This window comes from Leptospira yanagawae serovar Saopaulo str. Sao Paulo = ATCC 700523, from assembly GCF_000332475.2.
Classification (GTDB): Bacteria; Spirochaetota; Leptospiria; order Leptospirales; family Leptospiraceae; genus Leptospira_A; species Leptospira_A yanagawae.
The window spans coordinates 1-115,343 of record NZ_AOGX02000035.1 but is presented as its reverse complement, the minus strand read 5'-3'; the positions used below and the strand labels follow the sequence as shown (position 1 = coordinate 115,343).

Annotated in this window: 103 protein-coding genes (1 of these 103 running past the window's edge); 29 read left to right on the top strand and 74 right to left on the bottom strand. The window is 39.6% G+C overall.

From position 1 onward, the window contains the following. Nucleotides 1-622, bottom strand: partial view of an LIC_20245 family lipoprotein gene (locus tag LEP1GSC202_RS16270; RefSeq protein ID WP_015678896.1) — the 5' portion only. The gene continues 74 nt to the left of window position 1, outside the view; only the first 622 of its 696 coding nucleotides appear in the window; it begins with the start codon at nucleotides 620-622; its stop codon lies off the left edge, out of view. Nucleotides 623-664: 42 nt separating this feature from the next. Between LEP1GSC202_RS16270 and LEP1GSC202_RS16265 the strand changes: the two genes are divergently transcribed. The 6 genes from LEP1GSC202_RS16265 to LEP1GSC202_RS16240 all read left to right on the top strand — a co-directional run bounded on the left by LEP1GSC202_RS16265 (nucleotide 665) and on the right by LEP1GSC202_RS16240 (nucleotide 5,142). Continuing rightward, nucleotides 665-1,405 carry an LIC11073 family putative lipoprotein gene (locus tag LEP1GSC202_RS16265; RefSeq protein ID WP_015678883.1) on the top strand — a complete coding sequence of 247 codons (741 nt, stop codon included), beginning with the start codon at nucleotides 665-667 and terminating at the stop codon, nucleotides 1,403-1,405. Then, on the top strand, nucleotides 1,395-2,117 hold the full coding sequence (gene rsmI / locus LEP1GSC202_RS16260; protein WP_015678820.1) for a 16S rRNA (cytidine(1402)-2'-O)-methyltransferase: 723 nt from the start codon (nucleotides 1,395-1,397) through the stop codon (nucleotides 2,115-2,117). Before LEP1GSC202_RS16265 ends, rsmI begins: the two co-directional genes overlap by 11 nt. 20 nt (nucleotides 2,118-2,137) lie before the next feature. Next, nucleotides 2,138-2,464: a flagellar biosynthesis anti-sigma factor FlgM gene (locus LEP1GSC202_RS16255; protein ID WP_015678753.1), complete on the top strand. Its 327-nt coding sequence runs from the start codon at nucleotides 2,138-2,140 to the stop codon at nucleotides 2,462-2,464. An 83-nt stretch (nucleotides 2,465-2,547) separates the two neighbouring features. Further along, nucleotides 2,548-3,714 (top strand): iron-containing alcohol dehydrogenase, encoded by a 1,167-nt coding sequence (locus LEP1GSC202_RS16250; RefSeq protein ID WP_015678906.1) that lies wholly within the window; start codon nucleotides 2,548-2,550, stop codon nucleotides 3,712-3,714. Nucleotides 3,715-3,721: 7 nt separating this feature from the next. Beyond that, complete coding sequence (locus LEP1GSC202_RS16245) at nucleotides 3,722-3,967, top strand: hypothetical protein (protein ID WP_015678800.1); 246 nt, start codon at nucleotides 3,722-3,724, stop codon at nucleotides 3,965-3,967. After that, nucleotides 3,964-5,142: a hypothetical protein gene (locus tag LEP1GSC202_RS16240; RefSeq protein WP_015678779.1), complete on the top strand. Its 1,179-nt coding sequence runs from the start codon at nucleotides 3,964-3,966 to the stop codon at nucleotides 5,140-5,142. Before LEP1GSC202_RS16245 ends, LEP1GSC202_RS16240 begins: the two co-directional genes overlap by 4 nt. Here LEP1GSC202_RS16240 and glpK read toward each other — a convergent pair whose 3' ends face one another. Together glpK and LEP1GSC202_RS16230 are read right to left on the bottom strand one after the other, a co-directional pair. Continuing rightward, nucleotides 5,143-6,639, bottom strand: coding sequence for a glycerol kinase GlpK (gene glpK / locus LEP1GSC202_RS16235; protein WP_015678875.1), 1,497 nt, complete (start codon nucleotides 6,637-6,639; stop codon nucleotides 5,143-5,145). It lies immediately after the preceding gene. A gap of 1 nt (nucleotide 6,640) precedes the next feature. Beyond that, nucleotides 6,641-7,597 carry an MBL fold metallo-hydrolase gene (locus tag LEP1GSC202_RS16230; RefSeq protein WP_015678754.1) on the bottom strand — a complete coding sequence of 319 codons (957 nt, stop codon included), beginning with the start codon at nucleotides 7,595-7,597 and terminating at the stop codon, nucleotides 6,641-6,643. A gap of 84 nt (nucleotides 7,598-7,681) precedes the next feature. Here LEP1GSC202_RS16230 and LEP1GSC202_RS16225 point away from each other — a divergent pair, with 84 nt between their 5' ends. Next, nucleotides 7,682-7,990: an STAS domain-containing protein gene (locus tag LEP1GSC202_RS16225; protein WP_015678902.1), complete on the top strand. Its 309-nt coding sequence runs from the start codon at nucleotides 7,682-7,684 to the stop codon at nucleotides 7,988-7,990. Here the strand turns inward: LEP1GSC202_RS16225 and LEP1GSC202_RS16220 are convergent, their stop codons facing one another. From LEP1GSC202_RS16220 to LEP1GSC202_RS16175, 10 genes are all read right to left on the bottom strand, one after another. Continuing rightward, nucleotides 7,991-8,746, bottom strand: a complete 756-nt coding sequence (locus LEP1GSC202_RS16220) for a CDP-alcohol phosphatidyltransferase family protein (protein ID WP_015678810.1) — start codon at nucleotides 8,744-8,746, stop codon at nucleotides 7,991-7,993. Beyond that, nucleotides 8,743-9,768: a tRNA (adenosine(37)-N6)-threonylcarbamoyltransferase complex transferase subunit TsaD gene (tsaD, locus tag LEP1GSC202_RS16215; RefSeq protein ID WP_015678785.1), complete on the bottom strand. Its 1,026-nt coding sequence runs from the start codon at nucleotides 9,766-9,768 to the stop codon at nucleotides 8,743-8,745. Before tsaD ends, LEP1GSC202_RS16220 begins: the two co-directional genes overlap by 4 nt. Then, nucleotides 9,769-11,133 carry a S41 family peptidase gene (locus tag LEP1GSC202_RS16210; RefSeq protein ID WP_039929289.1) on the bottom strand — a complete coding sequence of 455 codons (1,365 nt, stop codon included), beginning with the start codon at nucleotides 11,131-11,133 and terminating at the stop codon, nucleotides 9,769-9,771. A gap of 1 nt (nucleotide 11,134) precedes the next feature. Further along, nucleotides 11,135-11,440 (bottom strand): LA_1448 family UV-C exposure upregulated protein, encoded by a 306-nt coding sequence (locus LEP1GSC202_RS16205; RefSeq protein WP_244147756.1) that lies wholly within the window; start codon nucleotides 11,438-11,440, stop codon nucleotides 11,135-11,137. A gap of 21 nt (nucleotides 11,441-11,461) precedes the next feature. Continuing rightward, the gene (lexA, locus tag LEP1GSC202_RS16200) at nucleotides 11,462-12,070 is read right to left on the bottom strand and encodes a transcriptional repressor LexA (protein WP_015678847.1); all 609 of its coding nucleotides are present in this window, start codon (nucleotides 12,068-12,070) and stop codon (nucleotides 11,462-11,464) included. Between the two features lie 50 nt (nucleotides 12,071-12,120). Then, the gene (locus LEP1GSC202_RS16195; protein WP_015678905.1) at nucleotides 12,121-13,302 is read right to left on the bottom strand and encodes an efflux RND transporter periplasmic adaptor subunit; all 1,182 of its coding nucleotides are present in this window, start codon (nucleotides 13,300-13,302) and stop codon (nucleotides 12,121-12,123) included. A gap of 6 nt (nucleotides 13,303-13,308) precedes the next feature. After that, nucleotides 13,309-14,634: a TolC family protein gene (locus LEP1GSC202_RS16190; protein WP_039929263.1), complete on the bottom strand. Its 1,326-nt coding sequence runs from the start codon at nucleotides 14,632-14,634 to the stop codon at nucleotides 13,309-13,311. Continuing rightward, a complete protein-coding gene (locus LEP1GSC202_RS16185; RefSeq protein ID WP_015678804.1) occupies nucleotides 14,631-15,254 on the bottom strand; it encodes an inorganic pyrophosphatase in 624 nt (207 codons plus the stop codon). Before LEP1GSC202_RS16185 ends, LEP1GSC202_RS16190 begins: the two co-directional genes overlap by 4 nt. Continuing rightward, a complete protein-coding gene (locus tag LEP1GSC202_RS16180) occupies nucleotides 15,255-18,551 on the bottom strand; it encodes an efflux RND transporter permease subunit (RefSeq protein ID WP_015678775.1) in 3,297 nt (1,098 codons plus the stop codon). A 74-nt stretch (nucleotides 18,552-18,625) separates the two neighbouring features. Next, the gene (locus LEP1GSC202_RS16175; RefSeq protein WP_015678839.1) at nucleotides 18,626-18,952 is read right to left on the bottom strand and encodes a hypothetical protein; all 327 of its coding nucleotides are present in this window, start codon (nucleotides 18,950-18,952) and stop codon (nucleotides 18,626-18,628) included. 153 nt (nucleotides 18,953-19,105) lie between these two features. Between LEP1GSC202_RS16175 and LEP1GSC202_RS16170 the strand changes: the two genes are divergently transcribed. Together LEP1GSC202_RS16170 and recJ are read left to right on the top strand one after the other, a co-directional pair. Then, nucleotides 19,106-19,426, top strand: a complete 321-nt coding sequence (locus tag LEP1GSC202_RS16170; protein WP_039929288.1) for a bactofilin family protein — start codon at nucleotides 19,106-19,108, stop codon at nucleotides 19,424-19,426. Further along, nucleotides 19,414-21,384 (top strand): single-stranded-DNA-specific exonuclease RecJ, encoded by a 1,971-nt coding sequence (recJ, locus tag LEP1GSC202_RS16165; RefSeq protein ID WP_039929262.1) that lies wholly within the window; start codon nucleotides 19,414-19,416, stop codon nucleotides 21,382-21,384. The genes LEP1GSC202_RS16170 and recJ overlap by 13 nt, the downstream gene beginning before the upstream one ends. Nucleotides 21,385-21,539: 155 nt before the next feature. Here recJ and LEP1GSC202_RS16160 read toward each other — a convergent pair whose 3' ends face one another. From LEP1GSC202_RS16160 to LEP1GSC202_RS16050, 23 genes are all read right to left on the bottom strand, one after another. Beyond that, entirely contained in the window at nucleotides 21,540-22,073 is a 534-nt protein-coding gene (locus tag LEP1GSC202_RS16160; RefSeq protein WP_015678903.1) for a cupin domain-containing protein, read from the bottom strand. A gap of 92 nt (nucleotides 22,074-22,165) precedes the next feature. Continuing rightward, nucleotides 22,166-23,608: an NADH-quinone oxidoreductase subunit N gene (locus LEP1GSC202_RS16155; protein WP_015678841.1), complete on the bottom strand. Its 1,443-nt coding sequence runs from the start codon at nucleotides 23,606-23,608 to the stop codon at nucleotides 22,166-22,168. A 1-nt stretch (nucleotide 23,609) separates the two neighbouring features. Beyond that, complete coding sequence (locus LEP1GSC202_RS16150) at nucleotides 23,610-25,349, bottom strand: complex I subunit 4 family protein (protein WP_015678780.1); 1,740 nt, start codon at nucleotides 25,347-25,349, stop codon at nucleotides 23,610-23,612. Between the two features lies 1 nt (nucleotide 25,350). Next, the gene (gene nuoL, locus LEP1GSC202_RS16145; RefSeq protein WP_015678858.1) at nucleotides 25,351-27,279 is read right to left on the bottom strand and encodes an NADH-quinone oxidoreductase subunit L; all 1,929 of its coding nucleotides are present in this window, start codon (nucleotides 27,277-27,279) and stop codon (nucleotides 25,351-25,353) included. A 4-nt stretch (nucleotides 27,280-27,283) separates the two neighbouring features. Further along, nucleotides 27,284-27,604 carry an NADH-quinone oxidoreductase subunit NuoK gene (gene nuoK, locus LEP1GSC202_RS16140; RefSeq protein WP_015678822.1) on the bottom strand — a complete coding sequence of 107 codons (321 nt, stop codon included), beginning with the start codon at nucleotides 27,602-27,604 and terminating at the stop codon, nucleotides 27,284-27,286. Then, complete coding sequence (locus tag LEP1GSC202_RS16135; RefSeq protein WP_015678891.1) at nucleotides 27,601-28,218, bottom strand: NADH-quinone oxidoreductase subunit J family protein; 618 nt, start codon at nucleotides 28,216-28,218, stop codon at nucleotides 27,601-27,603. The genes nuoK and LEP1GSC202_RS16135 overlap by 4 nt, the downstream gene beginning before the upstream one ends. Continuing rightward, nucleotides 28,197-29,267 carry an NADH-quinone oxidoreductase subunit NuoH gene (gene nuoH / locus LEP1GSC202_RS16130; protein ID WP_015678867.1) on the bottom strand — a complete coding sequence of 357 codons (1,071 nt, stop codon included), beginning with the start codon at nucleotides 29,265-29,267 and terminating at the stop codon, nucleotides 28,197-28,199. The genes LEP1GSC202_RS16135 and nuoH overlap by 22 nt, the downstream gene beginning before the upstream one ends. A 15-nt stretch (nucleotides 29,268-29,282) precedes the next feature. Then, the gene (gene nuoF, locus LEP1GSC202_RS16125; protein ID WP_015678857.1) at nucleotides 29,283-30,554 is read right to left on the bottom strand and encodes an NADH-quinone oxidoreductase subunit NuoF; all 1,272 of its coding nucleotides are present in this window, start codon (nucleotides 30,552-30,554) and stop codon (nucleotides 29,283-29,285) included. A gap of 1 nt (nucleotide 30,555) precedes the next feature. After that, nucleotides 30,556-31,044, bottom strand: coding sequence for an NADH-quinone oxidoreductase subunit NuoE family protein (locus tag LEP1GSC202_RS16120; RefSeq protein ID WP_015678777.1), 489 nt, complete (start codon nucleotides 31,042-31,044; stop codon nucleotides 30,556-30,558). Next, nucleotides 31,044-32,264, bottom strand: a complete 1,221-nt coding sequence (locus LEP1GSC202_RS16115) for an NADH-quinone oxidoreductase subunit D (RefSeq protein ID WP_015678763.1) — start codon at nucleotides 32,262-32,264, stop codon at nucleotides 31,044-31,046. Before LEP1GSC202_RS16115 ends, LEP1GSC202_RS16120 begins: the two co-directional genes overlap by 1 nt. A 16-nt stretch (nucleotides 32,265-32,280) precedes the next feature. After that, nucleotides 32,281-32,796, bottom strand: coding sequence for an NADH-quinone oxidoreductase subunit C (locus LEP1GSC202_RS16110; protein ID WP_015678866.1), 516 nt, complete (start codon nucleotides 32,794-32,796; stop codon nucleotides 32,281-32,283). Next, nucleotides 32,793-33,353, bottom strand: coding sequence for an NADH-quinone oxidoreductase subunit B (locus LEP1GSC202_RS16105; protein WP_015678799.1), 561 nt, complete (start codon nucleotides 33,351-33,353; stop codon nucleotides 32,793-32,795). Before LEP1GSC202_RS16105 ends, LEP1GSC202_RS16110 begins: the two co-directional genes overlap by 4 nt. Beyond that, a complete protein-coding gene (locus LEP1GSC202_RS16100) occupies nucleotides 33,344-33,721 on the bottom strand; it encodes an NADH-quinone oxidoreductase subunit A (protein ID WP_012476226.1) in 378 nt (125 codons plus the stop codon). Before LEP1GSC202_RS16100 ends, LEP1GSC202_RS16105 begins: the two co-directional genes overlap by 10 nt. Nucleotides 33,722-33,836: 115 nt before the next feature. Beyond that, on the bottom strand, nucleotides 33,837-35,096 hold the full coding sequence (locus LEP1GSC202_RS16095) for a replication-associated recombination protein A (RefSeq protein ID WP_039929259.1): 1,260 nt from the start codon (nucleotides 35,094-35,096) through the stop codon (nucleotides 33,837-33,839). 4 nt (nucleotides 35,097-35,100) lie between these two features. Next, the gene (locus LEP1GSC202_RS16090) at nucleotides 35,101-35,319 is read right to left on the bottom strand and encodes a hypothetical protein (RefSeq protein WP_015678894.1); all 219 of its coding nucleotides are present in this window, start codon (nucleotides 35,317-35,319) and stop codon (nucleotides 35,101-35,103) included. A 1-nt stretch (nucleotide 35,320) separates the two neighbouring features. Then, the gene (locus LEP1GSC202_RS16085) at nucleotides 35,321-35,905 is read right to left on the bottom strand and encodes a VTT domain-containing protein (RefSeq protein ID WP_015678835.1); all 585 of its coding nucleotides are present in this window, start codon (nucleotides 35,903-35,905) and stop codon (nucleotides 35,321-35,323) included. A 65-nt stretch (nucleotides 35,906-35,970) separates the two neighbouring features. Next, entirely contained in the window at nucleotides 35,971-36,537 is a 567-nt protein-coding gene (gene pth / locus LEP1GSC202_RS16080) for an aminoacyl-tRNA hydrolase (protein ID WP_015678760.1), read from the bottom strand. Beyond that, nucleotides 36,534-38,069 (bottom strand): (R)-citramalate synthase CimA, encoded by a 1,536-nt coding sequence (cimA, locus tag LEP1GSC202_RS16075; RefSeq protein WP_015678769.1) that lies wholly within the window; start codon nucleotides 38,067-38,069, stop codon nucleotides 36,534-36,536. Before cimA ends, pth begins: the two co-directional genes overlap by 4 nt. Continuing rightward, on the bottom strand, nucleotides 38,066-38,341 hold the full coding sequence (locus LEP1GSC202_RS16070; RefSeq protein WP_015678762.1) for a Smr/MutS family protein: 276 nt from the start codon (nucleotides 38,339-38,341) through the stop codon (nucleotides 38,066-38,068). The genes cimA and LEP1GSC202_RS16070 overlap by 4 nt, the downstream gene beginning before the upstream one ends. Nucleotides 38,342-38,362: 21 nt before the next feature. Next, a complete protein-coding gene (locus tag LEP1GSC202_RS16065) occupies nucleotides 38,363-38,779 on the bottom strand; it encodes a response regulator (protein WP_012388280.1) in 417 nt (138 codons plus the stop codon). Next, nucleotides 38,776-41,445: a sensor histidine kinase gene (locus LEP1GSC202_RS16060; protein ID WP_015678788.1), complete on the bottom strand. Its 2,670-nt coding sequence runs from the start codon at nucleotides 41,443-41,445 to the stop codon at nucleotides 38,776-38,778. The genes LEP1GSC202_RS16065 and LEP1GSC202_RS16060 overlap by 4 nt, the downstream gene beginning before the upstream one ends. A gap of 29 nt (nucleotides 41,446-41,474) precedes the next feature. Beyond that, nucleotides 41,475-42,563, bottom strand: coding sequence for an A/G-specific adenine glycosylase (gene mutY / locus LEP1GSC202_RS16055; RefSeq protein WP_015678836.1), 1,089 nt, complete (start codon nucleotides 42,561-42,563; stop codon nucleotides 41,475-41,477). After that, nucleotides 42,560-42,844: a hypothetical protein gene (locus LEP1GSC202_RS16050; protein ID WP_015678755.1), complete on the bottom strand. Its 285-nt coding sequence runs from the start codon at nucleotides 42,842-42,844 to the stop codon at nucleotides 42,560-42,562. Before LEP1GSC202_RS16050 ends, mutY begins: the two co-directional genes overlap by 4 nt. A gap of 140 nt (nucleotides 42,845-42,984) precedes the next feature. Between LEP1GSC202_RS16050 and ispG the strand changes: the two genes are divergently transcribed. Genes ispG through LEP1GSC202_RS16030 form a run of 4 tightly spaced genes read left to right on the top strand, consistent with a single transcriptional unit; the run spans nucleotide 42,985 to nucleotide 48,482 of the window. Further along, nucleotides 42,985-45,012: a (E)-4-hydroxy-3-methylbut-2-enyl-diphosphate synthase gene (gene ispG / locus LEP1GSC202_RS16045; protein ID WP_039929258.1), complete on the top strand. Its 2,028-nt coding sequence runs from the start codon at nucleotides 42,985-42,987 to the stop codon at nucleotides 45,010-45,012. Between the two features lie 43 nt (nucleotides 45,013-45,055). Beyond that, a complete protein-coding gene (locus LEP1GSC202_RS16040) occupies nucleotides 45,056-46,744 on the top strand; it encodes a DUF2339 domain-containing protein (RefSeq protein WP_015678838.1) in 1,689 nt (562 codons plus the stop codon). After that, nucleotides 46,741-47,976, top strand: a complete 1,236-nt coding sequence (locus LEP1GSC202_RS16035; RefSeq protein ID WP_015678899.1) for a hypothetical protein — start codon at nucleotides 46,741-46,743, stop codon at nucleotides 47,974-47,976. Before LEP1GSC202_RS16040 ends, LEP1GSC202_RS16035 begins: the two co-directional genes overlap by 4 nt. A 50-nt stretch (nucleotides 47,977-48,026) precedes the next feature. Continuing rightward, nucleotides 48,027-48,482 (top strand): DUF1499 domain-containing protein, encoded by a 456-nt coding sequence (locus LEP1GSC202_RS16030; RefSeq protein WP_039929284.1) that lies wholly within the window; start codon nucleotides 48,027-48,029, stop codon nucleotides 48,480-48,482. Nucleotides 48,483-48,585: 103 nt separating this feature from the next. Here LEP1GSC202_RS16030 and carB read toward each other — a convergent pair whose 3' ends face one another. From carB to LEP1GSC202_RS16000, 6 genes are all read right to left on the bottom strand, one after another. After that, on the bottom strand, nucleotides 48,586-51,897 hold the full coding sequence (carB, locus tag LEP1GSC202_RS16025) for a carbamoyl-phosphate synthase large subunit (RefSeq protein ID WP_015678808.1): 3,312 nt from the start codon (nucleotides 51,895-51,897) through the stop codon (nucleotides 48,586-48,588). An 18-nt stretch (nucleotides 51,898-51,915) separates the two neighbouring features. Next, nucleotides 51,916-54,186 (bottom strand): sulfatase-like hydrolase/transferase, encoded by a 2,271-nt coding sequence (locus LEP1GSC202_RS16020; RefSeq protein ID WP_015678837.1) that lies wholly within the window; start codon nucleotides 54,184-54,186, stop codon nucleotides 51,916-51,918. A gap of 41 nt (nucleotides 54,187-54,227) precedes the next feature. After that, a complete protein-coding gene (locus LEP1GSC202_RS16015; RefSeq protein WP_015678869.1) occupies nucleotides 54,228-59,831 on the bottom strand; it encodes an alpha-2-macroglobulin family protein in 5,604 nt (1,867 codons plus the stop codon). Nucleotides 59,832-60,012: 181 nt separating this feature from the next. After that, nucleotides 60,013-60,804 carry a hypothetical protein gene (locus LEP1GSC202_RS16010; protein WP_015678831.1) on the bottom strand — a complete coding sequence of 264 codons (792 nt, stop codon included), beginning with the start codon at nucleotides 60,802-60,804 and terminating at the stop codon, nucleotides 60,013-60,015. Between the two features lie 14 nt (nucleotides 60,805-60,818). Continuing rightward, a complete protein-coding gene (locus LEP1GSC202_RS16005; RefSeq protein WP_015678843.1) occupies nucleotides 60,819-61,886 on the bottom strand; it encodes an LIC10775 family protein in 1,068 nt (355 codons plus the stop codon). A 117-nt stretch (nucleotides 61,887-62,003) separates the two neighbouring features. Further along, complete coding sequence (locus tag LEP1GSC202_RS16000) at nucleotides 62,004-63,476, bottom strand: hypothetical protein (protein WP_015678749.1); 1,473 nt, start codon at nucleotides 63,474-63,476, stop codon at nucleotides 62,004-62,006. A gap of 94 nt (nucleotides 63,477-63,570) precedes the next feature. Between LEP1GSC202_RS16000 and LEP1GSC202_RS15995 the strand changes: the two genes are divergently transcribed. Beyond that, nucleotides 63,571-63,840, top strand: coding sequence for a hypothetical protein (locus LEP1GSC202_RS15995; RefSeq protein WP_015678819.1), 270 nt, complete (start codon nucleotides 63,571-63,573; stop codon nucleotides 63,838-63,840). A gap of 2 nt (nucleotides 63,841-63,842) precedes the next feature. On the opposite strand, the gene LEP1GSC202_RS15990 is transcribed toward LEP1GSC202_RS15995, so the two are convergent. From LEP1GSC202_RS15990 to guaB, 3 genes are read right to left on the bottom strand one after another with little or no spacing between them, the layout of a single operon-like run. After that, on the bottom strand, nucleotides 63,843-64,526 hold the full coding sequence (locus tag LEP1GSC202_RS15990; protein ID WP_015678784.1) for a 16S rRNA (uracil(1498)-N(3))-methyltransferase: 684 nt from the start codon (nucleotides 64,524-64,526) through the stop codon (nucleotides 63,843-63,845). Between the two features lie 8 nt (nucleotides 64,527-64,534). After that, on the bottom strand, nucleotides 64,535-65,305 hold the full coding sequence (locus LEP1GSC202_RS15985; protein ID WP_015678849.1) for an outer membrane lipoprotein-sorting protein: 771 nt from the start codon (nucleotides 65,303-65,305) through the stop codon (nucleotides 64,535-64,537). 9 nt (nucleotides 65,306-65,314) lie between these two features. Continuing rightward, on the bottom strand, nucleotides 65,315-66,841 hold the full coding sequence (gene guaB / locus LEP1GSC202_RS15980) for an IMP dehydrogenase (RefSeq protein ID WP_015678765.1): 1,527 nt from the start codon (nucleotides 66,839-66,841) through the stop codon (nucleotides 65,315-65,317). A 97-nt stretch (nucleotides 66,842-66,938) separates the two neighbouring features. On the opposite strand from guaB, the gene LEP1GSC202_RS15975 reads away from it, so the two are divergent. Continuing rightward, nucleotides 66,939-68,096, top strand: a complete 1,158-nt coding sequence (locus LEP1GSC202_RS15975) for a DUF1577 domain-containing protein (RefSeq protein WP_015678832.1) — start codon at nucleotides 66,939-66,941, stop codon at nucleotides 68,094-68,096. Between the two features lie 10 nt (nucleotides 68,097-68,106). On the opposite strand, the gene LEP1GSC202_RS15970 is transcribed toward LEP1GSC202_RS15975, so the two are convergent. From LEP1GSC202_RS15970 to LEP1GSC202_RS20045, 3 genes are all read right to left on the bottom strand, one after another. Beyond that, entirely contained in the window at nucleotides 68,107-70,023 is a 1,917-nt protein-coding gene (locus LEP1GSC202_RS15970; protein WP_039929252.1) for a B12-binding domain-containing radical SAM protein, read from the bottom strand. Between the two features lie 45 nt (nucleotides 70,024-70,068). Continuing rightward, complete coding sequence (locus LEP1GSC202_RS15965; RefSeq protein WP_015678886.1) at nucleotides 70,069-71,328, bottom strand: EAL domain-containing protein; 1,260 nt, start codon at nucleotides 71,326-71,328, stop codon at nucleotides 70,069-70,071. A gap of 194 nt (nucleotides 71,329-71,522) precedes the next feature. Next, on the bottom strand, nucleotides 71,523-71,693 hold the full coding sequence (locus LEP1GSC202_RS20045; RefSeq protein ID WP_015678807.1) for a hypothetical protein: 171 nt from the start codon (nucleotides 71,691-71,693) through the stop codon (nucleotides 71,523-71,525). 79 nt (nucleotides 71,694-71,772) lie between these two features. Here LEP1GSC202_RS20045 and tmk point away from each other — a divergent pair, with 79 nt between their 5' ends. Then, complete coding sequence (gene tmk / locus LEP1GSC202_RS15960) at nucleotides 71,773-72,375, top strand: dTMP kinase (protein ID WP_015678789.1); 603 nt, start codon at nucleotides 71,773-71,775, stop codon at nucleotides 72,373-72,375. 4 nt (nucleotides 72,376-72,379) lie between these two features. Here tmk and LEP1GSC202_RS15955 read toward each other — a convergent pair whose 3' ends face one another. From LEP1GSC202_RS15955 to LEP1GSC202_RS15910, 10 genes are all read right to left on the bottom strand, one after another. Next, the gene (locus tag LEP1GSC202_RS15955; protein WP_015678888.1) at nucleotides 72,380-73,267 is read right to left on the bottom strand and encodes a class I SAM-dependent methyltransferase; all 888 of its coding nucleotides are present in this window, start codon (nucleotides 73,265-73,267) and stop codon (nucleotides 72,380-72,382) included. A 7-nt stretch (nucleotides 73,268-73,274) separates the two neighbouring features. Next, nucleotides 73,275-74,129, bottom strand: coding sequence for a metal ABC transporter permease (locus LEP1GSC202_RS15950; protein ID WP_015678900.1), 855 nt, complete (start codon nucleotides 74,127-74,129; stop codon nucleotides 73,275-73,277). Beyond that, complete coding sequence (locus LEP1GSC202_RS15945) at nucleotides 74,122-74,835, bottom strand: metal ABC transporter ATP-binding protein (protein ID WP_015678771.1); 714 nt, start codon at nucleotides 74,833-74,835, stop codon at nucleotides 74,122-74,124. The genes LEP1GSC202_RS15950 and LEP1GSC202_RS15945 overlap by 8 nt, the downstream gene beginning before the upstream one ends. Beyond that, nucleotides 74,813-75,772, bottom strand: coding sequence for a metal ABC transporter substrate-binding protein (locus LEP1GSC202_RS15940; RefSeq protein WP_015678898.1), 960 nt, complete (start codon nucleotides 75,770-75,772; stop codon nucleotides 74,813-74,815). The genes LEP1GSC202_RS15945 and LEP1GSC202_RS15940 overlap by 23 nt, the downstream gene beginning before the upstream one ends. Nucleotides 75,773-75,787: 15 nt before the next feature. Then, a complete protein-coding gene (locus LEP1GSC202_RS15935) occupies nucleotides 75,788-77,149 on the bottom strand; it encodes a TonB-dependent receptor (protein WP_039929250.1) in 1,362 nt (453 codons plus the stop codon). 61 nt (nucleotides 77,150-77,210) lie between these two features. Beyond that, entirely contained in the window at nucleotides 77,211-77,966 is a 756-nt protein-coding gene (locus LEP1GSC202_RS15930) for a hypothetical protein (protein WP_015678767.1), read from the bottom strand. A gap of 53 nt (nucleotides 77,967-78,019) precedes the next feature. After that, entirely contained in the window at nucleotides 78,020-78,955 is a 936-nt protein-coding gene (locus LEP1GSC202_RS15925) for an amidohydrolase family protein (RefSeq protein ID WP_039929283.1), read from the bottom strand. Nucleotides 78,956-79,019: 64 nt separating this feature from the next. Continuing rightward, nucleotides 79,020-80,777, bottom strand: a complete 1,758-nt coding sequence (locus LEP1GSC202_RS15920) for an acyl-CoA dehydrogenase family protein (RefSeq protein ID WP_015678764.1) — start codon at nucleotides 80,775-80,777, stop codon at nucleotides 79,020-79,022. A 135-nt stretch (nucleotides 80,778-80,912) separates the two neighbouring features. Continuing rightward, nucleotides 80,913-82,445, bottom strand: coding sequence for a methyl-accepting chemotaxis protein (locus LEP1GSC202_RS15915; RefSeq protein ID WP_015678868.1), 1,533 nt, complete (start codon nucleotides 82,443-82,445; stop codon nucleotides 80,913-80,915). Nucleotides 82,446-82,509: 64 nt separating this feature from the next. Next, nucleotides 82,510-83,700, bottom strand: coding sequence for an acyltransferase family protein (locus LEP1GSC202_RS15910; protein ID WP_015678796.1), 1,191 nt, complete (start codon nucleotides 83,698-83,700; stop codon nucleotides 82,510-82,512). Nucleotides 83,701-83,942: 242 nt separating this feature from the next. On the opposite strand from LEP1GSC202_RS15910, the gene zigA reads away from it, so the two are divergent. Further along, the gene (zigA, locus tag LEP1GSC202_RS15905) at nucleotides 83,943-85,193 is read left to right on the top strand and encodes a zinc metallochaperone GTPase ZigA (RefSeq protein ID WP_039929282.1); all 1,251 of its coding nucleotides are present in this window, start codon (nucleotides 83,943-83,945) and stop codon (nucleotides 85,191-85,193) included. Beyond that, nucleotides 85,190-85,720 carry a hypothetical protein gene (locus LEP1GSC202_RS15900; protein WP_015678892.1) on the top strand — a complete coding sequence of 177 codons (531 nt, stop codon included), beginning with the start codon at nucleotides 85,190-85,192 and terminating at the stop codon, nucleotides 85,718-85,720. Before zigA ends, LEP1GSC202_RS15900 begins: the two co-directional genes overlap by 4 nt. Before the next feature lie 86 nt (nucleotides 85,721-85,806). On the opposite strand, the gene LEP1GSC202_RS15895 is transcribed toward LEP1GSC202_RS15900, so the two are convergent. The 5 genes from LEP1GSC202_RS15895 to LEP1GSC202_RS15875 all read right to left on the bottom strand — a co-directional run bounded on the left by LEP1GSC202_RS15895 (nucleotide 85,807) and on the right by LEP1GSC202_RS15875 (nucleotide 92,070). Continuing rightward, entirely contained in the window at nucleotides 85,807-87,369 is a 1,563-nt protein-coding gene (locus tag LEP1GSC202_RS15895; RefSeq protein ID WP_015678856.1) for a HEAT repeat domain-containing protein, read from the bottom strand. 82 nt (nucleotides 87,370-87,451) lie between these two features. After that, complete coding sequence (locus LEP1GSC202_RS15890) at nucleotides 87,452-88,129, bottom strand: hypothetical protein (RefSeq protein WP_015678778.1); 678 nt, start codon at nucleotides 88,127-88,129, stop codon at nucleotides 87,452-87,454. Nucleotides 88,130-88,141: 12 nt separating this feature from the next. Next, nucleotides 88,142-89,437 carry an SGNH/GDSL hydrolase family protein gene (locus LEP1GSC202_RS15885; protein WP_015678846.1) on the bottom strand — a complete coding sequence of 432 codons (1,296 nt, stop codon included), beginning with the start codon at nucleotides 89,435-89,437 and terminating at the stop codon, nucleotides 88,142-88,144. A 353-nt stretch (nucleotides 89,438-89,790) separates the two neighbouring features. After that, nucleotides 89,791-90,681: an LBF_1199 family protein gene (locus tag LEP1GSC202_RS15880; RefSeq protein ID WP_015678806.1), complete on the bottom strand. Its 891-nt coding sequence runs from the start codon at nucleotides 90,679-90,681 to the stop codon at nucleotides 89,791-89,793. 117 nt (nucleotides 90,682-90,798) lie between these two features. Next, on the bottom strand, nucleotides 90,799-92,070 hold the full coding sequence (locus LEP1GSC202_RS15875) for an NHL repeat-containing protein (protein ID WP_039929248.1): 1,272 nt from the start codon (nucleotides 92,068-92,070) through the stop codon (nucleotides 90,799-90,801). 221 nt (nucleotides 92,071-92,291) lie between these two features. Here LEP1GSC202_RS15875 and LEP1GSC202_RS15870 point away from each other — a divergent pair, with 221 nt between their 5' ends. Next, nucleotides 92,292-93,794 (top strand): hypothetical protein, encoded by a 1,503-nt coding sequence (locus tag LEP1GSC202_RS15870; protein WP_015678893.1) that lies wholly within the window; start codon nucleotides 92,292-92,294, stop codon nucleotides 93,792-93,794. A 56-nt stretch (nucleotides 93,795-93,850) separates the two neighbouring features. Beyond that, nucleotides 93,851-94,564: a hypothetical protein gene (locus LEP1GSC202_RS15865; protein WP_015678752.1), complete on the top strand. Its 714-nt coding sequence runs from the start codon at nucleotides 93,851-93,853 to the stop codon at nucleotides 94,562-94,564. A 45-nt stretch (nucleotides 94,565-94,609) separates the two neighbouring features. Here the strand turns inward: LEP1GSC202_RS15865 and LEP1GSC202_RS15860 are convergent, their stop codons facing one another. Continuing rightward, nucleotides 94,610-95,080, bottom strand: coding sequence for a hypothetical protein (locus LEP1GSC202_RS15860; RefSeq protein WP_208597419.1), 471 nt, complete (start codon nucleotides 95,078-95,080; stop codon nucleotides 94,610-94,612). 145 nt (nucleotides 95,081-95,225) lie between these two features. Here LEP1GSC202_RS15860 and LEP1GSC202_RS15855 point away from each other — a divergent pair, with 145 nt between their 5' ends. Further along, nucleotides 95,226-96,368 (top strand): hypothetical protein, encoded by a 1,143-nt coding sequence (locus LEP1GSC202_RS15855; protein ID WP_156825406.1) that lies wholly within the window; start codon nucleotides 95,226-95,228, stop codon nucleotides 96,366-96,368. A 187-nt stretch (nucleotides 96,369-96,555) separates the two neighbouring features. Here LEP1GSC202_RS15855 and LEP1GSC202_RS15850 read toward each other — a convergent pair whose 3' ends face one another. Together LEP1GSC202_RS15850 and LEP1GSC202_RS15845 are read right to left on the bottom strand one after the other, a co-directional pair. Further along, the gene (locus tag LEP1GSC202_RS15850) at nucleotides 96,556-97,668 is read right to left on the bottom strand and encodes an MBL fold metallo-hydrolase (RefSeq protein ID WP_015678783.1); all 1,113 of its coding nucleotides are present in this window, start codon (nucleotides 97,666-97,668) and stop codon (nucleotides 96,556-96,558) included. Nucleotides 97,669-97,741: 73 nt separating this feature from the next. Continuing rightward, a complete protein-coding gene (locus LEP1GSC202_RS15845; RefSeq protein WP_015678830.1) occupies nucleotides 97,742-98,539 on the bottom strand; it encodes a hypothetical protein in 798 nt (265 codons plus the stop codon). Between the two features lie 176 nt (nucleotides 98,540-98,715). On the opposite strand from LEP1GSC202_RS15845, the gene LEP1GSC202_RS15840 reads away from it, so the two are divergent. Next, nucleotides 98,716-99,183 carry a hypothetical protein gene (locus LEP1GSC202_RS15840; protein WP_015678887.1) on the top strand — a complete coding sequence of 156 codons (468 nt, stop codon included), beginning with the start codon at nucleotides 98,716-98,718 and terminating at the stop codon, nucleotides 99,181-99,183. 68 nt (nucleotides 99,184-99,251) lie between these two features. Here the strand turns inward: LEP1GSC202_RS15840 and leuD are convergent, their stop codons facing one another. Together leuD and leuC are read right to left on the bottom strand one after the other, a co-directional pair. Beyond that, nucleotides 99,252-99,878 carry a 3-isopropylmalate dehydratase small subunit gene (gene leuD, locus LEP1GSC202_RS15835; RefSeq protein ID WP_015678854.1) on the bottom strand — a complete coding sequence of 209 codons (627 nt, stop codon included), beginning with the start codon at nucleotides 99,876-99,878 and terminating at the stop codon, nucleotides 99,252-99,254. After that, entirely contained in the window at nucleotides 99,875-101,278 is a 1,404-nt protein-coding gene (leuC, locus tag LEP1GSC202_RS15830; RefSeq protein WP_015678747.1) for a 3-isopropylmalate dehydratase large subunit, read from the bottom strand. Before leuC ends, leuD begins: the two co-directional genes overlap by 4 nt. 91 nt (nucleotides 101,279-101,369) lie before the next feature. Between leuC and LEP1GSC202_RS15825 the strand changes: the two genes are divergently transcribed. Beyond that, the gene (locus LEP1GSC202_RS15825; protein WP_015678890.1) at nucleotides 101,370-102,272 is read left to right on the top strand and encodes a LysR family transcriptional regulator; all 903 of its coding nucleotides are present in this window, start codon (nucleotides 101,370-101,372) and stop codon (nucleotides 102,270-102,272) included. A gap of 134 nt (nucleotides 102,273-102,406) precedes the next feature. Here the strand turns inward: LEP1GSC202_RS15825 and LEP1GSC202_RS15820 are convergent, their stop codons facing one another. Further along, nucleotides 102,407-103,729 (bottom strand): LA_0442/LA_0875 N-terminal domain-containing protein, encoded by a 1,323-nt coding sequence (locus LEP1GSC202_RS15820; protein WP_015678772.1) that lies wholly within the window; start codon nucleotides 103,727-103,729, stop codon nucleotides 102,407-102,409. Between the two features lie 274 nt (nucleotides 103,730-104,003). Between LEP1GSC202_RS15820 and LEP1GSC202_RS15815 the strand changes: the two genes are divergently transcribed. From LEP1GSC202_RS15815 to LEP1GSC202_RS15795, 5 genes are all read left to right on the top strand, one after another. Beyond that, entirely contained in the window at nucleotides 104,004-105,461 is a 1,458-nt protein-coding gene (locus LEP1GSC202_RS15815) for an HD-GYP domain-containing protein (protein ID WP_039929281.1), read from the top strand. A gap of 89 nt (nucleotides 105,462-105,550) precedes the next feature. After that, complete coding sequence (locus LEP1GSC202_RS15810; protein WP_015678757.1) at nucleotides 105,551-105,925, top strand: Na+/H+ antiporter NhaA; 375 nt, start codon at nucleotides 105,551-105,553, stop codon at nucleotides 105,923-105,925. Between the two features lie 14 nt (nucleotides 105,926-105,939). Then, on the top strand, nucleotides 105,940-107,043 hold the full coding sequence (locus tag LEP1GSC202_RS19500) for a helix-turn-helix transcriptional regulator (RefSeq protein ID WP_015678802.1): 1,104 nt from the start codon (nucleotides 105,940-105,942) through the stop codon (nucleotides 107,041-107,043). Nucleotides 107,044-107,127: 84 nt separating this feature from the next. Then, nucleotides 107,128-107,766, top strand: a complete 639-nt coding sequence (locus LEP1GSC202_RS15800; RefSeq protein WP_015678840.1) for an LIC_13076 family protein — start codon at nucleotides 107,128-107,130, stop codon at nucleotides 107,764-107,766. Beyond that, a complete protein-coding gene (locus LEP1GSC202_RS15795; RefSeq protein WP_039929238.1) occupies nucleotides 107,753-109,042 on the top strand; it encodes a hypothetical protein in 1,290 nt (429 codons plus the stop codon). Before LEP1GSC202_RS15800 ends, LEP1GSC202_RS15795 begins: the two co-directional genes overlap by 14 nt. A 93-nt stretch (nucleotides 109,043-109,135) precedes the next feature. On the opposite strand, the gene LEP1GSC202_RS15790 is transcribed toward LEP1GSC202_RS15795, so the two are convergent. From LEP1GSC202_RS15790 to LEP1GSC202_RS15775, 4 genes are all read right to left on the bottom strand, one after another. Then, nucleotides 109,136-110,092 (bottom strand): ankyrin repeat domain-containing protein, encoded by a 957-nt coding sequence (locus LEP1GSC202_RS15790; RefSeq protein ID WP_015678786.1) that lies wholly within the window; start codon nucleotides 110,090-110,092, stop codon nucleotides 109,136-109,138. Between the two features lie 381 nt (nucleotides 110,093-110,473). Continuing rightward, nucleotides 110,474-111,541 (bottom strand): ankyrin repeat domain-containing protein, encoded by a 1,068-nt coding sequence (locus LEP1GSC202_RS15785; RefSeq protein ID WP_015678801.1) that lies wholly within the window; start codon nucleotides 111,539-111,541, stop codon nucleotides 110,474-110,476. A gap of 489 nt (nucleotides 111,542-112,030) precedes the next feature. Continuing rightward, nucleotides 112,031-112,426 (bottom strand): hypothetical protein, encoded by a 396-nt coding sequence (locus LEP1GSC202_RS15780; RefSeq protein ID WP_039929236.1) that lies wholly within the window; start codon nucleotides 112,424-112,426, stop codon nucleotides 112,031-112,033. Next, entirely contained in the window at nucleotides 112,423-112,920 is a 498-nt protein-coding gene (locus LEP1GSC202_RS15775) for an ankyrin repeat domain-containing protein (RefSeq protein ID WP_015678872.1), read from the bottom strand. The genes LEP1GSC202_RS15780 and LEP1GSC202_RS15775 overlap by 4 nt, the downstream gene beginning before the upstream one ends. A gap of 770 nt (nucleotides 112,921-113,690) precedes the next feature. Here LEP1GSC202_RS15775 and LEP1GSC202_RS15765 point away from each other — a divergent pair. Further along, nucleotides 113,691-114,059: a hypothetical protein gene (locus tag LEP1GSC202_RS15765; protein WP_156825405.1), complete on the top strand. Its 369-nt coding sequence runs from the start codon at nucleotides 113,691-113,693 to the stop codon at nucleotides 114,057-114,059. 182 nt (nucleotides 114,060-114,241) lie between these two features. Here LEP1GSC202_RS15765 and LEP1GSC202_RS15760 read toward each other — a convergent pair whose 3' ends face one another. Beyond that, complete coding sequence (locus LEP1GSC202_RS15760) at nucleotides 114,242-114,637, bottom strand: pepsin/retropepsin-like aspartic protease family protein (RefSeq protein WP_039929231.1); 396 nt, start codon at nucleotides 114,635-114,637, stop codon at nucleotides 114,242-114,244. Nucleotides 114,638-115,343: the final 706 nt, after the last annotated feature.

Sequence of the window (115,343 nt, the reverse complement as noted above, 5' to 3'; positions counted from 1 at the left end):
GGATGCTTTTTAAGATCTCTTGGAATTTTTTATCCATTTCAGGATCATCCCCACCTTGTGATTCAATGAGGTAGTTTATGATTTCAAGCCGATCTTTCCCTTGTTTTCTGACATGTCCATAATAAGTGGAAAGGTCGGTTGCATTCGGACTACCACCAAACACTGAGTTTGTGGCTCTTGTTAGTTTTTGATTGAATTCCGTTTGTTTCTTTTTGTCTTCCGCTGTCATCCGTTTCGGAATCAGGTCATTGTCAGGGAACTGTTCCCGAAGTTCTTCAAAAGCTTGCATGGCTTCTGGAGGGTAAGGTTTTCCGGTTTGTGGGTTGATCGGAATTTCTCCCGCTTCCCCTGAGGCGATATTGGGATCGTCTTCATAACGCATGCCACCCGCATTGTAATAATCAGAATCAAAGATCGATCCTGCGTCTTCCCCACGAACACCCAATCGGTTGGTGCCTTTGGGGTTACTTGGCCCCCCTCCTAAAAAAGAAAGTGCAGCCGAACTTTTTTCTTTTTTACGACGAGATTCTTCTTCACCATCCCCTCCCAAAGAGAGTAGGATGAGAAAAAAAAGACCAATTAGCGAAATGGAGACAAAGAGTAATTTTTTTTGGATTCCCATAGATTGAATTCCTGAAAACTTGGAAGAGAAACGAGAAACTGAATGCGTTTTCCTTCATTCCATCCAATATCCTATCTTTGCATATCTTTTCTCTCTTTTTTTCATTGTGGAGTGAACACAGACACGCCCGTAGCACCATTCGTGTTTTTGGTGCCACCCAGTGTCCCACAAATCCTTTCCGTGGTAGCTGTGAATAGCAACCTTACCAATGATTTCCAACTCGATCCATTGAACCAATCTTTGACACCAAGACCAGAATATGTTTTGCGTTACTTTGTCACAAACAGGGAACCTCAGTTTGTCGGTTACAATCTCTATGTCACAACGGCATTTCCTGGCATCATCCAAACCATCCAAGGGGAGTGGCTGGAAGATGGGGTGCAACCGAGTTTTCCTCACCTGCCGTATGAAGCTTCGACCTCATCGGCAAAGATCATCACCAAACGGATTCGATTCGCAGTCCCACCACCTGGTACTGAGTTCTTCCAAAAATGCCAAATTTATAACTTCACTTTGCGTTCCATGCTCACGGGTGGGCTCATCTCAAACCCTTCTACAGCTGTCAGCACCTGTGCCATTCCGAACAAGGTCAATGACATCCAAACAGACTGTGCCGTAGGGGCTGGTTGCAATACCACGTTTTGTTCCAACCCTTCCTGCGGAACACCTTCTTCCTGTGCTCTCGGAACCGCTTGTAACCCTTGCACCAAAGGGAATAATGACCTAGCCTGTACCTGTCCCCAAGGACAAACCCCTCCTGGGTGCCAATACATTGGCCCATAAACGAGAACCTGGCACCTTGTATGTGGTGGCCACTCCCATTGGCAATTTGGGAGACATTACAGTCCGCGCCTTAGAAGTGTTAAAAGACGTGGAACTTGTATTATGTGAATCTACGAAGGAAACCAAATCACTATTCCACAAATTAGGGATCAATACCTCAGTCCTTGCCCTTTACAAAGACCATTCCGAATCTCCCTATGCAAATGTGATCGAACAATTGAAACAGGGAAAGTCCATGGCACTCGTTTCCGACGCTGGAACACCGGGAGTTTCCGATCCTGGTAGCCAGATGGTGCGGATTGCCAGAGAACATCGAATTCCCATCGTCCCCGTTCCGGGTGCCTCAGCCCTCACGGGCATTCTATCTGTTTCTGGATTCCAAGTGAACCCAACTTATTTTTTAGGATTTCTCTCTGAAAAACCGAGTAAAAAACGCCGAGAATTAGAGAAGGCACGGGAAATCGATGGGCTCATTGTTTTTTATGAATCCGTGCACAAACTCCCTCGGTTGTATCCGATCTTAGAGGAATTGTTTCCAGAAACAGAAGTCCTTGTGGGAAGGGAGTTGACAAAGGCCTTCGAAGAGGTACTTTACTATGCAAATCCTAGGGAATTGGCTGAAAAACCACCCAATGCGAAGGGAGAATTCGTTTTTCTCTTAAACCATCGAAAAAAATCACTTAAGGGAAATTCAGAATCCACCGATATGTGATGTAGGAAGAGGACTAGAATATGAACATCGATAAAGTAGGTCGAGTTGGTGGTTACGGTTATGAACCGAAAAAACCACAAGGACCAAAGGAAACGGAATCACAAGCTCCAGTGGATACAATCTCCATCTCGGACGCTGCCAAAAAAATTGCTTCTGAAGCAAAACTTCAGGCGGAAGTAAAACAAATTGCAAAACAAATTGTACAAGCTCCTCCGGAAGAAGATCGCACAGAAAAAATCAAAGCGATCAAAGAAAGATTGAAAAACGGAGACTACGACACTCTTTCACCAGAGATGTTGGATAAAATTTCCGACCAAATTGCAACGTCTTTCCTCGGACAACAGTAAAAAGGACAGGTGGTGAGGGATCCTTTTTTATTGTCCTCTCCGAGGATTACTCACGCTTCGCTTATTCATAGTTAGGGGATCATATGCCAGTTCTCCCCGAATGGATCAATTTCCAATTTCCACCAAAAATTCATTTTGAAATCGATTGTGGTTATAAACTAGGATCTTTTGTTAAAAACATTGGATCCAGAGTTTTACTCATCACCACACAAAAAGAATTAGAAAACTCCGAAGAACTTTCCATTATCAAAACCAGTTTAGAAAAACACGCAGAAGGTGTAATCATCTACGATGACATCGTAGACAGAGTTCACTTCAAAGACTTAGACACTTGCGCTCATTTTTTACGAATTTCTAATGCGGATTGTGTGGTTGCTTATGGTTCCTTTGAATCGATGAACGCTGGTAAAGCGGCGTCTCTACTTGCAACCAATGATTTGTTTGCCGAAGAACTACTTATCGGAAGAAAACAACCTAAAAAAAAAGGATTACCTCTTGTCGTAGTTCCTACAAAACCCCTACTCGGAAATGAATGTTCTCCATTTTTTTCCATCGTAGATGACAAAGACAAAAACAGAAAGTATTTTGCTCATGAATGGGCTTTCCCTGAACTGATTGTCTCTGACCCAAAAATTGGAGCTGGCATGTCGAGCTCTGAAACGGCAAAAACGGGAATTTCCATATTATCCGCAGCAGTAGATAGCATTCTCTCCAAGTATGCAAACGAAATCACATCATCCACAGCATTACGTTCCATTGAACTTATCTCTAAAAATATTGTTCCAGCCATTCGCGAACCTCGTAACTTAGGACCGAAAAACTCCATTTATGCGGCAAGTTTACTCGCAGGAATTGCCCAATCCACAAGTAGCCTTGGACTCTGTTATGCACTTTCTCTCGCTGTGACTACTGTCACAAATTTAGATATCTTCCAAAGTATGTCGATCCTTCTCCCACACGTGATGGAATACAACCTCACTTCCTCAGCTGGTAAATATGTGATGATTGCCCGTGCCCTTGATGAAGATGTTACCAACATTTCCGTGATTGAAGCGGCGATCAAAGCTGTGGAAGGGATTCGTAAAATCTATTTGGAACTCAGGATTCCACAGCGCCTCTCAGAGTATGAGGTGAAAAAAATCGACTTACCTGGGATTGCCACACTAGCGGCTACGTATTCATTTCTTGATTGTCTTCCAAGAGAACTTCCGAAAAATGAAATCGAAACCATCCTAGTGGCTGCGTTTTAGGAACATTTTGATCCAACTCACCGAATTTGAACAAAAACTCTTAGAAACATTTTCCTTAAGCGACAGGGATGCAAGAAGACTGCAACGAGTCATCCAAGACTTATCAATTGTTGTGGGGATGGAACACGAAGAGATCTTTGATTTTATGCGATTTGGAGTGGACCAGGAATTAGAAATTTTAAAAAAAGATTATAACTGGGAACACTTTCGCATTCGTATCCAAAAGAAATTAAAAAAATCTCCACCCGTTTGATTTACTACCAAGGAAACAATTATCATTTTTACTTAGCAGATTTGGATTCAGTCGCACGTTTTGTTGCCACTCCCGATCCATTTTACCCAGTTCCCATAAACAAAATACCAACACTCCCCTCTGTTTCCACAGACCCGATCTTATTCCCTCGTTTTTTATACAAATTGCAATACAACCGCCAAAACTTTGCATCAAAACCCATCACCACCCCTCCCTATTTCAAAAACCCGGACCAAAAATCTGATTTTTCCGAGAAAACAATCCCTGGATTCTATCCCACCAAACGGACAATTGGTGGAGAAAAACAATCGAGAATTGATTTATATCGGAGCAAACGAGATCAATACAACCAAACCAAATACCTATCCCTTAGGGACATTGTAAACCCTGAGTTTGATGAATCAATGGTGTTAAGAGAAATTGATTCCCTTTACATGGATAAAAAAAGTAAACTGTATCTCAATCGTTTGGTGGCAATCCTCTACGGAGGCACAAAAGAAGAAGAGATGAAAATCATTACCAATCTCTTTCGGTATGAAACTGAGTTTGCATTTTTCCTAAGCAAACAGATGTTCACGGTGGAACTCATCCCCCTCATCCATGGATTATTTTTACAAGAAATACTTCGAAATCATGATGAAAGGTATTTTCGTTATATATTACCAAAACTCTCTCCCCCAGTTTTAAGTGTGATTCGAAACTCTATATCGAAAAATAAAATGAAACAAATTGAATCTGCACCTGCCACAAAACCACCAGAAGGTGAAGATTTGGTTTCGATCATCGAATCAGAACTTTACAAACGATTTGCTAGGAATTTGTATTATGAGGAAGGTACGATCTTTACTTACAGAGAAGAAGGTGAGGAAACGTTTAAAGAAACAATTCTTTTTGAGGATTCCAAACGATTTGATTTTTCAGTGAATGGTGAGGCGATCAGTTTTTATGGGAAAACCAATACAAAATTATTTTTTAAATTGAATGAATGGATGGATACCATTCGTTTCGATTTTTTTCTGACTCGAAAAGAAATTGAAACACATGAATTCCATCGTTTGCCAAACAATCTGATCCTTGAGATACCGTATTACGAAACAGGTTTATTCCTCGTGGGAGCTGGGATCACCAAACAAAGAAAATGTTTTGAATTTTCTTTGTTATGGTTTGATTATTGATTAATTTCCAGTTTTCACTCGCGAAATAGCCGAATTCCACTTATCAATTTCTTCCTTACGTTCCCCTTCTTTCATTTTTGGAGTGAATTGAGTGGTTTTTGTTTCTTCTTTCCTAAGGTGTGCCACTGATTTATAAAACCCTCGTTCAAGTCCAGCAAGGTATGCTGCACCAAGAACCGTAGTGTCTACGTTTTGTGGTCGGATCACCTTGGTACCTAAAATGTCAGCTTGGAATTGCATAAGCCAAGCATTGGATGTAGCTCCCCCATCCACACGTAAAAACTTCAGTGGTTTTCCCGTTTCCTTTTCCATTGCATTGGCAAGTTCATAGGATTGTAACGCAATTGCCTTTAAAGCAGCTCTTGTGATTTGGGCAGGAGTTGTGTCACGTGAGAGTCCAAAGATAGCACCACGTGCTTCTTGGTCCCAATGAGGGGCTCCAAGACCAGCAAACGCGGGCACAAAAACAATATCATCCTTGGTTTTAATAGACTTCACCAGTTTTTCTGAGTCTTTTGAATATTTAAAAAATTCTAAATTGTCTCGGAGGAATTGGACAACGGCACCTCCAATGAACACTGAACCTTCTAAACAATATACAGTTTTTCCTTCTGGTCCGAGCGCCAGTGTGGTGATGAGTCCTTGGTTAGAAATTCTGAATTCATCTCCCACATTAAAAAGTAAAAAACAACCGGTTCCATAGGTATTTTTTGCTTCTCCTGGTTCTGTGCACAATTGACCAAAGAGAGCCCCTTGTTGGTCACCAACTAACGAAGAAATAGGGATTCCATCTGGGATTGATTTAACATTAGAAGTAAACCCAAATAGATTTTTTGAGTTATATGCCTTTGGCAACATTGACATGGGCACTTTTAAAATTTTACAAAGTTCTTCATCCCACTCTTTGGTTTGGATATTAAACAGTAAGGTACGAGATGCATTGGTATGATCAGTTTTATGTTCTTTATGGCCTGTTAGTTTGTATAAAAGCCATGTATCGATGGTACCAAAAAGTAGGTCACCACGTTCAGCACGTTCCCTTGCTCCCTTCACATTGTCTAAAATCCATTGGATTTTGGTGCCTGAAAAATAAGCATCTAAGACAAGACCCGTTTTATTTCGAAAATTGGAATCTAAACTTTGTTTTTTTAAATCCTTACAGATATCAGATGTTCGTCTGCATTGCCAAACGATGGCATTGTAAACCGGTTTCCCTGTTTTTTTATCCCATACTACAGATGTTTCCCTTTGGTTTGTGATCCCGATGGCAATCGCATCTTTGGGATTGAGTTTTCCATTTTTGATGGCAAGGGCTATGAGTTTTTGTGTTTTTAACCAAATCTCTTCTGGGTCATGTTCCACCCAACCTGGTTTGGGATAATATTGTTTGAATTCTTGGTACGCTGACGAAATGACTTTTCCTTTGTCATTAAAACAAAATGTACGAATCCCTGTAGTTCCCGCATCGATTCCAATGATGTAATTCTTTTTTGCCATTTTATACCTCTATTTCCAAACCTTCGTATGCCATTATAATTTCCAATTTTCCATGGGGATCAAACATCTCTTTATACTTCAATGCACGTAAATAAACCAAATCTAATTTTTCATCATCATAAGACGGATCATGGTGGAACATCACAAGTTTTTTAACTTTTGCTCTTAAGGCGATGTCTGTTGCAATGGAAGCCGAACTATGGCCCCAGTCAATTTTTTGTAATGACTCTTCAAAGGTATATTGAGTGTCAAATACCAAAACGTCGGCGTCTCGAAAGTAATCGATATACGTATCAATATTTTCCATCTCTTCTAAATTGAATTCAGCATCTGAAGCGAAGATAATGGATTTCCCGTCTTCTGTGAATCGGTAAGAAAAACTTCCTCCAGGGTGTCGCACCGCTTTACTAAACGCTTGGATGTTTGGACCAAGAGATACCACTTCCCCTTCTTCGATGAATTGGAATGTTTTTTTTGCCGCATAATGATCAAAAGAAACAGGAAAATGAGTGAATACAAATTGATGTTCCAATCTCTTCTCGGCATCTCCCATTGATGATAAAAATTCGAAATGGTTTCCTGGTAAAAATAAAGGAATAAAAAATGGAATCCCTTGGATGTGGTCCCAATGTGTATGGGTCAAAATCCAATAGGCATGCCCAACACCTTTTCCAAACTCAGAAGCCATCATTTGGTTTCCAAGTTCACGTAATCCAGTCCCACCATCGATGATGATTAAATTTCCTTCTTTGTCTCGGATCTCAACACAGGTCGTATTACCACCGTAAGTTGACGAAGAGGAAAAACTGAGGGAATTTAAAAAACTATGAATGCTTTGTTCGTTTTGGATATCAGTAGGACTAGCCAAAGAAAGGATTTTTTCAATTTTGTGTTTTACGTTTTCTGGCCGGATGGGTGAACCAATGGAACCTCGTACACCCCAAAACTTAATTTTCATTGCTCTTTTTCTAGAGTCCTTTTTGGAAAAATCAAACGTTTTTTGATTGTATTTCCTCTTTCAGATGTTGTCTTAACTATAGTTATGTTTCAGTATGAAATCAAACGAGAAAAGGAAAAAGCCTTTATCTATTTGAATGGATCCATGTCTCTTCGGGACACTCCCAAATTAAAAACGGAGATCAAAGAACTCATCGATTCCGATTCAGTGAAGGAACTGGTTTTAGATTTTAAAGACTTAACGTATTTGGATTCATCTGGCATAGGAATCCTTCTCCACACTTACAGTTGGACCAAAGAAAATGGGAAAAAAGTAAAAATGGCCCATCTTTCTAACGAAATCAGAACCATTTTCAGTGTCGCAAACCTATTAGAAATTTTTGAAACCGAATGATTACACTCGGTAATCCTGAATGGTTTGGATGAGAAAGGAGACGATACCAGAAAATACATAAAACCCTACCGCACCGTACATCACATAAGGCCAACGGTAAAAACCAATGGCAAATAAGATAAGACCAAGACCCACAAGACTGATTCCCAGTTTTTTCCAAGAGAATAGTCCTCTCATCGCCACCTGTGGTTTGCTATACCTGAGAGTGGATACCATGAGAAGGGCTGTGATCACAAAAAAAGTGACCGCTGTCCATAAAGGAACTTGGGAAACAGAAAACACAAGTGGGAAAATTCCGATCACAACACCGGCTACTGGTGAAGGAAGTCCATTAAACGATTTGGGATCATGGGCTACATTGAACCTTGCCAATCGGTATGCCGCACAAATCGGATACAGTGCTGCAATGAACATTCCCAATGGAAAGTAATCTGGTTTATCAAAGATATCAAGTTTGATATCAAAAAAGAACATTTTATACGCCAAAAAACCTGGAGCAATTCCAAAAGTGGTAAGGTCCGCGAGACTGTCTAAGTCAGCACCCAATTCACTTGTGCAATTGAGGGCTCTTGCCGCCATCCCATCAAATCCATCGAATAACGCAGCTAAGATGATAAAAACACCTGCCAGTGTATACAATTCATGGGAATTTGATTGGTTAGGGTTTGTTTCAGAGACAAGTAACATGGAAACAAACCCTAAGGTAAGGTTTCCAAGAGTTAAGGTATTGGGGATCCAAGTTAATTTAAGTTTCATAGTATTTGTTCAAAGTTTCTTTTTGGGCTGACTTTAAAATCGAGACCCACAAATTTTTTTTCTTTCCAAAGATGGTATCCAAGACATGCCACCATCGCTCCGTTATCCGTGCAGTAAATTTTTTTTTGTGGGTAATAGAGTTGAAAAGAACGATTCGTTTTTTCCGTTTCCAGTAAAGAACGGAGGGTTTCATTTGCTAGGACTCCCCCAGCAGCAACAACCGTTTTGATTTGGGTTTTTTGGATGGCCTTGTTTATGTTACGCAAAACAAGTTCAAATGCTGTTTTCTGAAAGTAATAGGAAACTTTATCAACCGGCAAATCTGAACCAAGTGACTTTAGATAATATAAAACAGCTGTTTTTAATCCACTATAGGAGAAACGGATTAATTCCAAACCATCTTCTTTTAGAAGTTTTGGAAAGGGACTTTTTTCACCCTTTGGCCTTTGGTACTGGAGCGCTTTTTTTTCTATGGTTGGTCCGCCTGGGTAAGGAAGATTTAAAATCGCACTCACTTTATCAAAGGCCTCACCAAGAGAGTCATCCTGAGTGTCTGCGAGTAACTCCAAATCACCAAATCCTTTGTAAATATAAATAGAAGAATTTCCACCGGAAAGCAGGACACCTAACCAAGGAAAGGCGGGAAGTTCCCCTTCCAAACCAATGACAGCCAGATGTGCTTCCAAATGATTCACAAGCACAATGGGTATGGAATGTACAAGCGAGATACACCTAGCGAGTTGGGCTCCGATCATCAGAGAACCCACTAGACCTGGGTAACCTGTAACAGCAATGTACGACAAATCCTGGAAGGAAAGATTGGATTCTTCCATACAGAGAGAAAGTAGTGAATTGATTTTTTCTAAATGGGCACGGGAGGCAATTTCAGGAACCACTCCCCTGTATGGAGAGTGTGTTTCGATTTGGCTATACAGTTTTAAAGAAACCAACTCCTTGCCATCTTTGACAATGGCAATGGAAGTTTCGTCACAACTGGATTCGATTCCTAATCCGTAGACCATTTACTTGAGAAGGTCAATTGCTTCTGATAATTGAACGTCTAAGTCTAACCTGGGCTTTGTTTGCGAACTACCCATTCTCATTTCATTAAACAAAAAGATTTTGATTACGGATTCTGAAATCTTTAAATTTTCTTTTTTGAGTAATTCTTTAAAATCAGAAACTGCCGTTTCGTTGTATTCCACATGTGATTCCATAAAAGGACGGATTAGATTTTTTTTGAATAATTTTTCGAGTGCAAACTTTTCGTCTTCGCTGGCCGAAACAGGATTTACGATATGGTCTGGTGTGATTCCCTTCCCATGGATGGAAACACCAGATGGTGTGTAGTATTTTTGGATGGTAATGGCTACCTTTGCTCCAAAGGAAAGTGGGATGATGGACTGAACACTACCCTTTCCAAAACTTTGTGTCCCAACAATTAACGCTCGTTTGTTGTCTTTCAAAGCACCTGCTAAAATTTCGGAAGCACTTGCCGAACCACCATTCACTAAAATGGCAATTGGGATATCCAAATACTTCTGTTCGCGGACTTGTGATTTAAAACTTTTAATGAGTTCGCCACCTCGTCCCTTTACAGAAACAATTTCTAAATTTGGAGCTAAAAATAAGTCAGCAATTTCAATCGCTAAATCCAAAAGTCCACCAGGGTTCATTCGTAAATCGATGATTAGTTTTTTGGCCCCGGATTCACGTAGGTTTTTCACAGCAAGCGCAAGTTCTTTTGCCGTTTCCTCTTTACCCATAAATTGTACCAATTTGATATAACCGGTTTCTTTTTCTGGTAAGTAAAAGGATCGTAAAAAACGGATTTTAATCAACTCTCGAACTAAATTGACATTAAAAGGATCTTTGATGCCTTTACGTTCAATTTTCATGGACAAAGATGTACCCACATCACCGCGCATCATGGAATAAGCTTCCGCTTGTGAAAGTGATTTTACCTTTTTTCCATTGATTTCGATGATTTTATCCTGAGGTAATAATCCAGCTTTCCAAGCCGGTGTTCCTTCAATGGGAGATATGATTACAAAAGAATTTTCTTGGTAATTGAGCTCTACTCCAATTCCACCAAAACTTCCTTTGGTTTCATTTTCAAGTTCTTTGGCCTCTTCGACATCGATAAAACGAGAGTAAGGATCACCTAAACTTTGTAAAGCGCCCTGTATAGCACCTATATATATCTTTTTTTCTTCTTGAGGTTCCACAAAGTCGTTTTCTATATAAGAAACCACTTCATGTAACATCTGTAAATATCTTTCACCATCAGTGGAAATGGCTTTCACTTTTTCAATACTTAAGAAAAAAACAATACTGAGTAAAGACAAGGTGGCACCTAACCAAAGATACCGTTCCGAAAATTTGATTTTATTCATTTCCATAAATAGACTCGTACAACGCCTTGTTGTCTTTTTTTAACATTGCTTTTGCTTCTGGTATCGATAGACGATACACATCGCAAGCTTCTTCAAATAATTGGATATCAGAAGGAGTGGGTCGTTTTGTATCAGCCATCAGTCCCGTTTGGATTCGATTTTGCGCAAATCGTTCCAAAACACGTTTTAAATCATAGGCATTGATTTCTTGTTTTTTGGGAGCACAGCTGGTGAAACAAAGGAAAATTCCAAGGAAAAGGGAAAAGAAGAGATGTTTCGACATCCCTTCTAGATTCAAAGAAAACCTGCTCTTGGTCAATCAGTAAATGCGATAGAGTCCGATGAGTTTCCCGATAATCGTTGCTTTCTTCGTGCGGATTGGTTTCAATTTGGAATTTCGGGGTTCCAATCGGATCATGTCTGGTTCTTTATAAAAAACTTTGAGTGTGGCTTCGTTTTCAATCATTGCCACAACAATCTCTCCATTTCTCGCAGTGTCCTTTTTTTGGATGATGGCAATGTCTCCATCACTGATACCGGCTTCCACCATAGAATCCCCTTTGACTTTTAAAGCAAAGGTGCCAGGTTTTGTGGCCAAATCATCGGGAACGGCAATGTATTCTTCAATATTTTCTTCCGCAAGGATCGGGGAACCTGCCGCCACTTGCCCAAGGAGGGGAATTCCAGACGCTCGCACAAGCAGTGCCTCGTCAGCATTACCCTTGAGGAGTTCGATGGCACGGCTCTGGTTTTTTGAGGTGCGGATGTAACCCTTTTTTTCAATCGCCTTGAGGTGGTCGTAAGCCCCTTTGGCTGTGATTCCAAATTGGTCACCAATCTCACGGATCGTGGGAGGGAATCCTTTTTCCCTGACCGTGTCCGAGATGTATTGCAAAACAAATTCTTGTTTTTCCGTGAGATCTTTCATACTAAACAGATAAATAGGAAATAGGCGTTATGTCAACAAAAAACTAGTTGTTATAGTTTTAAATATTCACTTTTTAAAACAAAACTGCCTTCTTCTACGATGGCTTCTCCGGATTCCACTCCGTTAGTTACCTCTACCCAATTGTCATACAACTTTCCGATCCCAATTTTTTTTGCGGAAAAGGATCCATCACCATTGCGGACAAAGATAAAATTTTCTCCTTCAATTTTATGAATACAATTGGATGGGATCACCTTTGCCTTGTTTACCGAAGAGGCAACCATAGCTCCCACGACAGTTGCGGTGACACTTTGTCCAGGGCGAACCTTTCCTTTGGACGTACGAACTTCCAAACGGATTTCAGCTGTTTTTTTGATTGGATCGATCACATCTCCTACATGAGAAACTACTGCTTTAATTGATTCTTCTTTAGATCCTATAGGAATCACTCGGGCTTCATTCCCCATACGAATTGATGCTAAATCTTTTTCATACACTTCTAAATTGATCCATAACACAGATAAGTCGGCGACCGTAAATAAATTATCACGAGCATTCACTGCTTGACCAATGATGGCTTCTCTTTCTGTTACAGTGCCTGATATAGGAGTTCGGATGTATAGGTTTTTAGAATTGTATTTTCCTGCTTCTAAATTTGCAATTTCCGTTTCATTGAGACCCAAGTTTTCCAATGCATTTCTAGAAGTTTCCATCTCAGCTTTGACCGATTTGTAATCCATTAGTGACATCTCATATTCCTTCGCGGAAGTCACTTTTCTTTCATACAAATCTTTTGCACGATCGGCTTGTACCTTCAATGCCTCAAGCCTTGCCCTAGCTTTTAGGTAATTGGCTTCTGTTGTTCCTAGGTCAACAGATTGGATCGAAGCTAAAGCCGTACCTTTTTTTACATACTCCCCTTCTTTCACAAACACTTGCAAAATCCTACCATTCACACGTGAACCCACTTTCGCCACATTATTCATGTCATACGATACGGTTCCTGGTAATTGTAGTTCTTCTTCGAGTGCTTTTTCTTGTAAGTATACGATCGAAAAAGGGTGATTTTTTTGGATTTCTTTTGAGATGATGAACTTTGATTTATCATCGGTGAGTGCCTCTGTTTTTTTACCAGCACCAAAAAACCTAGAATAACCAAAATACAGTAAACTCCCGATAAGGACAAGGATCGCTAGATTTCTAATTTTTTTTAAATTTAATTCTTTTTGCATATAGGTTTAATACTCCGAAGAATCCATTTTTCCTATGGATGCTTTATAACTTTCCAAAGCGTTGTAATAGAGATAAATGATTTCATAATAACTCCTCAGTACACTAAGATAGTTCTTTTCTGCTTCTAAAAAGGTAACCAAATTGGAAGCTCCGCGAATGTAAGCAAGCCTTGACTTCTCTTGCACTTCTTTGTTTTTTTCAAGTAATCCCATCTTTTGGTAATCAAGTAATTGTGATTCTCTTGCCTGCAACTCTTTGATAGCCGCAGAAATTTCGGATAGGATTTCGTTTCGTTTTGCATCTACATCAAATCCTAATTTTTTATAAGATTCTTCAGATTTCAAAATTTCACCTTGTTTGCGATCGAAAAGAGGAAGGGGTGTTGCTGCATAAATTCCAGCTACATTTTCATTCCCCTTGTTCAAAAACTCGACACCTAAAGTAAGTGGTGGAATGATTTCTCGTTTTTTGAGTTCGATATTCATTCGTTCCCTTTGTTGTCTAATTTTTAAGGCAACAAGGTCTGGCCTTTCTTCGATATCAAAGTCATTCAAATCAATTCCAAAATCTTTTGTGGAGATAAATTCCAATCTACCTTTGATACTTAAAGGAGAATTGATATCAGAAATACCAATTAACACACGTAAGTTTTTAACTACTTGTGCTCTTAGGATTCTTGCGTTACGGTATTCCCTCTCAATTTGAACACGTTCTAATGCCAATCGATCATATTCCAAAAAAGATATGTCCCCTTTTTCAGCACGTAACTTGGTTAAGTCGAGAAGGTCTTGGTAATTTTCCAAAAACTCTTTTTGGTAATTGATTTGTTCTGTCACATACAAATACGTCCAAAAGTTTTGGCGAAGGCGCAAACGGAACATCCGATCAAAATCACGAAAACTAGCAATCGTTGCCAAAAATTCTTGTTTGGCGACCTTTTCCCTTTGTGGAATGACTCCACTCATATCAAATGGTTGGTTGTAGATAAAAGATGTTTCTGGTAAACCAGTTGCTGATTTGACATTTGCCCCAATAAACTGCTGTTGCATATTGACTATGGGATTGTAATACAAACTAGCTGTGATGATATCACCTCTTGCCATCCCAATATTTTGTTTTTCACGCAAATACAAAGGATTACTGGTAACTGCAAAATCTTCCAATTCCTCCAAATTCCATTTTTCTTTGGAGTCCTGGGCTCTCGATTCTTCACCTAAAAAAAACAATTCATCTTTAGAATGGAGTTCATAAACCGCTTTTTCCTTAGGGAGTATAGTTGTGGTTAGGAATCCCAAACTTAAAATGAATACAGTTCTCATTACATATTTCATACAGTTACAAACTTTTTGATATAGTCCTCAATACCGAATTGGATGACTTTGATGGCTTCTGCTCGATCATACACTTCTGTAATTTCGACTGTCCCTGTGGAAGGAGAGTTCGGATCTAATTTATATGTGAGAAAATAATGGTGGAGTTTGTTGATGAGGGCCTTTGGAACTTCCGATATCTCTTTTATTTGCCCAAACACCTCATCTCCTTTGAGTACTGCGACAATTTTGTCATCAGCCTCTCCTTTATCAATCATACGTAGTCCCCCAATCGGAATGACGGTAAGGATCATGTTCCCATGAGTGATTGGATTCACACTTAACACACAAATGTCAATCGGATCACCATCGCCAACGATACCTGCCCTTCCAACAACTTCCGAACAATGATTTCCAGAAGCTTCCCCGGAAAAAGTTCTTGGAATAAATCCATACAAAGTTGGGGAACGGTTGCTATATTTTTGTGGTCTGTCCACTCGAATGAAACCAGATGCTTTATCAATTTCATACTTCACTGTGTCTTGCGGAGTGAGCTCAATAAAAACATCCAACTCATCGGGAGCCTTAGGTCCGAGTTCCAATCCATGCCAAGGGTGTGCAACGTAATAATTCGGTTTCATTTATTTCCTCTTTCTTTTTGTTTTTTGATTTTCTTTTGATGGTTTCCCATCTTCTTCTGAATGACTTGTATATGCATCTTGATCATGTCCATGTCCATGGGAAGACGTGTGAACCAAATCAGATGTTTTGTATTTTTTCATTTCTTCGACAAAATAATCGTTCATCTTTCTTTCACGTTCCATTTGTCTTAATTCTTGTCTTTGTGCGAGTTTTACTAAAAACTCAAATGCAATCGGCAATAAAAATCGAGACAGAATTGTCGCAACTAATACCCCACCCATAACCACTGTGGCGAGTGGCCTTTGCACCTCGGCCCCAGCACTTGATGCGATTGCCATTGGCAAAAATCCAATGATGGCCACAAGTTCTGTTGTGGCAACAGCACGCAGTGTATACACTGCCGCATCCACAACGGCAACAGAAGGATCCCGAGTGACCTTTAGTTGGTCTTTCAATGCTGACGCATAAACAACTCCGTTTAACACCGATATACCGGCTGCGGCAATAAAACCAACACCTGCAGGGATGGAAAACGGAAGCCCTCTCATCACAAGGGACAATATCCCACCAGATAGTGATAAAGGAACCAAGATAAAAACACCTAACGCATAATACACACTGCCAAATGCAATGAATAACATACCAAATATGATGGCACCAGCGATAGGAATCACAATAGCCAATCGATTTTTAGCACGAGTGAAGTTTTCAAACTGCCCACCCCAATCCACATAATACCCTTGGGGCAAACCAGTTTCGATGGATTCTGTTGCAGCTCGTACATCATTCACGAATCCAATCATATCTCGACCGCGCACATTCACTTCCACAAGGATCCTTCGTTTGAGGCCTTCATGGTAAAGTGCGGCAGGACCTTCCGTCATCACAATGTCTGTTACTTGTCCGAGAGGAACCGTTCCACCTAATTCTGTCATCACGGGAACGTTGGAAATCACACCTAAATCAGTTACATCCGCATCCAAACGCACAATCAAATCAAATCGTTTGTAGCCTTCATACACCTTACCGGCGTTAAATCCAACTCGAAGGGTTTCAATCGTGGTGAGAACTTCTTCTGCTCTGACACCATACCTTGCCATATTACCACGGTTCATCTTTATCTCTAAAAGAGGAAGACCAAGGAGTTTCTGAACCCTTAAGTCAGCGGCACCTTGGATCTTTTTGATTTTGGAAGCATAATTATCAGCAATGGACTTGAGGGTTTTCAAATCATCACCATAAATTTTGATCACAATGTCTGCTTTTGAACCAGACAATAAAGCATTCACCCGGTTTTCAATTGGTTGCGACAAACTGATATAAGACGAAGGAACATTCTCATTGATCGAGTTTTTCATTTTCTCCATCAGTTCTTCTCTGTCTTTGGCGCTTACCCATTCTTTTTTGGGTTTCAACTTCACCATCATTTCCCCTTCTTCCGAACCAATTGGTTCTGCGGCGGATTCACCACGACCTTGTCTGGAAACCACACTCACTGCTTCTGGGAATTTTAAGATGACCTTCTCCATTTCTAAATTGAGGTCACGGGAATGGTTGATGGCAGTGGAAGGAAGACGTTTGATATCAATTGCAATTTCCCCTTCATCAATCCTTGGTAAAAACTCAGACCCAAGAGTTGAGGCCAACATAAAAGACAAAACAACAACACCAATCCCGGCATACGTAAATTGGCGTTTGAATTTCATCCCGTATGTGAGGATTTCTGCATATTTGTTTTGGAATTTATCCCAAAACGCTGACTCATGTAAAATGGGTTTTTTGTAAATGTAAGACATGAGGGCAGGAAAAGTTGTGATGGAATAAAGGAGTGCAGCACCTAACGCAAATGCTACGGTGATTGCCATTGGACGAAACATCCGACCTTCTACACCTTCCAATGTCATGAGTGGTAAATATACGAGTAAAATGATCCCCACACTGAATGCGGAAGCCCTCACTACTTTGATACAGGATTCCATTATCACATCTTCGATTCCATCTTCCATGTCCTGCGCGGAAGTTTTGGAAAGGAGGAAACTCTTCCGGATTAAAAATCCATGTAGGGTTGATTCCAACATCACAATGGAACCGTCCACAAGGAGACCAAAGTCAAGAGCTCCAAGTGACATGAGGTTACCGACAATGCCAAAGGCATTCATCAGGATTGTGGCAATCATCATGGAAACAGGAATGGCAAGGGCAACAGCAAACGCACCTTTGACGGTTCCCAGAGTGAGGATGAGGCAAACGAGAACGATTATGGCTGCTTCCACTAAATTTGTAAAAACAGTAGATAAAGTGCGACCAATGAATTCAGACCTATCGTAATACACTTGAATCTTCATCCCTTGAGGGAGCCTTGATTCAATTTCTTTCATCTTTTCCTTGACTCGACCAACAACTTGTAGGGAGTTACTACCAAGTAACATCATTGCAGTTCCACCAACCACTTCCCGTTTGCCATTCATGGTGCTAAGACCAAAACGAAGGGCTGGACCTGTTTCCACACGTGCAATTTGGCCAAGTGTAAGCGGAATTCCATCTCGAGAAGTTCTTACGGAGAGCCTTGCGATGTCATCAATGGATTTGAATTGGCTTTCCCCCCGAATCACAAACTGCTCTTCCCCTTTTTGGATGTAACCACCGCCAAGGTTGACGTTAGCACCTTCCAAGGCTTCCGTGATATGAGAAAGCGTTAGGTTATGAGATAACAGACGTTTGGGATCAATTTTGATTTGGAATTGTTTGGCATCTCCCCCTACTACGTTTACGTCGATGATCCCTTTTACAGAACGAAGTTGTCTTGCGACTTCCCATTCCATAACGGTTCGGAGCTCCTCTGGAGTATGGCTTTCAGAAACCAAAGCAAATTCGTAAATATCCCCCAGACCTGTGGCAATGGGAGATAACTCAGGTTTGCCGTAGGATTTAGGAATGAAATTTTCTGCTTGTTTCAAACGTTCATTTACAAGTTGCCTTGCAAAATAAATATCAGTACCATCTTCAAATATAACTGTTACCGAACTTACACCCGTTCTCGAAATGGAACGAATTTCGGTGACCTTCGGCATCCCGTTGAACTCAAGTTCGATGGGATATGTGATGAATTGTTCCACTTCTAGCGGTGATAAACCAGGGACTGAAGTAACGGCCGATACTTGGACGTTTGTCACATCGGGAATCGCATCAATCGAAAGATTGAGTGCATTGTAAAATCCCACAAGGGTAAGAGCCGCTGTGATGACGAGAACCATAGCCCTTTTGTGAATGGAAAACTGAATGATTTTTTCTAACATAATACCTATTTCAAATATGATTTCACCCTACGAATCTGAATTGGTAGGGAACGGACGTAAATTACATGCAACGTTTACGCCAAGATGGGCGGTGGGAGGTAAAGAAAGAAAAATAAGATGGAGATTTCAGTAAAAAATTCCGTTTCTGTTGTCAAAATGGAGAAACGGTTGAGGCATACCTTGACAAGTGAATGTTCTCGTTTGCCTGGAACAAGTTTGAGTAATTGATTGGATTCTTTCGACAAGGAGAGCACACGAGTCGTTTCCTCCAACTCGTAGGATTGGTATTGGAAATCCAAATCTTCGAGAGGAGAAACAAACCGGTCGTCCACCAGGTTTAGATTGATGAAAACCGCTAAAAGTAGGATGAATCCTGACTTCCAGAAGCGCCTAATGTTCACTGCTGTTTCCTATTCTTGAGACCCAGTTTCAGAGATGGAACACATGCGACAAGAGAATTCCCCTCAAAATATGAACTTTTTTCCTTTTATTACAAAACAGAGAAAACGATAGAGTTGCCAAAACAAAGTAAGGCAACAACACTATCCCTACTGATGAAAGACGAATCGATAGACACCATAATCAGCGATGACATCACGTTTCGCGGAACACTTTCCTTTAACCAAACACTCAAAATCAAAGGCCAATTCAAAGGCACCATTACCTCTCATGGCAAACTCATCATCGACGAAACCGGTGACGTAGAAGCAGATGTAGAAGTAGGCAGTTTGGTAGTACATGGCAATCTAAAAGGCAATGTCGATGCAAAAGAAAAAGTGGAACTTAAAAAGAATGGAAAGGTTGTAGGAGATATCAAAACCCCAGGCCTTGAAGTGGAGTTTGGTTCCAAAATCATTGGCAATTGCATCATGTAACAAAGGTTCACTTTGGACCTCTATTGTCCGAAGTTAGAACCAAAATTGATTCCAAAAGACCCATCCTTCGTTACTTAGTGGACCGAAGGGAGGGTTTAAAAAACACCCATCCAAAAGAACTTCTCGTTTCTGAATTTTCTTGTTTCCATTCTCCCTTTTCCCTTCCCGATATCGACCTTGCCATTTCACTGCTTCTCTCTTTCGCAAAATCTAAGAAAAAAATCCTTCTCTATGGTGACCGTGACTCAGATGGAGTGAGTTCTACTTGTTTACTTGCTTTTTTCTTACGTTCCCATCCAGAATTTGTAAATGCAAACTTTGAAGTATTGGTTTCATCAGAAAGTGATCCTTACGGACTTTGTAAAGAAGCCATTGTCAAAATCAAAAATGCCAAACCAGATCTACTTGTGACATTAGACTTTGGTTCAAGCCAAGCAGATGAAATTGATTCACTGACAAAAGAAGGCATCCAAGTGATCGTCCTTGACCACCATGAAGTACCAGTGCGCATCCCAAAAAACTGTGCCCTTGTGAATCCAAGGCGAATCGATTCCACTTACCCGGAAAAAAAAATCTGCACGGCGGTTTTATCTTTCAAACTAGTTTCCGCCATTCTCTTTCGATTGAGTTCTGAATGGAACAAACTTTATTCCAAAGCAATTACTGATGAAAATGGAAAAAGTGAAATTCTATACTTTCTAAACGGAATCCAATATTCCAAAGAACAATTGGATTCGTTTCAAAACCAAAAGAACTCTGAATCCCTCGATATCTCAAATACCCTTCCTTATCCAGTGGATTTTACCACCAATATTCCGTTAGATGATGAAAGAAAATTATTTTATTACCAATGCCAAAAAATCCCAAATTTTTTTGAACAATTAGAAGAAGAAACGGATCTAGCAGGGATAGGTACCATCACCGACATGATGCCCCTCATTGGTGAAAATAGGCATTTTGTCAAATTGGCTCTGGATTCTCTCACCAAACTTTACATTGGCGACAAAAAGAGAAAAGGATTAAAAGAACTTTTAAAGGAACTCAAACTAAACCCCAATGGAATCACTACAAAAGATTTGGGTTGGTCAATCGGTCCTGTTGTCAATGCCGCAGGACGAATGGGAAAAACAGAAGAAGCCGTATCTCTCCTTTTGTCAGAGTCCGAAACCGAAGCCAAAACACGTGCGAAACTCCTGCTTTCCATCAACGAAGAACGAAAGGAAAGAACCAAACGAAATATGGACCGAGTGGAACGTTACTTCGCAAGGAAACCAGAACGTACAACCCATGAAGTGGTATTTTGTTATGAACCTGATATGGAACCAGGAGTGAGTGGGATTGTCGCCACAAGGATGGTGGACACCTATAAAAAACCTGCCATCTTTATCGCACCTGATAATGGTGATGCGAGAGGAAGCATCAGATCTTATGGGCCAGAAAACGTCCTTTTATTACTGGAATCCTTATCTGAATATTTTTTGCATTTTGGTGGTCACCCAGAAGCAGGAGGTTTCTCCATCTCTATCGAGCAAATCCCAAAATTTGAAGCCGCATTGTATGAAAAGGCAAAACTTTGGTTAAACGAAGATAAGGATCGGCCAACAGAGCATTTGATCGAAACAGATTTTACTGTTTTACCAGAAGAAATGGGTGAAAAACTATTAAAAGAATGGAAAGACTTAGAACCCTTTGGCCAAGGGAATCCCGATATCAAACTTGGCATTAAAAATGCAAAAGCCATCCACCTAACACCACTCAGTGGAGGCAAACATGTTCGATTCCATATCGTAGGGAGTGGTTCTTTAAAATTTATGATTTGGAACAAAGGCGAAGAATTCCAATCGTTTATGTCAAAACAAGGGAGTTTTGATTTAGTGGGAAGTTTAGAAGAAAACCTTTACCAAGGAAGAACCAGTTTGCAGTTTATCGTAGAATGGTTTGGGAAATCTGAGATGTGAGGAAAGTATTCTCCGTCGATCTGATTGAACTTTAAGGATTCTTTTCCTTCACCCGTCCTTTCGAAAGGGTGAAGTTTGTAAATCGTATCAAAATTAAATTGGCCCAAATCAGATGAAGTCTGACTGAACCTGTATCTTTTGTTTTTATGTTTTGTTTAGGCGTTGATCAAAACTTTTGACTCATCTACGTAAACAGGTGTCCAACCAGAATTGTCTTTGAAGTAACGAACTGCTTTGATTCGTACATTTTTGTCCAAGGTAAACCAATGGTTTGTGTTGGCAGGAATCGAAATGAAATCACCTTTTCCGACATGGACTTCAAAACGTTCCCCATCGATGATGAAACCAAAAATCCCACTCCCATCAATGATATAACGAACCTCTTCGTCCGTATGGATATGGAGTTTGTCAAATTTTGCGAGCATATCACTGATCCCAGGGACTTCGTCATGCAGGACCACGAGGTCATTTGCTTTGTAACCATGCTCTTTTTTCAATTGGTCAAAACGGTATTCCAGACCAGAAAGTACTTCTTCTTTTTCCGCATCGGATAAACCTTTTTGGCCAAGGATTAAATCCAAGGATTCAGGGGTTTTGTAAGACTCATACACAAGGCCTTTTTTGGTAAGGAATGCCTTCACTTGGTCTTTGTCCTGGATCGTTTCTTGTTTTCTCACTATCGTTGCCATACGAATTTACCTACTTAGGAACAAACTTTCCGGTTGGCCATGAGAATCAACTTGTTTTTCGCTATCCTAGAAGTAATTCTGTTATAACAGAATTACAATAAGGCACCCGGCTGGAAGAAAATCCATCCCGCCGTAAAAAACACACAGAGCAGAAACACGAGAAACCCTAGGGTTGGCATACTGGGGATGTCACGAACTCCCGCCACTGCCCCCGTTTCTTGTTTCATATAGGATTGGATCGTGATTTTCATATAATAATAGAAAGCAACACAAGAGTTTGCCACCGCCCCAAAGAGGAGGATACGATTGAATAGCAGGTCAGACTCTGCAATTTTTTGTAAAAGGAAAAGTTTTGTCCAAAATCCGATGAGTGGAGGAAAACCTGCAAAGGATAAAAAGACGATACTGAGAGCAAGTGCCGTTAACGGGTGTTCACCGCTCAGGTGAGAGATTCCATTTACCGTCACCTCATGTTTCCCTTGTTCTAAGTAAGAAATAATGGCAAATGCTGCTAAATTGAGTAGGGAATACGAAAACAAATAATACAGTGCTTCAAGCCCTGCCCCACAAGTGATACCAGCGACAATATATCCCGCATGGGAAATCGATGAATAAGCTAACATCCGTTTTAGGTTATCTTGTTTTAAGGCAACGATGTTCCCCCAAGTCATGGAAACAAGAGCGATACTTCCCATCAAAATCTTCCAAACACTGCCAATTTCGCCCATTGGAACATGATTGAATAAAATGATCACAAGTCCAAGCGCCGAAGCCTTCCCTGCACTAGCCATAAAACCAGTGATCGGTGTTTGTGCTCCTTCATAGACATCTGGTGTCCAAGAATGAAAAGGAACAAGTGCCGCCTTAAACGAAACTCCTACTAGGAAAAGTCCAAGGCCAAGTTTAGAAAAATTAGCTTCGTATCCTTTTAAAAATAATCCTCTGAGTGCCCCATCTAAGTTCGTTGTGCCGGAACCACCGTATAAAAAAGCAATTCCGAGTAACATAAAACCAGAACTAAAGGTTCCCAGTAAAAAATATTTCATGGCACTTTCCAATGAAGATACAGAAGTGCGTGCCATCCCGATCATCACATACAATGCCAAGGAGAGGATTTCCAATCCCACAAAGATTACGATCAAATCATAACCTGATGTTAAAAACATCATACCTGATAAACAAAACAAGAGTAAGGGAAAAAACTCAGGGAATAAGGTTTTGTGTTGGGATAAAAAAGGAGGTGCAATGAGTAAAGTGATAAGACCTGCCATGAGGTAGATGGCACTGAGCCAAACAGTCAGTGGGCTAATTGATACCTGTGAACCAAAAAATTTACCATATCCAGGTGAATTGGTTGTATGGTAGAGGGCATACATCGCCCCAAGGATACCGAGAACGGATAGGACCCAAAGAGGTTTTCCTTCCTCTTGTTTTGGAATCAAAAACTGAACCACAAGAGAAAGTAAAGCCACCCCACATAAAATCAGCATGGGTGAGATTGCAATTAAGTCATTTGAGGAGGGAGTATATGACATGTTAATTTCCTTTATTCTCTTTTGGAGTTCCTTCCAAATCAAAATCAGATTCGATGGAGTTTTCTAAGTTCTCCAAATTGTCTTCTGGTTTCGGAATTGTTTCCTTCCTAGTAACCAAATTAGGTAGGGCAAACTTTGACTGAAACGATCCAAGTCTATCTTCATATGACTTTGGTTCTCTTCCCAAACTAAGATAGTCAGGATATAACCTTTGTTCGCCTGTTCCCAAAAAATCTTTTTGGATTTGTTTGCGTTCCGCAATCGATTGTGTTGTTGCTGCATTCAAAAACACATTGGAAGATGAATTTAAAATTTCTAAAAATGGTTTTGGATAAAGTCCAATCCAAAAGATAAAAATTACAAGTGGACTTAAGATTCCAATTTCTCGAAAGCTTAAGTCTTTGTAAGGTTTTGCTTGTATGGTTTTACTCACTCCAAAAAGAAATCGTTTTACAAACCATAACAAATACAAAGCTCCAAGCACAACACCTGTTGCCGCGATCCCACCAATCCAAACATTCGATTTGATGGAACCAATTAATATAAGAAACTCACCCACAAATCCATTCGTTCCAGGTAGTCCTATTGATGATAAAACAGCGATGAGAAAAAAAGTGGAAAACATTGGCATCTGTCCTGCGAGACCACCAAACTCTGATATGTTTCTTGTATGTGCCCTTTCGTAAATCATCCCTATCATAAGAAAGATCATACCAGTGGATACCCCATGGGACACCATTTGTAACATTCCACCCACGACACCTTCTGTCGTAAAAGAAAAAATCCCAAGGATACAAAACCCAAGGTGGGACAAAGAACTATAAGCAATGATTCTTTTGATATCGGTTTGAACAAGGGCTGCCATCGACCCGTATACAATTCCGATAACGGCAAGGATCTGTACACCAGTTTGAGAGAATAAACTTTGTTCGGGAAAAAATGGAATACAAAACCGTATGAATCCGTAAGCTCCAATTTTTAATAAAACTCCCGCAAGATCCACCGAACCAACTGTAGGTGCTTGGGTATGGACATCTGGCATCCAAGTGTGGAAAGGGAAAAGTGGAATTTTGATCGCAAAAGCTAGGAAAAAACTAAAAAACAAAAACCATTGTAATGGCTCAGAATACATGACAAGGCTTGCCGTAGACAAAGATTCAATGGAAGTTTTCCCAGTTTTAAAATAGAGAGTCAAAATTCCACCTAACATGAATAAGGAGCCCGCCATGGAAAACAAAAAGTATTTGAGTGCGGCTTTTGTCCTTTCTTCACCACCCCAAATCCCTATCATCAGAACCATTGGGAGTACCATCAGTTCCCAAAATACATAAAACAAAACGAGATTCCCCGAAGCAAACACTCCAAGGACTGCTGTTTCTAATACAAGCAAACAGATATGGAATTCTTTGATCTTTTTAGGAATATTGGACCAAGAGGCTATACTCGACAAAAAGAACATAAACGCAGTGAGGGCAAATAAAAGGAGGGATACTCCATCAAGCCCCACATGATAATCCACACTGAGTTTTCCTGAGAGAATCCAATCGGGAATCCAATGGACAAATTGTAACCCTGCTTTGGATGTATCATAAAAGAAAAAGAGTCCAACAGATAAAATTGTTGTGAAGGCAGAAGAAAGTGCGGAGATCACAATCACTGCCCCTACTCGTTTTTGGATGACGATGAGAAGTGAGGAAACAATTGGTAAAAAGATAATGATGGATAAAATTTGTTCCGGCACCTTACACCCCCCTAGTTAACAAATACACCAAGATACAAAACGTACCAAGAACTACATACAATGCATAATCTCCAATAAACCCTGACTGTAACCTTCGTAGCCCATTTGCGATTACACCAAAACTTCCACCAATCCCAATGAAAAAACGATCTAAAATTTTTGTATCAAAGGTATAAGCAACCAACTTCGATACAAACACATACGGTTTTACAAAAAACAAATCATAAAGTTCATCAATGTAGTATTTGTGAAAGAGGATCTTTCGAAAGCCAGTGTGTTCTTCGAGGACCTGGCTTTGTTTCTTTTGGTAAACCAAATATGCCGAAACAAAACCTATACTGGCAACACCTAGAGAAAACATTGCGAGGGAGAACTCTACTTCATGAGTGAGTTCCATATGTTGGACAAAAGTCCCATTTTGAGTAGCAAACTCTAAACCACTTCGTAACACAGGAGCAAAATAACGTTCTAACGAATCAATATGTAAGAAAAAATGTGGGGTTTGTAACAATCCAACAAACCCAGCACCAATCGCAAGGATCACAAGTGGGAAGGTCATGGTCCATGGGGATTCATGGATTTTGTGGTGTGAGTCTGTATTGTCTTTTCCAAAAAACACAACAAACACAAGACGGAACATATAAAAAGAAGTGAAAAAAGCAGCAACCACTCCTACCGTCCAAAGTACAGAACCATACGCACCATAACTGTATGTTTTTTCTAAAATCAAATCTTTTGAGAAAAATCCAGAGAAAGGAAAAAAACCAGCAATGGCCAAAGTCCCAAGTAAAAATGTGATCGATGTGACTTTGATTTTACCAAATAACTTTCCCATATGTTTGATATTTTGTTCATGGTGGAGGGCATGGATCACGGAACCTGCACCGAGGAAGAGTAATGCCTTAAAAAAAGCATGGGTCATCAAATGGAAAAGTCCTGCTACATAACTCATACTTCCCATTGCAAGGAACATAAAACCTAGCTGGGATACGGTGGAATACGCTAAGATCTTTTTGATATCGTTTTGTAAAAGACCAATTGTCGCAGCAAAGAGTGCCGTTGAAGCTCCAATGCAAGCGATGAAAAAGGAAGTATCAGGAGCAAGGTAAAATACAAAATTGAGACGGACAATGAGAAAAACTCCAGCTGTTACCATGGTTGCTGCATGGATGAGTGCCGACACAGGAGTAGGACCTGCCATCGCATCCGGCAACCAAACATAAAGTGGGATTTGTGCTGATTTTCCCATAGCAGCAATGAAAAAAAATAGTGCAATCAGATTAGCATACTCAGAGAAAATACCAAGCCCATTCAAATTGGTTTGTAAGGTTAGGTATTGCAAACTACCACCTAACCAAAACAGAAATCCAGTTCCTAAAATAAAACCTACGTCTCCAATTCGATTGAGGATGAAGGCTTTCATCCCTGCTTCAGCAGCAGATGGTTTTTCATAATCAAAACCAATGAGTAAGTAGGAAGCAAGCCCCACTCCTTCCCATCCAAGAAAGGTTAACACTAAATTGTCACTAAGGACAAGGTTTAACATACAAAAGATAAAAAGATTGAGATAAGCGAAAAACCGATTGTATCCTTTGTTTCCCTTCATATACCCCATCGAATACAAATGGATGAGGGATCCAATTCCTGTGATGATAAGGGTCATGTACAAAGAAAGTTGGTCAATTTGGTAACCAAATGAGGATTTAAAATTACCGATCACGATCCAATCAAACACTGGCACCAAATGAGGTGCAGTTCGTTCCATCGGATTAAACTCATTGAACGCACCTAAGGTGATGAGGAATGGAATGAACACAGCCAAGGTTCCGATGGCACCTGCAAATCGATGTGGGATCTTGTCTTTTAATAGACCGTTATGCAAAAAACCAAGGAGAGGGAGAAGGACAACAATTGGAAATAAATCTAACATAGGATTACCATCTCATCGATTGGAGTTCATCCACATTGGTGGATTTTTTATGCCGAAAAATCGCGATCACTAGGGCAAGTCCCACAGCAGCTTCTGCCGCAGCAATTGCCATCACGAAAAAAACAATGGTTTCCCCATTGATGTGGGATAAGGCTTTGGAAAAAGTAACAAATACTAAATTCACGGAGTTTAAGATGAGTTCCACAGACATAAAAATAATCACAATATTACGTCTGATGAGAACACCGAGTACCCCGATGGAAAAAAGAATTCCGGCAAGGCCTAAGAGATAGTTTATGGGAATGCCACCTACGATTTGGTTCATAAAACGGTATCCTTTGTTTGGTCCACTTCCGTGAGTTTCTTTTTGGCAAGGATCACTGCCCCAAGGACTGCCACGAGGAGTAAAATCGATATCATCTCAAAAGGCAAAAGGTAATCCAAATACGTGGATGCCCCTACAGTGGCAACGTTTCCTTTCGCATTCACTGTGGATGTTCCTTGTATGGGAAAAGAATACTCGGTATTCTCATAACCTTTTCCCATTTGTTCCGTATGGGGAACACCTGTAGTGAGTGCCGAATATAACAGGAAAAAAAATCCAAGCACAAAAACAGAGAGTAACACCAATCGAATTGGGTGATTGCGGTAACGCGACATGGTTTCTGCTCTTTGGGAAAGTAACATGAGAACAAAAACAACAAGCACCATAATGGCACCTGCATACACTAACACCTGCATGGTGGCAATAAACAAGGCACCCATGATCCCATAAATCCCTGCGAGGGAAAAAAAAGTAAACACTAGGGAAACTGCTGATACCACAGGATTTTTTTGGAAAATCACACTAAGAGCTGTGATCACAGTCACTGTGCCAAAAAATACAAAGAGTAAAAGTGATGGTGAGGTTTCTAAATTCATATAAATAATTTCATCCATCCTTCTTTCCAATACACTGTGTAAATGGATGCAAACATCACAACAAAAAGCCCCCACGGGATCATTTTTTTCCAACCGAGTTTCATTAACTGGTCATAACGAAACCGAGGAAGAGTCCAACGAACCCAAATGAACAAAAAGGCAAAAAATAAAACTTTTACGATAAAAAACCCGAGACCAATAAATGCTTGGTATTCCGAACCAGCCCCAATTTGGAAGGGAACATTATAACCACCAAAAAATAGTAAGGTGGTAAGGCAGGACATCGTGATCATATTCATGTATTCTGCCAAAAAGAAAAGAGCAAATTTAAACGCTCCATACTCCGTATGAAACCCAACCACAAGTTCCGATTCAGCTTCCGCCAAATCAAAAGGTAAGCGGTTGGTTTCTGCAAACATCGCCGTTACATAAATAAAAAAAGCAACAAAACCTGGAGGTGAAAGGATATTCCACATTTCTTTTTGAGAGTCACTGATGTCAGTGAGTTTTAATGAACCAGTCATAATCACAATGGCAACAATCGAAAGCCCCATCGGAAGTTCATAACTGATCATCTGTGCTGTGGAACGAACACCACCGAGTAACGAATATTTGTTGTTACTTGACCAACCAGCAATCATGATTCCATAAACGGAAAGAGAAGAAATCGCAAGCATATACAATACCCCAGAGTCTGGGTTTGCAATTTGTAAGTCGATGGTAGCAACACCAGTGAGTGTCGTAAGCCACTCTGGCGCAGGAAGTGTTCCACCAAATGGAATCACAGCCCAAGCCATAATCGCACATGTCATGGAGATCGTTGGTGCAAGGAGATACATCCCTTTCGAAACATTTTTAGGGAAAATTTCTTCCTTGGCGATAAACTTTATCCCATCAGCCAATGGTTGGAAAATTCCAAAAGGACCAGCTCGGTTTGGGCCGGGTCTATCTTGGATAAATCCAGCAAACTTCCGTTCTGCGAGAGTGTAATATGCCACACCCGTAAGGATTACAAAAAATAATGAGAGGATTTTGATCCCCCAAGCAAGAATTAAAGCCCAGTCCATATGTTTTGGTGACCTTTAGTGAGAAACACTCACTTCCTTTTTCAATCGAAGAGAAAACTCTTCCTTAAATTTCGTCATGGTTGGCCGAACTGCCATCACACATGCATCCGCTAACGGACAAATGGTGGTGCCACCTTCCATATTCCTAGAGAGGGAAAAGATGAGTTCTACATCTTTTTCTGTTCCTTCTCCCTTTTTGATTTTATGAAGGAGGTCTTTGACCCAATGTGTTCCTTCGCGACAAGGAGTACACTGCCCACAAGATTCATGTGAATAAAATTCTGCCAATCTATATGTGGTTTCCACAAGGTCTGCTTCTTCTGATAGGATGATCACGGCTCCCGAACCTAACATGGATTTGAGGGAAGCAATGGATTCATAATCCATTGTTGCGGTCATGGCTTCCTCAGATGTAAGGATCGGAGACGAACTTCCCCCCGGGATCACTGCTTTTAATGACTTATCGTTTTTGATTCCACCACAGATCTCGAAAATGAGTTCCTTCATCGGAGTTCCCATTTCCACTTCATAAATCCCTGGTTTTTTTACGTGCCCACTCACAGCAAAGAGCCTTGTGCCAGGAGATTTTTCTGTTCCAATTTTTTTGTATTCTTCTCCCGTCATACGGATGATATGTGGGACGTTACAAAATGTTTCGACATTGTTCACAACAGTTGGGCAAGCATAAAGTCCTGAAACTGCAGGAAAAGGAGGTTTCAATCGTGGGTGGCCCCTCCGGCCTTCGAGGGAATTGATAAGAGCCGACTCTTCCCCACAGATATAGGCACCTGCACCCGAATACACAGCTAAATCAAAATCATACCCAAGGCCCAAAATATTTTTGCCAAGAAGTCCTGCTTTGTAAGCTTCTTCCACTGCTGTTTCCACAATCCGAATCCCTTTGTGGAATTCGCCTCGGATGTAGATATACCCTTGGTGAGAATCAATGGCTTTTGCTGCAATCGCCATCCCTTCGATGAGCATGTGAGGGAAACGTTCGATGAGCATCCGGTCTTTGAATGTACCTGGTTCCCCTTCGTCCCCATTACAAATTAAGTACTTTGGTTTGTCGGTTTTGGGTATGAATCCCCATTTGTTCCCCGTTGGAAACCCAGCTCCCCCTCGTCCTCGAAGTCCAGAGTTTTTCACATCGTTTACAATTTGTTCGGCGGTCATTTCCGAGAGTGCTTTTTTTAAACTCTCATATCCACCCACAGATTGGTAGTGTTTCAAGGTGTGTGAATCAGTTGCATTGATATGCGTTGTGAGTAAAGTTTTAAGTCCCATGTTATCCTTCTTTTTCCAATTCAGAAAGAATCTTTGCGATGGATTCTGGAGTTAAATTTTCATAGTATTTGTCGTTGATTTGTGCCACAGGACCAAAACCACAAGCGCCAAGACATTGCACTTCATCCACTGTGTACTTTTTGTCTTTTGTGGTTTCTCCTTTTTCAATACCTAATTTGGAACAAACATGTTCCGTAATGGAATCGGAGCCAGCCAAGTAACAAGAAATATTCGCACAAATTTGGATGTGGAATTTCCCAACTGGTTTTTTGTTGTACATGGTATAAAACGTTGCCACACCGTGTACATGAGCAAGGGATACAGGTTCACCAATCCGATCGGCGATGTACTGCATCCCTTCTGTATCCACAAAACCTTTGTCAGCTTGTAATAAAAACAAACAAGGAAGGATAAGGGAACGTTTACTTGGGAATTGTGGGATAAGTCTTTGGAATCTTTTTTCTGATTCTTGTGAAAATTGATACGCCATTAACAATCAAGCTCCCCTGCAATGACATTGAGTGATGACATGGTAGCAATGGTATCAGCGAGTAACCCACCTTTCACCATCTCTGGGAAAGCTTGGTAGTACCAAAAACAAGGCCGTCTCACGTGTATTCTCCAAGGTGATTTATCCCCCTCTGAAACCACATAAAATCCAAGTTCGCCGTTGGCAGCTTCTGTGGCATGGTAGTATTCACCGGGAGGCACTTTCACACCATGCATGATGATTTTAAAATGGTAAATGAGTTCTTCCATATTGTTGTAGACACGGTCTTTTGGTGGAAGGAAGGCATGAGGAACATCTGCATGGTATGGACCTTCTGGAATCCCATCAATCAGTTGTTCGATGATCCGCATGGACTGGCGCATCTCTTCCATTCGCACAAGAGTTCGGTCAAGAGCTGATCCGTCTTCTCCCACAGGGATGTCAAAGTTTACCTTATCATAGAACATATACGGGTCATCTTTTCTCACATCCCAAGGGACACCTGCTGCCCGCAAATTGGGACCCGAAAATCCATAAGCAATGGCACGGTCAGCGGAAATCCCACCGATGCCCTTTGTCCTTTCATTGAAGATTTTGTTACGGATGAGAAGTTCTTCAAATTCGTCTAACGCTGGTTTTAGGCCTTTTAAAATGAGTTTGATTTCGGATTGGAACTCTGGATAAATATCACGTTCCATTCCCCCCACACGGCAAAATGTTGTGGTGAGCCGTGCCCCAGTGAGTTTTTCTAAAATTTGGTAAATGTTTTCACGGTGGTGGAATAAATGCAAGAGACCAGAAAAAGCCCCAAGATCCACACCCATAATTCCGTTACAAATGATATGGTCCATGATCCGAGACAGTTCGGAAATAATCATACGCACATAGGTGACACGATCCGGAACTTGGATTTGCATCATTTTTTCAACGGTAAGGATCCATCCAATGTTATTCAGGGGAGTGGATACATAGTTCATCCGGTCGGTACAAACCAAAAACTGGTTGTAGTCGTACCTCTCACCTAACTTTTCAAAACAACGGTGCACATACCCAATCACAGACTCGGTATCCACCACACGTTCCCCATCAATTTGGATTACGTTTTGTAAAATTCCATGAGTGGCAGGGTGGCTTGGCCCTAAGTTGACAAGTAAATGGCCTTCTGGGAGGTCTTTGAATTTTTGGCCGAAATGTTCGGCTGTTTTTTCGTACATTACCATAATGATTGTTAACCGGTTACTCGGTAATATCCTCTTTCACGTGAATGGTCAGTAGGTCTTCGATGAGGTAATCTTGGCCTGGGCCTTCGAGTGGGTAGTCTTTTCGGAGAGGGTGACCTACAAAGTTATCAGGCATGATGAGTCGTTCCATTCTCGGATGGTCAGAAAATGGGATCCCCATAAGATCAAATACTTCTCGTTCGGGCCAATTGGCAGCAGGGAAAATGCCTGAAAGGCTCGGAACGGATTCCCCTTCCCCGACTGGAACCCGAAGTTGCACTCGGAAATGTCCATGTTTCGGGGAACGCAATAGATACAAAACTTCGAACCTAGGCTCTCGTTTCCCGAGCCAATCAACAGAGGTTAGGTCATTTAAAAAACTAAAATCAAACTCATCCTTTAACGCACGTACAACGGTTGGTAGTTTCTCCTTTCGGATGCTAAAAAAGAGTAGATTTGTGTTTATGTCCCTTTGCGGGAGTAAACAATCGGAAAATCGAGACTGAAGGAATTCGGTAATCGTTTCTTTCATGCCACTACGAGAGGTTTGTTACGTTCATTGATCTCTTGGATCTTTTTCATGACTTCTTGGCGGCGAGCTTCCAACCCTTGGGTTTGGACTTTTTTTTGTAACTTCACAAGGGCATCAAGGATCGCTTCTGGTCTTGGTGGGCAACCGGGGACATACACATCCACAGGTAAAATCCGATCAACACCTTGTAACACACCATAGGTGTGAAACATTCCACCAGAGGAGGCACAAGCTCCCACAGAAATCACAAATTTTGGTTCTGCCAATTGGTCGTATATCTGGCGTAATACGGGAGCCATTTTATACGTAATGGTTCCGAGTACTAAAATCATATCTGCTTGGCGTGGAGAAAAAGAAGGTCTTTCGGCACCAAACCTTGCAATGTCATAATCAGCACAAGCAGTGCTCATGTATTCAATCCCACAACAGGCAGTGGCAAAAGGATAAGGCCACAATGAAAAACTTTGCCCCCACTGCACAACATTCTCAAGTGTGGCAACTTGGAACATGTCACCAAACATTTCACCGGGTTTGGATAGTGTTTCTGTTAATCCCATTCCAGTGCTCCTTTTTTCCAGATATAATATAGACCCACCACCAGGATGAGTAAAAAGAAAAACATTTCGAAAAGAAAAAACGTACCGAGTCCCGCTTCCTTAAACCCAATCAAATTCACAGCCCATGGGTAAAGGAAAACAGCTTCAATATCAAACAGAATGAAAAGGACTGCCACAAGGTAAAACTTGATGTTAAAGAGCCCTCTCGCATCTCCATAATAAGTCACACCACATTCAAAGGTATCTTGTGGTTTTGATTTTTTCTTTGGGTTTAAAAGAAAGGCAAGTGATAAGATCAGAGCGGAGAAACCGACTCCGAGCAAAAGTTGTAAGAGGATTGGTGCAAAACTATCCGGTGCGGATCCCATGTATGAAAATGCTCTCACGAAAGGGGTTAGTTGTCAAGATGAGAAAGAATTTCCCCTTTGTTTTCGTGTATTTTTCGAGATTTGAGGCTGGAAGTCTAATTTTTGAGATAAACTCTCAATAACGGTCTCCCCACAACCTATCCAATTGTTCTTTCAGATTTTTTTCCATCCCTTGGTTTGTGGGTTCGTAAAAGGTTGGCGGGTTCGGATAAAAGGACTCTGGGAAATATCGTTCTTTTAGGAAATGTCCTGGAAAATCATGAGGGTATTTGTAACCAACACCAGCACCTTCATTTTTATGTGTGGCGGTGGGTGCATTCCTTAAGTGATTTGGAATTTGAAACGTCTGATTCCTTGCCTTTACGAATGCCAATGCTTCATTAATTGCCACATAACTTGCGTTTGATTTTGGCGCCGAGGCTAAAAACGTGGTACATTGTCCAAGGGGAATCCTACCTTCTGGCATCCCCACTCGTTCTACCGCTTGCCAAGTGGCAATGGCAAGGGGGAGTGCATGTACGCTTGCATTTCCTACATCTTCGCTCGCAAAAATCACAAGCCTCCTTGCGATAAAGAGTGGGTCCTCCCCACCTTCGAGCATAAGTGCCAGATAAAAGAGAGATGCATCTGGATCACTGCCTCGTAGGGACTTGATAAAGGCAGAAATGATATCGTAATGGCTTTCACTATTTTTATCGTACGTGACAAGACTGTCCCCAAGGATGACGGACAATCTTTCTTCCGTGATTTCTTCTCCTTCACCGGTAGCACTTAGAATCCGTTCCAAATACCCTAGGAGTTTTCGTGCATCCCCTGCACTCCGCCGGAAGAGTTCCTGTTTCACTGTTTCGGGGATCGTTCGGGTTGTATTTTGCTTTGCAAGGCATGAGGTGAAGATTCTTTCCTCTTCTTCTTCTGTGAGAGTGGTGAGTCGATACACAAGCATTCGGGAGAGGAGTGCTTTATTCACTCGAAAACTTGGGTTTTCCGTCGTCGCTGCGATGAGGATGATTTCGCCCTCTTCCACCGAAGAGAGTAAGGCGTCTTGTTGGGAAGCGGAGAATCTGTGGATTTCATCTAAAAATAGGACAATGGTACCGAGGCGTTTTCCTTCTTCCAAAACCTCACGTACTTCTTTCACGCCACTTGTCACACAACTCAAATACCGTTTTTCTAATTTCCAAGACTCAGCGAGGAGATGGGCAAGTGTTGTTTTCCCTGTGCCTGGAGGTCCATAAAATAAAATGGAAGTAGGTTTTTGGATAGAGCGAAGGGCAGAGACCACCTTTGTTTGCCCCACAAATTCGGACCAAGTTTTTGGTCGCACTTGGTGGGCAAGTGGCACTTGTTTTGTATTTGCAAAAAGCGAATCCAAATGATTATAAATCCAATTCTTTTTTTACTGCCACATAACAGTTGTATATGGTTTCATTACAAACATCACAACCTGAGTTGCAACAGATAAGGGACCTTTCCGAAACCTTCCCATCGATAAGATTTTTCACAAAGGCAGCTGTTCGATCAGGTAAAAAGAAAAACCTTACTTTCTCCAAAATCACTTCATCCACTGACTTAGGAAACAATCGATTTTCGGACATTTTAACCTCCAGTGATCCAACCAATGTACATGGCATAAAAGTAAACAGAAACTCTGACAAAACGAAAGAGAGAACCAAGTAAAAACAATCGATACGGCATCTTAAACGTTCCCACAGTGTAGGCCATCCAAGAATACGGGATCGGAGTGAGGGCACTGAGAACCACTGCACCAAATCCATATTTACGGATGTAAGGAAGCAGTTTGTCTTCATAATGGAGTACCATTTGGCGGCCCAAGTGGAAACGTGGGATCAGGTACAAACCAATCCAATAAGCGATACTCCCACCAATGATACTTCCGATAGACATCGAAAGGATGGTCGAAACTGGATCCATTTCCCCAGAGATGGCGAGTACTAAAAAGGCATCTGGTGGGACAAAGGCAGGTAGGCTATCCGATAGGATCATACCAAAAAATAAACCGAAATAACCAAAGATCCGAACAAAGTGTTCGCTAAATCCAAGTAACTCGGTTCTAAAGAAAAATGCAAGCCCAAACACGATCACAAGCACGAGAACAATTGAGCCCACAGTTTGAATGATGAGACGTTTCAAATTGATCGATGGATCTTTTTCTTTGGTCATCACTTGGGTCCTGATTGGAATTTATGTAAATTACCTTTCGATTGGGAAAAAATTAGAACTTTCATTTAGGATTTGGATTCCTTTTGGATGAGGATACGATTTGTTTTCACCCATTCTTCGATTTTAGAAACGGATTCCCCGATGAGTGTAGGAAGTTGGGAATGTTCTTCTGCATTAAAATTTTGCAAAACAAAATCAGCCACTTCCATTCCTCCCTTTTCCGGTTTGCCAACACCAAATCGCAAACGATGGAAGTCTTGGGATCCAAGTTTTGCCACGATGTCTTTTAGACCATTGTGGCCAGCCGTACCACCACCAATTTTGTTTTTGATCTTTCCAAAGGGTAAGTCCACTTCATCTTGCACCACAAGGATTTGGGAGGGTGGGATCTTGTAGAGATTGGCAAGGGTTTGTGTGGATTTTCCCGAAAGGTTCATAAATTCCAATGGTTTTAATAAATGGATTTTATCCCCTTCCCAAGTATGGGTGGCCTCAGCATATTTTTTGACATCTTTGAATGTTACACCAAATTGATTCGCTAAAACATCTAAGATCATAAAACCAATGTTATGACGAGTGTTTTTGTATTTTTCTCCAGGGTTTCCAAGCCCTACGACTAAAAAATGGTTCATAATTTCCCAAGCACAATATGCAACATACGTTCGGTGGCTTTAACTGCAGCAACTTGTTGGTCAGAGTCGATCCCAATGGAACGAATGGGATGAACATCTCCCTCTTTTTTCCAAGTGATGACCGTTTCCACAAGGGCATTGGTATTGCCACCAGGAGGGATCCTGACTTCGTAATCATAAAGTTTTGGAATTTGGATGTTGAGGGTTTCTAAGATTTTCCCAAGGGCATTCATAAATGCATCGTATCCACCATCCCCTTCTCCCGTTGCTTCATACAGATTCCCTTGGAATTTGACCTTTACTTCTGCTTTTGGTTTCACACCGATTCCACTAGTCACCGTACAAAACTCTATGCGGAAGCTGGATTCTAAATTTTCACCCGAGATATCAGAAATGATGTAAGGTAAATCTTCTTTTGTGACAGTTTTGTTTTGGTCTCCGAGTTCAATCACTCGTGCGAGAACCTTCTTTTCAATTTCAGGTGATAAAACCATTCCAAGTTGTTTTAAATTTTCAGTGATGCTTGCTTTACCAGCTAACTTTCCTAATGCGTAAACTCGGCTTCGTCCAAACCGTTCAGGAAGGATGGGATTGGCATATAAATTCCCTTTTTTGTCTCCATCGGCATGAACTCCCGCTGTTTGGGTAAACACATCTTCTCCCACAATGGGTCTGTTATCCGAGATACGTTTGCCAGAAAACACTTCCACAAGCCTTGAGGCATTTGTGATTTCTTTTTCTACGATGGAGGTTCTAAATTTGGTTTTGTCATGGAGGGATGTGATTACTGCTTCTAATGGAGAATTGCCAGCTCGTTCCCCTAGGCCATTCACGGCAACATGAAGCCCACGTGCTCCCGCTTTCACAGCTTCCAAACAATTGGCAACTGCAAGGTCGTAATCGTTGTGTCCATGAAACTCAAACCAAAGGTTTGGAAACGCACTCACCAAATCAGTGACTGCCGTTTTTACTTCTTCGGGAGACATGACGCCAAGTGTATCTGCTAAATAAAAACGTTTGATTGGATACTGGGATACTGTTTGTAAATATTGGATGACGTAATCCCTGGAATGTAAATATCCATTGGACCAGTCTTCTAAATAGACATTCACTGTGATCCCTGCTTCCGTTGCAAAATCCACAGTTTGTTTGATATCTGAAAAATGTTCTTCCGGAGTTTTTCGTAGTTGGTTAGTTAGGTGGTTTAAGGAACCTTTTGTCAAAAGGTTTAAAACTTTAACACCAGTCCCTTTCATCCACTCAACGGTTTTGTCATAGTCTACAAATCCTAAAATTTCAATTCGGTTATGGAGGCCTTCCCCTTTTGCCCATTCGATGATTTTTTGGACAGCTTCAAATTCACCAGGGGAAACACGAGCACTTGCAATTTCGACTCGGTCAGTTTTAAGATCTTTTAATAAATGTTTGGTGATATTTAATTTTTGCTGCCAAGAAAAGGACACACCATTTGTTTGTTCACCGTCACGTAAGGTTACGTCTAAAATTTCTATTTTGGAATTTGGTTCTGTCATGCTTTCAATCGATTGATGTATTCTTTGGAGGGAGCGAGGATTTCCACAAGGGTGCAACCAGGATTTTGTCTAAACATCGGATCAGATTCTACCAATTTCAAAAATCCACAAGTGGCCACATAGTCAATCGCCATCTGACGGAGGATCCCTTCTCCGATCCCGTGCAAGATTTCCACATAGGTTTCCCCATCCATAAAGGCATCATGGATTTCCCTTTCCAGTTTGGTCCGAGCTTCCTCGAACCTGAGTTTGCGGATGTAGATGGTACGCACCTTAAGTCCAAAAAAATGGACTTAGGTCAAATTGCAACAGAAACGAACTGCATCCAAAAGTTCCTTGGTGTTCCAAGGTTTGGAAAAAATAGCATAGGTTTTGGCTTCTTCTTTGACGCGGTTGATCGCATCTCGGTCGGCATGGCCAGAAATGAGAATCGACTTGATATGGGGGTATTTTTGGTGGACTTTGATGAGAAATTCATCCCCACGCATCCCTGGCATCAGCCAATCTGACAAAATGAGAATCACTTCCACTCCCGATTGGCATAGGTCATCGATCACTTCCATCGCTTCTTCTGGATTTTGGGCCGTTTCATACGTGTAACTGCCCCCAATTTCTCGTTTTAGTTCTTGTACGAGAGATAGAAGGAGGATGGGTTCGTCATCTACACAGAGTATGGCATTCTTCTCATTTTTGATTTGCGATAAATTCAAACTGTTTCCCCTTCCAAAACTTTTGGTATGTATACCCTGAATTCCGTTCCAGTAGGATCGGAAATAAAATCGATTTTTCCATTCATTTTTTCCACGATTTGTTTACAAATGTCAAGCCCAAGCCCAATTCCCTCTCCATGTTTTTTTGTCGTAAAAAAAGGTAAAAAGACCTTATCTTGGATTTCTGGTAAAATTCCTTTTCCGCTATCCTTAATCGATGTTAGGATAAATTCTGATTCAGTTGTAACAGAGATTTTGATCTTACCTTTATAGTCCATTGCTTGTAAAGCATTATTGATTAAATTGATCCAAACTTGATTGAGTTTGTCTCTATCCGCCAAACAAGAATCAGATGTGAAATAGTTCTTTATGATTTCGACATCTTTTTTGATTTTTGCCTGGTAAAGTGTCAAAATGGAATCAAGTTCTGTTGGTATGTTCACCTTTTGCGAGTTAGAATCGACGATGGATTGGTCTGTATACAAATAGTGTTTGAGAGCGTTTACCACTTGTGAGGCTTTTTCCGTAGCAGATTGAACCACATATACTAAACGGTAGAGGCTTCCCAAAGTGACTACATTTTGCAATAAGACCTTTGCACCTGGTTTTTGAATGATGGCAAAGATATCTGAATCCCAATTTGTGACTCCAATCGATGTTAGATGGTCTAATGTCTCATCTGGGTATTCGATATTTTTTTCACGTAATAACGCCAATCTTTCTTTTTTTTCCGAACGACTCATTAACCCCGAACTTCGATCTCCAAAATTGACACTCAATAAAAGTAATGTTTTAAAATCTTCTAAGGTTTCATGATTTAAGGTTTCTATAAATTCAGGTAATTTGATCACATCTTTTTTTAAGATTTCCGACATGGCACGAACACTTGATGAGATGGCACCAAGTGGAGTATTCAATTCATGTGTGATCCCTGCAGCAAATTGGCCAAGAGCCGCTAATTTTTCTCTGAGCAATAATTGGTTTTGTGTATTATGGAGGTCGAGTAAAATCCGTTCTTTGGTTTCGATGGTATCTAGAAGGTTACGATTGCTTTCCATAAGGGCATTCGTTCGATCATTTACAATTTTTTCCAAATTGGCATTGGTTTCCATGACCATCCTTTGGCTTGCACTCACTCGTTCGAAACTGGATTTGAGTTCCCTTGACATAAAACGAAAGGCATCGGAAAGCCCACGGAGTTCAGCAATCATACTTTCCCCAACAGGGATATCCCAATCTCCTTTTGCAAGTGACTTGGAAGCACTTGCAAACCGAAGGATAGCCCAAGCAAAAACCATGGCAGATTCGCTGTTACCTGTATATACCCCACTCAAATAAAAAGAGTTGGGAAAAAGGGTCACAAGATAAAATCCATTCTGAGATTTCGAAACCTCCACCCAGGAAACATTTGCATTCCAAGTTTCGCGAGAAAGAGGTTTTTTTGTAACAACTGAAAAACTCAATTTTGATTCTGGATACCGAATGTCTGTGGATTGTTTGCTCAGTTCCACACGTAAGGTTTCCAAAAGAAGAGAGGATTTTGGTTCGTTGGAAACACTCGCAATGAATCCCAAATTGGAATCTAACAAATACACACGGCCTTGTGTATGAACAACAGACGCATCCAATAATTGTTCGATTTTCACTTTATCTGATAAAATGGAACCTTCTCGAAATTCCAAATTGGATAATTGCAAACGAATGTTTTTTGACCATTGTTTGTGTAAAATCTCAACCATTTGGTATGCGGAGTCTTCTGCATTTTTTAAAGTTACATAAGAGGTAATGCCAACCAGTAACAAAACCAAACAGACAAAAGGTGCCACGATAAAAAGTTGTAAAGAGATTCCCGTTCTGTCTTCAGTGATTTGATTTGAAGGTGTTAAATTTTCAGATGAAGAATTCCATATTAACCTTGGTTCGGTGATACTTACCTCTTTCACTTGGGAAGGAATTTCGGCCCAAAAATAACCAATTTTTTTCACAATAGGAAAGAGGAATCCAGTCACAAAAGGAGCAAAAATCCATGTGAGACCTGTGGTGAAGATTAAGGCGGAACTAATGGTGCGATAAGAAATTTCAGAACCAAATTGTTTGGAACAGAGATACCCCCACAAAAAAGGTTCCAAAACTAAAAACAATACGACAAAAATAAGATAATAAACCCATACTCTCACATTACGAAAATTTGGTGACTTCCCAATCATTTGGTAAGAGATCCAAAAAAGTGACGGATTGATAAAATACCCTGGTAACCAGTCCCATAAAAAGTCGGGAGGCACACCTTCAATCAAATCTGATAATCCATAGGCAAACGGTACGGCAAGTAATGCCGGATATCCAAAAAAATTTAGACAAAGGAATACGGATAAGTCTTTGAGGCTTTCTAAGGTTTGAGCACCTGGAATCAGGACTACAGAACTACCAAGGTAACCTGTAACAAAAATGGAAACAAAGGTGATGAGAAAAAAATAAAAACTTTTGAGATTCCAAGTCCATACTTCTCTAGAGATACGAAATTGTTTTCCATTGCGAAAGGTAAATCCAGTATACGCAAAGATAGCAAGAAGGGAACCAAGTAAAAAAGCAAAACGTCCCCATACTTCTAAAATTGGCAGTGGAATTTTGGAAATGATGAACTCTAACCAAATGAGGATCTCTGCCATGACGGAAAAATCGTAAGGGTATTTTTAGATTAGTAAAGCAAAATCTTTTTCACTTTCTTTGCGAGTGAAGATGGGAACTCAGATTCCAAACTTTCCATTCCTACCCACTTGTATTCCACACCAAATTGATCTAGTTGCGTTTCCAACTTCGAAACTTCAACCTTTGGATTGGTTGTTTCCAAGTTTCCCAATTTTATGGATTGTACGGAATATTCTAATTTATGATGGGTGATGGTATGTTTGATTTTTCCTTTCATTCCCGTTTCTTTCCATAACGAATTTAGAAAGTTTGCAAATTCAGACGGATTGTACGCTTCATTTGGAATTTCCCCAAAAAAACCATAGGGAAAGTGGAACATACCTTTCAAAAACCGATTTCCTTTTTCCTTAATCAGTAAAATCAAATCTCCATGTTGGATCACCCAAATCTTTCCCTGTAAAAAAATTTGATTTTGTTTTTTTTCACGTACGGGAATCTCACTTGTTTTTCCATGAATCCTTGCAAAACATCCATCTGTTAACGGGCAAACCAAACATTTTGGTGATTCTGGCAAACAAAGAGTGGCTCCCAATTCCATCATGGCTTGGTTGTGGTCACCCGGAAATTCTGTGTTTAGAAACTCATCTGCTCTCGTTTGTAGTTCTATATCTGCTTTTGGACCAAGAATATTTTTCGTATAACCGTAGTAACGTGAAAGTACTCTCTTTACATTCCCATCGAGTACGGCATAAGGAAGGTCATAAGCAATGGATAAAACAGCTCGAGCAGTATAATTGCCAATCCCCGGTAGTTTTAGGACCAATTCCAAGTCTTTCGGAAAGGATCCATTGAATTGGTTTTCGAGTTGGATGGCAGCCTTTCGAATATTACGGGCACGGCTGTAATACCCAAGCCCTTTCCAATGCGAAAGCACTTCTTCTTCGGTTGATTTGGCGAGAGATTCTGGGTTCGGGAACCTTTCTAAAAAAGCTTCAAACAAAGGTAACATCGCGGCAACCCTTGTTTGTTGTAACATCACCTCAGATATCCAAATGGGATAGGCTTGTTTTTTTTTACGAAATGGTAAATCCCGTTTGTGTAACCTGTACCAATCGTGGAGTTTTTTTTGTGGGTTCAAAGGTCCGAATCTTGGATGCTATACCTGAGGTAGGTATTACAACTCCCCTCTTCGGTATAACGGACCAAATCATAGTCCAATCGTGTGGAACGGAAGAATTTAGAATGGGCCAATCGTTCGCGGATTTCTTGGCGGATGTGGTCGCGAGCTTCTTGCCTTTTATCATAATAGGCCGGTGATAAAATTTCACTTTTATAGGACAAATTTCCCTCTCGGTAAATTGCCACAGTCACCTGCACTCGGTATTTGCGTTGTAATCCTTGTTTTACTTCCGTGTTCATTGGTTCAAAAAGCCCAGGGTTTCTTCCTAAATAGATTTTCGGTTTGGGAGGGAGTGAAATTGAAAGTCACAGATTTTTTTCATACTGCTTGCCCAAAATTTCGAATTTAATTTTCTAGATAATGAGAACATAAGATTCAAATGAGCACCAAATATAACGAATCACCCTTTTTCTATAAAAGACGTCCCACGAGGGAAGTGAAGGTGGGAGATGTAGGGATTGGAGGCAAAAATCCAATTCGCGTGCAATCCATGATAACATCTAACACAAGAGATACGGACGCAAGTATCCAACAAATTTTAGAGTTAGAAAAAGCGGGTTCTGAAATCGTTCGCCTAACAGTGCCAAGCCAGGCAGATGCCGACAATTTACCAAATATCCGAAAAAGGATGAAAGAACTAGGTCTAAAAGTTCCATTAGTTGCTGACATTCACTTCACTCCACAAGTTGCTTTAAAATGTGTGGAATGGGTCGAAAAGGTTCGCATCAACCCAGGAAACTTTGCCGACAAAAAAAAATTTGAAATCATAGAATACACTGACAAAGACTATAACGAAGAACTCGAACGAATTGAAGAAGTATTTACTCCCCTAGTGCTTCGAGCAAAAGAACTAGGTGTAGCAATGCGGATTGGAACCAATCACGGAAGTTTATCGGATCGGATTATGAATCGATTCGGAGACACTCCCCTTGGGATGGTGGAGTCTGCATTAGAATTCATTCGGATCGCAGAAAAAAATTCCTACAAAGATATCGTTGTCTCCATGAAAGCTTCGAACCCTCAAGTGATGATACAAGCCTATCGCATGTTAGTTGCAAGATTTTACGATTTAGGTATGGATTACCCATTACATTTAGGTGTGACAGAAGCTGGTGATGGCAAAGATGGTAGGATCAAATCTGCAATCGGAATTGGTAGTTTACTGGAAGATGGTCTTGGTGATACCATCCGAGTGTCCCTCACTGAAGATGCCATCCATGAAATCCCCGTTGCGAAGGAACTGGTTCGGAAATACAATCAACTTTTTTTAAGTTCTCTCACAGGCACAACGAATCCAATCCAAAACGAAAGGGAAACGATTTTTACAGAATTTCGTGACCCTTACCAATACTCTAAGTTTTATTCAAAAGAAATCAACATTGGAGAAACTAAGATTGGAGATACGAATCCAGTTCGGATTGAATCCTGTTTTCCATTTTTTGGTGAGGGAACTGCCGAAGAAGTCCTCCACCTCATCCAAAGAGAATCCAAATCAGGTCGAGTGCCTGAACTATTACATTTCCATATCAATTCTGAAATGGATTTATTATCTCTTGGAACGATGGTTCGGCGAGGTTCTTTCCCCCTTCCGGTTTCTGTATCACTTTCGAATGACCTTCTTTACCAATACGATGCACTCGCTGAAGAATTGTATAAGTTTCAAAAATGGGTCATCACTCCTTCCCTTTTCCTCAAGGAATCAGAAGAATCATGGGATGATCTTTTACAATTTGTCTCACGTTTCGCAAAAGACAAACGTTCCGTAGAATGGTCCTTTACTGCTTCCCAAATCGAAGATGTAAAACCTGTTTTAAAAGAATGCAAAAAAAGAAAAATAGAAAACATTTTGTTTTCTGTGAGTGATGGAGACCTACTTACCATCCGTAAACTTGCATTTTTATTAAAAGAATCGGATTACCCCATCGTTTTACAAGTAACAGACCAAAACAAAGACCAATTGATGTACAATGCTTCCATTAAGGCAGGTGGTAGTTTACTGGATGGAATTGGTGATGTGATTCGTCTTTCGTATGGAGATGGGGAAGCAGAAGAATGTTTGCATTTGAGTTTTGATATCTTACAAGCCACTAGGCTTCGATTGACAAAAACGGAATACATCTCTTGCCCATCTTGCGGAAGGACGATGTTTGATTTACAAACCACTACCGCAAAAATCAAAGAAAAAACAGGTCACCTAAAAGGAGTAAAAATCGCAGTGATGGGTTGCATTGTGAATGGACCAGGTGAAATGGCTGATGCCGATTTTGGATATGTGGGTGCTGGTGTGGGTAAGGTCCACCTCTACAAAGGAAAGGAAATTGTCAAAAAAGGGGTATCAGAAGTGGAAGCTCCTGAACTACTCATTGAACTCATTCGTGAAAATGGAATGTGGAACGATCCAGAATAAAAAATAGTTTCCATTCGTTTCTTCCATCTGTAATCTCATCCAGGTGGAAGAAAACGAATCAAAAGAAATTTTATCCAAAATCCAATCGATGGAGAGAGAACTTTTTTTCTTAAAAGAAAGAGTTCTTTCTCTTTCGGAATCCAAAACAACTCCGAAACCAATACCTTCCGAATTGCCCAAAGAAACCAAGGTTTATGAATCCGAAGGAACTGTTTCTTTGGAAGAAGGACCCAATTGGTTCATCCAATGGATTGGCCAAAATTTATTTGTAAAACTAGGTGTTTTTTCCCTGATCCTCGCATCCGTTTGGTTTTTTTATTTGGCCATCGAAGAGTATTGGATCAATGAATCAGTTCGGATATGGATTGGGATTTTATCTTCCTTACCCATATTGTGGTATGGCCACAAAACGAAAGACTCACGACCTTACCTTTCTCCCAGTTTACTTGGCTTAGGTATAGCCGTTTTATTCTCTGCATATTACTCAGGGTATATATGGTACGATTTGTACGGAACAGAAACATGTTTTGTTGGACTCATACTTTTGAGTTTAACTGCCGTTGGAATTTCTTATGCAGAAAAAAGTGAAGTTTTGTTTGGATTTGCAAGTTTAGGAGTATTCCTTTCTCCAATTTTAGTCTCTACAGGTCAAAATTCGTATCCATTTCTTTTTACCTATTTACTGATTTGGAATGCTCTTTTCTTTTGGATCCGAAAGGAAATGACATGGAAAGTCATTCCACTTTTGGTATTATTTGCAAACCACCTCATCTTTGCGATTTGGGCGGATTCCAAACTGGAAAATGCAAAACTATTTTATCCGTTGGCATTCCAAATTGGTGTTTATCTCCTCTTTCTAATTAGGGAATTCCAAGTTTTAAAAACCAATCGCGAAAAAAAACCAGTCCTCACTTTGGTAACACTAGGGTTTACATTAGGACTTGGATTCATCCAAGCCTTCTGGATATTTGGAATTTTTTATCCAACTCTGAAACCGTTTTTACTCACGATGTTTCTTTTGAGTTTTTACATTTTTTATAGTAAGTCCCTGAAAGGGATCACATTAACAGAGAAAGCCAAATCTACCTATGACATTGTGGGTCTCTTCGGTTTACCATTCATTATCAGCGTCATTGTAATGGGCATGACTGGTAAGGCATTGGCTTTTAGTCTGATCAGTTTTGCCTTCGTTGTTACGATGGCAAGTACCTACTCTAAACAAATGTACATGTATTTGGCAACATTTCCAGTTTGGTTTTTCACTTTGTTATATGTTTTTGCCTTCACCTATCGCTCTTTCAACGAAATTCCTTTTTTAAACGGAAGGTTTTTAATTTTTGCAACGGGCAGTTTGTATTTAGTATTGTCTTATTGGTATAGCAGAAATTTTTCCCCTTTCGCCAATCTCTTCTTATATTTGGCTTATCCCTATTTTTTACTTGGAAACTTTGTTGAAATTTATTTGGGTTTTCCAGAAGAAAAAAGACTTTTCCTATATTCGATAAGTTTGATTTTTTATGGACTGATCACACTTGTTATAGGATTCAAAAAACAATTCCAATCACTAAAAGTAGCTGGATTTGTATCTTTGGCACTGGTCATCGCAAAATTTTATCTATATGATTTTTGGAATTTATCCTTGGGATACAGAATCCTTGCAGGGTTATTTTTAGGAATCACACTTATTGTTACAGGAACATTTTACAATCGAATCAAAAAGGAAACCACATGAAATCACTTTTTCAAATTTATTCGCTCATTACAATTCTATTCACTGTTTCGATAGTCGCAAGACCTTTGCCGATACAGAATTTTAAATACAAAAAGGAAATATCGATCCAAACAAAGAACTCATCCAACCAAATCGTAAGGGTTTTACTTGATGATGAGTTTTACAAACATTCCTATTATGGTGATCTACGTGTCACAAAAAATGGAGAAATTGTCCCGTATAAAATCCAAAACGCAGAAGAGATTAGCAAATACACTGAAAAATTAAAACCGGAATTGCTTTTTACCAAAAAAGATGATATGGAGGTTTATGTTTTAGAACTTCCGAAACTTCCAGAAGGAATGAGTTATTCTAAATTAACAGTCTCAAGTGATTTTGATTATGAAACCTCCATCACATTAAAATTAGGCGATAATCCAAACTCATTTTATGAAACAAAAAATGTATTTTTATATAAGTATGGGTCACAAACTTCTGGTGAAATTGATTTAGGAAATACAAAGTATCGTTATCTTCGAGTGGAAGTTGAAAATGGATCAAATTTAAAATTCCCTTCTGTGACACGTATCAAAGGAAATAAAAATCTTTACTTTGAAAAAATACAACCCATTCCAAACCCTAACTTAGAGGAAAACTCAGTTTTATTTACGTTTCCCAATGAAAACCAAAGCAGTTTCCAAACACTCAAACTGAGTTTTGAAGAAAAGAATTGGGAACGTTACATCACCGTTCGCGCAAAAATCAACAAAAAGGAATGGGACACTGTTTTCCAAGGTACGATCAACCATAAAGAAAACGAAGGATCTTTTGCTGAAATTCCCATCGTTTCTCCAGTAAATTCAGAATTTACGATTGAAATCAATGATGGCGAAAACGAAACACTCCACCTAAAAGAAGTCATCACTGTGCAACCGTTAGAAGAAATTTTATTTTTTACAGACTCCGATACAGAATCGCAAAACTATGTTTTGTATTACGGAAATCCTTACCAATGGTCTGCCAACTTTGATCCATATACTTACCCTTCTTCCGATGAACTAAGAGAAAAAACACCAATTGAGGCAAAACTAGATAAGGAAACAGAAAACCCAGATTTTGGTTACAGTTTGATTTACCCACCAATCTCTGGTTATATCACAACAATCTTATTTTATCTGGGTATTTTCACTTTACTCTTCTTTATTTTTTCGATATTAAAATCCAAACGACTTGTGGCAAAGGAAATCGTCTAAAAGGAATATCATAACAAATGAAGATATTAAAAAAGAAGGAAAAGGAACCGATGAAAAAACAATATTTAATCACATTGATAGGAACCACCGTCCCCTTATTATTTTTTCTGAATTGCACCGGCACAAGACCCGACAATTTAGGAATCCGATCGGGAAAGTTATTAGAATGCCCAGCCACTCCTAATTGTGTGAGCTCTTATGCAGATCCCTCGGACAAAGAACATTTCCGAGCACCGGCACCGTATACCAAACCAACGAATGAAGCCCTTCTGATCTTAAAACAAAGGATTAAGGATACCCCACGCACAAAAATCATCAAAGAAGAAAACAATTATCTTTATGTGGAATATACATCGTTACTCATGCGTTATGTGGACGATGTTGAATTTTACTTTGATGAGAAATCGAAACTTTTGCATTTTCGTTCGGCATCAAGACTTGGCAAATCAGATTTGGGAGTGAACCGAAAACGAATCGAAACTCTTTTAAAGGATCTCTCCATTTAAGAAAAAAGTTTGTATTCCCTTCCCTGTTGTTAACTCACGAAAACCCAATCGACGAATCCTTTCCCACAAAGGAATTCGCGATTGGCATTAAAATTTTTAGCTCTTATTTTTTCTTATGAATTTCCTGAAGGGAATTTACGGAGTATCCTTTGTCTTTCATTTCAACAAGTCCATGGATCAATGCCTTCGCTGCTTGGGAAGTGGTTAGGCAAGGAACCTTGTATTTGATTGCCGCTTGTCTGATTGTAAATGCGTTCTCACGTGTTACCCTTGAAAGCGGTGTATTGATGATGAGATGGATTTTTTTCTCTTTGATATAATCAATCACATTTGGAAAATACCCATCATAGATTTTATTGATCTTACTGGATAAAATTCCATTGTCCGATAAAAATTTATGAGTTCCTTCCGTTGCAATGATGTTATATCCAAGATTGGAAAGTGACCTTACTGATTCCAAAAGTTCTTTTTTCGTTTTGTCATTGATTGTAACAAACACAGTTCCGTGTTTTGGTGGCTCTTCTCCTGCCATGATTTGAGCTTTGACAAAGGCTTCACCCTTTGTAGCTGCAACACCCATCACTTCACCTGTGGATCGCATTTCGGGACCAAGGATGGTATCAACACCTGGAAACTTACTAAATGGTAAAACTGCTTCTTTGACAGTGATCATCGGAGCAGAATAACGTTTGCCCAATTTAAATGAAGCGAGTGGTTCACCGAGCATCAATCTCACCGCTATCTTCACCACTGGAATTCCAATGGATTTTGCAACAAAAGGAACCGTCCTCGATGCTCTTGGGTTTACTTCTAAAACATATAATGTTTCATCCTTGATTGCATATTGGACATTAATCAATCCCTTTACATCAAGTTCTAAAGCTAAGCGGTAGGTTGCCTCTTCAATTTCTTGGATCATCTTTTGGGAAATACTTTGAGGTGGTAATACACAAGCAGAATCACCAGAATGGATTCCTGCTTCTTCAATGTGTTCCATCACTCCTGCAATGAATACATCCTTGCCATCACAAAGTGCATCCACATCCACTTCTGTAGCATCTTGCAAAAAAGAATCCACTAGTAGAGGTCTATCTTCTGATACCTCTTCTGCTTCTTCCATGTATTTGTCTAATTCCGTTTCTTCATTCACGATAAGCATCGCTCGACCACCTAACACATACGATGGTCTTACAAGTACGGGATATCCAATTTTTCTTGCGATTTCTCTTGCTTTGTCTTTGGAAGATGCAATTCCGTTTTCTGGGGATTTTAAGTTTAACTTTTCCAAAACTTCCGCAAATCGTTTACGATCTTCGGCACGGTCGATTGAATCAGGACTTGTTCCAAGGATTGGAACCCCTCGTTTTTCCAATGCCTTTGCTAGTTTTAAAGGTGTTTGACCACCTAACTGAACTATGACACCATCTGGCCTTTCCTTTTTAAAAATTGCCATCACATCTTCTAAACTAAGAGGTTCAAAGTACAATCTGTCAGAAGTGTCATAATCCGTGGAAACGGTTTCTGGATTGGAGTTAACCATAATTGATTCAACTCCTGCTTCTTGTAAGGAAAACGAAGCATGGCAACAACAATAATCAAATTCAATCCCTTGTCCAATTCGGTTGGGACCACCACCAAGGATCATCACCTTTTTTTTGGAAGTGACATCCGATTCATCTTCTTCATCATAAGAAGAATACATATAAGGTGTAAACGCTTCGAATTCACCCGCACAAGTATCAATTCGTTTGTATACAGGACGTATGTTTTTTTCTTCTAAATAGGATTCGATTTTTTCTTCTTCTTCCCTAAGAGTTTTATCCACTTTCGCTTTTGTAATCTCAATGGCAGCACCACTTCTCACCTGTGCTAAAATTTGTTCTTCTTTTGATAGGAAAGCTAATTGGCGATTCGAGAAGCCAGCTCGTTTCATCTCTTCGATGATAACATTTCCTTCCTTACGGTATTTGTTTTCTAGTTGGAACAGTTCTTCAAATTGGTATAAAAACCATGGATCAATTTTACAAATTTCGTGAATTTCTTCCACACTCATTCCGAAATCAAACGCCATCTTAACATAGAATATCCGTTTGTCGGTTGGGCGTTTTACCTTCGCAGTAAGCCATTCCTTTCTTTGTTCTTTTGGAATAGATTCCCATTCCATCAGTTCTTTTAAATATCCATCACTTCCAAAACCAAATCTATCAGTCTCCAAGGAACGTAGGGCTTTTTGAAAACTTTCTTTGAAGTTACGACCAATGGCCATCGCCTCTCCCACTGCTTTCATTTGTACGCCTAATGTATTGTCAGAACCTGGGAATTTTTCGAATGCAAATCTTGGGATTTTTGTTACCACATAATCAATGGAAGGCTCGAAACTAGCAGGTGTTACACGAGTGATATCATTTCGAATTTCATCCAAAGTATAACCAATGGAAAGAAGTGCTGCAATTTTTGCGATTGGGAATCCAGTGGCTTTAGAAGCCAGTGCAGAAGAACGTGATACCCTCGGGTTCATCTCAATCACAATCACATCACCGTTTTCTGGATTTACTGCAAATTGGATATTGGATCCACCTGTTTCCACACCAATCTCTCGGATGATGTCTATGGACATATCACGTAATCTTTGGTATTCTTTATCACTTAAAGTTTGTTGAGGGGCAACAGTAATCGAATCTCCTGTATGAACACCCATTGGGTCGAGGTTCTCAATAGAACAAATGATAACCACGTTATCATTCAGATCACGCATCACTTCTAATTCAAATTCCTTCCAACCCATCACAGATTCTTCTACGAGGATTTGAGAGATTGGAGAAGCCGATAACCCTTTTTGTGCGATCTCTTCAAATTCAGATTCATCGTAACAGGTTCCACCACCTGTTCCACCTAAGGTGAAGGCAGGACGGATGATGATGGGAAATCCAATTTCATCTTTTGCTTTTCTCGCGGCTTCCATATCGGAAACCATAAACGACTTGGCAACCCGTATCCCGAGTTTTTCCATAGCGAGTTTGAATAACTCTCTATCTTCCGCTTTCCGAATGGCATCAACTTTAGCACCGATGAGTTCAACATTATACTTTTCTAAAATACCTTCACGATGTAAAGCAAGGGCTAAGTTCAGAGCTGTTTGTCCACCTACTGTAGGTAAGATGGCATCTGGTTTTTCTTTTTTAATGATTTTTTCAAGTACTGGTACGGTAAGAGGTTCAATGTAGGTGGCATCCGCAAGATCGGGATCGGTCATGATGGTTGCCGGATTGGAATTCACCAATATGACTCGAATTCCTTTTTCCCGCAGTGCCTTTGTGGCTTGGGTTCCGGAATAGTCAAACTCACATGCCTGCCCGATGACAATTGGTCCGGATCCGATGATCAAAATTGATTTTAAGTCGTTACGTTGCGGCATAGTTTCCTCTTTTTTTTCTTATAAGTTTTCATTGATATCTGATAAAGAACTTGGAATTAAATATTCCCCGGCAACCGAGGCACTCTCCCATTTCACAACTGTTTTGTACAAAACGTCCTTCATTTTGGAAGCCATGGGGTGATTGGGAAAAAGATTTGTTTGGTTTAGAGGATCTTTTTTACGATCGTATAACTCAAACTTCACACCTTCTCTTGTGGGAATGTAAATCAGTTTATAGTTCGAATTTTGAATGCTTCTGTGTTTTGAAAATGCAATTGTTTCCCGATAAATTGGATCGGTGATCATAATTTGGTAATCTTCTTCCGGCACTACTTGGTGGAGAGATAAGATATTTGGATATGGGATCCTTTGTTTTTGGAAAAAATGATTCCCTACATCAGAAAACCATATCCCAGTTTCAGAATATACAAATCGATCTTCTTTCCAATCTTTATCCTGAAGAACTGCTAACAACGATTTGCCTGGATATTCAGAAGTTAAAGGGATATTAAAATAATCCATAAGTGTTGGGACAAAATCCACACTTGATGTGATCCCCGTAAATTCCCTTTGGTTTTCTTGTAATTGCCCAAACTTCGATGTTTTCGGAAACTTAATCATAAAAGGAACATGTGTAACGGCTTCCCCTCTAAGATGTTCCCCATGTCCTTGGCCGTGGATATCTTCATACAAAGCTTCGCCATGATCGGCAGTGAGGATGATGATTGCGTCCTCATAAATCCCTTGTTCTTTTAGATAACCAACCATTTCACCAAATTCTTGGTCAAAGGCATAAACTGCGCTATCAAATAAGCTTCGAATTTGAGAGATTTCTACCTGATTTGGTAAATTTGCGTCCGTTGGATCCACAAATTTGAGGTATTTGTACTTTCCGTAGTAATTTTGATCAGTATAACGTTTGTAATATGGATAGGAAGGAGTGTATGGAAAATGAATCACACTTGAAAAATAGGTAATGGAATAAGGAGAATCTTTTTTTTCTTTTACTAAAGAATGGAATCGATTGATGAGCCTCTTCCCATCACCCCATGTGGAAAGCCCATCCAATTCTTCTAAATACATTCCCCCTGAAAACCAAGAACCTACAAGAAATGGTAAAATCAAAATTTGTGTTTCCGCTGTCCTTTGCACAGTCATGATCCGAGCATTGAAGTTTGGTGCATAAACAGCATCAAACCCGAAATTGGCTCTTGGAAAAATGTCCGCAGCAAAACTACCAATTGCATAGTGTTCGTATCCAATTTTTTTTAAGATTTGTTGGATTGTGGGAAAGGAAGAAGAACCTATCCTTTGTTTTTCCTCGGGAGAGGGAAACATATCCCGCACTTTATGATCCATTGCATATTTGCCCGTCAGAGTATCTGCCCAACTTGGAAAGGTTCGCGGAATGGTTGTATGGTGGTCGTGGAACTGGAACGCATCATTTTTAAACAAATCAATGTTTGGTGTAATGGAAGATCCATTTACTTGAAATCCAATTTTATCATACCGAAGTGAATCAGCTGAGAGTATAAAGATAGGAGGTTTCCCTTCCACTTTCGAATATCGTAAAGATGAGATTCCTATCCAAAGATTTGGAATGAGATACAAAAAAATAAAGAAAACAAAAACAAATCCATAGGTTTTGATGTGAACATTTTGGTAACGTTTGCCTTGCCATAGGAGAAAGGCAAAATAAACCAAACCAAAAAAATACAATCCATGAATGTGGATGAAACCTAAAACCAAAACATGATTGATGGCAAAAAAACTTTCTTTTGATTTATGCAGGTAAACTTGGCGGACAAGCAAACCAAACAAAACTCCCAAAGCCAAAACCAAAACCATTGAAGGTAGGATGGGATGGATATAGTCTGTCAAAAAATATAGGAAAGGTGCAAAACTCGGATACCGGAAGAAAAAAAATTCACCATAAATTTGAGGGAATTGGATCATTGATTGCACAAGTGCCAAAAATTCGATTCCAAACACCGTGCAAACGAACACATACCAACTTGGGTTTGGTTTTTTTAAGAAATTAAAAATTAAATGGACAAGTGTGAATAAACTTGTGTGTAGAAAAAGAGAAACTGAAAAAACTTTTAAGGTTGTTGTGAGATAAACTCCAAAAAATGCACCTAAGTATTGTTTGAGGAAGTCACCAACATCAACTCCCATAATGGTAAAACTAGTATTAAAGATTAGGAAAAATAGATAAAAAAAAACTGAATAGTATAGGGATATTTTAAAAACGCGGATCGGGAAAAGAGGGGCTTGGATCGGACCCATTAGAGTCATCATTCCAAACCCTCTTTATCCGTAAACTTTTCCTATTCCTTATTTTCCGAAATCCTTACGATTTCGTTCGGCCATTCGGCATGGGTTTCCGGTGAATACATGGCTTCCACACGAGTGGATGGCATCACAAAATTTCCCACATGGTTCAAACGGTAACTGTGTTCGACCACATGTTTCCCTTTTGGCAGATACTCAAAATAAGCCCGATACAGGGACAAGGTTTTCTCCTCAAAACTGAGGTAGTAGGACGTGTCCTTTGGACCGTCTTGCCCAATTTGGGATTCCCGCCCAAACCCACGACCTAGGGGAAGAGAACCAGGTGGCATCGGGTCTTCAACGACAACCCAAGTTTTATCCGAATCAGCATCAATTTCCAATTTGACCTTAATGGTATCCCCTTTTGACAATACTCCTGGTTTTGCTACCTGCAAAGGTTCCCAGGTACGTTTGATCCTGTACCCACTGGCAATTGGTTCTTTTAGTGGGAGGATACTTTGCACCGACCACTCAAGCCAAGGTTTCCCTTTTCCCTCATAGGATACAGTCAGAGATTCAGGGGTAGAGCCAATGGGTTGTGATAGGGTCTGTTTGCCATTTGGCTCCAAGGAAAAACTTTCTTTTTCAGTTTGGATTTTGACTTTACCACCTGTCACTTTTTCACCTTCAAGGAGTTTACTCACCCGATCAAATACAAGGACAGAATATGCATTTCCTAATGTACTATCATACCTTCCTTGTTTTTGCATTTTCACAAAAGCTTTGATGATGCGAGGAAGATCTTTTTTATATGATGGTTCAGTGATAGACCACAACAAAAACTTTGCCATTGTATAATCCCGACTTCCTAATATCCACCAAGGATTGGTAAATCCTGAATCAGCAATGATGAGTTCGGATCCTTGTAAATTGAGTTTTGATCGTAATACACTAAACAGGCGATTTTTTACATTTGGATCGGCCCCATTCACTCGGTTATAAATTTCAGATAAATCAATGAGAGATGCAGTTGGCAAAAACTCTAATCCATCGAAGATAGGTCTGACTTGTTCCCAATCATAGGTTTGGTAACGAGTGAGTGCTTCCCAAACAATGATTTTCCGTACCACAAGGTCAGCACCAAAACGGTAACGTTCTCCATACACCCTTCCATCCAAAAATCCTTGTAGTCCATTTGTCATTTTTACCAAGGTATCTTCTGGAATGGATTTATTTGATAGTTTAGCGGAAGTTAATACATACGCAGTAAGGATCTCACTTCCATGTTCCATACGTGCAAAGTATTTCACGAGACCATCATAATCTAAAAATGAATTTAGATCAGAGAATACATCATTCCACAATCCATCGGAACGTAAGCCAATTGCTTTCGATACTCTTTGTTCCATACAGGCATACGGATAGGTTTGGAAATATTTTTGTATCCCACCGAGGCTTGTGAGAATGGTTGGAGATGCTTTCCAAACCATTTTACCTGAGTTTGGTATTGAACCTGGTGGTGTTACAACAGATTCTTTAAATGGTGCCTCATATAAAAATAACCCTGCTTGGTAAACACGTTCCGAAAAAGCAGGAATGACCGTTTGTTCTACCGTGAGTGAATCCATCACGTTTCCGTTTGGAGTCGATACTTCGAGAGTAAACTTTCGTTTAGTGGTATCTTCTGGAACTGTTAGATCCCATGTGATGAGTTTCGTTTCCCCAGGTGCCAACATGGCTGACTTTGTTTCCAAATCAGATTTCACTTCCAAACCATTTTTTGTATCCACCACACTCAAACGAACACGTAGTTGTTCTTTGGTATCAGAGGCATTCCGAAGGTTCACTTCATGTTGCAATGTATCACCTAACCGAACAATTGGTGGTATTCCTGAAAAGGATTGGATTTTTTGAGAAGTTTGGATTTTTGCCATTCCAGTTCCGAATTCTTTGGAACCTGATGTGGCAATGGCAACAATCCGAAAGGTAGTTAAGGAATCATTTAACGGAAAACTAAATTTGTATTTCCCATCTTTACCTACAATCACCTTTCCCTTCCAATAAAGTAGAGTTTCGAATAAGGAACGAGTGGATTGTTTCCCACCGCCCCCTCCTTCCGGTTTCGCCTTCAAACCAAAATGTCGTTTTCCGATGATTTGTGACTGAGCTGTGGAAGTGACCACTTGGTGGGGTCTTGTTCCCATCATAGCATCTAACAAATTCCAAGTGGGATTAGGAGAAAGTTCAAGTAGTGCCTCATCTACAACAGCTAATACCACTTCCGTGTTTTCTGTTGGTACCTTTCCATCTGAAGTTTTGATTTCCAACTCAACATCAGCAGTTTCCCGAACTTGGTATTGTTTTTTGTTGGTAGTGACTGAAACGGACAAACTGTACGGTTTATAACCTACCTTCACCATGGACAATCCCAAACGGTAACTTGGTTTTGCTAAATCCACAAGTCCTGTCGGTTTTGGATCTCCCATACGACCGCGTACAAGGAAAACTGATATATAAACATTTGGTGCGTATTCTTTTTTGATTGGAATGCTGATAAATGGATCCTTACCACTCACTGGGGTCACAAAATAATCAATGATCCCTTCTCGTTCCAAACTCACTAATGCTGTCCCTTCTCGAAACGGCGAACGAACTTGCACTTTGATGGTTTCTCCCACTTCAACAGAACGTTTTTCTGGTAAAATGTCCATTCGGTTGTGATCACTCACATCAAACCACATTTCTTCTTTGGAACTTACCCAAACATTGTAACTTGAGTTTGTAATGTTACCATTTTTATCTTTTGTCTCTGCAATAAAAACGATATCACCTGTTGATGGTGATTTTCCTTCACAAATGAGAATGCCTTTGGAATCTGTTTTTCCTTCACAGAATTCACCTAATCGATTGACTTCTTCATAATGTTCGTATGCATAAAAACCCCCAACAAGACGTTTGCGGTTCGAATAAAATTCTTTTTTAAAAGCATTTACTTTGATTTTTTGAGAGGCGACTGGTTTGTCTTTCGCATCTAACACAAGTAACTGGAGTTTCACTTTGTCTTCTGTAAAATACCAACCATCTGGCAAAATACCGAGATGGTATTCAGATTGGGAAACTGGAAAGCTACGAAAGGCAGTGTGGATTTCACCTGTTGGATCCGCATATTCCATCTCCACTTGTAAATTTCCATAACCAGGGATGGATTTTAAATCAGTAAACGTATGTGATAAAAATCCTTTTTCATCCGTTTTGGCACTTGTCGAAACTACTTTTGGTTTGGTTTCTTCGATTTCTTCTTCTTCGTAACCGCTAACCTTCCATTTGCCTTCTTTGATGGTATCAGGAAAAAAACTAAATGCCGAATACTCTTCCTTTGGAGAGTAAAAACTTGGTACAACTTGGGATCGAATTTTCACAGGAATCTGCGCTGCCCCTCCACCAGAAAGATACTCTAATCCAAATAGAACTTTTGCTTCTTTCGGTGAAATGAGGTTTTGAAACTCACCTGCAAGTTGGATATTTCCTTTGAGTACGGGAAGACGGAATTCTTCTACTCGAAACTGAGTGATGGTCCTTCCATAACTCGTATCCTCATTGTTATACGGATAAGTGACTAAGTACACACCATGTTTTGCATTTTTTGGAATTTTAAATTCTGATTCTGCATGACCAGGAAAAGACCAAACAAGAGGTGAAGTATAACTTTCTCCAGAACCTTCATGTTTGATCACAACCATCGTTGGATACTCTTTTGGATCTGCAGGTTGTAATCCTTTGTTTCCAAAACTTCTGCGAACGTGTTTGAGGTGAACAGTTTCTCCCTTTTTAAAAAGGGTACGATCCAATACAATCGATTCTAAATAGTTCGCATAACCTGTATTTGCTTGTGGCAATTGGTATCGCCAACTTTCAATTCCCTTTTCCCATGTGCTCGATGTAAAACTAATATCATCATTTTTTTGAGCAAATATTGTTAGGCCAGAACCTAATTCATGATAACCACAATATGGTACTTCTTGGAAATTGATATTACCAAAAAGCATGGTTCCATCTTTTCCTGTGATACCTGCCCCTCTCAAATTCCCTTGGCAATCCAGAATTTTAATTTGAACACCTGCTTCTGGTAGACCTGTATCTAAACTTGTGACCCAAACAAGGCTTGTATCCTTTCCCCATTTGAAATGGGGAGATAAATTGGTTACGAGCGCCGAACTGGATACATACATTTTTTTCCCTTCACCACTGGCAAACAGATGGTTTGCTAAGACCTCACTTGTTGTCTCTACAACATAAAATCCTGGGGAATCAAATGGGATTCCAACCACTTCCATTGGTTTTTTTCCATTCGGTTTTGGTAATTGAAAGGAATTTACTTTTGCATTCGATGATGGTGATTGGAAAACAGATTGGTTCCTTTCCACTTTCGAAAGGGCTTGGAACCATTTTTGGATTTCCAAAATGTCCATGGTTTTTTGGCTTTTGCCTCCCATGCCAAGGGAAGTGGATTTAACAGGAAGGTTTGCTTCTACGTTTCGTAAGGTGACAGGAAGAGCAGGGTTTGCTTTGGATTCTAAAATCCCAAACTTGGCACTAAATTTTGCAAGTGGTGGAAATTCATCAGTTTTAAACTTTAAAGGGAAAGCAGCGCTATTCGCCAAACTTCTGTTTGCATCATCAACGATCTCAGGGATTCTAATTTCAAATTCTGAATTTTCGGGAAACGGGCCAGGAAAACTCACCCAATCCGAATATTCATTACCTTTGCCACTTGATTTTTGTTTTGGGTATTCTTTTCCATCTTTCCCAATCAATTTGATTTTTTCAATTAACGTTTGTGAGACGGGAGAGTTAAAGGACAAATTCACAGGAAGTATGGGAATACAATTTGCATCTGCGGTTGTTCTTTCACAACTAAACCGAGCGGAAAACACGGGTCTTACAGTAAATGACTGCACTTCGTCTTCTTGAATTTCTCCGCCCCACACTGATTTGATCCCTTTTCCAAGAACCAATTGGATTTGTTTATCTGGTAAAAAGGTTTGTTTTGCTTTTAGGACAACTGTTTCTTCTTTGTCCTTTTTCCCAAGTGATTGCAAAAATGTTTTTCGTTCAGAACCTGAGATAAGAACCACAGGGATTCGATTGCCTAATTCTTCGGAACGAAAATAAGCAAATTTTTGAAAACTTGTTAAATCTGGGATTCCATCTAAATGTAATAAAAAGATTTGGTCTTCTGCAATCGAACTTCCGTTATATGGGGAAGAATACCTTACCGAAGGACCACCCGTATGGAAGGAAAAATTCTTTTCTCCCTGAATTTTCTCACCACTGAAGGATTTGGTACCTTCTTTCAAATCAAACCGGCAAACCACTCCTCCCGGGACCTCTTTTTCAAATTCATACACCCAAGTGGTGGAATCGATAAACCGACTGGTTCCTGGAAAAGGACAATTGACTTGGAAAATTTCGGTGACAGGCCGGATATCACCTAGGGCCACCATTGGCTTTGTGAAACGAACCGTAACTTGTTTTGGCAATTTGACAAAACCATTGGGAGTAAAAAATTCTATCGAAGGTGGTGCGCTTTGGGAGAAATCGGCATCAACCAAAACAAGGGACATGAGGAGTAAGAATAAAACTCGAAGGCGAAAGAACATGGAGAGAAATTAGAAAAGGGAATGGGTTTGGAAAGAAAAAAAAGAAAATCAGGGATATTGGCCCCTCCCTGCGGGTCTCATAAGGAGAAACATCTATGAACATGTTTTAGACCGAATCGAATTGATTTCGGTTTTCAAAATCCGGAAAGATCGAAGGCCTTTCAAAGAAAAAAGAATTCGTTTACCCCACCGAACGTGTCGGAAAATACACCACAATCCCCCATAGCAGATGGACAAACACCAAAAACAAAAGGGAATAAATCCCCTTAGTTTCGGATTCATGATCGATACGGTTTTTCCAAACGATAAAAAGAGAATCTTCCTTCAAACGAGTTCCACCTTTTTCCCAAATGGATTCACGGAGAAGGATTCCTCCTGTACCAAGGCTTGAAATTTGGCAAGTTCCTGAATCTTTCGAATAACAAATGGCATATAACGGCCGCTTTGTTTCTTTTCCGGAAAGAGATAAAATGCGTTTGTATTGGAAGGTAATGACAGGTCCATATACTGCCCCACCTGAACGGCGCCTCACAAGCAAAGGAGAATTAAAACTTCCGCTATCCGTTTCATCCAAACGAAATTCTTTTAAATACAAATAGCGATACCCTAGGTGAAAATGCACTTCTTCTGGTAATACATCAAACTTTGCCGTAAGGCCTAGATTGTAACCCATCGAGTCACCTAAAAAAAGTAATACATTCCCACCAGCAAGTAAGGACAAAAAAACTGCAAAAAAAATTTTGTTTCCATAGGATTTTGAAATATGAATTCCCAAAAATACCAGTGGCAAAAAGAAAATGAATAAAATCCAAATCGAATGAGAGAGTTGCCAATAAACACCAAACGGTAATAAGATGAGAGAAAATATAAAAATAAGTAAAAACCCAATCCAAAACAACTCGAATGATGAAGGAAAATCATCACTTGGTTCTTTTTTCCTTCGGTGTTTGTTTTCTACGAATGAAGTGAACATCCACCAATCTCCCGTTAGTCTTTCACTACAAAACTCGTTCGAATTGTATTCCAATAGGTAGTGGCCAATTCCTTTTCTCGTTTTGGATACGACAAAGATAAAAAGTATCCCCTAGGTGCATTGTATACATAATATTCCATCATTTCCATCGGGATCGAATTTCCAATTTCGTCCACTTCCACCCACTCACTCAAATACCCACCATTCACTTCTGTACGTTTGAATTGCAACATACGCATTTGACTCTTGGATAAGGAACGAACAGAATCCCAAAAGACAAAATAATTTTTAGGATTTCGGAGTGGCCTTACTTTATCAAAACTAGATCCAATTGACAAAATGATTTTCGGTAAGGTTTTCTTTTTTTTGCCTGAGGTTTGGAGTTTCAGGGCCTCATCCCATTCTGTTTGACCAGCAGGCAGGTAATTCGATAAAAATTTGACGAAACGCACAATCCGATATATACTATCACGATTTTCCCCGTAGATCCCTAATCGATTTCCAAAAAGACCCTCATACCGCAAGCTGGAAGGAATTTTGAGTCGGTAACGAAAGGACTCTGACTCTAAATACAAAAAGTCCATGGGAGAGATTTCATCCACATAACAACCATATGGCTCACTCACCAAATCCAATGGGATGGTTTGGTCCGACCATTCATTGGCTGCTTTATTTGTAATTTCATTGGAACGGATGAGCCATTCAGGAAAAAAACCTGGGTCTTTTTCTTTTTTTAAGCGGTAACAAAGGTGGATCCCCTTTCCTAAGAAAACCACTTCCTTTTCTTTTCTCACTTCATACAAAACTTCAAGTTCTTTGGCAGCGATATCGGCTTCGCGTTGTGCCGGAAATTCTTTTCTGTATTCATCATCGATCAAAAAACGAATTTTCCCTGAAGGGGAAACCAAGTAGTTACGACCAAATGAATCCTTTTTTTTTACTGAGGATTGTTTGTTTTTGAATTCAGATAAGAAGCGGTGGTAACTTCTTGATTCTTCTTCCTCGGCATCTGGGATCCAAGGTTTTTGTAAAAGGGGATCAACAATGATATCAGTTTTTGTTTGTGAATGGATACTTTCCAAGAATAACAAGAGAAAACTAAATAATAGAAAAGTAACGATCGTTATTCGCTTGTACCTGAAAACAATATTACCTTTTGTATGGAAGGATTTGAGAGATGGATTCTCTCGGTGCATCACTTACACCTGGAATTTGGATTGGATGAAATTGAGGGCCATAGTGAAAATTTTTGAAAATTCTTTTTTATGTGCCTCACCATTCACCCGAGACAAAATCCCTCGAAGCAAATTCTGAACTTGTGGGTAATTGGGAACTTCGTAAAAAGACTTTTGAATATGAGGCCATGCCATCTTTACGATTTGCATGAACTCAGGACTTCCTTTTTTGAATTCTTGGATCATGCGGTCTAACGTCAGTTTGACAATTTGATAGTTTTTGATTTTTTTAACGATCCCTTTTAGAACATCTGGTTTTAGTTCTGACTTGGAACTCGTCATCTGAAACAGAGAATTCCAATCGACCATTTCATTTTTTTGTTCTTTTAAAACTTGGGTTCGTAAGGAAACCACAGCTTTATCAAATTCGGATAAACTTCGTAACCAATTTTGGTACCCAACTTGATCACCTTTCGTTTGGTAGGTGGTGATGGTCTGCACCAAATCCATAAACTCTTTTACGGAGTAATTGCCAAGCCTTACCAAATTTAAATCGACTGCTGGTGGTTTTGGAACTTCTTCTTCGTATTCAATCCCGAGGTCATCGGAAAAATCATCATGGTCATCTGTGCCTGATGTGGATGATCCACTTCCCTTTTCGGATTCCGTGGAATCATCAAATTCTAAGTCTTCGATTTCATATTCTTCATTTGATTTTGTAGATGAGGCAGAGGAACTGGATTCTACGTGAGGCGTTTCAGTGACTTCTGGTCCAATTTTGACCTCTAACAATTCGCCTGTTAGATTTTCACCAAACGTTTCCACAATTTCTTGTAGGATGGATTTATCTTTTTCGGGGATTAGGGATTGTTTTTTCGCTACTGGTGTAGGAGGAGCATTGGCAACGGCAAGTGCCTCTGTTAGGGAGACAGGTTCCTTTTCCGAATCGGTTCCAGCAGGCATGGCAAGTGCGGCTTTAGCAGATGCGGCCATCAGTCCTTGAGGTTCTATGATTTCTCCCGTAAGAGGATTTTCTAAAACCATCAAAATGCCTTTTTGGGCAAACACAAAGTCCTTGGGATGAGTGACTTGCAACCGTTCAACGATTTCTTCTGAGATGGATGTATACGTTGGTGCCGGAGCATTTTCTAATTTTTCTAATTCTTGGCTTTTGAGTTTTTCTTGTACTTTTGATAAAACTTCAATAAAATTGGAATTGAGGTAAGCCGAAACTTCCTCTTTGGAAACCCCGAGGATGGTCGCAAATTGCGGAAGGTGTTCAAAAAACTGGTCTGTTTTTTTGATATTCCCCGTCATGTAAGACTTAATTTGTTTTGCCACCTCATCCACTTTGGCAGGGTCCATTTTTTTTGCTTTGAGTAGGCGTTTGAAGATATCGATATGGGCGTGGAAATAGGACAGAAATTCCCCATAGGCGGTGAATTCATATTCCCCCTGTCCTTTTTTCTCTAAAACTTTTTTAGAACTTTCTGCCATATCGGAATCTCATCCAATGCATAGGAAAAGTCACAAGGGTCAAGATTTTTACGAACCGATTGACGAAATGCTAGGAGAGAAGAGTCTTAGTGTTATGAAACGTTTTATTTTACTGATTGTTTTGGGTTTTGTCATGTTCTTATCTACATCTTGCCAAAAACGAGAAGACAAAACCTTGGAGAGAAACTTGTTCACCTTCATCGTATCCTGTACGGGAGGGAGTTTGGATGCTTGTAATTCTGGATGTGCTGCGGCGTATCCTGATATCACTGGGGCAAATTATACTGCCGCTTCCACTTGTTTTAGCAACTGTTCTACCAATTGCAATTTATCAGGAACGATTTTACTTTTAACAAACAAATAAGTTCAATTTGTTCCATAAACCAGAAAACTTGCGGCAACAATTCCGCAAGTTTCGGTACGTAACACCCCACCGGGCAAAGTGATACGTTCGATTCGGTTTTTTTCCATCCAGTTTTCTTCATCCATATGGAACCCACCTTCAGGCCCAATCACTGGAATTTTGTTTTGTAATGTACCCATCTCGAAAGGTTGATTTCCAAAAGGATGGAAGACCACCAAACTTTCTTTATGTGCTTCTAACCAGTTTCCCGCAGGTTCAATGGAGAGTTTTAAAATTTCCGTTTGTTTGGATTGGGCAGCTGCTTCTTTTACTATTTTTTCGGCTCGTTCTAAATTGAATTCTTTCCGGATCGAATGACGAAAAACCAAAAATACCACTTCATCCAAACCGATCTCAGTCACTTTTTGTAAAAAGAAATCCAATCGATTCCCTTTCGGTAAGGCAATTGCTATTTTTTTACGATGGTTTTTTCTCGGAACATACTCTTCATTTTGGAAAAATAGTTCTTTGGAATTGGGCAAGTAGATATAATTAAAGAGCCCACCCTCTCCATCACGGATTTGGATGATGGTAGATTCGTTTTGCAATCGAAGCGCCCGAAGGTGGTTCAACTCTTCTTTGGAAAGTTGGATGGATTCTTTTTTTTGGAAAGCTGTCCGAAAGAGGATAAGGCCTGGTTCAACCAAAATGAATGTTACCGGCTTAGGTTATCCACATTGAAAAGGGAAGCATCTGGGTTCACTGTTTTATCCACTTCTTGGATTTCCCAAACAGTGATGCTACCTGTATTCAAATCTAACATTTCCAACCGAGAGGCTTTTTGGATTTCTTCCACTTTGCCTGTATTGTCTTTGATTTTGACAGGACCATACTTTAAGTTTAAGGTTTTGAATAAAATACCATCACGGTCATGAAAGTCCACACGATAGGGTTTTAGATCTTTTTTACCAACTAGTAAAACTAACTTCTTATAAAAGTATGGTAAAATGGGTTTCAAAGAAACGCGGTAGTACACTTCTCCACCAATTTCCAAATCTCCATTGACTAGAGGGTTGTAATTTGCCTGATACGAATATCCAGACAAATCCACATAAAAAAATCCAGTGCCCATGAGGGATTCGTATTTTTCATCATCGGTTTTGCGAAAGAGTTTTGCACTGAGGACATTGAAGAAAAATACATTTTCCCCTTCATCTTTCGTGAGGAGTTTGGACTCTAAACCTCTACCCTTTCGATCAAACAACAAAAGGGCATCCTCCCCATTGAAAAACCGGTTGATCTTCCAGGTTTCCGATGTTCCGTTCCTACGAATGAGAACGTAGGTTCCTTTCACAAGGCCTTTTCCAAAATCCATTTCTCGGTCAAGCCTTGCCAAAAGTTCTTGTGCCGACAAACTCGTATCAGGTGTTTGTGCATCGAGTGTGGCAAAAGAAATCAAAAAAAATAAAATCCAAAGTTTTCGCATGTAATTTCTTTATTCAGCTCTCATCGAAGGTTTCGTATAAGAATACAATCCATGAACACTTCCTTGTGCCTGTGCCGATTCCGTCCGACGTTCAAAACGAAGTTTTCCTTCGCGTAAGGCTTTGTGAAGGTCTGGGATATTTCGGTATCCCATATCTTGGAAACTTTGTCTTAGGCCTTGCACAAGGTATGGGATGAGATTGAGAACGGATCCTTTGTCCACAACATAACCAGAAACACCCTGTGCTACCTTGATCTTTTGTGATTCTGAGAAATACCGTTTGTCCCCACCTTTGCTCATCGCTTCCAAACTAGCCATCCCTCTATATTTCTTTAGACGAATGCCGTTCTCATAAAAATACTCACCAGGTGCTTCTTTTGTTCCTGCAAACATGGAACCCATCATACACATGGAAGCCCCAATCGCCAGTGCATTGGCGATGTCACCGATATTCGAAATGCCTCCATCAGCAATGACGGGAACCCCGTGACTTTGCGCATACTCTGCCGTTTTGAAAACAGCAGTCGCTTGCGCTCGACCAACTGCCATTGTATCTTGTGTGATACAAATGGAACCAGGTCCCATTCCAATCCTTAATCCGTCAGCCCCAGCCCCAATGAGATTGGCAGCTTGTGCTTTTGTGACCACATTCCCACCGATGACATCGATGTTTGGAAAATTGGATTTGATCCATTGGATCATTTCAATTTGGTAACTTGAGTTTCCTTGCGCAGAATCAATGATGATTGCATCCACTCCAACTCCTGCAAGAGCAGCCATACGATCGCGTGACTCCGGTAAGGTGGAAAGTGCAGCACCCACACGCAATCGTTTTTGGTCATCTTTTGAAGATTGGGGGAATTCTTTATTTTTTTTCAGGTCACTTCGACAAATGAGTGCCACAAGTTTTCCTTGTTTGTCCACAATGGGAAGTTTTCCTTTTTTACTTGTACGGAGGATATCATTCGCTTCGAGTAAACTGATTCCTACATTTGCGGTGATGAGTTCTGTGGTCATCACCTTACCTAATTTAATATTGCGGTCTTTTTCAAAATCCACATCTCGGTTGGTGACAATTCCAACTAACTTGGTACTGGCGGTTCCGTTTTCCGTAATAGGGATTCCGCTAAACCCATATTTTTCTTTGACCGCATCTAAATCAGCGACCGTATGTTCTGGTGAAAGGAGGATTGGATCTTTGATGAATCCATTTTCGTATCGTTTTACTTTCCGAACGAGATCTACTTGTTCCTCTATCGTGTTATTATAATGTATGATTCCGATCCCACCCATTAGCGCCTGTGCAATGGCCATTTCAGACTCTGTCACTGTGTCCATGGGCGAACTCATGAGTGGTCTTTTGAGTGAAATATTTTTGGAAAGTTTTGTTTCGAGTTCCACATCACTTGGATTGAAGTCTATATATCCAGGTAGTACTAAAAAATCTCGATACGTGAGTCCCATGTTGACCGAGAAGAGCTCTTGTCCACTGACTCCATCGAGAAGCTCAGATCCTGGTAGGGGGTGATTTGACATAATTATCCTTCCTTTTTCTACTTTAGGTAAGAAAACTCTGCGTGCAAGAGAATTTCAGGAGAAAATTGACCGATAATAGTGAGTACCACGACCTTTTATGGAAACAGTAGAAAGAAACAAACGTTCCTTGGATGTTTTTTCCGACACGGAAAAAAAACTGCATGTTTTGACCAAATTTTTATTAAACCAAGAATTAAACCTAAAAGATGACATCCATTCAGGCGAAATCTGTTACCTAAAAAAGGTATCCCAAGATGGGAACAAAATCCTTGTGGGTGTTCGCCCAACCATTACACTGTCCGTCGGTCAAAAAATCACTCTGTACAAAATCCTTGGTCGTTACTTACACTTGGAATGTACTGTGGAACAGGATAAGGGTGAATCCCAATACATCCTCCAATTGAATAAAATTGCCATCGCCAAAAAAGACAGAGAAAGCTCAAGAATCCCTGTCCCACCTGGTTCTGCTTGGATTACGAATGTGGTTTCGAGTAAGGCAAAAATTGAAACCGATATGTTCCATGTTCCAACCGCTGTCAAAGTCAACTTCCAAGACTATGAAACCAAATTAAAAAACACTGTGGATTTCATTAAAATTTCAACCTTCAATTCTCGTGAAGATAACGAAGTGATACGACTGATCAAAAAAACAAAAAAAGGATTACTCCTAGAAGATGTCAACAATCGGGAATGTTACGAATCTTCACCAAATGAGGACTTTATTGTTTTTGCAGATGAAATTGATGAAGACATTAACAAAGAAATTAATAACCGCAGAAATTTAAAAATCAAATCGGAACTCATACTTCCCGTTTTGTATCTGAATGATGAAGATGAATCCATTCCCATCGGTTATATCCACATGCAAAGTAAAACGGAAAACTTTGATCTCTTAAAAGCCATGGAGATGAAAACATTATGTTTTGAGATGGTGGACCGAATTCGTCACTCTAACATGATTAAGTCGGATGGAAAATTTCCTGTCATTGATATTTCAGAAGGTGGTCTCAAAGTGATTGTGGACCACCCGGATCTCATGCAAAGTTTACCAAAACTTTCCGGATTTCAATTTGATATTTTTTTTAAAATGCAATCCCCATTAACTGCTTTTGGCCAAATCAAAACCATCACAAAAAACGAAGAAGGCCACTTAACGGTTGGTCTTGCTATCGCAGGCCATTCTTCAAGGGCCGGCGAGAAAAAAAGATTTTTAGAGAACGTAGAATTCTTTCGTAAACAAATCCAAAAAACGTAAGGTTCTGATTTTAAATTTCTCCATATCCCAATACTTCCATACACCACCTCTCCTCCAAAGCCCGAGAGGAAAAGGTAATGGTTTCTGGATCCATTACCTCTTTTAAGTGATCCCAATCTTTTTTGGTTACCGTATCCCCTTTTAACAAATAAAAATGAGTCACTTCTGGATTCAATTTGGTAATTGCAGAAGGTGGTATGGTTTCATACACTAAAAATGATTCTTGTCCGTCTAGTTGGGAACACCAATTACGAAGCCTTTCGTTTCCTTCAGGGATAACCAGTACCAATCGGTGTTGTAAGTTTTCACCTCTGTATGCCAATGTTTTGGAGAGATAGGAGTTTCGTTTTGACTCTAGGTAACGAACTAAGGATTGGATTTCATTTGCATTGGGAACATTTCCCAGTTCGATCACGAAATCAATTGTGCAAAATGGCTCTCTTTCGATTTTTTTTCCAATGAGTGTTTGGATTTGTTTAAGGTCTTCCGAAAGTGATTTAGGATGGAACCAAATGCTTTGGTGCCTCGACCCCGCTTCCAACACACCAACTTGAGATGGATGGGACTCATTCGAATCCTCCGGATACCAATCAAATCGGTCAGAAATTCCAGTAACCCTATCACATAAAAAAGGCCTTGGGAATTCGTCTAACCTTCGTTCCAGTAGATCTTCTGCAAAATAAACGGAATCACGTAAGTCTTCTGGGCTAAACGTAGGTGTTTGGATGATTCGATACGGTGGTTTAGGCATATAAACCAATCCTTCTTTCTCTGCATCTTTCCGCATACTGGTCCCAGGCAAGACAGAAAGGGGGAAGGCTTGTACCCACTCACCGAGTCCATGTTCTAAGAAAAAATGAATTCCCCTTTCCACATCGTCTGGTGTGTCACCTGGAAGTCCAATGATGAGATCTAAAAGTAAATCAATCCCTTCTCCCGCTAACATCTTTGCCACTTCCGCTACTTTGTTTGGACTCCCATATCGTTTCACTCGTTTTAAGGTTTCTTCGTTTACAGACTGCAATCCAAGTTCAATCCGATTAAACCCAGCTTTTCGAAGTTTGGTGGCAAGTTTTGGTGTTACTCCTTCCGATCGAAGTTCCGCAAACATGGTCATTTGGCCATCGGCATTCACTTCAGCAATGGCATCAAGAAAGGATTCAAACCCTGGTCTGTGATTAAAAGTAGGGTCTAAAAAAACAAGTTCCCTTGCTCCTTGGTTTTTTAAGTTGGAGATCAATTGGATGGTTTCTTTGATATCCAGTGTTCGTAAACTTTGGGAAGACTTCGGATAAAAACAATACGTGCACTGCGATTTACATCCCCTCACGGTTTCCAAATACGTGGACCGTTTTGGATCCACTTGTAAGTGTCCTGTTGTATAGGGGGAAGGAAAATCTGTTAATGGGAAATTTGCTGGTGATGGAACTCCAAATGCACTGAGACTCCCATCTTTTTTTCGATACGCAACATTTTCCACATTCTCTAATGATTCTTTGTGGAGTAATGATTTCATGAGATTACGAAAATTATGTTCTGCTTCTCCAGAAACCGCAATGTCAAAACCAGTCTCACCTAACACAAAAGGATTGTCTTCATTGACCTCTGGGCCACCGACAAGGATTTGGATTTCAGGATTTCTTTTTTTGACTTCGTTAGCAATATAAATGCTACGTTCGGTATTCCATAAATACAATGAGAGGCCTAAAAAATCAGGGCCTTCTTTACAAATCCGATCAATTAAGTCGATGTCTCCGAGTGAATCGGTATCTTCTGGTGAAATCACAGAGGCGGTGATCCCTTTTACAGGATCGTCCTTAGATTCCAAACAACTGGCTAAACTAGCAGCTGCTAGTGGAACATTCCCGGTAGCTGCAAAATAACTTGGAGGTGGAACTGGTAATTGCAAAAACTGCATTTTTGCCATATCTCTTACCAAAATTCCCTATCCAATCCATTAACGCAAAACCTTTCAGCCTCGGGAAACGACCACATCGATAAATAAAATCAAATTTTCAGATAGGTTTCGTGCAAAAGTCCGTAACATCATACGTTCGGAAATGTCATGGTACATATGCGAAAGAGTCCAAGCATCACGGCTGGTTTTGGATTTGTGAAGGTGTTCAAAAAAATAAGGCCGAAAGGACCAGTTTTTCCCAAGGAAGGAATAATCAGGTTTCATATCCCCCATGTCAGTACGAGAGTAATTGGGAGAAACTTGAAATCCCATATGATTGGTGATGTACATCCTAAAAAAATCGCCATCTCCAAATACAGTTGTGTTAAAATTCTCCTGCCATTCCCAAATCCCATCCACTTCTCCAAATCCCATCACGATTTCTGAGAGTTTGTTTTTCCAAATGGTTTCCCATTCGATTTGGTGGTTCATCTCTTTTTGTTTCCGTGCATGGAAGTATTCCAAAGAGGATTGCATCTCAGATCGGTATTCAAATCTTCCCGAAAATGGAACTTCTGGTTTTGCAAAATAATACCCTTGGATGTAACGAGCGCCATAATTCAAAGCATTGTACAATTCATCTTCGGATTCAATACCTTCAAATAATAAACTACTACCTAATGATTCGCCTAACTTTGATAAATTAAGAAGGATCTCTTTAAAATTTCTGGAAAATGTGGAACGACGTAACATTTGTAAATCCACTTTGATGATCTCAGGATGAAACAAACCAATTCGATCTAAATTGCTCGCTTCTGACCCCGCATCATCCACCGCTATGGAAAATCCTTCCTTACGGTATAAATTCAAAACAGGTTTTAATAATTCTAAATTATGAGGAAATCGTTCTTCTGTGATTTCAATTACAATCCTAGTTGGGTCGAGTCCAATTTCTCTCACCATCCGAATGGTTTGTGGTAAGGTTGTTTCCAAATTCAGTAAAGCATGGTACAAAATGTTCGGTGAAATGTTCAGAAATAATTTTGTTTCTGGCGGTGCATCACTTGCAAACTTTTGTAAAGCGGTATAACGTATGGTTTCATCCACTTGTTTTTTTAAAAAAAACAGTTCATCGTAACCCAATGTATGAGTTAGAAAAAATTCACCTAAACTAAGGTAACCTTCGTTTGTAGCCAAACGTCCTAACAGTTCATAACCATAAATCCCTGTGGATTCGGATGACAAAATCGGTTGGAACACTGGGGTGAGTTCCCCCTTGGCAAGCCACTCCTTCCATTCCCTAACTAGTTTATGACTTTCGCTTTCGATATGCATAGAGGGATACATGCATATTTATTGCAAGATCGGTACCAATGAGCATTGTAGTGAAGTTTACTGCATCATGCTTAAATTAGGAGCATTAAAGAACGCAGTGTTTGAATTTTCGTGATTTTTGTAGAATTAATTAGCAAAAAGGTAAAAAAAAAGCCACTCAAGTCACCCTGAGTGGCCTCGAACGGAAACAACAATTACTTGATGTCTCTTGTTCTTGTTTTGAATGATTCATCCAATTTTGGCTTTTTAGAAGGTTTTGGTTCTTCTACCACTGGCTGAGTCGGTTGTTTCACTTCTTCAGAGGCACAGTTGATCATAAATACAGCCAATAAAGCAATGATTAGCATAGACGAAATTTTTTTCATGTATTTGCTCCTTAGACTAAACTGTCGAAATTCGTAAATAAGTCGAGGAAAAAACGTTGATTCTGAAAATGGAAGAGATATGTCCAAAAATTCTCAATTTTTTGTCTTCGAAGGGATCGATGGTTCCGGGAAAACGACAGTTTCAAAAAAAGTTTCGGAAATTCTAAACTCAAAATCCATCCCTACAGAGTGGCACAGGGAGCCAACGGAAAGTGTTTATGGCAAAAAAATCAGAGAATTCCTCCAAGGGAAAATCAAACTAAGCCAAGACGAACAATTAAAACTATTTTTACTCGATAGAGAAGTTTCAGTGAATGAAACCATCTTACCAACGTTAAAGAATGGAAAGTCAATAGTTCAAGATCGTTATTATTTTTCTACGGCTGCCTACCAAGGAAAAGATGAAGAACATGCCGCGGACATTTTGTACATGAATGAGGACAAAGGTTTTCCGGAACCAAACCGAGTTTACTTTTTAGATCTATCTCCGGAAGAAGCTTTGGAACGTAGAAATTCTCGTGGTGGCAACAAAGAAGTGTTTGATGACGAAGGAGAACAAACCCGCATATACCAAAACTACCTTGCCATCCTTCCTGACTCTACCATCTTTGTGGACGCAACGGCTGATTTGGATGAAGTGGTTAACTTTTGTGTGGAAGATATTTTAAAGTCACTGTCTTGATTGGTTACTCTTTATTAACAGAAAATACCATCATATCTCCCAGATTAAACCATTTGACGAAACGGTCAAAAAAGGCCTTTCGCATTCGAAAAAAGATTGAGGCATCTTTTTTATTTGTAAGCCCACTCCCATAGGTAAAGGCCTTGGGAGAATGATAACCAAGAGACAGTAAAAGATTTTTTAATCCGGAAAAGGAATAATAATACAAATGTTCTGGGACATTTAGGTAACGCCAATTTAAACCATTCCATTTGGCTAATAATCCATACCGACAAGTGGACAAAATTAAGATTCCACCAGGTAACAAGTGTTTTCTGATTTTCTCCAAAGTTTCCTTCGGTTTGTGTAGGTGTTCAATGGTCGCCCAAAGAGTGATCACATCAAATTGGTTTTGAAACTCCAAATCCCAAGTTAAAAAATTGTCCTGAAAAATCGAAAGCCCAAGTGATTCTCGTGCAAACTTAACTGGTCCATCGGCAATCTCAATTCCTTTTGCCTCATACCCATTTTCTTTCATGTAAGCGACAAAATAACCTGCGGCACAACCAATATCAAGAGAGGCCAGGGTTTTGCCTTTTATTTCGCTTTCTTTTTTGCGTTTTAACTCCCAAGTAAAAAAATCCAGATCCCTTAAATTCAATTGGAATACACGAGAGATTTCTTTTCTTAATTCACTCGAATAATAGTTATCATACCCACGTTCAGTCCTTTGTGTGAAGTAAGAATCATCATAGTATTTTTTCACCGCATCCAAACTTGGTTGAGGATTTACCTGCACAAGCCCACAAAACTGGCAACTGACAATGGAGAATGTTTCACCAAGTGGGCTATTTTTAGTAAATAGAGGTCGAAAGGTCAAATTACCGCAGGTATTACAAGGAATGGTTTCCACAAAATATTTATCGGCTTCTTTTAGAAAAAACGGAAGAGATAAGAAAACGAATCAGATGGATTAAAAAAGCAAAAAAACAAAGCACAAGAATGATGCTTGAAGATGTGGGAAAGTATATCATTTCACCATTTCGTTCCAGGCCTACGAGAGAGACCATAAATCCAATGCAAGTGGAGAAAATAGAAAACAAGACACAAACAATCGTTAGGATTTTCAAAGAACGAATAATGGGTAATAAGGCAAACACAGGGAGTAAAAGATGAGCTATGCTATAAAATGTTCCAAGTAAATTCACTGCGACCGTGAGTGAGGCCGCAAGGATGATATAAAATAACAAATCAAAAGGAAGTGGGTTTCCCACTTGGATTTTGTATTCGTCCCGATCAAAACTAATGAACAAAAACCTTCTGAAAAAACTCAAATAGAGGAAAAAAAAGAAAATCGCAACATAAATCCCGAGAGAATCGGCTCTCACCTGTGAAGTGAGAATGTCCCCAAAAAAAGCGGCCATCAAATGGTTTTGGACATTGCCACCGAGTGCGAGCATAAACTGGGAAGCTGCAGAAAAAAAAACAAACAAGATCCCGAGGATCACCTCTTCCTTCATACCGGGAAGTTTGCGGACATAGAGAAGTGGAAATACCAAAATACAAGAAAACAAAATCGGAAACACTTCCCCTGGCCATTCCATAAAAAGAGACAAGGCGACAGAAAACGTAACGGCTTGCGAAAGGGTCACACCAAAAAAAGTCATACCCCTAAGTACAATGAGTATCCCGAGGACAGAGAGTAATGCCCCTACAAGACTACCCACTAAGATTTGTGGTAAAAATAAATTCCAACTGGAAAGGAGACTAGTCATGGTGGTGGCAGTTTGGTGGCCTCTCTCCCTTTGTGATATTGTATAACTTTCCTTCGTCGATCTCAAACACTTCATCAAATCCAAAACCCCAATCATGTTCGAGGCTATGGGTGATAAAAAAAAGAGATCTGTTTCCTATCTTTAAGTATTCCGATAAAATGGATTGGAAAAGTTCCCTTGCATTATGATCCAAAGAATCCATTGGTTCATCTAAAAATATCAAATTGGCTTTTGTGAGAAGAGATCGCAAAATCAAAACCTTTTGCAATTGCCCACCACTACATAAAGAAATTTGTTTTTTTAAATAAGAACTAACACCTGTTTTTTCAATGAGAGCCATATCCTCTTCGGAAAATTTACGTTTCGGCAAAAAACTAAAACCAATGTTTTTGGGCATTAAAAGAACGTCTTGCACACGTAACGGAAAATCCAAAGCCATTTTTTTGGCTTGGGGCACATAGGAAGTGGATATCTCTTTGGAAAATTGAATGGAACCAGCAAGTGGTGGGAGTAAGTCCGTGAGTGTGCGGAATAGTGTGGTTTTGCCAGCGCCATTACCACCCACAAGTGCATAGGTTTTACCAGCTTCGATATGAAGGTGGATGTCTGTAACAACAGGGAATTCTTTTCTGTATCCCACAGACAAATGATCTGTGTGGATAAATGTGATTGGTTTTGCCAGACTATTTGGTTTTATCGCTTGCATCGCGTATTTTTTGTAAACTCATTCGTAAGGCTTCTTCGTAACTTGTTGTATCAAGCGCACCGACAGAGACAGGAATTGTGACAACCATTGACCCTGGTACTTTCGAAGAGACATACTCTGCATACTTTGGATTGTGATAAGGTCCGATCAAGATAATTTTTATCTTTTCCGCGATCATATAACTAATGACTTGGTCCATATAACGAACAGAAGGTGGAACACCCGGGCGTTCTTCTATGGTTAAATTGGCATTAAATTTAAACCTAGAAGCAAGGTAAACAAATTGGTCATGGAAAACAGCTACTTTTAGACCAAAGTATGGTTCCATTTTTTTCATTTCTTCCTTTGTCAGCTGGATGATGCGTTTTTTAAAGGAATTAAAATTCCCTTCATAGTATTCCCCATTCAATGGATCCACTCGTGTAAGAGCATTTTTAATATTTTGTGCAATTTGGATGGCATTGATGGGATCATTCCAATAATGAGGATTTCCATAAATGTGCATATCCCCCATGGAACGATCCATCATTACCGTTGGTTCACCCAAAATTTTCACTCCAAAGGAAGTATCACAATACCCTGGTTGTCCTTTTTGGATTTTCATATTTCGCGATTGTTGTTGCAGATAAGGAACCCAACCCACTTCCAAATCAAGACCAATCACACATAAAACATCTGCCTCACTAAGCTTTACTAAAAAATCAGGGCGAGTCATCACAAAATGGGGATCATCCACTCCACGGATCATTCCATATACATCTGCACGATCACCTGCAACTTGTTCGGCGATATATTTTATATCAGAGATACTTGCAACAAGGGAAACTTTTGCAAAAACTGGGAAGGTGAATAAAATCAATGATAACAAACAAAACTTTGTCAAAGGGATACGTTTGGATTCAAATTTCTTATGGATCGTATGAATGATTGCTATCATGATTGTTTTTTCCTCTTAATAACTATGAGCCGGATGGGATCCTAAGATTGCAACTGCTTGCACATAAAATCTCCATTCCCTTTGTTCTTGGAATTCCGTTTTGGAATAGTCCTGGATGTATCGTCTTTCCACAGATCCTCGTATCCTTCCAAACTCAGAACTATGAAAGGTAATTTGTGCGGAATGGGCCTCGATTGCATTGTCCGCAAGTTTTCCATTTTTGTCGACCAGGGATTTGTCGGTAAAATAATCATAACGGTATCCAAGAGACCAGAGTTGGTGGAACTTATAATCCATAAAAAAATAATACCCCCATTGGTCGCGAGACGGAGCTTTTGAGCTTCGGAAGGTACTTGGATCTAATTGTTCCGGGAATATTTCCTGTTGGTACCAACCTTCAGACATGATCATCAGTTCCCGCAAATTAGAGCGGTTCCAACGTAAAACAGCGTCCATTCCATACAGATACCTTTGGTTCCTTCTGTCCGTTGTGGGTTCAAATCGTACACCAGAAAATCCAAATTGGGTTCCCCAGTTATTTCCAAAATAATAAAAATGTTTGAGGTGGGCATACCCCATTGGATTATTTTTTTGTTGGCCTTCGGAATGGGAATGCCCCCATTTTTTACCATTCGTCGCACCTAATACGAGTTCTTGGGTGATCCATTTCCAAGGGAGTAAAATACTAAATTCAGCGCCCGTATCCATTGCCGATTCAAAACCGATAAATTTTTCGTGAACAATGGGATTCATGGTAAAGGGCCTGTCATGTAAGTGGATTCGGTTTAGACGTCCAATGTCGATGAACATCTGTCCCACTTTTAGTGAGGTGTTAAGCGGTAAAAAGGGAAAGATCACATTGGCTTCATGGACTTCGAAGTAATACTTTCCATCTTCTCCGTGAGCTGCTCCGAGGAAATTGGCACGCATCCACTGGTCAACGGCTGCCGTAAAACCAAACTCAGCGGAGCGCACATCAAGTTTGTTATCAATCCGCTCCCCAGTGCCTCTCGGTTTGTTTCTGTCCCAAGCGCCCACGATGTCGATGGCCGCCGACACATCCATCATCAAATTTTGTGCGGAGCGATTGATTTGGTTTGGTTGCTGTGCGTTGGAAGTCACACCTCGGCTCCCTTCCGTGACCTTGCTACGCGTTTCTTGGTCTTTTAAGTCTTTGTCGAGTTCGGCTTCCCAGTCTTCCGAGTTCACTGTTTTCCCAGTTGTTTGGGCTTTGGAACTCGATTTCGATTCCTTTGGATCCTCTAATTCTTTTTCCCAATCATTTGTGTCTGCGTACAACCAAAACGCAAAAAAGACCGGCAGGACAAATCCCACCAGTCGCACCAAAGAAATGGTTTTTGAGAATCTAAATTTCACTGTTTTAACTGTTTTTGACCTTCATTCGAGGATCAAATCTAAATTTGATCCTGTTTCATTGCTAGCGGAAGGAACCAACCGCACCAATTACCGAAGAATAGATAGTTATTGATTTAATGACAGCATTATTGATTCTTAAACCAACTCTATTTCCTGAGAAATCGCTTATAGTCGCTCCATCCTCTTCAAACTCGTAATTACTTCGATCAACTTGATTGCAAGGTAACGACCAACCGAAAATATGTGCATCTCCACTCTCATTATGAACTTCAAGGCAAACAGTTTTTTCAACGGAAACAGAAGATGCCCAAGGAGATCCGGCTTTCGTTCCGAATGCAAAAGCATTAGTTGCATTTAACCATTGCGCTGATGTTGGACTCAAACGGACACCTGGACCAGCCAAACTAGTTGTAGTTTGAATCATTGCATCAATACTCGATCCTGCTTGGTTCATAACATACACAACTTCAATTCCTGCCTTCGATTCATTCCCTGTTTCAGATAAACTAGATGCATTTGTAACAATGGTAGAAGAATTTGAAGTACCTTGAATTCCAGCGTTAAAAGAAACTCCATTTACGGTAAACCCAAAACCATTAAGGACAACGTTTGCATCTCCAGTACAGCCTGCGAAATTGTATTTAGTTCCATTGCCTGCAGATCCTGATACAGCTGTTGGTCCACAGCCAGGTCCCGCCAATAGCGCTGCCAAAATCAAATCTTCATTATTGTCTTTGTCTTTTGAAGAAAATAACTCAGCACAATTTCCAAATGCAAATAACATGGAAATGATCATGAATGGTTGTAAGAATTTCATATCTACCTCTGTTTGCCTATCATTTGCAACGCTGTTGCAAATGCAACCACGTTTCATTTAAAAAATCGGTTTTTTGCGTTTTGGTAGAGGATTTTTTGTTTGGCTTTGTCTGAAATGGGAAGGCGAAGGAGGTTTGCAATGGGGTGGTTTAGGTTGTAAGGGATATTGGGAAAGTCTGACCCAAAGTAAATTTGGTTTTGGTAGGCTTCCAAAATTGGAATGGCAGAATCCACATCTTCCACTTTGCCCGTCGCAAGAAAGTCAACAAAAACCATTGTTGTATCCAATGCTAAATTTGGAAAATCACCAAGTAACGCAGCATATGCGGAGATTTCGTGGGCTCCCATATGCGCCACAATCACATGTAACTTAGGATAAGATTCAATGAAGGGTTTGAAAAATTGAATCCCTGTGAATTCTCCAGGAAGTGGAGCCGTACCAGTATGGATCACAATGGGAATTTCCTTTTTTTCTAAATAAGTAAAACAATCACCGAGTTCTGGATCATTTAAATTGAGTTTAGAAACTTCACAATGGAGTTTGAATCCCAAAAACCCGTATTCTTCCACCGCACGTTTTACATACCGAAGTACACCCTCTTCTGGATAAAATGTACCAAAAGGAATGGCTCCTTCCCAGTTTTTAAAATTGGCAAAGGTCCAATCATTTAAAGATTCTGCCATATTCTTTTTGTGTGCATAATTTAAAGTGGTGAAGTGTTTGATGCCATTATGGTGCAATCGATTCACTCGTTCCGATTCCGGTAACCTGTAGCCTATGGCCCAGTTCACATTGTCAAACCATCGCCAAATTAACTTCATGATGGTTTCAGGAAAAAAATGAGTGTGGATATCAAAAATGGATGGGATACCCAAATCAGAAATTTGTTTTAAATGTTCTGGAGATTCGGCATCGGTAATGGGTGGGAAACTTTTGCCCCTCCAAGAAAAAGGAGAGGCAATCCGAATGTCGGAAAGATTGGCTGAAATACCATCCCGAACTTCCCCCGCAAAACAAGCGTAACAGGGAAGTAAGGTATGGTCTAAAGACTCGTTATGCAGTGACTGGAGTTTTTTTCTTTCCACGAATTTTGGTTAGGTTTGAAGCAAGAATGGCTGCACTATCCAAAATATAACTTTCGGTGATTGACTTTCGGTGTGCCCTTCTTTCCACTTTTGACCTTCCAATACTCCTTTCGAGTAACAAACTATTGTGGAAACGCGCTGCAGACTCAACCACTTCAAACGCTAACTCTTCACGTAGCGGAGTGGAATCGATTTCCGCATATTCCGCCACAACTGTTTCGAATTGTTTGAAAAGATCGTTTAACTCGGAAGAAGAAACAAACCCAGCCATTTCCGATTTTAAGTATTCTCGGTAAATTCCCGTTTCCGTCATACCCGAAACAATCCCACCAATACAAGCGACTGTTTGGAGTTGTGTGGTACCTTCATAGATATTCGTGATCCTTACATCTCGATACAAACGAGCCACATCATAATCCTCAGTATAACCAGAACCTCCATGGATTTGGAGTGCATCATATGCCACTAAGTTTGCCATTTCAGTAATGTAGTATTTGGAAAGTGGGGTGAAAAGAGAGGCAAGTTTTTCCCATTTTTTGAAAGACTCATCTTTTTTGATGTCTTTCTCGGAAATTCCTTTCATCTTCCCTCGTTCTTCTTTCCAACGGTATTGGTCTACAGCAAAACTTGCTTCGTATAAAATGCAACGCATCGCTGCCACTTCACGTTCCATTCGTTCCAACATTTTTTTTACAGCTGTGATATTACTGATTGTTTTTCCAAATTGCACTCGTTCTTCTGCATACTTCTTACCTTCGAAGTAAGCTGCCGTTGCAATCCCCATGGCTTGCGCTGCAATGTTGAGACGAGCTTGGTTCATCATCGCCATCGAATATTTCACAAGGCCTTTTCCTTCTTCCCCGATGAGAATGCCTGGAGAGTTTTCAAATACCACTTCACAAGTGGGAGAACAATGGAGGCCCATTTTCTTTTCAATGGATGCTACAAATACATCTTTTGAATGCACTAAAAAGAATGAAAGTCCTCTTGCCCCACTTGTTGTGGAACCAGTTCGTGCTAAGGTTAAGATGATGGAAGGTGCATTTCCAAACCCACATGCGTGAGTGATGAATCGTTTCGTTCCTGTGATTTTCCAAACACCATCGTCCCCTTTTACTGCTTTCGTTTGTAAATTGGGAAGGTCTGAACCGTAATTTGGTTCGGTAAGTGCCATAGCCCCACAGAGTTCACCTGCTGCCATCTTGGGAACATACTCATGGATCATCTCCTCTGTTCCAAATCGTTCTACAGTTTCTGCGAGGTTCATACATCCAAGAGTGATGGCAAGGGATCCATCACCTCGCGATACACATTCAGATAACATCGATTGTACGACCGAAGGAAGTCCTAACCCACCGTAATGTCTATGGATCCCATACGGTAATAAACCGGCAGACTTAATTTTTTCAACCACGTCTAACATCGGTTTTGGGAAACCAACTTGTCCGTCTTTGTATTTAAGCCCTTCTTCGTCCATTTGTTTTGCAATTTGTGAAATATCGTTTCCTGCAATGTCCCCACCTGCTTCTAAGGTAGAACGATAAAATTCGATGGCATCTTCATAATTTCCAGGAGCAAAGGTAAGTTCTTCTTTTCCCGATTTTTGGTATTCGGCAAAATCTTCAAATCCTTGTTCGTATTGGTCGATGACCGCATTCCAAGGAGTGAGGGAATCGAAATGATCAATTAGGTCATCGTTATCATTAAAATAGTTATTAGATATCATACAATTTTTGGCTCCAGACCAAGACTTTCTCTCAAGGTTGAATTGGCACAAAAGAATTACAAATAATTTTCCCCGTCTCAATCCTGAACGGAATTCTCTATCGTTAAGTTAATGGTGTTAACCAAGGATTTTGGATCAACGAATTCTGTTTGCGAGAACTTGTATGTCCTCAATGTGGTCTGCCAGAACCCGCGTATTTTCTGCCACCACTTGGACTGCATCTTCAATGTTTTGGGCAGCACGCATCACTTCCTGGTTACCAATAGACTGTTCCTTTGCGATGGTTTCCAATTGGGAGGAGATATCCTTTAACTGCTTTTGGGATTCCACAACTCGAGCATTTAACTTCTGCATATCGATGATTTTTTCATTAAAATTGATGACTTTGGCTTGGATATTCAACATTCCCTTTTCTTGGTTAGCTGCAAGAGTTGTCGCTTCTTTTGCTGATCCATTCCCTTTGATGAGATCTGATTTCGATTTTAAAATGGTTTTGGAAATGATGCTAGCATTTGATGCGGAATTTTCCGCCAACTTCGCCACTTCTTGTGCAACAACAGCAAAACCCCGACCATGTTCTCCAGCCCTTGCAGCCTCAATCGAAGCATTTAACGCAAGTAAGTTGGTTTGGTCAGCAATTTCTTTCATAATTTGGTTTACATCTTCTACTTTCTGAAAACTTGAACTTACTTCCGAAAGTACATTGTTTAAGTTTTCCATAGAATTTGTGACCAAATTGCTAAATTTGGAAGATTCTTTGATTTGATTGGAAATTTGTTCTATTTCGTTTCTGACTGATCCAACAATTCTTTCCAATGTCTGACTTTCTTCATTTAAAGATTCAATCCTCGAGTATTGGTCTTTTACAAATTGGAATGAATTTTCTGTGGACTGTGCAATTTCTGTAAGAGAAGCAGAAATCTCCTCAATGGATGCAGCTTGATTTTGAACAAGACCATTCAAATCATCGGTAAACACCTTTAAGGCGGCAACTGATTGGTTTAAATTTTCACCAGTTTCAATCATCGCTTCTTTTTGTTCCGATACAATTTTGGAATGGGAATCAGCTTCTTTTTTTCCTTCCACTGCCTCTTCCCGAATTGCGATGAGCAAACCAACCATTTTACTCATAAAGTAAGTTGCCAAAATCAAAAAGACAACCTTTACGATTTCAATGGGCAGAGAAACAGAATGAGCCAACGTATGCACATCATTTCGATCAACAAAACTCACACCTTCTCGAAAGGAAAAGACAAGGGAACCAATATGTACAATGATGAGTAAACACCCAATCACAATCGTTCTTTTGCTAGAAAACAAAAATCCCGAATATAAAATCACAAAAAAACAAATGGTATAATTGATCCCAGACTTAAGAGCAGCCGCAGCCAAATCCAAAGTAATCAGTGATTGGCCCCAAGTCGAAATTCCAACTAGGATTACATCACCCACCACAAACCAAAAAGGATAAGGATTAATCTTCTTTCGAAACAAATACAATTGAACAAAGGCAAGAGCCCCGTATAACACCGTTGTTGTGACCATCACCAACAATTGATCCTTTCGAATGGATCCCAAACTTCCAAGAATCCCCAATACATAAATTCCAAATAGAATCAATCGAATGGTGTTGATGGTTTTAGCAGATCGTAATGTATATTCGTCCATATCGTTCTCTTTTTATTTTTTTGTCAAAATACGATTAGAATCATCAAGGGATTTGGCTTTTGCACTATCCCACTTTTTTCTGAGCCAAAATTCGATTCCTTAGTGCTAAAAATGGTTTTTCAGTCAAAAGGTAATAAAAATAGGCATATCCTAAGATCATCACTCCAATTGGAATCGTCCAAAGAAAAATTTCATAATAATGGATTTTATGGTAACCAATGAATTTCTTAGAAAGGTATCCTAACAAAAGCAAATGAATGATATAAGCACAATAGGATAACTTCGCAACGGGAGAAAACACAGGAATGGATAAAACCTTACTTGTCCAAGTCTTTTCATCAAATGTTTTGATTAAAACCACAGACCAAGCAATCGATGCGACAAAAAATCGAAACACACAAGTAAACAACTCAGGCCTGTCTTCAGTTGTGAAAAACATGATCGAAAACAAACTTGATATCGAAAGCAGGACGGCATACGGAGAATATTTGTTCTTTAAAAACCGATTGATCCATTCTGGAAAATAAATTTGTACTGCGGCGATCAAAACTCCCAAAAACAATCCATCCATCCTGGAATGAAAAGGATAATAAAAAGCTCCCGTATAAGTTCCAAAATTTAGGTTTTCAGGGTTAATCATAGAAAAATGAACATAACGCATGATTGTTGGTAAAATCACTAATGTAGAAAGTGAAATCAAAATCTGTTTTGGTTGTTTCAATTTTAAAATCAGAAACAATAAAATTGGTAAAAGAATGTAAAATTTTTCTTCAACACTGAGAGACCATCCATGGATCATAATCCCTGCAAAATAATCACTCATATAAGTGTAATCCCAAATGACTCTGTGGACTAGTTGAGCTGATTCAGTTCTTACAAGTTCGTCAGTCGCATGTTTAGAAAGTTGATAAATAAAGATAAATTGAAAGGTTAAAAATATGTAATAAGGAGGAAAAATTCGTAACACACGTTTTGTGAGAAAGTTTCCATAATTGATCACATTTGTTTTGATTTTTTCTTTAAGGAGTTGACCACCAATGAGATATCCACTCAATACGAAAAAAGCATCCATACAAAGGGAACCATTGTTTAAAAAGTTTTCGATCCATACATTGGATTCGTAAAATCCAAAATATTTGTAAGGACGAAACATATGAGTGTAGATCACCATAAAAAAAGCGATCCCGCGGATTCCATTGAGACCCTTCAATTCGAGGGGATTGGTTTTAAAAACAGAAAATAAATAATCTTTCATGAACTAATCTTGCAGTCATTAGGAAACCAAACTCACTACCTACGGTCACTTTATTTTTTCACCCAAGGTAAAATTTACTAAGAACTCCCTGTTTTCAATGGAATTCTCTCCCCAAGTACGATCAATGCCACAAGCCCGCTGACAGGTTCAGAACATTTTTTTGCAACAACGTTGCATTTGTATTTGACAAAATTGTCCTTCCTTTAGTAAATGCAACTGAATTGCGTAAAACAGGTGCCAAAATGGACAAAAAAATTCCAGTAACAGTCTTATCCGGATTCCTCGGCGCGGGGAAAACGACCCTTCTCAATCATGTCTTATCCAACCGAGAGGGTTTGCGTGTCGCCGTCATTGTAAATGACATGAGTGAAGTGAATATCGATGCGAAACTGGTTGCAAACGGGGCAAGTCTTAGCAGAACCAATGAATCACTCGTCGAAATGTCGAATGGTTGTATCTGTTGTACGCTCCGAGAAGATTTACTCATTGAAATCACTAAGTTAGCCAAAGAAAACCGTTTTGACTACATTCTCATTGAATCCACTGGAATCTCCGAACCGTTACCAATTGCAGAAACTTTTACGTTCGAAGATGAAGAAGGCATTAGCCTAAAAGACTTGGTAACATTAGATTCGATGATCACAGTTGTCGATGCTGTTAATTTTTTAAAAGACTTTGAAAGCGTAGATTCACTAAAAGAACGTGAGTTAGGTGCCGGTGAAGAAGATGATCGGGATTTAGTGGACTTACTTGTGGATCAAGTAGAATTTAGTAATACGATTGTTGTCAATAAAATCAGCCTTCTATCAGAATCCAAAAAAAATAAATTACTCACAATTTTACGCTCCTTAAATGCAGAAGCTGAAATCATTACCACTGACTATGGAAAGGTTCCCTTAGATAAAGTATTCCATACTGGTAAGTTTGATTTTGAAAAGGCAAGCAGTTCCCCTCTTTGGTTAAAAGAACTAAAGGGAGAACATGTCCCTGAAACTGAGGAATATGGAATCAAAAGTTTTGTTTATGGAAACAGAAGGCCCATGCATCCAAAACGATTTTACGATTGGTTAGATTCGGAAAAACCAGGCCTAGTCCGAGCCAAGGGATTTGTATGGCTCGCAAGCAAAATGGATTGGGTTTTACTCTATTCCCAAGCAGGAAATCTTTCTTCTTATAAACCAGAGGGGTATTGGTGGGCAAGTATCGCTGAAGAGGACATTCCAGATGAACCTGAAGTCATTGAAAATTTAAAACAAAATTGGATGGAACCTTGGGGGGATCGTCGGCAAGAAATCGTTCTCATTGGCCGTGATATGAACGAAAAAAATATCCGAACATCTCTTGATCAATGCCTACTAACCGAGGATGAGTATGAAAAAGGCCCAGAGTATTGGGAAACCTTAGAAGATCCATTTCCAAATTGGGATGAAATGATCTCTTCGTCCGAAGGAGAAGAAAAAGTTGAATCTGATTCGGAGATGGTATCAAAATGAAAGTTTTTTTAGGAGATATGCCAGTGGAACTCACTGGCAAACGTCCAAAACTGGGAGACCGTATCCCAGGGAAATTTGATTTTAAACCTGCACTGAATACAAGTAATAAGTTTCCAAACTTAAACCAAGTAAAGGGACTTGTATTTGTTTCGACACTGCCAAATGTAAAATCCTTTGCTTGCTCTACACAAGTTTTGGATTTAGAAGAAGAGATCAAAAAAAGAAAACTTCCAGCTAAAATTTTCCATTTTGCTTCTTGTGGGAAGGACTCTTGGTTTGAAATTAAAAAACTCCATCCAAATATAAAAGCAAAAGGATACTCATTGCAAAATTGCAATACGGAAGAAGTTTCTGAATTCAAAAATTCATTAGGGGTTGGTGTTTCTCATTCACATCGTTTGGCACATGGTTTGTTTGCCTTTTACGATGGCAGAATCATAGCAAGCTACATACCTAAACAACAATACGGAGTTCCGAATATCAAACGGTTTTTAAACCGAATCGAAAGGCGATTTGAATCCATATGATCCAAATAATGGATGCATTCACAAATCGCCTGAGGTCCTATTGAATCCTCGTATATTTTTAAGGATAGACTCAGTTTAAGTTGAATTTAAGGATTATCCTTCACCCATAGATTCCATTCCTTAGCAGATCGAAATTTTTGACCAGTAATCGAAGTCAACGCATAATAACTTAACTTACGTTTTTCGGCATCTTCCCCATTTGCCAATTCAAGTAATAATGGAATCGACTTTTTATCTTTTCGTTTGGCTACCTCTTCCATGGCAGGGCGATACACTTCTGCATTTTTAGAACGCGTTGCATCTTCGAGAACCAATCGCGCTTCTTCGGTTTTGATAAGTGCCACGGTGGATAAAATCTGCGGTGCCATTTTAGGCCTGTCAGAGAGAAGTAATTTTAATTTTGGTAAACTACTTGGGTCTGCAATAGAACCCAATGCTTCAAGAACATAAACCATTAATTTTGCATCCCCTTTCTCTAATGCGAGGATGAGATCCGGAACCGATTCCTTTGCCCCCATCACGCCAAGTGCCCAAGCAGATCCGTAAGGACCTTCTTTCTCACCAGACAATAATACCTTCCTTAAGATAGGAACAGAACTTGGATCTCCTATCCAACCCAGTGCTTCGGCAAAATGATCCCTATCTGGTGTATTTGGTTTTAAGAGTAATTCCTCCAAACGATTTTTACCTTCTTTGTATTTTTGCTTGCCAATGATTTTTGCTGCATAACCCCAGTTCATTGTTTCATTAGAATTTAAGATACCAAAGGCTAATTTTCCTGCTTCTTTTGACGGGATAGAACAAAGCACATCAGTCGCATAAAGTTTGGATTCTATATTCTCTCCTTTTAAGACAGAAAACACTTTTGGGATTACTGTAGGATTTCCAATTTCAATGAGAGCTAACGAAGCATTTTCTTTCCCTTTATCAAAAGGCAGAGTTAAAGCTTGGATCAAAACTTCATTCGCATGTTTTGCTTTGATCCTTCCCAAAGCTAAATAAGAGGCAGCAAGTGTAGGTGAATCATCTTGGACTTTCGTTAAGTTTAATAAATAGTTTTCCCCAGAAGAGATTTTTAATTTTCCAATGACCATGGCAAAAGTTTTATCTTTTTCTCTATCTTTGTTTTTGGTAGCCATTGCTAAAATCTGAGAACCAACAGAATTGGCACCAATTTGCACCAGAGTATCTACGGTTTGCAATCGTATGGTTGGATTTTCTGAATCTAACAAAGGATAAATGCGATTGGAAACACTAGGGTCTTTCATACGTGTGAGAGCATCCAAATAAACATCCTTTGGATTTTCTGTATCCGACCACATCAAATTGGCAATTTTGGATGACGAAATTTTGTCCTTTAAATCTCCGAGGGCAATGGCTGCACCCGCTCGAAGCCCAGGATCTTTGTCTGATAATAATTGCCTGAGGAGTGGAACTGCTTTAGAAACTCCACGATTTCCCAATTGAATGGCAGCTTGGCCTTTATCAAAATTGGAACCTGATTCCAAGGTTTGTAATAAAACATCATTGGAAAGTTCTTCTTCCATTGGCAAAACCTCTTTTGTCTCAGGTTCGTTTGGTCCACCAAAACAATTTTGAATTAAGGTAAATAATAAGATGATGATGATGAATTTTTGTATGAGGTACATAGAACTATAGAATGGAAAAGGAGATGGAATGTAAAACCAAAAGTTATCGATGGAAGATAACCTTTGGTTTGTATTGATACGTTTAGGTGTTAGGAACTTGGTTCCTTACATCTTTTAAGCTCGCGAGTTCTTTTTTCCAAAGTTGTAAATCTTTTTCGGCAGAACTTTTCACATCTCCACTTGGTTTTTTATTTTCTAACCAATATTCAACCATTTGGATGCGTGATTCTAACTCATTGATCTTAAAATCAAAATATGCTTTTTGCACTTTTGGAGAAGGACGTTCTCCAACATTTGGTTCTTCTGCACTCGGTTTATCAGACCATTTTTCTTTGGATACACTTGCAGAAAAACTTGCATCCATGGCTGTAAAAGAATCCAACATTTCCAGTTGTTCCTTTTCTTGGTTTTCCGTTAAGGGAGTACGAATCTCACGAGGAATGTAAAAATTGTTTGGGTATTTTGCCGCAAAATCTCTCCACTCCTCTTTGATTTCTTCTTTCCGATTTGGTTTTTTCTCAAGAGCAAACGGCCATAGGACTTCTGCTTGTGCCAATTCCAATTCTTCTGGATTGGGAGCATCGGCAAATTCCGGATCATCAAATAGGGAATTAGCGTGTTTTTCTGAACTACCAAAATTGGTGTCTGTCACAACTTGGTTTTCATTCGATTTTGTTCCAGACATCTTCCAAAGGGTGATGCAAAACAATACGAGGAAAAAACCACATACAGAAAGGATACCTATCAACCGTTTATTCATTCTTTTATCCTCTTACGTAAAGATAGAAACTACCCAAGAAATGGCCTGACCGAAAATATTCTCTGTTAAGAATTTTTTCAAATCAACTGGATTTCTATTGAGTGAATCATAATACCAAGCAGTGTATTCACTCACTTGTGGGATTGAGAATCCGTAACGAGTGTTAATTGCCTTAATCAATTCGTTAGCAAATAATGAGTGGCCATACATATTTGGGTGAACACCATCTAAACCAAACACACCAGGTTGGTTAGGGAGTGGCCAATTTGCTCTTGCATTTCCTGGAGACCAACCAGATGCACTTCGAATAGGCCTTCCATTTTCTTTTAAGTCATCAAAGATCACACGTAAATCAGCCACTGCAAAACGCATTGTAGCTCCTTGTGCTTTGATTTCATTGTTTAACATATTCAAGAAATTGGAAATCGTAGCCACTTCATTGGCATCAAGAACTTGGTTTGGATCAGACACTGAATTGCGAAAGAATGCCTTGAGTCCGGAATAGTTCGCTCTTCCATTTGGGTCTCGATAATTTTCCAGAAAAGCAATCGCTGTTACATTTGGAACGGTAAACAATACACCACCTTTTAAACTTCCCATAGCAGCCATTCTACGGAAAAATTCACGAATGTCTCGTTTGAAACGTGCTTCATCCAAACAATCAGTAGAAGTATGAAGTGCAGTACAAAGAACATGATTCGCACCAGCGGAACCAAAAAGGAATGTAGGTTTTACTTTTTCCATCACTTGGGCTTGTGTACCAGCATCTCGCAGTCCAAATCGGTGGAACTTATCTGGTTCTTGGCAATCTGCCACTGTGATCCAACGGTATGTGTACCAATACCATTTTGCCCAGTACCATTCTTTCACTTGTTTGGTAGCAGTGATGTCTTCACATTTACCAGAAGTTTTGAGAACGGTTGTGTACTCAGCACCTGTAATACCGGCATGTGACGGTAAGGAAACAGTGGAGGCATTTCCACCAATGATGCTTTCTGCGATACAAAACACACCGCAGTCCCATTTGAGTACATCCTCTAAATTGACAAAAGGCCCTTTTAAAACATTGTACGATACAGAAGCACCTGCTTGTTTGGAAACAAGTACTGGGTACGCCCAATCTTGTGTTTTCTTTTCAACAGTCACTCCGAAGAACCCTTGGCTCAAGGAATCCCCGATGACCCCAACTTTTTGGAACATTTCACTTTGTGTTTGGGCTGACAATGAGCCAGCAAACAACAAAACGAGCACCAATCCGAATGCTTTTTTTGTGTTCATATTTCCTCCCAATCGGAACATTTTCAACATATTTTGAACAATTACGACATTTTGGTGTCTTTTTGAACGAGTGTCAAATAATTTATTTCCGAACCATTGCAATTTTTTGAACTTAGTTCAATTTTATAGAAGATGTTAGGACAGAGCCTCTTTCTAGGTCATGATTCTAGGGACAAATCGGAGATCATTTTCGGTTTCAGAGTCGCATTGTTGTGGATTCAAGGACATTTCGGTCTGTAAGAATCGAATGCAATGGACCAATTCAGATACAAAACAGTAGGGATTGGGTTTGGGAGTGTCTTTGTTTTACGTTAGGCAACAAAGGGAATGAGAAGGAAATGAGAAGCGAAGGAAACAAAGGAATTCTAAGATCGAAACCGAAGTCAAAAATACTTCCCTACTTTGTCGTAATTCCCAAGGGCAGAGAGCACGGTTGTTTCTTCCCAACTGTCCAGGATCACTCCATTGCCTTTCAAATACACAAGCACATCAGAACGGTCTTGGGCCTGCACTTTCACAAGTTCTTTTAAAACGAGGGACAAACGGTAGGAATCACGTTTGTTAGGTGCGAGACTCTTTTCCTTAGTGAGATCATACTTCTCTTTTAATTCTTGGCAAAAGGTTTCCCAAACATGGATTGCAGTTAAGATCGACTCAAGGCGGATACGGTTTTCTTTTTCCTTTCCAGTGGTATCTTCGTTTGATTGTTTTCCAGAAACCATCATCATCCGTAAGTAATAGTACAATGTGTGGCTATTCAAAAGGATCTTACGGATTTCGTTTTCTCGTAAGTTAGAAAAAATCCCAAGTAAGGTTTGCATCGTCATATTTTTTTCTTCTAAGAGATCAAAGTATGCCTCCCATGTTTGTGGGTCCAAATTGGAAAGCAGGTGGATCTTGAGGGTGGGATCTCTGTCCATCTCCTCACCGAGAGAAAGGATACGCAAACTTTGGCTCGAGCCAAACAATTGACGGATTTGCAAAAAATAAGAATTCGAATCAAATTGGTCTAATAAAAATTGTTTCCCATAACCGAAGTAAATGAATTTCATAAGAAGGTCAGGTTTGATGTTCTCATCATTTAGAAATTTTTTCGTGGCATCTTCAGAACGAAGTAACCATAGATATTCAAAAACCAAATCACAAAACTCGTGATCTTCTAACATGTGATTGGCGAGAGACCTGAGATCTTCCCCTTTTTCAATGGAAAGAAAAAACGATAAAAGTTCGTTAGGAGATGCATTTTTCCAAAACTGAGATGCCTTCCATCGCATCCTCAATTTGTAAAGGGCAAAACCAAGTATGTCAATGTTAATTTCAAAATGCGATATAAGTGAAGTAAATCATGAGAATCGATTTTCATATCCAATTCCATTGGATTCGCATATTCTTTAATAACTATTCCAATAACTACTTTGGATGAGTGAGTTGCAAATATTTCCTTTGGCACCAGGATTGATCACCAATACATCGTCTTCCGTATGGGGGATTGTGTATATTTTTCCGTTAGGTGCTAAAACACCGTCACCCCATTTGTTGAAGGAAGCATATCCCGAATTAACAACAGATGTTAAAAGTGTATCCGGGTCAATTGTCACAATGTTTTCATTATCAGCAGGGATCGTATAAATTTTTCCATCGGGTGCCAATATTCCACCTCTCCACCTACCAGTGGTTGATCCACCAACTGCTGGAACAGGAAAATAAGTAACAGAATCATTATTCGGATCCAAAACTAAAAAATTGGGAGCATCAGCAGCCATCGCAAATAATTTCCCATTCGGTGCAAGAACCCCATGCCTCCATTTGATTAGTTCCTCTGATGTTGGAATGAGGTAACTCCTTTCTGAAAAGGGATCCAGGGCCAAGATCGAATTTGAGACAAGAGGAAAGGCGTAAATTTTGCCATTCGGTGCCAAGATTCCACCTTCCCACATATTGGTCTCTGCCAAAGGTGAGGCAATGGTCCGCACCGTATCCGTTTTTGGATCAATCACAAGGATTTGGTTTGCTGCCATAGGGATTCCATAAATCAATCCATTGGGTGCAAGGATTCCCCCTCTCCATTTATTACCACCTGTTAGCGGAGAATCAATCGTATATGTTTTGTTAGCCTCTAGATCAATGACTAAGATCTTATTTGCGTTTCTTGGTATTCCATATACCTTTCCATTGGGAGCAAGGACACCTCCTTCCCATTTACCTGATCCACTCAAACCTGTAGATAAAAAGGAAGTTTCATTGGTGAAAGGATCAATGAGTAAGATATCCGATTGTTCAAAAGGCATAGAGACAATCTTTCCCTTTGGTGTGAGGACCCCACCAAGCCACTTCGCGGAACCTGTCACCGTTGTGGTTAAATTACCAATCACAAGACCATCTGTCCCAAGGGCCGCTTGCTTTCGAAGTTCGGCTTGCACGTATTTCCATCGCCTCGGCTGGATCACGGATAAAATGTCCATTTCACAGATGGATTTGTTCGGAGCGACCGAGCCGCAGTACTCGCGGTCATCATCATTTAAAATGCGTGCGAGATAAAATGTACGGTAAGATTCGGAACTTGGATCACAGCCATTTTCTAATTGGGCTTGGTTACAAGAAGTAAGAAGAACGTGGTTACAAAGTATGATGGAAAGGAAGAGCTTACGAAAATGGGACTTCAACTGGGGATGACTCTACATGGAAAACTTCATTTGCCATCGGAAATTGTCAAACGAAAGAAATTTCTTAAGGAAATCCATAGGAAAACTACCAAGGACTGATTCGAACCTATGCCAATTTGTTTGGTAATTTTTTGACAAACCCATTTATTTTCAATACATACCTTAGAAAATAGCAGTTGTCAGGGGAAGGCGATTTGCACTAGGATTGGAAAGGCATTCCCATGAAGCGAATTTGGCAAACCACCGTTCTTCTTGTCCTTTTCCCGATTTTCTTTTTCTGCAAACCGGCAGAACTTTCCAATACCTGTGACCCAAAATCGGATGCCTATCTAACAGCAACTTTTCTTCGTTTCCTTACCAATGATTCTTCACCATCTTGTTTGCCTGGATTTTCAAAACTGCCCCTTCAAATTTGGGGGGTTTATAGCGATTCTCCTGCCAATGTGGATGTAAAAGCAATGGCAATTTACGACAACAAACTCTATTTAGGTGGGACATTTAAATTTTTTGGACCAAACACTGGTGGTGCCGCTATTCTCAGTTCCACCGACGGCACGATTTTGGATGAAACCGTCTGCCCTTATTTGGAAGTCTTAACCTTTAGCAATGTTGCCATCTCGGACGAAAACGGAGGGTTCTACTTAGCAGGGAGTTTTACCCATGTCCAAGGCAAACCAAAACGTAGCATCGTTCATATCAATGCAAACTGTTCCCTCGATACAAAATTTGATGTAGGAACAGGGTCCGCTGGATTTACCATCAATGACATTCAATTGGTAGGTGATAAAATTTATATTGCAGGAAGTTTTACGATTTGGAATGGAGAGGCTAGATCTAACCTAGCAGCTGTCAATCGGTATACGGGAGCATTGGACAATACTTGGGTACCGAATGCTTCAGGATCGGTAAGCGCACTTGCCCCAGATACTGATGGAATTTTTGTCGCAGGTGGATTTACAACATTAAATGCAGATCCCTTATTTGGACGATTGGCAAAGATCAGCTATGACACGGGAGCATTGGTATCAAGTTTTGCACCTAATGTGACAGGTGTTTCTGTGCAAAGGATTGTCCTCGGCCAAGATGCAAATGATAATAAGGTTTTGTATGCGGGAGGGGATTTTATAACAGTGTCTCCAACCTATGCAGGATCCTTCCTTATGGACGGAAGCCAAACAAGTTGGAACCCAGCACCTAACGGGTCAGTGACGGACATTGCTTTACTAGGATCTAAAGTCTACCTGAGTGGGACATTTTCTCTTATGGGTGCATCCGTACGCAATTACTTTGCTGTCGTTGACAATAACACAGGAAGTGTTGGAACTGAAAATTTGGGGCTGATTGCAAGTGATAGTGTGGCTTCTCTCACTGAGTTTGGGGGAAAATTGTATGTGTTGGGAACGTTTACATCCATATTTGGGACTCCACGACAATTTGGATTTTCGATTGATCCCATTAACGCCATTCTTACTCCTTGGAATCCAAAATTTACCAATAGTTTCTCATCCAATACAGGAAAAATAGCCTTCTCTTCCGATGGATCGAAGGTATTAGTTCCTGGAAATTTTTACTCGGTAAATGTAGTCGAACGGAATGGGTTTGGATCCATTGATCTCATTACGGAAAACCTACGGACTTCAATCCACAACTTGTGGGAAACATCAATGCATTCCATACCAAAGACAAAATTTTATATGTTGGGGGCGCATTCAGTTCCGTGTTAAGTGTCTCGAGAACCAATTTTTTTGCCTTAAATCTCGACTCATTAACCCTCGAAGGAATGGCTCCCACCTTTGATGCGAGTCTCAATGATATCCAATCAGATGATAACTACCTGTATCTGGGTGGAACATTTTCCAACGTAGCTGGTTTCCCTCGAAATAATTTATCTCGTTTAGAAATGAAATCTGGTAATGTAGATTCTTGGAATCCCAATCCTGATGCCGCGGTGTTTTCCCTGAACGCTTCCAATGATCGATTGTTTGTTGGTGGTTCTTTTTCCAATATTGCTGGCTCTGCGACTCCAAATCTAACTGAAGTTAGCCGAAACTCTACTTTGAATTTATTATTCCCATCGAATACGAACTTTCCCAATGCCAATGTAAACAAAATCACAAACTTTCAAAATCAGTATTACATTGGTGGCGCATTTACTTCTATTGGCGCACAAGCCTCTCCATTTTTTGCTAAGTTTGATGGCCTAACAGGAACCTATACCTACAACTTAATCACCGCAGACAGTGATGTATCCACCATCTCTGTTGGAGAAAATGGAAAAGGGATCATTGGTGGAAATTTTACGACGATGAATGGTGTTGCCAAAGCAGGATTTGCGTTTTATGATTTTAACAATGACCAAGTGTTTGGTTTGGATCTTCCCTCCACAGGAAATGTAAGTCGATCCTTCTCCATAGAAAATCGCCATTTTATCAGCGGAAAAATCACACAAGTGGGGAATCGACCAAAGGGTGGTTATGTGATATTGGATCTATGAATCGATCCAATATCTAAAAAATAAAAAGAAAGATACTTTAGTTCACTAAAAATAATACCTTCCCGCCAACGCAAGGCCTACATCTGCTCCATTTTTTCCAGTTACAAAAACTTGCATATACACTTCACCTGACAACTCAAACCGCCTATCCTGTGTTAAAAAACTCAGACCAAGTGGAGCCCGAATGCCCAACGAAGGTTCGTAACTACGATCCCGAAATAAATTTCCTAAACCTCTCCCTCGACCAGAATTCCCATCTGCATTTCGTTCTTGGTAAACCCCACCTCCACCCACATACAGACTCAAAGAAGGACTGAGTTCCATGATATTGTGAAGGTAAACCACATGCAAATGTGCCTTTCCATTTCCAATTGTTCCCAAACCCAAACTGCCTTCAACAGCAGACTTTTGGTTTAGAATGTATTTTCCACTGATCCCAGTTGGGCCAAATAATGTTAAACCTAATCCAAATTTTCCAGAACTTCCAGCAGACGAATCTGCAAAAACTGAAATCATAGGAAAGAGAAGAATCAAACAAGTCACCTTAGAATATTTCATATTGAATTGATTGAAATTTTAGAAATTCTATTGCCAAGAAAAAAAATATCTTGTAAGCCATTCAAACTTACTTATATTCATGATCCTTAATCCAGGAGGATACATGTTGTACCAAATTCTGATACCAATTCTCATCCTATTCTTAACGACCAGCTGTAAAAAGGAAATCGCTTACGTAGCCGATCCAATCGACCTAAATGTATCCACGGAAGACCGAAGTGAAACTCTAAGTTATTTTCCCTTCCGAACCCAAGTCGAATTATTAGGTAAAACCGAACCTGATCCCAATAATCCAAAATCAATTTATGAAAAAATTCGAGTGGTTGTTGATCCGATAGAAGGCAAAAAAATGGATGGTTGGGCCCACCAAGATGGTTTAGCCAAAACAGAAACGGAATTAGTAGAAAAAGCATTCTTAAATGCAATCACTTCGTATGAAGCAAACTCAAAACGATACTTCACCAATGCGGTTTTGCACCTGATGAATTCTTTATGGCTAGCTTCTTCCAAATACGAGTTTAATTCTTCATTTTTTGATGATGAATTGATTCGCCAGGCAAAAGAATCCAAGTCATATGGTGGCCCCAAAGAAATGGATTTTTGTAAAACAAAATTAATGTTGGATTTCTATTTTACAAAACAAGGATATTCTGATAAACGAAAGTATTCAAAACAATTTTGTGAAGAAACTGCGTTCACAACCCAAAGGAGATTATTTACATACTTTAATGAGTCGGTAGAAAGTATCACCGGTAACCCATTTTTAGTCTCAACCGAATATGGATTTCATTCAGTGAATACCAGTGTCTTACAAGATCTATTCAAAAGGATGTATAGAAAACCTGACCAAACAATCTTCGGTTTCAAATATTCTGAACTCTACAAAAAGGGAGTCAAACCAGAGATGAACCGGTTCATGGAAGGCCTTTCCTTATTGGAAACTATCCCTGACGCAAAGGAATTTGAAGAATGGTTTAAGAAAAAAGCAAAAGATACAAAAGACAAAGAGGAAATCTCTGCCGATTTAAGTTATCTTGCGTTTCAAAAAGAAAAAGCAGAAGTATCTGGTTCCTCTTTTGATTCCAATTCTGAACTGATAAAACATTGGGACACAATAGGTTCTTCTTTTGTGATGAGAAGAAAAATCGATGGAAGTTGGAATACAATTAGAAAACTTCTAAAACAGATATTAACTGATTATGACCCAGACCTTATCAAAAAACATACAAAAGTTTTAGGAGACTAAAACGATTGTTTTGATCCATACAGTTCCCGGCACTCCTCCACAAGCTAACATAAAAACCAAAAGGTTTCCATTTGCACTGAATAAGTGATTGGTAGTTTGTGGGGTCTGATCTTTGTTAGATGCTTTGGTTGCTACATGCGATTGCTCTCGCGCATTTCCTATCCCTCTTGCAAATTCAACGTTTCCATCAATCCCTTTGGATGAATTTTTTCCACCATCGTTCCATGAGATTGGGTTCTCTCAGTTTCACCAATTGACCAAATTTCGGTGTGAGTAAATCAATTTGGTAACGTTCCGATTCCTTTTCCAAGGATTCAGCAGGTTCATACCAACTATGCAAAGACAAATCAAACATTCCCCAATGGACAGGCACAAGTCGTTTTCCCTTTAGATCAATATGTGCTTTGGCAGTTTGTTCAGGCAAAACATGAACAGCTTCCCACATTGGATTGTATTGTCCATTTTCAATAAATGTTAAGTCAAACGGCCCAAACTTTTCTCCAATGTCTTTGAAGTGCACATCATAACCTGAGTCACCACTAAAATAAAATCGTTCTTTTTCCCCGATCACAGTCCAAGAAGACCAAAGGGTTTTGTTACCATTCAGTCCACTTCGTCCTGAAAAATGTTGTGCTGGTGTGCAAACCAATTTCAGTTTTCCAATTTCAACACTTTGCCACCAATCAAGCTCCGTTAGTCGGTCCTCTCCAATCCCCCATTCTCTTAAATGGGAAATGACACCTAAAGGCGTTATGAATTTTGTCGATTTCAATTTAAAAAATTCAATGGTCGGTAAGTCAAGATGGTCATAATGATCATGGGAGATGATGATGTAGTCTATATCTGGTAATTCTTCCAATTTCACGACAGCATCCTGGAATCGTTTCACCATAAAACTAAATGGTGCCGCAGATTCAGAAAATACAGGATCAAATAAAAGCAGTTTTCCTTCGATATTGACCAAAAACGTGGAATGACCAAACCAAATGAATTTGATACTCTCATTTGGTTTTAGAAACTCCTTAAAATCAGGTCTTTCCTCAGGCAATTTTATATCTGGTCTTCGGTGTTTATCTCCACCAAACAAAAACTTGGTGAGAATGGAAAAAAAACTTTGGTTCTCTCTCATTTTTTCTAAGATATCAGGGCGTCGGTTGACGAACTGTTCGCGAGAATTGTCGAAGTGAGAGGATGTTTTGATTTTTTCTAAATGGTCACCAGTTGGGTCTTTTCCAAAAGCCTTACACTGCAAAATCAGGAATACAAATAAACAGATAAAATAGATTGGCAAGGATCTCAAACACCTTCCTCCAGGAATGGAATCTTAGTTTAGACTAAAAAAATTCTGAAAGAAGGTAAATCGGGAGATCATTTCAATTCTCAATCAATTTTAATTTTTCTTTTGCCTTTGTATGCCAGAACCCTTCTTTTTGCATTTCTATGATCGATCGTAAAAATTTGATTTCGGCGGACTTTTGATTTTTACCGTATTTCAAATCAAATATTTCCTTTTCTCGATCTGGATCAATTTTTCGATGATAAAACTCTGAATCATCTAAGATTTGATTGAATTCTATTGTAAAATTACCTTTGTTTGAAAAGAGTGAAGTCGAACCAGGTACCGCCTTGGTTTTGATAGTATAAATTCCTAAAAATACAATTTCACCGGGTTTTCCCTTTATTTTTAAAGTATTGTAGCTTTTAAATGGATTTAATCGGGAATTCATCGAAATCGTACATCGTTCGCCGCAACCCCTAGTCCATTTCAGTTCACGGATCAAATACTCTTTGTTGCCATCTAATACATTAGGGTTGTACATCGAATTCTTAGAAGAGTATGAATAGGATACGTATGTTTTTTCCTCTTCTTCAAAATAATAAAATCCCAACTTCGTAGACCCACCTTTAAATATACTTTTCGCTTCATCCATCTCTTGGATTTCATAAATATCAATATTATCACCATTCAATGACTGAAGTGAAATGAAACTACTAGCGATTAAAATATCTGTCCTTTCGGTCTCATCGAATAACAAAAAGCCAACCAATGTTTTTACTTGTTCGTCCTTTGAATCTCTCGGATCAAACAAACGTTCCGTGGTTGATTTACACGAAAAACTGAATAATAAGACGAATAAAAAGCTAAGACACTGAAGAGAAATGGAAAACATTGTGTTATCAGAGAAAAAACAATTGAACTTGTCAACAAAAAATAACTTGTCATTAGGTGGTGATTATTGAAAATTTGCAAATGCGTTTCAATACTCTACTTTATTTCACTATTCTAATACCTTTATTCAATTGTATATCTTTCGCTAATAATTTGTCGGAAGTGGATGAATCTTTTATGAAACAACTAAAAGAAAATCCTTCTGCAAAATCCATCACCATATATCCACCTTCTACGATCAATCACCCACAAATCGTTGTTACCGATGCAAAACGAATTCAGCAAGCCTTTGAAGAATCTGGTTATTTTAAATCAGTGAAACTGGGAAATAAAGAAGACGAAATTTATGCTTTGGTTTTTTATACACGAAACGCAGATACAGGCAAAGGCCCACTCATCACAGGTCTAAGTCTTGGCATCCTACCCGGGATTGGTCACGATATAATCTCCACAGAAATTACCTTTCGAAACAATGAAACAGGTAAGGCCAAAACATATGCAAGAGAATCCCATATCAGAATTTATATGGGGTGGATCTTTTTGCCACTTTGGCCTTTATTCCCTGAAACTCCTGAATTGAAAAAAATTGTGGTCCACCATGTCCACTCCATATTAAAAGAAGCAAAGTTAGATGGAGTGATCTAGAGGGATTAAGATTAGAGATTAGGTTCCGTGTGATGTTTAACCTCGGAACCATTCCAAACTTCCGGTCCTTACCAACAAACTTCCAAAAACGTTTTTTCCATTTTCCGTTTCTGTTCGAATTCAAAGATCTCTCTTTCATTTTTTAGAGTGATGTCTATATCATCCCAACCATTACGGATTCGATTCACCGATGCAGAATCCAAATGGAAGGAAAATGTTTTGTTCCCAACAGATACTTCTAAGGATTGCAAATTGATCTTAATTTCAGATCCAGGTTTTTGTTGAATCCATTCCATTGTCCAATGGATTTCTTCTGCTTTCAAACGAACAAGAGCGATCCCATTCTTTGCAGAATTAATGGCAAAGATATCAGCGAATGATGGGGCAAGTATTGCTCGGAAACCAAAATCGGAAAGAGCCCAAGGTGCATGTTCCCGACTCGAACCACAGCCAAAATTTTTTCCCGCAATCAAAACACTAGCGTTTTGGTATCCTATCTGATTTAGAATAAAGTCTGGATTGACCACTTTTCCTTCCTCATCCAAATACCGCCAATCATGGAATAAATGGTTCCCAAATCCTTTTTTATCGATGAGTTTCATAAATTGTTTGGGTAGGATTTGGTCCGTATCAATATCTTCTCTTGGGATTGCTACGGCTACACCTGTATGGATTGTCCAATTTTGTCTCATCATGCCAATTTCCTCACATCTACAAATTTTCCGTACACTGCTGCCGCAGCTGCCATCGGTGGACTGACCAAATGAGTCCTTCCCCCTCTTCCTTGCCTTCCTTCAAAGTTTCGATTCGAAGTAGAGGCACACCTTTCCCCCGGTTTTAAAACATCGTCGTTCATTGCGAGGCAAAGCGAACAACCAGGCTCCCGCCATTCGAATCCAGCCTCTTTAAAAATTTGATCCAATCCTTCTGATTCAGCCTGCCGTTTCACAGCCCCAGAACCTGGGACTACCAAAGCCTGCACCCTTGGATGGACTTTTTTTCCTTTGGCAACATGAGCTGCAGAACGTAAGTCTTCTATCCTTGCATTCGTGCACGAACCGATAAATACCTTATCGATCTGAATCTCAGAAATGGGTGCCCCAGGTTGTAAACCCATGTATGCCAAGGCATTCCTCGCAGTTTCTCTTTCCCGTTGGTCTTGGAATCCATCAGGATTTGGGATCACCCCATCAATGGACAAAGACTGTGAAGGATTGGTGCCCCAAGTGACCTGAGGTTCTATATTAGAAATATCGAATTCAAAGGTTTTATCAAAAATGGCATCTTCATCCGTGAATAATGTTTTCCAATATTCAATTGCTTTCAGAAAACCTTCTCCCTTAGGGATCAGTTTTTTATCTTTTAAATAATCAAATGTGATTTGGTCTGGAGCGATAAGACTTGCCCTCGCTCCGGCCTCAATGCTCATATTACAAATAGTCATTCTCCCTTCCATGGAAAGGGAACGAATCCAATCACCTGTGTATTCAATTGTGTACCCTCTTCCTCCAGAAGTTCCCATCTTTCCAATTAGTGCGAGTACGACATCTTTTGCTGTGATTCCAAATCCAGGTTTGCCGACAAAGCGAACAGACATTGATTTTGTTTTAGCCTGTTTGAGAGTTTGTGTTGCGAGGACATGTTCCACTTCGCTAGTCCCGATTCCAAAAGCCAAAGCACCAAAGGCTCCATGAGTCGCTGTATGAGAATCACCGCATACAATCACAGATCCTGGAATTGTGAATCCTAACTCAGGACCAATTACATGTACAATCCCTTGATCGGGATCTTCTGGACCAAGTAAATAAATTCCAAAATCTTTGCAGTTTTTCTCCATTGTATCAATCTGCAAACGTGAGATAGGCCCTGCGGCATCCCTGTTTTTACGATCTTTTGTGGAAACATTATGATCCACAACTCCTAAGGTAAGATCCTTTCTCCTCACATCTCGCTTCTTAGATCTTAAACCTTCAAAGGCTTGCGCAGATGTCACTTCATGTAGGATATGCCGGTCCACAAATAAAATGGATTCAGAATCTTCACTCTCTACTATCTGATGACTTTCCCAAATTTTGTCATATAGAGTCTTTCCCATATATTCCTCTTGGAATTAAGAGTATCAAATAAATGAATATAACGCAAATAAATTGGTTTTATATAACTTATAACAAAATGTTATATGTCATATGGAATTCAGACAAATCACTTATTTCCTCGCAATCTCAGAAGTTGGAACATTCCAAAAAGCAGCTATGCGACTGGGGTTAACACAGCCGGCACTTTCTAGACAGATTTATCTTTTGGAAAAGGAATTAGGAGTCCGTGTTTTAGAAAGAGGAGGAAGGACAGTTCGCTTAACAATAGAAGGTGAAAGATTCTATCAATATTCCATTCGAATGAAAGAATTATGGGAAGAAATACAAAATGGTTTTTCCAAAGACAATGAACTGAAAGGAAACTTTTCTATTTCCGCAGGAGGAACTGTTTCTGCTTGGATTTTACCTCAAATTTTAAAGGAAATCCTAAAAACAAAAAAAGGGCTTTCTCTGTCGGTTAGAGAAGGAGATGCCATTGAAACGAAAAACGCAGTCTTAAAGGGAGAAGTTGATCTTGGAATATTGACAGGGCCCATCTCAGAACCTAGTTTAAATGTTGTAGAATTTTTATCCGATCGGATCTTCCCTTGTGCAGCAAAAGATCATCCTATTTTTTTAAAAAAGAAAATCAAAATCGAAGACTTAAAAAAACATACATTTGTTTTTTTCCACCCAGGATCTGCTCTCAGAAAAGCTGTGGAAAAAAAAATCAAATCCTTTACAAAAGAGTTTAGTTCCAATATCGCCATGGAACTCAGGAGTGTCGAATCCGTAATCAAATCCTTGGAAGCAGGACTCGGAATCGGATTTTTATCTGAATACTCCATGAGTCCCAAACTAAAAAAAATAAAATTCGAAAACTGGAATGCTGAGAGAAAATTTTATCTCTGTTATCGGAAAAAATCTGGTCCTGGACTTACGATGCTTGTAGAAGAAATTTTAAGATCCGCCGAAGAATGGAAATTGGAAAAGCGAATGAGTTCCCTATTATAAAAAAAACTTTCATAATGATCTGGAAGATGTTGCTCAACTTTATATAATCTGTTCCTTCACAATGAAAAAACCTTTTCGTATCCGTATCATTCCAAGTTTATCATGGAAACTTGCAATGATACTTGTTTATGATTCTAAAAATCAAAACGATAATTGGTTCCAACTTGCACATAACTCAAACTTGTTTTCGAATCATACAACATCGGAATTAACGTTTTAGGTCCATAAAAGCTAAGTAAGATTTGGGAAGGATCAGAGTTTCCTCTTCCATCGTTTTCGGTGATGTAACCTGACTGTATTTTATTATTTAAAGTCATGTTACTTGCTTCGACAAATACACTTAAGTTCTCTTTGACTTTTGTTGTGAATTTTAAATTCACTTCCGTTCCAATCGATTTCCATTGGTAATCAAGGCCGTTTTGACTGTAACGAAAAGAAGTGGAATCCGTTCGAAATTCATTACTCCGAAAGGAAGATGGACCTTGCATATCCAAATGTAAAATCTGTCCTTGCAGAGTAAACCTTTCCCAAAATTTCCATTCGAATCCAATGCCAACACTGTAACCTTTAAGATGACTGGTTGTATTGCGGTAATTGATTCGATTGGGATTCTGTCCCGTGGCTGTAATCCCACCTATGCTATCAACTTCTTGGTTACTTTTCGTCCAAATCCTTTCAAGACCTCCTAAAATTTGAAGGTCAAGGACAGGATGTGGGTAAGGTGAGAAACCAACTCTCGAAGAAAATTTTTGAAATTTTGTATCACCGTTTCCAACCAGAACATTTGTACTTCTATCGGAAATGGAAGATGATCCTCCTCCACTTCCAAATGCAAGAGTTTGAATGCCTTCAATTTCTAAATTACCTTTTGCCTCTGTTCCACGAACTTCCACAGTGAACCGGTTCCAAGCATAAAACAAACGGGCGGTCGCACTTCGGTTTCTTGTTACGTAAGGGGTTGTTTGTATCTCCGCTTGGCCATTACTACTAAAAAGAAGGCCCGCAAATTGGATCGTTTGGAAAAAAGGTCTAAGTTCTGATTGGCTATCACCTCTTCCCACTCCCAAGGAACCTTCGAGGTAATGGCGCCTCGCCTGTGAAAGGTCTTCTTCTCTTTTTTTCTCTTTGGATTCCTTGGTTTTACGGTCTGCTTCTTCCTGTTTTAGTTTTTCAGCGAGTTCTTTTTCTTCTTTGAGTTTCCTTTCCTTCTCTGAAACTTGGGTTTCATTTTTCAAAGGAGTCGGCTCTTGCTTCTTTGCAAAGGAAACTTTTCGAACTGAAGATTTGGGAAATACCTTTGTACTTCCGTCTGCAAGTTTGATCGTCAAAGAATCTTTGTCTTGAGCTAAAATAGAACCTTCCCATTTTTCTCCGGACTTCAATAGTATGGTTTCACTTCGAAGAGAGACATTTGCAATGAGGATAAAAGCACATAAGGTAAGGATTATTTTTTTCATGGATTGAATCAGTTCACTACCGCAACATCGGTATCTTAACACATCGGCCTCTGAATGCAAATTGTTTCACTCACTTCCGATACGATTGAAGGAAAAAAATCACGCCGTGCATTTCGAACGATTGGTTCGTTATCAAAATAAATCTCCCAAAGCAAACATTCAACTTTGCAGTATGTGTTTTCGACGTAAAAAAAATGGAAATTGATTGTTGGGAACAGGTACTTCTTTTCGTCCGATATCCCTAAACCATCATATCATCACTGGACATTCATTTTTGAGCGATACCCCTTCCATCACCCCTGACCAACTTGCTAAATTTGAATTCAATGATGATTTATTGAGTAGTTACCGCAAAAACAAACAAATCCCACTCGATCTTTATGATCGCACAGGGAAACTCATCATGTCCAAAAAAAAGAACCCAACAGAAGAGGATTTTGGGAAACTTTTGAAGATTGAATTACAAGGTGCCTACTACCTCAAAACTGAAGTCAAATCGTTGCGAGTCCCATCGGGAGAAACTTCTGACCCTCGTAACACAAAACTTTTTGATCCAGACAAAACAACAGAATTTGCGAAACAAACGGAAACATTAATCCTTGAGCTAAAAAAAGAAGCATTCAATTCAGACCATGCGCTACGAGTTCACAAATCAATTGGAAAAGTTTTAGATGATTTCACAAGTAATCCAGATTTTGAATCAGGATTATTTAATATATTAGAAATATTGAATCATGCTGGTGTTCCAGTTGAATCTGAGCTCATGACCAAACGAACGATAGTTGCCATGGGAATGAAAGTCCGAACCAAAAAAATTGGAGTTGGCGAAGACAACAAACCAAACAAAAAAGACCATCTTTCTGTTATGACAGCAAGTTTCCTTGCAGACATTGGTTATTCAAAATTAGTCCTACCAGACAAACCGAATTTGACCAAGGAAGAATACAATGCAATCCAACAACATCCTATTATCAGTTATCTGATGACTTTAGCAGCACCAGAAATCACACAAGAAATTAGAACCCTTGTACTCAACCATCACAGACCCTTCCGAGGTAGCTCTATCAATAATAACTTCCCTGATAATCAGACAGTGTTCAGAAAACTGATGGTCTTACGAGATAAGTTTGTTAAGGATCCAAGTAAAAAAATGATTGTAGCGGATATTGATGCTCAACTTCGAATCCAAGAATCTAATGTAAACTCAGTTAATTTTGAAGAAGACATTGCGATTCTTTCACTTGCAAGTGAATATGCAAGTTTAACAACAAACCAACCCTGGCGAAAAGCCTTCAATTCGGCAACTGCATTAAAAATGATCGTCAACGATTCATTTTTTTCCTATAGCAATCGAAACATTCGTCACTTACTAGACTATGTTGGTGCAAGTTTAACCAATAACCAAAATATCATCAATGTTGGTGATTATGTCATCACTGCCTCCATTGATTCAGAAAAACAAGTTCATTTTGATATATGTAAAATTTTAGAAGTTGATCGTTTCCAAACTAGGCCTAAAATACAAAGGTTATGCACAATCAAACCTTTATTCAAAAAAGGAATCAAATATCGCATTGCCGACTTTGATATCAACGAAATCCGGATGGACAAACGTAGAGCTGTAATCGACCTTGCAGGCCAAACTTCCAGTACCCAAAGGATCATTTACATCATCGATCCCGAAATGAATGCTCCACTTTATGATGCCGTTACAAAGATGGACACCCTTTAATAGCATAAAACATTTTTTTTGATTCAATATTTAGCCAAGATAGTTTAGATAAATCTAGACATGAATCACTAAAGATAGAATATTATGATATGGAAAAAATTGGGACGATTGCTTCGATCAAAAAAGAAGCGATAATATACAAATTAACCAATCCCTTTCGTTGGTTTGCAGAATTTGGAGCTACTGGTGGACTGATTTTATTTTTTATATCTATCGTTGCCCTAGTATGGGCTAATTCTCCTTACCAAAATGTTTATGAAGATTTCAAAAACATTAATCTTACATTTTCAATTGGAAGTTTCGTAATTTCCAAAGGACTCATACTATGGATTAACGATGCCTTTGCCAATGCGGGAATCACCATCGAAGGTGACTTATTTCGTTCGTTGTCACATTCCGTTTCCTATGGAGTCATTGGCGGACTCTTCCTTGGAAAACCGATTGGTGTCTTTTTGATTTCTTAAATCATGTTACAAAAATGGATATCATTTTAGAAAGAATTACTTTTGCGTCTGGAGGTTTGTCCTTTCTCCTCCTACTTACAGAAATTGGATCCAGAGGCAAACATCCATGGAGACTCTATCTTGTTTTGATTTATTTTGTGCATAGTTTCTTTATGTTATTGGGATGGTCGATTATCTCCAACCAACATGTGATGGCAGCACATTTGGTTTATTTTACAGGTCCAATGATGTTTGTGCATGCGTGGGCTTTGCCAAGATCTCTTCGTTGTATTGCAAACCTTTCCACTAGTGAGGAATTAAGCAGAAACGTGCGTTCAGTCTTATACCAATTACGTTTTCATATTTTCTTTTTTGGAATATCAGGGATGCTTTATGCATTGAACTTCGAAAATCGGCATGAGACCCTCGTTCGCATCCTCACTAAATCTAATTTAACTTCAACTGACTATTTTTCTCCAACTTTACTTATCTTTGCCCAAATCTTTCAAATATATGGACTTTTCGTAACCATTTACAGGGCCAAAACAAAGTTAGGGGAAAAGTCAATCAAAGTGGTGATAGTGATTTGTATTGTTCTCATCATTCGCACTTTTTTTGCTTTGTTGGAACGGATCTTTATGGGAAATGAATATTTACATTCTCACCTGTTCGCTTCTGCAATCACAATTCCTATTTTTTTCATAGGATACAAACTCTATCTAAATTATCTCATTAAATCTAAATTTGAATTAACAAAACCTTACAAGTATTCTCGCCTATCTGACTTGGATTTGGACATTCTTGAAACTAAATTGACAAAAGTAATGGAATTGGATCGGCTTTATCAAAATGAAAATTTAAACCTTCCTGAACTTGCGGATAAAATTGAAGTAACGACCCATCAACTTTCAGAATATTTGAATGTAAAAAAAGGGATCTCGTTCAGGCAATATTTGAATGAATATCGATTGAATATGGCCTGCAAACTATTGGAGACGGAACCACAAAAAACAATTTTGGAAATCGCCTTAGAATGTGGATTCAATGCAAAGTCTACTTTCCATTCTGTATTCCAAAAATCTTTGGGATTGAACCCCAGTGAATATCGGAAAAAATTTGATCCAACACCAAAACCTTAAAAAGAAATCATTTTTTAGTCCAATTGTATACAATGGGACGACAGACCTTGGTAATTTTTATATCTTTAAGATGTGGAAAATTTCATGGAAAGATTGTACCAAAACCAGCGCACTTACCTTTTTCAGGCCCTAATTTCCTTTTCTGTTTTAATTTTTATATTCTCTTGCAAAACAAATCAAGTTTTGGTCGAACAAGGAAACTTGGTAACAAGCTCGTATGTATCGCCACTTGAATGCAAACCAATGATTGAAATAAAAACCTACACATGGTTGTACGGTTCCTATTCGATTAACGAAACTAAGTTCCAATCAGAAAAATACAAAAAAATTCGGATCCGAGAAGAAGTATCGATTCCAGATCTTATTTGGACCATTCCACTTGGAGTTTTATTTTCTATCGGGAAAAAAACAACGATTTATGAAGACTGTGGACCAATTCCAGAAGTGGAAACAGAACTCCTTGTAAAAGAGAGATCGAAAATTTTAGAGGAAGTAGAGAAGGAATACAATCAGCTGCCTCAACTCTTAACAGATCGTGCAAAACGAGAATTAGGTGAGAATTTCAATTCCCAGTTACCGTTAGTATGGTTCATAGATGGAAGGATCAAACAAGGAAAAGTTATCAATCAAAATTCTGAGGAGTTGGAACTTGAAACTAGTGACGGCAAAAGACAAAAGTATTTACGAAGGGATATTTTAAAGGTGCGTTATGCTGTTGATTGATGATTTTCAATTAAAACAATGGTATCGTTTCCTTTTGTTGTTCTTCAATTTGTTTTTTTGGAACTGTGGGTATGCACATTATGAAATGTACATTGAAGATTTATTCCAATCAAAATCAAAATCCACGGAGAACCAACTCATTCTTACCAGCATATTTCAAAATGGGTTAAGTCTCACAACAAATCAAGAATTGTTGGAGTTTTCCAAAACAAAACTTTCGGTTGTAGAAGGTTATCAAGGTGATGAATACCAACTCAAGCTAAAAACTGCACCGACAGAAAACGTATCCATCGATATTTCATGTGATAGTTCGCTCATGATCAACGGAAATTTGGGAGGGATTCGATTGGAGTATGATCCGAATACTTGGAACTCACCTCAAACACTAACTGTGACTGCAACCGCCAATCAGTACCAAGAGGGAATCTCGAAGGCCAAGATACAACACTATCTTCTATCAAATGATCCCAATTTTAACCAAACGAAGCCAATTGAATTAGATGTGATGATCCTCGATAGCAATGATGTGGGGGTTTTGTTTTCCAAAACAAATCTCTCTGTAGCCGAAAGTGGAAACGCAGATTCATTTGAAATTCAATTATCAACGCAACCATTCGACACGGTTACACTCAACTTTAACTCAGCTTCTGAAATCCAAATTTTGGGACAAAGTTCATTTGTGTTTACACCGGAAAATTGGAATGTATCACAAACATTCAGTGTATCTGCTTTTGATGACTCGCTTTCTGAAGGAGCCCATTCCGCTGTAATCATACCCAGTTTACTTTCCAATGATTCTCGTTACCAATCAATCAATTTAAATGAAATACAAGTTCGTATCGTAGATAACGATGCACCTGATGTTACACTTGTTTCAGTTGATAGAAGCATATTACAAACATTTCGTTTGAATGGAGGATCAAATCATTGGGTGGGACTTTCCAACCAAACCATTCCGTTTTCTTTGGATTTTTCTATTACTGGAAGTTGTAATGTAAGTTGTAACGTACCATTTCTAATCGGAATTTATGGATCCACTAAATTAAACCAAACACCTGATTCTCGTGTTTGCCAAACCTTTAACGATGCGGCTCCTCATCCCAAAAACCTATCCTTCAATGGGATACTTGCCGCTCCGATAGAACCTGGAATTTATATGGTTACGATCTGGAGGAGTGCTGGTGGACAATGCAATCCTTGGGCAGGAGGTTTGGGAATGGTCAATAATTATTCTACCCAAGGTCGTTTTTTAGGAGTGATAGAGGTTCTTCCTTAACGATTGTTAACCAAAAGAATTAAATGATGAGAAAAAGGTCAGTTGGTTCATTCATCATTCTGATTTTCAGACCATATTTCGTTCCCAAACAGATCAATCTTTTGCTCCAGCTTTTTCTAACATCCGTATGATGTCATTGAATTGATGTTCCCGAGCAATGCTCAGCGCAGTGCGACCGTCTCTATCTTTTGCGTTCACATCGGCTCCATAATGGATCAATTCTTTTACGAGAGTGTTTCGCTTGTATAACGTTGCCATTCCCAAAACACTTAACCCAAAATGATCTGATGCATTCGGGTCAGCGCCTGCCTTCAATAAAAGACGTATGATTTCGCGTTGCAGGTTCTCTGGATGGTCTTTATATCCTATAACAGCAATTAGGCTTTTACTTGTATGCACTTTTCGGTTCGCGCCAGCTCCAAGCAGGAGTTTCACTAATTTTAAATCTCCTCTGCCAGACGCCAAAACAAGTGCACTCCGATTGCCTGCCCCTTTAGCCTCCCAATGTACATCTACCCCTGAAGCAAGCAGTAAGTTCACGATCTCAATATGACCCGATTTGGTTGCCTCGAAGAGGGCTGTCGTATGTTCATTGTTTTGTGCATTGACATTGGCACCGTTTTTTATTAAAAGGCGAACGATTTCGGTGTGCCCATTTGCTGAAGCTGCCACAATCGGTGCAGTCAAATTGACATCGGCTCCTCGAGAGAGAAGCAATTTCACCGTTTCCATATGCCCTTCACTTGCCGCTCCTTCTAAAGCGGTCGCGCGTGAGGGGGATCCAACTACCTGTGCATTGATATTTGCTCCCGAATCTAGTAACAACATTACCGAATCAGTGTGCCCCCAGGTAGCTGCCATTCGCAACGGGTAAACTAAATGGCGATTGGGTGCATTTGCATTCGCACCATTTTTGAGGAAGGTCCGAAGAATTTCGTTTTGTCCGTCCCCGGCGGCTCTTACAAAAACATCTGGATCAGGACGTCTGATCGTCGAACAATGCAAAACGAAAAGGAGCAGAAAGAGAGAGTGAGGGAACGATTGGGGCATGTTGGATAAAAGCCCAGTAGAAACATAAGATCAAGAAGATTTTTTCGTCTTCCGAATGTTAAGCCCTTTCGCATGCCGAAAGATTGGTTATCAAAACTTCTTGTTCCTTGCGAGTATTTTGAATGAATGATGAAGGTTCGATGCGATTTTGATTCTAATGCTTTATTTGGAGTTACCCAGTGCCTATTACGAGGATTGGAACGGAAGTAAATGGATCGTTCTAATTCAAAAGCATTGAGAACTGCCCTCGATCCTTTTTAGCATTTTAGCAATGAAAAGGATCGAGATTGATTCTGATTGGATCTTGGTACATTTTGTTTCATCAAAAGGAAAACAGAAAACAAACAACAACCGAGCCAAAGACAACAAAGCCAGAATGTTTCAATATGTTTTGAGGATATCAATTACTTTTGTATGTCCAAATGATTTTGCAACCGCAAGTGGCGTACGTCCATCTTTGTCTTTTATTTTAGGATTGGCTTTATAATCCAAAAGTAATTTTACCATATCGCCAAATCCTTGTTGCGCGGCCCTGTGCAATGCAGTATCACCATAAATGGTTTTTGCATGAATGTCAGCACCATTTTCCAATAAGAATCTCGCTTCCTCAATTCGATTGTTCCAAGCAAGAGAGATGAGGGCAGTCTCCCCATATTTATCCTTTCCATTGATATCAGCCTTGTATTGGAGTAATAACTTTAAAAAGGGAAGGATATCTTCTTTCTCGAGGTAACGTGCAACACGAATCAGTGAAGTATTGGCAGCACGTTCTAATTCTCTTGCAAGGTTTGGATTTGCACCTCTTTCGAGTAAAAATTTTGCCGCTTCAAAGTTATGACTGAATATCGCTTCACCAACAGGAGTTTGCCCCCAAATATCGATAGCATCTAGTTTAGCACCCTTCTCGACCAAAAGTCTAAGTATGTTCATTTTCTCTTTCGCACGATAGGTAGGGGAGCCTGGTACCAACATAATGAGTGCATTTCTTCCATTCCCCTTGGTCAATTTTCCATTGGAACCAACATGATGGGTCATTGATGCATTGGCATCGGCTCCTTTTTCTATCAGTAATGTAATGATTTCTAAATAAGTCCCTGACGGAACATCGGAATTTCCTAAGCTTGCGGCACTCATAATTGGTGTTTTGCCATAAACGTCTCCCAAGTTGGGATTAGCACCACTCTCTAACAAAAGTTTTACGATTTCAACTTCCCCCAATGAGGCTGCAAAATTAAGTGGTGTATAACCCATCAATTCTTTCACAACAGGATTTAAATTTGCACCTTCTTTGATTGCCTCTTTTGCAAGGTCGACATCATTGTCTTTCATTGCATACTCTAACTTCATATCTGCATTAGGATAATACCGTTCTACCCTTTTTGGTCCACAGACTAAGGTAAAACATAAAATGAGTGTAAGTGGTAGGATTGGTTTTAAATTGGCTATCATGGTCGACCCCCGAAAATCTAGAGTCTATCGATTGATTTCAATTTGTCTCTTAAAAAAATAAATTTACCATTATCGTTTTATCCAGATTCATGATTCCGGATATTTTTAAAACTTACTTTGTTTGATTCGTTTTTTAAATTTTAAACATTCGCTCTCTCGATACATGATGGATCCGATCAAGATTCAATAGGTTTAACACTCCAGAACTTTCAAAAATCTTTTTAAGAAGGTAAAGTGAGTGTATGAGTTGTCTTTGATTCAGTCGACACAATGAACTTTTTGGAAATCAAATTTGGAAATTCATGAATCGAGTGGAACAAACGATTGGTTTGTGTTAGGGGAAAATTCGCAAAGCCCATGAACCACACCCCACATGGCCTAACTCAGGTGGGGTTTGTGGAATCGCATTTACATTATGTTACATGATTACCGAGCCAAATCGAAACACCGATTGCGAAACGATAGGATCGAAGGAAAGGAGATAATTTCTCAATGCCCTCCTCCTCCATGACCACCACCACTGGAACCACCACTGCTGGATCCACCGCTACCACTCCCTCCTCCACCTCCTGAAGGAGAGCGACCGCCACCTCCAGAACGACTCCCAGATCGATTGGACGAAGAAGACCGAGATGAGGAAGAATGACTTTTCGAATCACACTTGGAGTAACAAGCCATATATAGGACTGGACAGGTAAGATTGAGTTGATTGGGATTTGCAGAGGAACTTTGCATCGTAATGAGATAACAAAGGGATTGGTCCGTTACACACTTCTTCCTACAACTATCGATCGAATCATTGGAAAATGTATTCGAACAATTTACAAACAACAATAAAAACAGACATGAAAAGAATAATCTAGGAGAGAAAGGTAACATCTTCATTTGGCACCTCTCTCCACCAACAACCGAACAATCTCTTCTCTTTCGGAAAAAAGAATTTCAGACAAGGCAGTATGACCTTCATTTGAGACTAAATTAGGATTTGCTCCTGCATCGAGTAATAGTTTAACAATTCGCGGGTAACGGTTAAAAGATGCCATCATCAAAGCGGTATGTCCGTTTCTGGTTTTTGCATCTAACTCAACTTTCATCGCTACCAAAATTAATACAATTTCCGTATGACCTTCCTTACAAGCAATCATCAGAGGTGTTAACCTTTCAAATGTGTCTTCAGGTTTATTGATATCGTAACCTAAACTGATAAGCTGTCGGACTCTTTCCGTATTACCAATTGCAACTTGGTAATAAAGATTGTGAAATCGCTCTTCTGATCTCGTTTGAATGTTCGCACATTGAATCGTTAACAAGAGAAAACTGAATGCAAGGTAAACGGCTCGTTTCATGATTGCATTCTCACATGACACAAGCCGTTTCAAAATAGTGGTTTTCCGCAAATGTGGGAAACTACTATGTGTAAGATGGTAACATATAGATATTTTCGTTTACTTTTATTAATACAGAACTATCCGAAAATAATTGATGCAAACAGGAGTATGAAAGAAGGAAAAACAGAATCTAAAAATTCATTCCATTTTTTTATTAAATCATCTACTGCGGATTACAGTTACAATATGAGAGAGACCTGACCAACTGAACTGGTTAACCATTCCAAATAAAATACGGTCGCCTTTAAACTAGCGCCAACACTGTGCATTAAGTCATTACCGTGCAACATGGCGCAAAGGTGAAAAGATTTAGAATATAATTTAGGTTTTTCTGAAGAGAGTTGTTTGATTTGTGGAATTGTCTTATAGGGGAAATTGTCACCTTCCCACGAGCCAATCCCCGCATGGCCTTACTCGGGTGGGTGATTTTGGCTTCGCTAGCCAATTTTCTCTTATTATTGATTTCTGATGGATCCCCACATTATTTAAAACTAATCTCTTTTTTTTGTAGATACCCTATTATTATTTCCTTGAATTTTAAAAGACAAGTAATAAGTGTTACCTTATGAAACAATTCCTTGCCTTGCCTTGCCTTGCCTTGCCTTGCCTTCTTTCTTACCTTAACTAACTGTTCTACTGAAAAAAAAGACGACATCACCCAATTATTGCTTTTGAACGCACTGAGTTCATCCAGTAGTGTCAATACTGAATGCGGGTATCGGACTAATACAGGTCCTTTAACGGCAGCGGGTAAATTTGAAGTGAATCGCACTTTGCGAACGATTGACAAATGGGAGACAACGAGAAATGGTGGTAGTGAGATACAAGGTGTTGTATTAATTTTCTCTGGCGTAGCTAGTACAGACCGAGTTCGGTTCGTCTATTCTGGCACAGACCTAAATGATTTTGGGCCAGGCGAAAGGAAATCCACTTCAACCTCCTGCCCGTTCGTGCAATCTACGATGGTGCAAGGAGCCAATACCTTAGGAATGACTCGAGACAATTCCGTTAGTAATCGTTGGTTGTATAATGCGAGTGGCACGACTCCATCTCAATTTTCAATGATGATCCTAAGAGATAACTTTGACGATCTTTCTAAAACTTTAAGTGTAATTTTGGAAAATCAGTAACATTGATTCTCCATAACCCTTAGATTAGAATTTACTTTAAACGAAATAAGGGTTAGTATTAAACATCTTCCGTATATTAATTTGCAACTGTAAGCAAAAAAAACTTATACGGAATCTACCTTACCCTGGTTTGCTTTTTGTATTATGAAAAAAGCAGATCATATTTTTCAAAATCAAAATGACTATTTGAAAAAACAACCTTTTGCCTTCGCTGCGGCAAAATTAGGATTTTCTGGATTTATATCCGCTTTTCTTTCTTTTGGAATTACAACGAGATCCATATCTTCCATTGGAATCGCACCTAACAATACCTCAGTGCCCATCACAATGGCTCCAACAAACGCAATTCTATTCTTAAATGCAATTTCTATCGGCCCAACATAAGGAACAAACTGCTTCGATCCATCCGCCAATTCAATTTCTTTTCTGGAATGTTCTTGCAAGTCCAGCTGGACTCGGACATGTTCGGGAATAATCAAATAAACGGAACCTGTATCGGCAAGGGCAACTACACTGATAGGTTGGAGATCAGATCTCTTGGGATTTTTGATCTGTAATTGTCCGTAGGCAAAACCCATAAAAATAGCATAAAACAAAAAAAACTAGAGTCAAGTGAAAGAATATGGTTTAGTCACCCTAGAATGATTCCTGATTCATCGGTGATGCAACATTGAAAGAGAATGAAACCAAAGATGAACATAGATAAGAAGGAAAAAGAATCATATCCCTTTTCAAGCTTGCTCCCCCACCCAAAAAAACAAAAAAGCCCCACTTGTTAGGTGAGGCTTCTATCCAGAACCAGCGAACTGGTATAAATCTTTCCCGAGCCCATTCGTATCGAAGGGGGAGAGAGAATTCTTTTACAATATACAACGTAGCGTGACAACAATCCTAACGAAAGGTAATTGGTTCCTTTATAAAAGGAGGTGATCCAGCCGCACCTTCCGATACTTTCTCACAACTATTATTGCTAGAATATTTGCTTAAGGAAAAGATTTTGTAACTTCACCCTCTTCACGAGGTCTCACTTTAAATCACCCCATCTAACAGCTAATTTCTTTTTTGGGCGAGCCCCCAAAAATCCGAATAGAAAATAAAGTGGTTATTTTAACATTTCTGAATTGAAGATCGAATTTGGGGTCGGGCTATCCAGGGCTTCGGTCGCCAAGCGACCGCTAACGCGCCCTTTCTATCCCTCTCGCAAAGAGAACGAAGACCCTCATATTTCTGAAAGATGCTCACCGAAGATAAACGGAACTTTTCAGAAAGAAATTTAAATGCAGT

What these genes read in the sequence shown, in the direction of transcription:
- LEP1GSC202_RS15895 (WP_015678856.1), bottom strand. Translation starts at nt 87,369, where the DNA reads ATGTACCTCATACAAAAATTCATCATCATCATCTTATTATTTACCTTA.
- LEP1GSC202_RS15915 (WP_015678868.1), bottom strand. Translation starts at nt 82,445, where the DNA reads ATGGACGAATATACATTACGATCTGCTAAAACCATCAACACCATTCGA.
- LEP1GSC202_RS16195 (WP_015678905.1), bottom strand. Translation starts at nt 13,302, where the DNA reads ATGCAAAAAGAATTAAATTTAAAAAAAATTAGAAATCTAGCGATCCTT.
- LEP1GSC202_RS15790 (WP_015678786.1), bottom strand. Translation starts at nt 110,092, where the DNA reads ATGCCCCAATCGTTCCCTCACTCTCTCTTTCTGCTCCTTTTCGTTTTG.
- LEP1GSC202_RS16035 (WP_015678899.1), top strand. Translation starts at nt 46,741, where the DNA reads ATGAAATCACTTTTTCAAATTTATTCGCTCATTACAATTCTATTCACT.
- pth (WP_015678760.1), bottom strand. Translation starts at nt 36,537, where the DNA reads ATGAACCATTTTTTAGTCGTAGGGCTTGGAAACCCTGGAGAAAAATAC.
- LEP1GSC202_RS16050 (WP_015678755.1), bottom strand. Translation starts at nt 42,844, where the DNA reads ATGAACACGGAAGTAAAACAAGGATTACAACGCAAATACCGAGTGCAG.
- LEP1GSC202_RS16185 (WP_015678804.1), bottom strand. Translation starts at nt 15,254, where the DNA reads ATGAAACCGAATTATTACGTTGCACACCCTTGGCATGGATTGGAACTC.
- LEP1GSC202_RS16110 (WP_015678866.1), bottom strand. Translation starts at nt 32,796, where the DNA reads ATGAAAGAAACGATTACCGAATTCCTTCAGTCTCGATTTTCCGATTGT.
- LEP1GSC202_RS15920 (WP_015678764.1), bottom strand. Translation starts at nt 80,777, where the DNA reads ATGATATCTAATAACTATTTTAATGATAACGATGACCTAATTGATCAT.
- LEP1GSC202_RS16105 (WP_015678799.1), bottom strand. Translation starts at nt 33,353, where the DNA reads ATGGGATTAACAGAAACACTATCCAAACCCGGTGAAATGTTTGGTGAC.
- nuoH (WP_015678867.1), bottom strand. Translation starts at nt 29,267, where the DNA reads ATGGACTGGGCTTTAATTCTTGCTTGGGGGATCAAAATCCTCTCATTA.
- LEP1GSC202_RS15855 (WP_156825406.1), top strand. Translation starts at nt 95,226, where the DNA reads ATGTTGTACCAAATTCTGATACCAATTCTCATCCTATTCTTAACGACC.
- LEP1GSC202_RS16255 (WP_015678753.1), top strand. Translation starts at nt 2,138, where the DNA reads ATGAACATCGATAAAGTAGGTCGAGTTGGTGGTTACGGTTATGAACCG.
- zigA (WP_039929282.1), top strand. Translation starts at nt 83,943, where the DNA reads ATGGACAAAAAAATTCCAGTAACAGTCTTATCCGGATTCCTCGGCGCG.
- leuC (WP_015678747.1), bottom strand. Translation starts at nt 101,278, where the DNA reads ATGGGAAAGACTCTATATGACAAAATTTGGGAAAGTCATCAGATAGTA.
- LEP1GSC202_RS16060 (WP_015678788.1), bottom strand. Translation starts at nt 41,445, where the DNA reads ATGGCAGAGATCCTCATTTGGTTAGAGTTCATCATTTCCAAAATTCCA.
- nuoF (WP_015678857.1), bottom strand. Translation starts at nt 30,554, where the DNA reads ATGGGACTTAAAACTTTACTCACAACGCATATCAATGCAACTGATTCA.
- LEP1GSC202_RS15950 (WP_015678900.1), bottom strand. Translation starts at nt 74,129, where the DNA reads ATGACTAGTCTCCTTTCCAGTTGGAATTTATTTTTACCACAAATCTTA.
- LEP1GSC202_RS16155 (WP_015678841.1), bottom strand. Translation starts at nt 23,608, where the DNA reads ATGTCATATACTCCCTCCTCAAATGACTTAATTGCAATCTCACCCATG.
- LEP1GSC202_RS16180 (WP_015678775.1), bottom strand. Translation starts at nt 18,551, where the DNA reads ATGTTAGAAAAAATCATTCAGTTTTCCATTCACAAAAGGGCTATGGTT.
- LEP1GSC202_RS16000 (WP_015678749.1), bottom strand. Translation starts at nt 63,476, where the DNA reads ATGGCAGAAAGTTCTAAAAAAGTTTTAGAGAAAAAAGGACAGGGGGAA.
- glpK (WP_015678875.1), bottom strand. Translation starts at nt 6,639, where the DNA reads ATGGCAAAAAAGAATTACATCATTGGAATCGATGCGGGAACTACAGGG.
- LEP1GSC202_RS20045 (WP_015678807.1), bottom strand. Translation starts at nt 71,693, where the DNA reads ATGAAAAAAATTTCGTCTATGCTAATCATTGCTTTATTGGCTGTATTT.
- LEP1GSC202_RS15890 (WP_015678778.1), bottom strand. Translation starts at nt 88,129, where the DNA reads ATGAATAAACGGTTGATAGGTATCCTTTCTGTATGTGGTTTTTTCCTC.
- LEP1GSC202_RS16090 (WP_015678894.1), bottom strand. Translation starts at nt 35,319, where the DNA reads ATGTCCGAAAATCGATTGTTTCCTAAGTCAGTGGATGAAGTGATTTTG.
- LEP1GSC202_RS15840 (WP_015678887.1), top strand. Translation starts at nt 98,716, where the DNA reads ATGAAACAACTAAAAGAAAATCCTTCTGCAAAATCCATCACCATATAT.
- carB (WP_015678808.1), bottom strand. Translation starts at nt 51,897, where the DNA reads ATGCCGCAACGTAACGACTTAAAATCAATTTTGATCATCGGATCCGGA.
- LEP1GSC202_RS15985 (WP_015678849.1), bottom strand. Translation starts at nt 65,305, where the DNA reads ATGCGAAAACTTTGGATTTTATTTTTTTTGATTTCTTTTGCCACACTC.
- LEP1GSC202_RS15945 (WP_015678771.1), bottom strand. Translation starts at nt 74,835, where the DNA reads ATGCAAGCGATAAAACCAAATAGTCTGGCAAAACCAATCACATTTATC.
- LEP1GSC202_RS16120 (WP_015678777.1), bottom strand. Translation starts at nt 31,044, where the DNA reads ATGGCGTATCAATTTTCACAAGAATCAGAAAAAAGATTCCAAAGACTT.
- LEP1GSC202_RS16190 (WP_039929263.1), bottom strand. Translation starts at nt 14,634, where the DNA reads ATGAAATATGTAATGAGAACTGTATTCATTTTAAGTTTGGGATTCCTA.
- LEP1GSC202_RS16170 (WP_039929288.1), top strand. Translation starts at nt 19,106, where the DNA reads ATGAAAGACGAATCGATAGACACCATAATCAGCGATGACATCACGTTT.
- LEP1GSC202_RS16265 (WP_015678883.1), top strand. Translation starts at nt 665, where the DNA reads ATGCGTTTTCCTTCATTCCATCCAATATCCTATCTTTGCATATCTTTT.
- LEP1GSC202_RS15760 (WP_039929231.1), bottom strand. Translation starts at nt 114,637, where the DNA reads ATGGGTTTTGCCTACGGACAATTACAGATCAAAAATCCCAAGAGATCT.
- LEP1GSC202_RS16160 (WP_015678903.1), bottom strand. Translation starts at nt 22,073, where the DNA reads ATGGCAACGATAGTGAGAAAACAAGAAACGATCCAGGACAAAGACCAA.
- leuD (WP_015678854.1), bottom strand. Translation starts at nt 99,878, where the DNA reads ATGATGAGACAAAATTGGACAATCCATACAGGTGTAGCCGTAGCAATC.
- LEP1GSC202_RS15845 (WP_015678830.1), bottom strand. Translation starts at nt 98,539, where the DNA reads ATGTTTTCCATTTCTCTTCAGTGTCTTAGCTTTTTATTCGTCTTATTA.
- LEP1GSC202_RS16020 (WP_015678837.1), bottom strand. Translation starts at nt 54,186, where the DNA reads ATGGGTCCGATCCAAGCCCCTCTTTTCCCGATCCGCGTTTTTAAAATA.
- LEP1GSC202_RS16015 (WP_015678869.1), bottom strand. Translation starts at nt 59,831, where the DNA reads ATGTTCTTTCGCCTTCGAGTTTTATTCTTACTCCTCATGTCCCTTGTT.
- LEP1GSC202_RS15995 (WP_015678819.1), top strand. Translation starts at nt 63,571, where the DNA reads ATGAAACGTTTTATTTTACTGATTGTTTTGGGTTTTGTCATGTTCTTA.
- LEP1GSC202_RS15825 (WP_015678890.1), top strand. Translation starts at nt 101,370, where the DNA reads ATGGAATTCAGACAAATCACTTATTTCCTCGCAATCTCAGAAGTTGGA.
- ispG (WP_039929258.1), top strand. Translation starts at nt 42,985, where the DNA reads ATGAGCACCAAATATAACGAATCACCCTTTTTCTATAAAAGACGTCCC.
- LEP1GSC202_RS19500 (WP_015678802.1), top strand. Translation starts at nt 105,940, where the DNA reads ATGGATATCATTTTAGAAAGAATTACTTTTGCGTCTGGAGGTTTGTCC.
- LEP1GSC202_RS15965 (WP_015678886.1), bottom strand. Translation starts at nt 71,328, where the DNA reads ATGCATATCGAAAGCGAAAGTCATAAACTAGTTAGGGAATGGAAGGAG.
- LEP1GSC202_RS16225 (WP_015678902.1), top strand. Translation starts at nt 7,682, where the DNA reads ATGTTTCAGTATGAAATCAAACGAGAAAAGGAAAAAGCCTTTATCTAT.
- LEP1GSC202_RS16030 (WP_039929284.1), top strand. Translation starts at nt 48,027, where the DNA reads ATGAAAAAACAATATTTAATCACATTGATAGGAACCACCGTCCCCTTA.
- LEP1GSC202_RS15930 (WP_015678767.1), bottom strand. Translation starts at nt 77,966, where the DNA reads ATGAAATTCTTACAACCATTCATGATCATTTCCATGTTATTTGCATTT.
- nuoK (WP_015678822.1), bottom strand. Translation starts at nt 27,604, where the DNA reads ATGAACCAAATCGTAGGTGGCATTCCCATAAACTATCTCTTAGGCCTT.
- cimA (WP_015678769.1), bottom strand. Translation starts at nt 38,069, where the DNA reads ATGACAGAACCAAATTCCAAAATAGAAATTTTAGACGTAACCTTACGT.
- LEP1GSC202_RS15970 (WP_039929252.1), bottom strand. Translation starts at nt 70,023, where the DNA reads ATGGCAAAAATGCAGTTTTTGCAATTACCAGTTCCACCTCCAAGTTAT.
- LEP1GSC202_RS15800 (WP_015678840.1), top strand. Translation starts at nt 107,128, where the DNA reads ATGGAAAGATTGTACCAAAACCAGCGCACTTACCTTTTTCAGGCCCTA.
- LEP1GSC202_RS15795 (WP_039929238.1), top strand. Translation starts at nt 107,753, where the DNA reads ATGCTGTTGATTGATGATTTTCAATTAAAACAATGGTATCGTTTCCTT.
- LEP1GSC202_RS15910 (WP_015678796.1), bottom strand. Translation starts at nt 83,700, where the DNA reads ATGAAAGATTATTTATTTTCTGTTTTTAAAACCAATCCCCTCGAATTG.
- guaB (WP_015678765.1), bottom strand. Translation starts at nt 66,841, where the DNA reads ATGTCAAATCACCCCCTACCAGGATCTGAGCTTCTCGATGGAGTCAGT.
- nuoL (WP_015678858.1), bottom strand. Translation starts at nt 27,279, where the DNA reads ATGTTAGATTTATTTCCAATTGTTGTCCTTCTCCCTCTCCTTGGTTTT.
- LEP1GSC202_RS16220 (WP_015678810.1), bottom strand. Translation starts at nt 8,746, where the DNA reads ATGAAACTTAAATTAACTTGGATCCCCAATACCTTAACTCTTGGAAAC.
- LEP1GSC202_RS16250 (WP_015678906.1), top strand. Translation starts at nt 2,548, where the DNA reads ATGCCAGTTCTCCCCGAATGGATCAATTTCCAATTTCCACCAAAAATT.
- tmk (WP_015678789.1), top strand. Translation starts at nt 71,773, where the DNA reads ATGTCCAAAAATTCTCAATTTTTTGTCTTCGAAGGGATCGATGGTTCC.
- LEP1GSC202_RS15865 (WP_015678752.1), top strand. Translation starts at nt 93,851, where the DNA reads ATGGCTCCCACCTTTGATGCGAGTCTCAATGATATCCAATCAGATGAT.
- LEP1GSC202_RS15820 (WP_015678772.1), bottom strand. Translation starts at nt 103,729, where the DNA reads ATGAAAAAAATAATCCTTACCTTATGTGCTTTTATCCTCATTGCAAAT.
- LEP1GSC202_RS15810 (WP_015678757.1), top strand. Translation starts at nt 105,551, where the DNA reads ATGGAAAAAATTGGGACGATTGCTTCGATCAAAAAAGAAGCGATAATA.
- LEP1GSC202_RS16085 (WP_015678835.1), bottom strand. Translation starts at nt 35,905, where the DNA reads ATGACCAAAGAAAAAGATCCATCGATCAATTTGAAACGTCTCATCATT.
- LEP1GSC202_RS15870 (WP_015678893.1), top strand. Translation starts at nt 92,292, where the DNA reads ATGAAGCGAATTTGGCAAACCACCGTTCTTCTTGTCCTTTTCCCGATT.
- tsaD (WP_015678785.1), bottom strand. Translation starts at nt 9,768, where the DNA reads ATGGTCTACGGATTAGGAATCGAATCCAGTTGTGACGAAACTTCCATT.
- LEP1GSC202_RS15940 (WP_015678898.1), bottom strand. Translation starts at nt 75,772, where the DNA reads ATGATAGCAATCATTCATACGATCCATAAGAAATTTGAATCCAAACGT.
- LEP1GSC202_RS16115 (WP_015678763.1), bottom strand. Translation starts at nt 32,264, where the DNA reads ATGGTAATGTACGAAAAAACAGCCGAACATTTCGGCCAAAAATTCAAA.
- LEP1GSC202_RS15860 (WP_208597419.1), bottom strand. Translation starts at nt 95,080, where the DNA reads ATGATTTCAGTTTTTGCAGATTCGTCTGCTGGAAGTTCTGGAAAATTT.
- LEP1GSC202_RS16010 (WP_015678831.1), bottom strand. Translation starts at nt 60,804, where the DNA reads ATGTTCACTTCATTCGTAGAAAACAAACACCGAAGGAAAAAAGAACCA.
- LEP1GSC202_RS15785 (WP_015678801.1), bottom strand. Translation starts at nt 111,541, where the DNA reads ATGATAGCCAATTTAAAACCAATCCTACCACTTACACTCATTTTATGT.
- LEP1GSC202_RS15900 (WP_015678892.1), top strand. Translation starts at nt 85,190, where the DNA reads ATGAAAGTTTTTTTAGGAGATATGCCAGTGGAACTCACTGGCAAACGT.
- lexA (WP_015678847.1), bottom strand. Translation starts at nt 12,070, where the DNA reads ATGAAAGATCTCACGGAAAAACAAGAATTTGTTTTGCAATACATCTCG.
- LEP1GSC202_RS15880 (WP_015678806.1), bottom strand. Translation starts at nt 90,681, where the DNA reads ATGCGATGGAAGGCATCTCAGTTTTGGAAAAATGCATCTCCTAACGAA.
- LEP1GSC202_RS16100 (WP_012476226.1), bottom strand. Translation starts at nt 33,721, where the DNA reads ATGGGATCCGCACCGGATAGTTTTGCACCAATCCTCTTACAACTTTTG.
- LEP1GSC202_RS15975 (WP_015678832.1), top strand. Translation starts at nt 66,939, where the DNA reads ATGGAAACAGTAGAAAGAAACAAACGTTCCTTGGATGTTTTTTCCGAC.
- LEP1GSC202_RS16230 (WP_015678754.1), bottom strand. Translation starts at nt 7,597, where the DNA reads ATGAAAATTAAGTTTTGGGGTGTACGAGGTTCCATTGGTTCACCCATC.
- LEP1GSC202_RS16135 (WP_015678891.1), bottom strand. Translation starts at nt 28,218, where the DNA reads ATGGATGAAATTATTTATATGAATTTAGAAACCTCACCATCACTTTTA.
- LEP1GSC202_RS15885 (WP_015678846.1), bottom strand. Translation starts at nt 89,437, where the DNA reads ATGTTGAAAATGTTCCGATTGGGAGGAAATATGAACACAAAAAAAGCA.
- LEP1GSC202_RS15780 (WP_039929236.1), bottom strand. Translation starts at nt 112,426, where the DNA reads ATGAAGATGTTACCTTTCTCTCCTAGATTATTCTTTTCATGTCTGTTT.